Raw genomic sequence first — 115,343 nt, 5'->3', positions numbered from 1 at the left:
GGCCGCCGGGGGCAGCCAGCGTGCAGAGTAGCGATCCTCGATGTTCTGCTTGATCTGGGTGCCCATGCCGAGCTCGAAGCGCCCGCCGGACATCTTCTGCAGATCCCAGCTCGCGAGCGCGACGTTCATCGGGCTGCGCGGGAAGACGATCAGGACCGAGGTGCCGACCTTCAGGCGGGTGGTGGCGGACAGCGCCTGGCAGGCGAGCAGCAGACCGTCGTGGATCGCGTCGGACACGAACAGGCCGTCGTAACCCATCGCTTCGACGCGCTGCGCGAAGCGGCCGATGTCGGCGAGGTTGAGGTGTTCCGGCGTGGAGGCGAAGATTTCGAACATTGGGGGCTCCGGGACGGGCGGGGTCAAGGGTGAAATCGGGCAGCGGCGCGGTGCCGTCGAGGCGCATCACCTCGACCGCGAGTTCACGCAGCAGTGGCAGGCTTAGCACGATGCGACCGGACAGGGTGGACTGCGGGCGGGAGCACAGCGCGAGCGCGGCTTCGGCCATCGCCTCGATCGGCTCCATCTGGGCGAGCTCGTCGATCGAGCCGCTCTTCAGTGCCCCGTCGCTGGCGACCGCTTCGACCGGGGCGAGCGTATTCACCGCGATGTTGTCGGCGGCGAGTTCCATTGCCATGCCGGCGCTGAGACGTTCGAGAGCCGCCTTGGTCGAGCCGTAGAGCGTGGGCGAGTGCGTGGTGTGGAAGCGGAAGGCGCGGTCGTCCGGCGTGTAGGGCGCGGGGCCGGGAACCTCGCTGGTGGCGCTCGACAGGTTCAGGATCCAGCCGCCGCCGCGCGCCTTCATCGATGCGATGACGAGCTGCGCCAGATGATGGGGCGCAAAGAGGTTGACCGCATAGGCGAGCTGCACGCGCTGGGGCGGCTGGGTGTAGCCGGCGCCGAAACGTGCCCAGGCGGCGTTGTTCACGAGGATGTCGACGCCGCCGTAGCGGGCGATGGTGTCGGCGACGATGCGCTCCCGGTCCGCCTCGCTGGCGAGATCGGCCTGCACGCACAGGCAGTCGCCACCTCGGGTGCGGATGCGTGCCGCGGTCTCGTCGAGCGAGCCGGGCAGCTTGCCGCCGGGTTCAATCGTGCGGGCGACGAGGACGACCTTCGCGCCCTCGGCCGCGAAGCGCTCGGCAATGGCCGCACCGATGCCGCGGCTCGCACCGGTGACGATCGCCACCTTGTCCTTCAGGGTATCGGGCATGGCTGCGTCGTCCTCAGTGCTGGCGGTAACGGCGCTGGACGTGCTCCTGCCGGATTGCGATCTGATGCCGGCGTTCCTCGGCGGTGATCAGGCGGGTGTCCGCCGGCAGGTGCTGGCGCACGTCGGCGAGAGGTACTTTCTTCCCCGTCGCCCAGGGGAGGTTGTCCTTGGGTTTGACGGGATACGCCCAGCGCACGGCCATGTAGCCCTCGGGCTGGCCGGTGGTGTCGAGCCAGTTGGCGATGCCGGGATCGCTGTGCGCGATCACGAAGCGGTACACGTTGTCGGCGTCGCGGTGGGCCTGCAGGCCGCCGAGGCTGCTCTGGTAGTTGGCGAAGTCGAGCGACTCGCCCCACATGTTGCCGAGGCTGAAGCCGATATACACCGGATCCACCGGCTGGTGGAGCTCGACCACCAGGGCCTCGTCGGGCGCAAGTTCGAACATGCCGCCGCAATACACGTTGGTGGCCATCCCACCCGCGGTCGCGAGCGAGGCCGCATTGGGCGTGTTGAACGCGTTGCGTGGCATGAAGCAGCGGTCGTCGCCGTTCATGTCGCCGTAGCACTCGCACACGACGGCGTAGAACTCGTTCCAGAAGTGCACCTGGTTGCGCGTGAAGCGGCCGACGTCGGCGATCTGCTTCGCCGCGACTTCCGGCGTGTAGGGCGGCATCGGCTTGCCGAGCAGGTCGTTGCGGTAGATGAAGAGTTCGAGGAGATCCTCGTTTTCCCAGTCGCTGAAGAGCTCGCGCAGCATCACGAGCTGGCTGACGTATTCGCGCGTCTCGCTGCTGCCGTCCTTGTGGGTGCGGGTGCGGCTGGCGCGCGGGAGCATGAAGTTCCCTTCGTAACCGGGCGGCTTTTCGGGGGCGAGCAGGATCTCGAAGCTGCCGTCGGGCTCGACCTTCAGTTCGGTGCTGTCGAGCTCGGCGCAGTTGATGCGCGAACCGGGCTTGAGCTCCTTGAGGCTGCCGCTTTCGCCGGAGTAGCCGCTGGGCGCCTCGAAGATCACGTAGTGCGGCGCCTTGCGCACGCCGGCCGGCGCCTGCTCGCCGCGCCAAGCGCTGGTGTCGCCGGCGCGCCCGCGGATCGTGTAGCTGTGGTTGCCGTCGATCGGCGCCATCAGGTAGATCGCGTCGCAGTTGTCGATGGTCGAGCGGTTGAGCGGCTGGATCGCGCGCACGAAGTAGGGGAACTCGGGCGTCGGGCCGAGGCAGCGTGAGATCGAGCCGTACAGGAAGCCGAGCACGTAGCGGTAGCCCTCGGCGAGGTTGCGCGGGGTGGCTGGCGGGGGCCACAGCTTGGGGTCGTCGATCGCGTTACGCGCGTCCTCGAGCTGCGCGATCATGCCATCCCAGGCCTCGCGTAGCAGGGAGGCGGCGTCGCGGGTGGCGGCGTCGCGCGGTTCGACGTGCGCCTTCACTGCGGCGAACACTTCGTCGTGCAGGGGGTTGGGTTCATGCATGGGCCGGCTCCTTCTTCTTGTCGTCGTTGTGGGTGGCGGGGACGTCCTCGTCCCAGCGGAATTTTTCGAACAGGGGCGCGAGGCGCTGCCGGATCTCGCGGTCGTCGAGGCCGAACTCGGCGAGGCTGTAGCGGTGTTCGGTCTCGTGGCGCTTGTTGCGGGCGGACTCGGCATCGAGGAAAGCGGCATAGTCCGGCGTGATGTCGAGGCCAAGCTCGCGATACACGTCCTCAATCGTGCCCTTGGGGTCGGCGGTGAGCCGCCGGTAGTCGATGACTGCGCAGGGGGTTTCGGGATGGCGGCGGAGCACTTCGAGGGGGTAGAGGTAGGTCTCGTATGACAGCCCGGTCATGACCTCGTTGGACTCGCGGATGCGCTCCTGCGACAGGTTGCCCTGCAGCTTCCATCCCACGTTCAGCAGTTTGAGCAGGCTGGGGATGGTCTCGTACGGATTGCGGTAAAGGACGACGAAGCGTGCATCCGGGAAGGTCTCGATCAGCGACTCGACGCGGCCGCAGTAGGTCGGGTTCTTGCTGAGGTGGATGCTATCGCTGCCGTTGAGATAGAGCTGGCGGCGCACGCACTCGCGGTAGAACTTCATCATCCGCCGGCGGCTCGCGGCCGGGCGGCGGTCGATGTGGAAGAAGTCCAGCTCGCTCATGTAGGGCAGCTTGGTCAGCCAGAAGCCCGACGCGCACGAGTTGAAGTACATCAGGTCGTCTTCTTCCGGGATCGTCAGGCCCATCTTGTGGATGTGCTGGGTGGGGCCGAATTTGCGCTTCTCCCAGGCCTGCAGCCTGCGTTCGAGCGTGCGGCCGAGGAGATGCGCGTCGACCCACGCGATCAGGCGCACGAGCTTCTTCTGCACGAGCGAGGGCAGCAGCAGTTCGTAATACCTGAAGGCCGAGAAGCGCTTGTCGGCGGTCATCAGGCGGTGCGCCAGCGTGGTGCCGCTACGGGCATGGCCGATGATGAAGACCGGTGTCTTCACCCGCGTGAGCCACAGCCTGGGGAAGAGGATGCCGTCGAGGAAGAAGCACACCACGGTGATCGTCGCGCGCAGGGGAATGTGCAGCAGCAGCAGCTTGTAGAGCCCGCGCCGCTGGCGCCGGTTCGACTCCTGACCCACCAGGCGCAGCAGCTTGAACCAGACAGTGAAATCGAAGTAGTAGAACAAGTCTGTCTCCTTATTCGTTGGCTATGTCACCGTTCGCTGTTGAAATTGCCCCAATGCGGCTGCCAGCAGGGTATCCGGGGAGCGAATACGCTGAGCATCCAAGGCGCGGCGCCAGCCCAAGTAGTTTGGGAGGTACTTTGTGGCGACACCATGGAAGATGCCGAGCCAGGCGTGGAGACGGCTGTGGTAAGCATTGACGTTCTGGACGTGGTAGGCGCCCCGGACCCGGATGCCGGCGCTCAAATTGACCGCCTCATGGGAGAGTCCGGTATCGAGCGCGAAGTAGCGATAGGTCGGATTCCCGTCACTCACCAACAGCGCATCCGGATCAAGAACGGGCGGCAGAACCGTCTTGAGTTGAGCCTTGGTGATCTGCCCCTTGCCGGTGACGAAATCGAGGGTCTGCCCCGTGCGATCGCGGGCGACGAGAACGCAGACCTGCTCGTTGGAGAGGCCGCGCTGGGTTGCAGCGCCGCCGCGTTTGCGCGGCTTGCGAGCCAGTCGGCGACTGCCTTTGTCCGACTCGAGGAGATACGTTTCGTCCGCTTCGGTAATACCTTGCAGATGTGCCGGGCGGTCGTTCTTCGCCCACGTGAGGAAGCGATGGCGCCAACGAAAAGTCGTGTTCCGGTGCACGCCAAGCACCGCTGCCGCTTTGCGCACCGTCAGCGAATCGAGCATCGCCTGGCCGTAAGCCAACCATTTCTCCCTTTTACGCAACCTCGCCAATGGCGTGCCGGTGAGAGCGTTGAACGTCTTGTGGCAACTTCTGCACCGGTAACGTTGCAGCCCGCCCGCGAGGCCGTGCCGATACAAACTCTTCGCCCCACAGTGGGGACAGCCCCCGTCCCCACCCAGGCGGGATTCGATCAGCGTGCTGCACCGCGCCCCGTCATCGTCTTTTGCCAGCAACGCTTTCACCTGTTCGCGCTGCCGCCGGGTCAACGCCCGCAGCTGCTCGATCCACCGTTCAAATTCATGAGCTTTCATGGGGCACCCCGCGCGGTTTCGCTCTCAGAGGTAAGAGCCCGACCGCCACGGGAGGGTTCCACAGCTAACGGTGACATAGCCTATTCGTTCGAGGTGCCTTCGGCGGGCACTTTCGTGAGGTAGCGGACGAGCATCGCGTGCAGTTCGTCGATGAAGGCCTGCGTCATGATCAGGTCCGGGTTGCGGTCAAGGGTGGTGTGGATCGTGCCTTCCAGGGCATGCACGACCATCTGGGCGGCGAGCGCGTAATCGGTGACGCGAAGCACCTGCTGGTGGCGTCGCAACGCCGAAGGCAGCCAGTCGGTCGTGGTCGGCTTGTCCGGATAGCGTTTCCGCGAGTAGGACTCGAAGTCGTATTTCCAGTGGATCTCGAGATAGAAGTCCTGTAGCTGCTGGTACAGCCGGCGGTGCCGTGCGACGTGCTCCTCGACGAAGAAGGCCAGCGTCGAATCCAGGGAATCCTTGGCGAGGGCGATGGTCTGGCGGTCGAGGCGCTTGATCTCGTCGAGCTCGGACATCAGCAGCTCGTTGCAGATGTCGGCCGCGATCGCGTGCTTGTCGGCGTAGTACTGATACAGGCTGCCGATGCTGATGCCCGCGACTTCGGCGATCCGGTTGGTGGTCAGGCGCGCATGGCCTTCCTCCTTCAGGATGCGCAGGGTGGCCTCGCGAATGGCTTTCAGCGTGGCTGCTGCGCGCGACTGGGTGGGGCTGCGACGAAGAGGGGAGTGACTGGTAGCCATGCGCTTCTCGTGCCGGTGACGGGTTCATTGGAGCCCAACGGGCTGGGGTCTGCCTACTCGCATTCGGTGCCGCATGCGCGTCTGTCGTACAGATGGAAAATTCATCAAAACAACCACATGCGATGCGCTCGACTTTCCGTATGACATAAACTGAAGAAAGCTCGGTTTTTACGCTCCGCTTGCCGAACTCGCGCCCCAGGCGGCGAAGTGCGGGTTCGCGAAATCGGGCTTGCCGTAGTGCAGGGCCGGGCCGTCCAGCATGCGAACGATGCCGCCGGCCGCGCGCAGCACCGCATCGCCGGCTGCAATGTCCCATTCCATCGTGCGCCCCAGGCGCGGATAGACGTCCGCCTCGCCCGCGGCCACGAGGCACAGCTTGAGCGAGGAGCCGGCGTTGGTCTGGCGGGCGACCTTGCGCCCGGCGAGGAAGGCGGCGAGCGCCTCGACGTCGCCGTGCGAGCGGCTGGCGACCACAGTCAGCCCTTCGGCGGGCGGCGTGCGGGCGGCGATGCTGCGCCGTGCGCCGCTGTCCTCGGTGAAGGCCCCCAGTCCGGCCGCGCCGGCGAACAGGCGGTCGAGGGCCGGCGCGAACACGACGCCCAGCACCGGCGCGCCGTGTTCGACGAGGGCAATGTTTACGGTGAACTCGCCGTTGCGGTTGATGAACTCCTTCGTGCCGTCCAGCGGGTCGACGAGCCAGAAGCGCTCGCCCACGGCCGGAATGTGCCCGGCGGAGGCTTCTTCCTCCGACACCACCGGGATGTCGGGGGTGAGCCGGGCGAGCTCGGGCAGGATCAGGGCCTCGGCCCGTTCGTCCGCTTCGGTGACGGGCGAGGCGTCGGTCTTGCCGCGCACGGCAAAGTCGGTCGCGTAGATCTGCATGATGGCAGCGCCCGCGCTGCGTGCGACCGGGAGCAGGGCGTCGAGCAGGCTGCGGTGATCGGATGTCGCGTTCATGATTCTTCCTTCCGTTGAGGTACGGGGTGGCCGGCCCCGCGCGGGGCCGGCGGGATGTCAGTTGGAGATGATTCCGCGCTGGCGCAGCGCGGCGATCACGGCCTCGGCGGCCGCCTCCAGCGACAGGCGCGTCGTTTCAAGTCGGATCTCGGCGTTCTCGGGGGCCTCGTAAGGCGAGTCGATGCCGGTGAAGTTCTTCAGCTCGCCGCGCCGGGCTTTCTTGTACAGGCCCTTGACGTCGCGCTGCTCGGCGACCTCCAGCGGCGTGTCGACGAAGATCTCGACGAATTCGCCTTCGTCGACCAAGGCGCGTGCCATCTGCCGCTCGGAGCGGAACGGGGAGATGAAGGCCGTCAGCACGACCAGTCCGGCATCGACCATCAGTTTGGCGACTTCGGCCACGCGGCGGATGTTCTCGACGCGGTCGGCATCGGTGAAACCCAGGTCCTTGTTCAGGCCGTGGCGCACGTTGTCGCCGTCGAGCAGGTAGGTATGGTGGCCGAGCGCGTGCAACTTCTTTTCGACCAGGTTGGCGATCGAGGACTTGCCCGCGCCGGACAGACCGGTGAACCACAGCATGCAGCTCTTCTGATGCTTGAGCGCCGCGCGCGCAGCCTTGTCCACGTCGATGTGCTGCAGGTGGATGTTGTGCGCGCGGCGCAGCGCGAAGTGCAGCAGGCCCGCGCCGACGGTGCTGTTCGACAGCCGGTCGATCAGGATGAAGCCGCCGGTGTCGCGGTTGTCTCGATGGGGGTCGAAGGCGACGGGACGGTCGAGGCTGAGGTTGCACACGCCGATCGCGTTGAGCTCGAGCGTCTTCGCTGCGACGTGTTCGAGCGTATTCACGTTCACCTGATACTTGATGTCTGTGACGGTCGCGGTGACCGTCTTTGCGCCGATCTTCAGCAGGTAGGGGCGACCGGCGAGCATGGGCTCGTCGTGCATCCAGGTGATCGTGCATTCGAACTGGTCGGCCACCTCGGCCGGCGCCTCCACCGTGGAGATCACGTCGCCGCGCGAAATGTCGACCTCGTCGGCGAGGGTCAGCGTGACCGACTGCCCCGCAACCGCGCGCTCCAGGTCGCCGTCACGGGTGACGATGCGCGCGACGGTGCTCTCCTTGCCGGAGGGCTGTATGCGGATGCGATCTCCCGCCGCGATGACGCCGCTGGCGACCGTGCCGGCAAAGCCGCGGAAGTCGAGGTTCGGGCGGTTCACCCACTGCACCGGCAGGCGGAAGGGAGTGCGCTGCATGCGGGTGTCGTCCACCTCCACCGTTTCGAGGTAGCCCATCAGCGTGGTGCCGCGATACCAAGGCATCGCCTCGCTCGGGCCCGTGATGTTGTCGCCCTTGAACGCCGACATCGGGATGAAGGTCACGTCGGCGAGCCCGAGCTGGGCGGCGAACACGCGGTAGTCCTGGACGATCTGGCGGTAGACCTTCTCCGAATAATCGACCAGATCCATCTTGTTGACGGCCACCACGACGTGGCGGATGCCCAGCAGACTGATCAGGTAGCTGTGGCGCCGGGTCTGGGTGAGGATGCCCTTGCGCGCGTCGACCATCAGGATGGCGGCGTCGGCGGTCGAGGCGCCGGTGACCATGTTGCGCGTGTATTGCTCGTGGCCCGGCGTGTCGGCGACGATGAACTTGCGCTTGTCCGTCGAGAAGAAGCGATAGGCGACGTCGATCGTGATGCCCTGCTCGCGCTCGGCGGCGAGGCCGTCCACGAGCAGCGCGAAGTCGATTGCATCGCCCTGCGTGCCGTACTTCTTGGAGTCGGCTTCGACGGCGGCGAGCTGGTCCTCGAAGAGCATCTTCGATTCGTAGAGGAGGCGCCCGATCAGCGTGCTCTTGCCGTCGTCGACGCTGCCGCAGGTGATGAAGCGCAGCAGGCTCTTCGTTTCGTGCGCCTTCAGGTACTGCTCGATGTCGGTGGCGATGAGGTCGGAGATATGTGCCATGTCAGAAATATCCTTCCTGCTTCTTGCGTTCCATGGAGGCGGCCGAATCGTGGTCGATGACGCGGCCCTGACGTTCGGAGGTCTTCGTGAGCAGCATTTCCTGGATGATCGCCGGCAGCGTGTCGGCCCCGGATTCGACGGCACCGGTGAGCGGGTAGCAGCCCAGCGTGCGGAAGCGCACCTTCTTCATCATCGGCACTTCGCCCGGCTTCAGAGGCATGCGCTCGTCGTCGACCATGATCATCGCGCCGTCGCGCTCGACCACGGGGCGCTCGGCCGAGTAGTAGAGCGGCACGATGGGGATGTTTTCGAGATGGATGTACTGCCAGATGTCGAGCTCGGTCCAGTTCGAAAGCGGGAACACCCGCATCGACTCGCCCTTGTGCTTGCGGGCGTTGTAGAGCTTCCACAGCTCGGGGCGCTGGCTCTTGGGGTCCCAGCGGTGCTGGGCGGTGCGGAAGGAGAAGATGCGTTCCTTGGCGCGCGACTTCTCCTCGTCCCGGCGCGCGCCGCCGAAGGCTGTGTCAAAGCCGTATTTGTCGAGCGCCTGCTTGAGACCCTCGGTCTTCATGATGTCGGTGTGGATCGCGGAACCGTGGGTGAAGGGATTGATGTCCTTTTCCATGCCTTCGGGGTTGATGTGCACGATCAGGTCCAGGCCGAGCTTGGTGACCATCTCGTCGCGGAACCGGTACATGTCGCGGAACTTCCAGCGCGTGTCGACGTGCAGCAGCGGAAAGGGCGGGCGCGCCGGGTGGAAGGCCTTCATCGCGAGATGCAGCATCACCGCGCTGTCCTTGCCGATCGAGTAGAGCATCACGGGGTTGTCGGCCTCGGCGACGACCTCCCGCATGATGTGGATGCTCTCGGCTTCGAGCCGTTGCAGGTGGGTGAGTGTCATGGGTTCTCCAGCTTGGTTGCAGGATTTCGGGACGTGGGTGGTCTGGCCGTGCCGGTTTGCCGGCGCGGGGTGGGTACGATTGGTGGGTGGGGATCAAGCCGGTGCGCGGAGACGCAGTACCGGCCGGGGTGGTGACGTCGGCCCCGTGCCGTCGCCCGCGTCGGCTGCCTTCGGGGCCTCGCCGTCGCAATCGTTTTCCTGCCCGATCGCTTCGTACAGGGTGGATCGCTGCCGCAGCGGCCGTTGGCAGCGCGTCGCAATCGCGCGCAGGTCGTCGGTTTCCATCAGCTGTCCGTTCGCTCCGCCGGCTGCGCGGGTGATCGACTCATACATCAGCGTGCCGCCCAGATCGTTCGCGCCAGCCTGCAGGCAGAGCGCGGCGCCTTCCGCGCCCATCTTCACCCACGAGGTCTGGATGTTCGGGATCAGCGGATGGAGTGCGAGGCGGGCGACGGCGTGCATCAGCACTGCCTCGCGCAGCGTCGGGCCGGAGCGGGCGCGGCCCTTGTGCCACAGCGGGGACTCCATATGCACGAAGGGCAGGGGCACGAACTCGGTGAAGCCGCCGGTCCTCGCCTGTAGCCCGCGGATCGCGAGGAGGTGGCGCGCCCAGTGCTTCGGCGCGTCGACGTGGCCGAACATGATCGTCGCGGTGCTGCGGATGCCGAGTTCGTGCGCGGTCTGCATCACTTCCAGCCATTGCGCGGTGTCGAGCTTGTCTGGACAGATGATGGTGCGGACCTCGTCGTCGAGGATTTCCGCCGCGGTGCCGGGCAGCGTGCGCAGTCCGGCCTCGCGCAGACGCAGGAGGTAGTCGCGCAGCGACAGGCCTAGCGTCGCGGCACCATGGCGGATCTCCAGCGGCGAAAAGGCGTGGATGTGCATCTGCGGGGTGGCGCGCCGCACGGCCGCAAGCAGCGACAGGTAGGTCTCCCCGTCGTAGTGCGGGTGGATGCCGCCCTGCATGCACACCTCGGTCGCGCCGCGCAGCCAGGCCTCCTCGGCGCGCGCCGCGACCTGGTCGGCTTCGAGCCGGTAGGCCGGGCCGCGCAGCGTCGAAGCGGCATGGCTCTTGGCAAACGCGCAGAAGCCGCAGCGGTGCTGGCAGATGTTGGTGTAGTTGATGTTGCAGTTGCGCACGTAGGTCACGGTGTCGCCGACCGTCTGGCGGCGCAGCGCGTCGGCTGCCGCGAGGACGGCGTGCAGGTCATCGCCGTCGGCGTCGAACAGACGCGTGATCTCGGCCTCGTTCAGCGCCTCGCCGGCGGCCGCCTTGTCGAGCACGGTGCGGATGGCATGCGAGGGTTCGCGACCGGATGTCCGGGCGAAGCCCTGCAAGGCCGCCGCGGAGGGGGGTTTACCGCTGCCGGCCAGCCAGTCGTCGGGCCGCGCGTATCCGCTCGCATCCGCGCGGCGCAGCACGGCACTGCCGACCGCAGGTGCGGTCCAGCGCGCCAGCTCGCGCACGTAGGACGGGATCAGCGGCAGGCGCTGACGCAGGTGGCGTCCGTGACGGGCGGTCTCGGCCGCCAGGGCGTCGATCTGGGGCCACGCCGCCTCCGGATTCACATGGTCGAGCGTGACCGGCGAGATGCCGCCCCAGTCGTTGATGCCGGCGCGCAGGAGCGGTTCGAGTTCGCCGGGGCGCAGGTTGGGAGGCGCCTGGATCGACATGTGCGCGCCGAAGATGAGGCGGGTCATCGCGATCGTCCAGGCCTGATCATCGACCCCGGGTTCCTGCGCGCCCGCCATCACGGTGCCGGGCTTGGCGCGGAAGTTCTGCACGATGATCTCCTGCAGATGGCCGTGCTGCTCGTGCAATTCCCGCAGGGCGAGCAGGGAGTCGATCCGTTCGTCGCGTGTTTCACCGATGCCGATCAGGATGCCGGTGGTCATCGGCACGGCGAGCTCGCCGGCGCGGCGCAAGGTCGCGAGGCGGGCGTCCGGGTGCTTGTCGACGCACTTCCAGTGCGGTCCGCCGGGTTCGCACAGGCGGGCAGAGGCCGATTCGAGCATGATGCCCATCGACGCGGCCACCGGCCGCAGCAGCGCGATCTCGTCGGCGCTCATGGTGCCGGGGTTCAGGTGCGGGAGCAGGCCGGTCTCGCGATGGACGAGCGCGGCCATTTCCGCGAGGTATTCGATCGTCGAGGTGTGTCCGAGCACGGCGAGGGCGTCGCGCGCTGCCTGGTAGCGCGACTCGGGGCGCTCGCCGAGGGTGAACAAGGCCTCGTGGCAGCCCGCCTCGGCGCCCGCACGCGCAATCGCGAGGATCTCCTCGGCGTCGAGATACGCACTGGGCACGCGCCGGGGCGTGGTCGCGAAGGTGCAGTAGCCGCAGGTGTTGCGGCACAGCCGGGTGAGGGGAATGAAAACCTTGCGCGAATAGCCGACGCGGGGGCCATGGCCCGCGAGGGTCAGGGCTTCCGCCGTGTCGAGCAGCGCGTCGAGCGGGGCATGCAGGGAAAGCTGGCGGACTTCGTCGCCGGGCAGGCGCAAGCCTGCACGGGCGCTCGCGAGATGGCTTAACAGGTGATCAGGCATGGCGTCGGACTCCGGCGGAGGTGGGGGGTGGGCGCGAGCGCTGCGGGCGGCAGGCAGGCGAGATCGGCGGGCGTGTCGATGTCGAACGCGAGCGAATCCAGCTCGGGCAGCGCGGGGGCGATGCCGCGGGCGTGAGCGGCGGCGAGGTGGCGGGACAGGCTGTGCGCGCCGAATTGAAAACTGAAATCCGTGACCCCCGCGACGAAGAGGGCATTGGTGCCGGAGCCGTGGCGGTCGGCAGCCAGCGCCATGCCCTGGGACCGCCCGCAACGCACGAAACAGTCGATGTCGGCGGCGCGGACCAGCGGCAGGTCGGCGTGGATCACGAGCAGTTCGTCGGCACCCCGGGCCCACAGGCGCGAGGCGCCGGCCGCGAGGGCGTCGTTCAGGCCCTGGCCGCTGTCCGGCAGGCTCAGGATGGCTGGCGGAACGCGCTCGGGTTCGCAGCACACGACGGCGATCCGGTCGATCTCGCGCGCATCGGCCAGCGCGGCGAGAACGCGCTCGAGCATCGACTGCACGAGGCTCGCCCGCTCCGCGTCGTCCAGCACGCCCGCAAGACGGCTCTTGCCGAAGCGGCGCGCCTTGAGCGGTACGAGGGCCCAGCAGCTCATCGCGGCGCTCCCGCCGCGCGGGCCATCGCGTCGGCCGCCCGCTGGGGGGCGGTGCGCTGGGTCCGGCGGGCGAAGTGAAGGTCGTGGCGTCGTGTCTGCATGGTCTGTGTGCGCTTCCTTGGGAAAATTGAAACACCTCGGATATGGCGCCGGCTACTCGCTTTGGACTGTTATTCAGAAAGTTTAATGGCTTAAAAAAGTCATATGAAACAGTAGTTTGGTTGATTTATATTTATGCTTTGCGGGCAAACATGAGAAAGCTCGGTTTTTGGGGCGTGACGATTCCTTCGCGGGGCGACGAAAGGACTTCAGCGTCGGGACGTGAGGCGGGAGGCGAACGCCAGGGTTTCGCGCGCGACGCGGACGCGATCCTGCGGCGTCCGCATCAGGGTGTCGGTGACATGCACGGGCAGCGCGATGCGCGCCTGCAGATGCGCGTCGCGAACGTCGAGGACGAAGCCGTCGAGCAGGTTGCCGTAGTAGCGCACGATCTCGTCCGCGCAGACCGGCACGCCGAGTTCGGCCATGATCTTCGCGGTCGGCCCCTTCACGGCCGTGCCGCCGACCAGCGGGGAGACGGCGACGATCGGCACCCCGGCCGCCTGCAGACGGGCGCGCAGCCCCGGGACGGCGAGGAGGGGCGCGATGCTGAGGTAGGGGTTGGAGGGGCAGATCACGATCGCGTCAAGCGCGTCGTCGGCGAGAGCCGTCAGCACGGCGGGCGCAGGGGCCGCGTCGGGCGCGAGGCTGAACTCGATCGAGCGCGTCACCGGACGGCACTGGTGGCGGACGAAGTAGTCCTGGAAGTCAAAGACGCCTTCGTCGGTATGAACGCGCGTGCGTAGCGCCTGATCGGACATCGGCACGATGTCGGCGCGGATGCCCAGGCGGCGCGCGAAGTCGGCCGTGATCGCGGAGAGCGTTTCCCCGGAAGCGAGCCGGCGGGTGCGCTCGACGTGGGTGGCGAGGTCGCCGTCGCCGAGGCGGAACCAGGTCTCGCCGCCGAGCCGGGCCAGCGCGTCCATGAAGCTCCAGGTCTCGTCGCGCCGCCCCCAGCCGGTTTCGGGATTGGCCACCCCGGCGAGTGTGTAGAGCGCGGTATCGACGTCGGGCGAGATGTGCAGGCCGAGGTGCGTGAAGTCGTCGCCGGTGTTCACCACCACGGTGAGCCGCGCATCGTCGAGTGCATGCAGCAGGCCGTCGGCGAGCTTCGCGCCGCCCACGCCGCCGCTCAGCGCGAGGATGTGCCGATTGTTCATCGAAAAAGATCCGCCTCAAGCGGGCGCAGCAGCGCCTTGCAATCGACTTCCGGCGCGGTGGGCATGAACCCGCTCGCCAGCACCACCGGCATCCCCTCGCTGCCTTCCCCCATCACGATCGCGGCCCCCGCGGCGATGGCGTCGGCAAAGGCGGTTTGGGTGATCTGCAGCGTGCGGCCGTGGCGGTCGGGGTCGCCGCGCCGGTCGATCAGGGCCGGAACGCCGGCTGAACCGAGGGCGACGTTCACGACGCCGTTGCGCCAGGGCCGGCCAAAACTGTCGCTGACGATCACGCCGACGGTCTTCCCGGTGCGAGCGCGGAGCCCCTCGCGCAGCGCCGCGGCGGATCTGTCGGGGTCGAGCGGCAGCAGCAGCGCGCGTTCGCGCCCGGCCTCGCCGGGAACGTTGGACAGGTCGATGCCGGCGTTGGCCATGACGTAGCCGAGGCGGTGGCGCACGATCAGCACGCCCGGCACCGCACGCAGCACGTCGGTCGACTCCGACAGCGTCAGCTCGACCAGACGCGCGTCCTTGCCGGTGATGCGGGCGAGTTCGAGGGCCTTGTTCGAGGGTCTGACCTCGTCCAGCCAGGCGAAGCGTCCTTCGGCCTTCGAGACGATTTTCTGCGCGACGACGACGATGGTGTCGGGCTCGAGCGCGATCGCGTGCGTATCCAGCGCTTGCCCGATGAGCTCGTGCAGCGCGTCGCCCGACCGGACCTCCGGAATCCCGGGAAGCGCCTCGAAGCAGAGTCGGCGACGCATCACGCTTGCCTCAAGGATGGGCAGTCATGTCGAGTTCGCCGGTGATGCGAATGCCGGCGCCGTCGACGCTGTAATTGCGATTCAGGAAGATCAGCACCGAGGTCATCGCCTCGGCCGCCGCCGAATTCGCTAGCGCGCCGCCGTGCAGGCCGCGCAGGCCCGCGGCCTCGGCGAGTGCGACCGCCCGGGTGCGTGCATCCTTGTCGTCGCCGAAGACGAGCACGTCGCAGGCGACGGTCTCGTCGGTGGCGAGCTTGTGGGCCGCGACATTGTGGAAGGCGGACACCACGCGGGTGGCGTCTCCCAGCACCTGCTTGCGCGCGCAGCGCGGCACAGCCCTCCGGGGGCATCTGCACGCGCATCACCTTGGGCGGAATCAGCGGGACGGTGGTGTCGATCACGATCTTGCCGGCGACGGCGTCGCGGATCTCTTCGAGCGTCGCGACCTGCGACGCGAAGGGCACGCTGACGACGATCAGGTCGGCGAGGGCGGCTACCTCGGCATTGCGTCCCGACTCGACCGTTGCGCCGGTCTCGGCGCACAGCGCGGAGGCGGCTTCCCGGGCCTTGCCGGCATCGCGCGAACCGATCGCCACGTGCAGGCCGGCCTTCACCCAACGACGGGCGAGCGCCGCGCCCAGCTTGCCCGTGCCGCCGATCACGCCGATCGTGCTTGTACTGTCGATGACCATCTGTCCGTCTCTCCTTTGAGGTCGGCGGAGGCCCGCGTGAGCAGGCCGATCCCTATGCCTGCCACGCTAAGAGAGGGGGGGCAGGACGGCATCGTCCGATCGGACGAGCCGCTCTGCACTGGCGTTCAGCCGCCCCGCGGCGGGCGCAGGCTGCCGATTTGCAGGTGCCGGCTCAGGTCGCCAGTGAAATCGAGATGACGGTAGTCGCGTTCGACGAATTGCCAGGCCCCGTCGATGCGGGCGAAGCGGTCGAAGTATCGGCCGCTGGCGATCACCTGCAGCGGGAAGCCCTCAGTGGCCTGCATCACCGTGTAGCACGAGCGCGCCCGCGCGGTGCCGGCGGCCTCGTCGATGTCGAGGATGGGATTGGTGATCAGGTGTCGCGTGCGCGGCGTGCCGCAGGGATGGATGATCAGGATGCGGCGCCACAGCGCGAGCAGGCCCGTGGCGTCGAGCGTCGCCGTGCCCGTCTCGATCCGCGCATGGCGGAACATTGCTGCGGCGTCCTCGAGGCGACCTTCGTCGATGGCCTCGGCGTAGCGGTAGAGAAGGTTGCAGATGTCCAGCGCGTTGGTTCTCATCGGGGTGTCCTGTGCGGAATCGGCGACTGCGGGCCGGTGGCATGCTGCCCCGGCCCGCGTCGCGCTCAGATGGCCAGCCCGGCGAGCATGCCCGACTTGACCGCGCCCTCGATGTAGCCGAGCTGCGCGCCATCGCCGACGGCGCTCACCGGCATGCCGGCCGCTTCGAGCGACCGCGCGAGGCTGTCGTCCGGGCGCGCACCTACGGCCAGCACCACCGACTCGGCCGCGAGTTCGTGGCGATTGCCTTCGGCGTCGGTCCAGGTCAGTTTCTTCTTGTCGATCGTTTCGACCTTCGCCTTCGTGTGCAGCACGACCCCGTGCTGGCGCAGGGTGTCGAGCACGCGCCAGCGGCGCACGATGGAGAGCTCGCGTCCGAGGCTGGGGCCTTCCTCCAGCACCACGACCTCGCGGCCGCGGTCGACGAGGAACTCGGCCAGTTCGACCCCCACGAGGCCGCCGCCGATGATCGCCACCTTCTTGCCGAGCGGCATCCATACCCGCGACAGGTTCTGGATCGCATCGGTGCTGTCGGTGGCGCCAACCAGGCTGCCGGCCTTCATTAGCGCGCGCTGGGCGAGCGAGAGCTTGCGCTTGGCGATCTCGTCGGCGCGGTCGCCGGTCATCAGACGCCTCAGCTCGTCGCCCGACCACACGTGGTCGAGTTCCGCACCGGGGATCGGCGGGGCGTTGCGCTCGGCGCCGCTCGCCACGATCACCGAGGTCGCCCCCAGCGACTTGATCAGCTCCGGCGTCGCCGCGGTGTTGAGCCGCACATCGACATCGAGCTTGCGCATCTGCGTGACGAGATAGTCAAGCAGGGCGCCGTTTTCCGCATAGGCGAGCGCGGCGAAGAACAGCGTGCCGCCCAGCCGCCCGCTGCGTTCGAGCAGCGTGACCTTGTGGCCCCGCAGCGCCGCCGCGCGCGCGGCCTCCATCCCACCCGGACCGCCGCCGACCACGACCACGTGGCCGGGTTTGGCAGCCGGCGCCAGACGGATCTCGGCCTCGTGGCCGGTCAGCGGATTGACCGCGCACTTGACGCGCTCGTTGATGAAGATCTGGCTCACGCAGGCGTAGCAGTAGATGCAGGGGCGGATGTCCTCGGGGCGGTCCTCGGCGAGTTTCTTCGGCAGCTCCGGGTCGGCGAGCAGCTTGCGCGCCATCGCGACGAAGTCACACTGGCCGGCCGCGACCGCGTTGTCCGCCACCTCCGGCTCCAGGCGGCCGACGGCGATCACCGGGATCTTCAGCCCTTCCTTGATCTCGGCGGCCCAGTGCAGGAAGCCGGCCTTCTGCTGCACCAGCGGCGCCTCGGTGAAGGCGACGCCGGTGCTGGTATTGGCGTACGCGGACACGCTCACGGCATCGCAGCCGGCGTCCTCGGCCATCTTCGCGAAGACCTTGGCCTCGTCGAGCGTGATGCCGCCGTCCATGCGCAGCTCGCAGGCATCGAGCCGCAGCCACACCGGGTAGTCGGCACCGACGCGGGCGCGCACCGCGGCGATCACCTCGCGCAGGAAGCGGCCGCGATTCTCGATCGAGCCGCCGTACTCGTCGTCGCGCTTGTTGAAGTAGCCGGACAGGAAGCCGGCGATGATGTAGGTGTGGGCGGCGTGGATCTCGACACCGTCGAATCCGGCCCGCCGCGCGCGATCGGCCGCCGCGGCGAACCACTCGATCATCTGCGCGATGTCCGCCTTGTCCATCACGCGAATCTTCACGCCGGCCTTCTCGCGGCTCTTCGACGAGCTGATGAAGGCGCCCATCTCCTCCTGCGTCAGCGCGGCGAACATGTCGGTCTTCAGCGCCGGCGGCATCGACGGCACCCACAGCTCGCGCCCCTCGGCGAGGTCGCGCACCGCGGTCTTGCCGGCGTGCTGGAGCTGGATCGCGATCTTCGCGCCGTGCTGGTGTACGCGCTCGACGATGCCCATCAGTCCGGGGATGAATTTGTCGTCCGACAGGCCGACCTGGTAGGGCTCCGCCGTGCCGTGCGGGTAGGCGATGGCGCCCACCCCCATGGTGATCAGGCCCGCCCCGCCGGCGGCGCGCGCCTCATAGTAGGCCTGGATGCGTTCGCCGCAAGTACCGTCGGATTCGGCGAAGTTGGACCCCATCGGGGCCATCACGATGCGGTTCCTGAGCTGCATGCGGCCGATGCGGCCCGGTTGCAGCAGGTTGTCGAAATCTCCCATGACTCGGCTTACCCCTTGGTCAGAAAATCGATGCAACTGCGGTTGAAGAGGTCGCGGTGCTCAACCTGGACCCAATGGCCGCACTGGTTGAGCAGGATCATGCGCGCGTGGCGGGCGTTCGCAAGCACCTTCAGCGCGCCCGTATGCGGGTTGAACTTGTCGTCCGTCCCCCAGAAACCGAAGATCGGCACGGCGATCTCGTGCAGCCGTTCCGTCATGTTCGGCACCATCATGGTCGAGAACAGGTTGGCGGGCTGCGACGGTGCGATGGCCGAGCGTTCATTGATGATCGTGTCGTCCAGCAGGGCCGGATCGAATACTTGCAGGCTCATCACATGACGCATCTCCACGGGCCCCATCGGCCCCTTCGCGAAGGTCTCGACCATGCGCACGATGCCTTCCATGCGGAAATAGGTCTCGCGCTCCTCGACGCCGCCCGGTGCCATCAGGATCAGGCGCTCGACCGTCTCCGGATGCGCGAGCGCCTGTCCCAGCGCGATCGCGCCGCCGAGCGAATTGCCGAGCAGGGTGCAGCGATCGACGCCGATCGTCTTGAGGAAGCCGTGCAGGCAGGCGACAAAGAAGTCGAGGTTGTACTGCACGTCGGAGGGCTTGTCCGAGCGCCCGAAGCCGGGAAGGTCGAGCACGATGTTGCGGAAGCCCGCCTCGGCGAAGGCCGGATAGTTGCCCTTGAAGTTGCTGTAGCCGCTCGCGCCCGGGCCGCTGCCATGCAGCCACACCACCACCGGGCCCTTGCCGACGTCGAGGTAATGCAGGCGCAGGCCGTTCTCGAGATCGGCGAACCGGTCGAGGGGGATGGGCAGATCGGGCGAGGTCATCGAGAAGTCTCCGGGTGGGTCAGGGGTATCTGTCTTGTTCAATTGCGCGCTCAGGCTCGAGCGGGGGCGCCGGCGATCACCGCAGTGCCGCCGAGCAGGCGGCGGCGATACCGCGGCAGGGCGCTCAGCAGGCAGATCGCGGTCAGAACGTAGAGCACGACGGTGCTGGCCAAGGCGTAGCGCAGCGCCTCGTGGCCTACGCGGTCCGCGAAGAGGTCGCTCAGTCCGCCGACGACGAGCGGACCGAGGCCGACGCCGAACAGCGTCATGCCCATGACGAAGAGCGCCGTGGCCTGACCAAGGCGATTCGGAGGGAAGAGATGGCTGATCGCGCCGAAGCAGGGTACTGCCCACCAGGTCGCCGTGAAGCTGAAGCCGAGATAGAACAGGAAGGCTTCGGGGATCGCCAGCGAACCGACGTGAAAGGCGACGCCTGCCGGCCACAGATAGAACCCCAGCCCGAACGGTACGCTGATCAGGCAGCCGATGGCGGGCACGCCCAGTTGCCAGCCAAGGTCGCGTGCCACCAGACGGTCGGTCAGGTTCCCGCAAAGCAAGGTGCCGATCGTCGACATGATGCCTCCGCCCAGTCCGACCAGCAGCCCGGCGTCCTGCATGCTCAGCCCGTGCGAGCGGATCAGGAAGCTCGGGTTCCAGGTGCCCATCGCATAGCCCATGACGGCCGCCAGCGTGCCGGCGGCAACGATCAGCAGGAAGGCCGGCATCGCAAGGAGTTCGCGCAGTGTCCGGCGCCAGTTCTCGCCGACACCGCCGCCGTTCGTCGCGGCAGCCGAAGGCGGGCGTTGCGTGCGCACCGTGAGCAGCAGCAGCAGGCCGAGCAGCACCCCAGGCGCGCCGATCACGAAGAAGGCCGTGCGCCAGCCATAGGTCTGCGCGATCCAGCCGCCGAGCCCGAGACCGAACACCGCGCCCAGGCTGGGGCCCATCAGGAACACCGACAGCGCGCGCGAACGCTTGTCCGCCGGATAGAGATCCGACACCATCGCCACGGACGGCGCCGTGCCGCCAGCCTCGCCCACCGCGACGCCGATGCGGAACAGCAGCAGCATCGCGAAGCTCGTCGCCACGCCGCACAGCATGGTCATTGCGCTCCACGCGATGCACGCCAGCGCGATCACCGGCTTGCGGCCGATGCGGTCGGACAGGCGGCCGAAGGGAAAGCCGAACACGGTGTAGAAGATCGCGAACGCGACGCCCGACAGGAGGCCGATCTGGGTGTCGGAGACGCCGAACTCGAGTTTGATCGGCTCGATCAGGATCGAGATCACGAGACGATCGATGTAGTTGAAGACGTAGATCGTCGCCAGCATGAACAGGGCGTAGTGCGTCTGCAAGGTCACGCGATGCGGACTGCCGGGGCTCGTGCTCACTGCCTTGTCTCCTGAGATCGATGTCTTTCCTCGACGCGAACGGCTCCGTCCGCATCCGTGCCGGCAATTCTCCCGCTCCCCTGCAAGGGGGCATCGTCCATTCAGACGAATCGACCTTCGGCGCCGCTGATATCGTTTGCGAACAGGCGGGCCGAGGATGCCTGCATGCAATCTCAGGAGAAGCGGAATGGACCAACACGACGTGGCGCAGGGGCGCCGTGACTTCCTGAGAGCGGGCGCCGCGCTGGGCGGCGCTGCGGCGATGGGGCTGGGCGTCTGCGCGCCGGCTGCGGCGCGGCCGCAATCCTCGCTGCCGCTGCCGCTGCCCGAGTACGAGCGCTGGGATGCGACCGAGATCGCGCGCCTGATCCGGCGCGGCGACGTGAAGCCGAGCGAGGCGCTGGAGGCGGCCATTGCGCGCGCGGAAGCCTATTCGGCCATCAACGCCCTGACGGTCCCGCACTTCGAGCTCGCGCGCGAGCAGGCGAAGGCCCTCGACGCCGCCGGCAAGGCGGAGCGCGAGAGCCGTCCGGTGCTTTCCGGCGTGCCCTTCGCACTGAAGGACTTGTCCGTCGCGATGAAAGGGACGGTGACCACCAACGGCTGCGCTTTCTTCAAGGATGCGCTCGCCGACCATGACTCGACGCTGGTGCAGCGCTACAAGGCGGCGGGGCTGAACATCTTCGCCAAGCTCGCGTCACCCGAGTTCGGCCAGACCGGGACCACCGAATCGCGCCTGTTCGGCGCCACGCGCAATCCGTGGGACCTCGGGCGCAGCTCGGGCGGCTCGTCCGGCGGCGCCTCCGCAGCCGTTGCGGCGGGAGTACTGCCGGTCGCACATGCGAGCGACGGCGGCGGATCGATCCGCATCCCGGCGTCACACTGCGGCCTGTTCGGACTCAAGCCCAGCCGCGGCCTGATCCCGATGGGGCCGGGGGCGCTGGAAGGCTGGATGGGGCTGTCGGCTCACAACGTCATCAGCCGCAGCGTGCGTGATACCGCGCTGCTGATGCAGTTGAGCCAGGGCCCGGAGGCGGGAACGCGTGCGGCACCGGCCACCTCGGACCTCATGAAGGCGCTCGGCAAGTTCCCGAAGGGACTGAAGATAGGCCTCTTCGAGACCAATCTCTTCGGCATGGGCGTGCATCCCGAGTGCCTCGAAGCCGTGCAGAAGGCGGCGACCCTGTGCGCCGGGCTCGGCCACCACGTCGAACCGATCTCGCTGCAGCAACTGCCCTTCCTCGAGATGTTCGGGGGCATGGGCGTGATGACCGCCACCGGCATGCTGTACACGGTGCGGGCGCGGGAGAAGCTCCTCGGGCGTCAGGCGCAGGGCAATCGCATCAAAATGCGGATGCCATTGTCGTTGACCCACTGAAAAAACCGTTAACAGTCAATGGATTACGCCGGGGCTGTTCACAGGATCTTGATTTGTGTAGTTTTCTGTCTTTTTGGGGTGACTCATGGAGACGGGAAATCGGGGAACTGGAAGCGAGAAGTTGTCGCTGGTGGAGGCGTTTTCTGGCCTTCCTGATCCGCGTGTGGCGGGACGGTCGAAACACGACTTGGTGGAGATACTGGTGATCACGGTCTGCGCCCTGGTGTGCGGGATCGACGACTTTGTCGGCGTTGAAGACTGGTCCAAGGAGCGCCTTGACTGGTTGCGGCGCTTCTTGAAGCTGGAGAACGGGATTCCGTCGCACGACACTATTGGCCGTCTGTTCGGGCTGCTGGACAAGAAAGCGCTGGAGGCAGGGTTCCGCCGCTGGGTCGGCGGCGTGCTGCCGGCGCTGGCCGAAGGCACGGTCGTGGCGATCGACGGCAAAGCGAGTCGGCGCAGTCGTCAGGCGGGCAAGCAGGCATTGCACATGGTCAGTGCGTTCGCCGCCGAGGCCGGATTGGTGTTGGGGCAGGAAGCCTGTGCCGAGAAGTCCAACGAACTGACCGCGATTCCCGTCCTGCTGGAAGCCCTGATGCTCAAGGGTGTCATCGTCACCATCGATGCCATGGGTACCCACGCCAACATCGCCCAATCGATTCGGGACAAGGAAGCCGATTACGTCCTGTCCGTGAAGGACAACCAGCCGACCCTGGCTGAATCGATCACGACCTTCTTCGAGATCGGCCAGTCCGAGGGCTGGAAAGCGACCAGGCACACCTACGTCGAGTCGGTCGAGAAGGATCACGGCCGTCTGGAAGTGCGCCGCTGCTGGGCCTTCGATCAACTGGCGTGTTTGGCCAATCCGCAGCAATGGCCGGACCTCATGATGTTCGGGGTGATTGAGGCAGAACGGACGATCAACGGCAAGACCAGCTGCGAGCGTCGCCTCTATATCGGCAGCATTGCCGCCGATGCCGCAACGCTGGCGAATGCGGTTCGCAGTCATTGGGGCATAGAAAATCGTGTTCATTGGTGCCTCGATGTCGCCTTGAACGACGACCAGATGCGTGCCCGCGTAAAGAACGCCGGCGCCAACCTCGCCATCATTCGTCGTCTTGTCCTCAATCTCTTTCGCCTCGACTCTTCTCGAAAAACCGGCATCCACACTCGACGCATCATCGCCGCCTCTTCCGACTCCTACCGCGAAACTATCTTGGGACTACAGGGGATTTGATGCGATTGCCCTGGCGTCAGGCGCGCGAGGACGAATTCGAGCCGATCAACTGGCTCTCCCAGCAGAAGGCGCAGAAATACTCTGCCGAACAGCTCTATGCGGCGCGTTCGGTGTTCGATCAGGCGGGGCGGATCTTCGACGAGGTGTTCGGGCGCTACGACCTGATCCTCTCGCCCACCACCGCCGCACTGCCCCCGAAGCTGGGCGAGCTGTCGCTGGACCAGCCCTTCGACGATTTCGCGAAGCGCGCGGTGCTCGCCTCGCCCTTCACTGCGATGTTCAACATGAGCGGCCACCCGGCGATGTCCGTTCCGCTGCACTGGAGCGCGGAAGGGCTGCCGATCGGCGCGCAGTTCGCCGCCCCCTACGGGGGGGAGGCGCGGCTCATCGCGCTGGCCGCGCAGCTGGAAAAGGCCGCGCCATGGGCTGACCGCCGCCCGCCCGCGCTGGCGTGACCTTGGATCGCATCGCATGAGCCCATCGCACTCAACAGGCATTGCCGTCGTCGCCGAAGCGCTCGGCGCGGCCGGATTGACCGTGTATGTGACGGGCCGCAGCGAGCAGGAGGGAGACTGTCGGGTGGGAGACGCGCGCCTCGGCGGCACCATCCACGCCACCGCTGCGGTCGTCACGGCCGTCGGCGGGCGGGGGATCGCCGTGCACTGCGACCATGCCGACGACGCGCAGGTCGAGGCGCTGTTTGAACGCGTCGGGCGCGAACAGGGCCGGCTCGACGTTCTCGTCAACAACGCGATCTACATCGACGACAGCCTCATCGAGCCCGGCCCGTTCTGGACCAAGCCGCGCAGCCAGGTGCGCATCCTGGAGGTCGGCCTGCGCTCAAGCTACATCGCCGCACATTGCGCCGCGCCGCCGAACTCGGCTTCGCGGTCACACCCACGGCCGCGACCGCATAAATGCCTCGGCCGTTAAGTGTTTCTCAGGAGCATTCTCTCCTTGGGACGCGAAACCGGGCCTCGAGCCCGGTTTTTTTCGACCGTTGTTGTGAGCTTTGAATGGCACCCGAATCTGTGCGGGCGGTAGAACCGGTGGTTGGAATCCTGCTCGCGGCCGGCTGCGGGAGCCGCTTCGGCGGAGACAAGCTGCTCCATCCCCTTCCAGACGGCACGCCGATCGGCGTGCGTAGCGCGATGAACCTCAGGGATGGCATTGAGACTATGGTTGCGCTGGTGCGTCCGGACGACGTCGAATTGCGTCGCCGTCTCGAAAGGGCAGGCATCGAGTGCGTCGTGAGCGAAAATGCGGCAGAAGGGATGGGGTCGACCATCGCGTGCGGGGGTCCGGGCGACCTGCGGCGCAGCCGGATGGGCGGTCGCACTCGGCGACATGCCCCACATCGATCCCCAGACTATCCGGGCCGTTGGAGATGCACTTGCAGCGGGAGCAGAGATTGCCGCACCCCGGGTGGACAGCATTCGCGGGCATCCCGTCGGATTCTCCACGGCGTTTCGTGAAAGCTTGCTCGCCCTAACCGGCGACGCGGGAGCTGGCAGGATCGTTGCAGCAAACTCGCATCAGCTGACCACGATCGACTGCGACGATCGAGGCATCCTGGCGGACATCGACACCCCGGCCGACATCTCGCGTTAGGCTATTCGGCGCAGATGCGCTGCGCTTCGGATAAGTGGTGTCGCCCCGGCTTCGAAATATTCGCCGCGCAGCCGGGCGACAAGCTCGCTGACGCTTGGGACGTCGTGGATCGTCCCGAGGCCCTGGCCCGCCGACCAGACGTCCTTCCACGCCTTGGGCTTGCGCTCGATCCCCGCGAACAGGTCGTCCTTGCCTCCGTTTTCTCCCCTGATGAGTCCGTCCGGGTCGATACCCGCTGCGAGCACGCTGTTCCTCAAGTAATTGGCCGAGATGCCGCTGAAGGCGGGGGTGTAGAGGATGTCGGCGGCAGTGTCGCGGACGATCATTGCCTTGTGGCCGGGGTCGGCCGCGGATTCGTGGGTGGCGATGAATCGCGTGCCCATGTAGCCGAGATCGGCGCCGAGAACTTCGGCGGCACGCAGGCTGCGGCCGGACGACAGCGCGCCGGCGAGCACCAGCGGGCCGTCCCAGAATTCGCGCACCTCGGAGACGAACGCGAATGGCGACAGCGTGCCGCCGTGGCCGCCTGCACCGGCGCAGACGAGGATCAGCGCGTCGACGCCGGATTCGATGGCCTTGCGCGCGTGCGCGACGCTGATGACGTCGTGCAGCACGATGCCGCCGTAGCTGTGAACCTTGTCGACGACCTTGTCCGGGCGGCCGACCGAGGTGATGACGATCGGGACGCGATGCGCGACGACGCGCCCGAGATCTTCCTCCTGCCGCGGATTGGATTTGTGCAGGATGAGGTTTACGCCGTGCGGCGCGGCGCGGGTATCGGGATGCGCGTCGTTCCATGCGTCGAGCTCGGCGTGGATGCGCTCGAGCCAGTCATCGAGCGCTGCGGCGGGGCGGGCATTGAGGCTGGGGAAGGTGCCAACGACACGCTCCTTGCACTGGGCGATCACGAGTTCTGGGCCGCTGGCGAGGAACATCGGGGAGCAGATGAGGGGCAGGGACAGGCGCCCCGCGAGGATCTCGGGAATGGGCATGGCGGGTTTCCGGGTTCACTGCAGGGCGCCGGCGGCGACTTCGCGCGCCCAGGGATAGTTCGCCTTGCCGGCCGCCGAGCGCTTGACCTCCGGCACGAGGACGATGTCCTTGGGGATCTTGTAGTTGGCCATGTGCTGCTGGCACAGCACCCGCAACTGCTGCGGGTCGAGACACAGGCCGGGGCGGGGGGCGACGACGGCGACGACCTTCTGGCCCCAGCGCGGGTCGGGAAGGCCAACGACGAGGGCATCGAAGACGTCGGAGCTCATGCGCAGCACTTCCTCGACTTCCTCGGGAAAGACCTTCTCGCCGCCGGTGCTGATGCAGTTCGATCCGCGCCCGTAGATGACGATCGCCCCATTATCGGCGAGCGTCGCGGCATCGCCGGTGAGGACATAGCGCCTGCCGTCGAGCGTGACGAAGGTTTGCGCGGTCTTCTCCGGATCGCCGTAGTAGCCGAGTGGCAGGTAGCCGCTGCGCGAGAGGATGCCTTGTTCTCCCGGTGCAGCGAGGCGATTGCCGTCGACGATCACCGCGAGGTCGGGCCGTGCGGCGATCCGGATCATGCCGCCGTCCGCGGGCTTGCTCCCGAGTCCGAGTTGTCCGCCTTCCGAAGACCCTATGCCGTCGCTGAAGAAGACGTTTTGGGGCAGATAGGCTTTGAGCGCTTCCTTGTGGTGATTCGAGAGCACCGCGCCGCCGTTGCCGAAGATGAAAAGCGTCGAGAGATCCCAGCGCGTCGGATTTGCGTTGAGCGCGTCGAGCAGGGGGACGGCCATCGCGTCGCCCACGATGGTGAGGCCGTTCACCCGTTCGCGCACGATGAGGTCGAGAATGTGTTCGGCATTGAAGTGACGCTGCTCGTTGAGCACCACGGTGTGCCCCGCGAATAGCGACACCATCGTCGCCCAATGGGCGGCGCCGTGCATGAGGGGGGCCACCGGCATGAAGCGCATCGGCGCGCCCTTGCGGATGCGGTCGGCGAGCTGCTCGGGTGTGGCGATTGGCCCCTCGGCCGGAACGTAGGAGGCGCCGCCGCCAAGGCTGCCGAAGAAGAGATCCTTGTGCGGCCACATCACGCCTTTCGGCTTGCCCGTGGTGCCGCCCGTGTAGAGGAGGGAGATGTCGTCGTCGCGGCAGTGCACGTCGCGCAGCACCGACGGATCGGCGATCAGCGTCTCATCGTAGGGCGTCGCGCCGGCAAGGGCGGGCGTGCCGCCGCCGGTGCGCACCTTCACGCGCAGTGCGGGCGCGGCATCGAGGGCTTCGCCGACGGCCGCTTCGAGTTCGCCGCTGTAGAACAGCGCCTTCACACCGGCGTTGTCGTAGAGGTAGCGCAGCTCGTCCGCGACGTAGCGGTAATTGATGTTGGCGGGCACGGCGCGCACGCGGCAGGCGGCGAGGAAGGCCTCGAGGTATTCGGCCGAGTTGTACATCTGCAGGCCGACCACGTCCCCCGGGCCGATCCCCTGTCCGTGCAGCCAGGCGGCGAGGCGCTCGACGCGCTCGGCCATCTGCCCGTAGGAGTGGCGGCTGTCGCCGATCACGAGCGCGTCCCGCTCCGGGACGGTTTCGGCCGCGATCGCGAAGAGGTCGGCCAGGCTGAAGCTGCGAGGGGTCATGGTGTCTCCGGTGTAATCGTTGTTGCGGCCGATCAGGCGATCGCGCCGTCGGCCTTGAGTCGTGCGATGGCCTCGTCGGCCCAGCACAGTTCGCGCAGGATTTCGTCGTTGTGTTCGCCCACGATTGGAGGTGTGCGGTCGAGGCTGAAGCGGTAGTTACTCATCTTCACCGGGAAGGCGAAGTAGGGCGCGCTGCCTCCATCGGGGAGCGGGGTGTCCACGGTCATCCCGCGCGCCCGCGTGTGCGGGTGCGCCAGGACTTCGTCGATGCGCAGCACGGGGCTGACGCAGGCATCGACGCCGTCGAAGGCGGCCATCCACTCGGCAAGCGTGCGCTGCTTGATGGTCGCCGCGACCTGCGCCTTGACGGCGGGACCGGCCTTGCCGGACGCCCAGCCGCTCTTGATGAGTTCCGGGCAGCCCGCGGTCTGGCAGAAGTTCTGCCAGAACTTCGGTTCCAGCGCCCCGACCGCGAGATGCCGGCCGTCGGCCGTTTCGTACGTCCCATAGCAGGGCAGGGCGCCGCTCAGCGTGTCGTGTCCGGCCGGGATCGCACGCTGGTACGTGTGCAGGCCGGCGAGGGGCTGAACGTTGAGCGCCATCGCGCAGTCGGTCATCGAAACGTCGATGAAGCGCCCTTCACCCTTGCGTTGCGCATCGAACAGTGCGGCGAGGATTGCCATCGCAGCCGACAGCGCGCCGCCGGCGAGATCCGCGATGGGGAAGTTGCCCGGATGCGGGCTGCCAGCTGCGGGAGCGCTCTGTTCGAGGATGCCCGCGTAGCTCTGGTAGTTGATGTCGTGGCCGCTCAGGGCGGCGAGCGGCCCGTCCTGTCCGTAGCCGCTGATCGCGCAGTAAACGAGCCGCGGATTGATGGCATGAAGGGCGTCGTAGCCGAGACCTAGCCGTGCCATCACGCCGGGGCGGAAGCCTTCGACAAGGATGTCCGCATCACGCACCAGCGCCAGGATCACTTCGCGCCCGCCCGGCGCCCTCAGGTCGATCGCGAGCGAGCGCTTGTTGCGATTGACCGCGAGGAAGAAGTGCGAAATGGGCGTGCCTTGCGGGCCGCGCGCGGCCTCGCCGGTACCGAGCGGCTCGACCTTGATCACTTCGGCTCCCATGTCCGCCAGATGCAGCGTGCACATCGGGCCGGGCAGGAGCTGGGTGAAGTCGAGCACCTTGATGCCGCTGAGGGGTTTCGTCGTCATGGGGGTTTCCTTCGGCATCTCAGGTGCGATCGAGCTCGCGGAACGGCACGTTGCGGTCCGTGCGGACCTCGCCGGGGAGACCGAGCACCCGTTCGGCGATGACGTTCCGCAGGACTTCGTCCGTGCCGCCCGCGATGCGCGCGCCCGGCGAGCCCAGCCACTGGCGCTGCAGGTAGCGCCAGTTGCCGCCCAGAGCCTCGGAAGCAAGCAGCCCTTCCGGGCCGGCCAGTTCCATCGCGAACGAGGAAATCTCCTGCATCGCCTTCGCGGCGACAAGCTTGGTGATGGACATCTCGGGGCCGGGCGTCTTGCCCTTCGACAGGGCGGTCAGGCCGCGCGAGATGATCAGTGACACGCCCTGCTGGTCGAGGTAGGCGTCGGCGATGCGGGCGCGCACGCGCGCGTCCTCGATCGCCGGGCGCTCGTCCCAGACGCAGGTTCGGGCGAGATCGACGAGGTGCCGGTGCAGGTCGGTCGGCAGGTTGCCGCCTACCGACAGGCGTTCCTGCATCAGCGTGCTCAGCATCACCTTCCAGCCGCCGCCCTCGGGGCCGAGGCGATATTGGTCCGGGATGCGCACGTCGGTGAAGAACACCTCGTTGAACTCCGAGTCGCCGGACATCTGGTGGATCGGGCGGATCTCGACGCCGGGCGCTTTCAGGTCGACGATGAACATCGTGAGCCCGTCCTGCTTGGGCTTGTCCCAGTCGGTACGCGCCAGCAGGATGCCGAAGTCGCCGAAATGTGCCGACGAGGTCCACACCTTCTGGCCGTTGATGACCCACTCGTCGCCGTCGCGCACCGCGCGCGTGCGCACCGCGCCGGTGTCCGAGCCGGCGTCGGGCTCGGAGAAGAGCTGGCACCAGATCTCCTCGCCCGCGAGGCCCGGGCGCAGGAAGCGCGCCTTCAGCTCGGGGGCGGCCCAGCGCATCACGGTGGGCAGGCCCATGCCGATGCTGACCTCGAAGATCATCTGCGGCACGAGGTAGGCGGCTTCCTCCTGCTGGTAGATCACCTGCTGCATCGCCGTGCCGCCCATCCCGCCCGCTTCGCGCGGCCAGGCGATCGCGGCGTAGCCGGCGGAGGCCTTCTTCGCCTGCCAAGCCTTGGCGAGGGCAAGCTTCGCGGCCTCGTCCAGCCCTTCGCCGAATGCTTCGTCGGGGCGCGTGCGGCGTCGGCCGTTGGCCGCCAGCCAGCCGCGCACTTCCTCGCGGAAAGCGGCTTCTTCGGGGGAATCGTTGAAGTCCATGTGTCGGTGCTCCGCTTACGCGGCCTCCTTGATCAGTTCATCGGCGAGGCGCGCGCGCCAGGCGTGTTCGCTGCCGATCAGTTGCGCAAGGTGGCGCGCCCTGCGGTAGTAGAGGTGGCAGTCCATTTCCCAGGTGAAACCGATGCCGCCATGCAGTTCGATGCCTTCCTCGGCCGCGATCAGGAAGGCGCGGGTCGCCGCGACGCGGGCGGCGGCCGCCGCCCTGGGCAGCTCGGGGGCGTCCGACGATAGCGCCCATGCGCCGTAGTAGGCGTGCGCACGCGCCAGCTCGATGCGGGTGTAGATGTCCGCCATCTTGTGCTTGAGGGCCTGGAAGCTGCCGATCTGGCGGCCGAAGGCCTTGCGCTCAAGCGAGTAGTTGCGCGCGAGTTCGAGGATCCGCGCGGCCCCGCCGACTTGCTCAAAGGCGAGCAGGACGGCCGCTGCGTCGAGCACGCGGGCAGCCACGGCTGCGCCGTCGGTGGCCTCCAGCGTTTCCGCGGGCGTCCCGGCAAACTCGATCTGCGCCAGCGGGCGTGTCGGGTCGATGGTCGGCAGCGCCGTACGGCGCACGCCCGGGCCGTTGAGCTCGACCACGACCAGATCCTTGCCGACCTGCAGGACCGCGAGCTGCGCGATCGCGCCGTCGGGCAGGACCGGACTGGTACCAGTCAGGCGTTGGCCGTCGAAGCTGAGCGGGCTTGGTGTCCGGTAGCGCTCGGTGCTCGTGAAGGCCGCGGTGGCGATCACTTCGCCCTGCGCGATCCCGGGCAGCCAGCGCCGCTTCTGCGCTTCGCTGCCCGCCCGCTGCAAGGCCTCGCCGGCCAGGTAGATGCAGGATGACAAGGGCACGGCGGCAAGGTGGCGTCCGGCTTCCTCGGCCACCAGACACAGTTCCAGGTAGCCGAGACCGGCGCCGCCGTAGGCCTCGGGGATCGCGGCTGCGGCGGCGCCCATGTCGATGAGGTTTTGCCAGACCTTCGCCGAATGGGTCGCCCGCCCTTCGAGGACCTCGCGGACCACCTGCGAGGTGCTGTTCTCGGCGAGCATGGTGCGAACCGCGTCCTGCAACAGGCGCTGGTCGTCGGAAAAATCGAAATTCACGTTGTGCTCCTCACTATGGGGGCGTGCAGGTGGGCATCCGTCAGCGTGCGGCGGCGGGCGGGGTCACCCGGCGCGCGCCGTAGAAGGTCTGACCTTCCGCCGCCATGTCACGCAACAGTTGCGGGGCGGCGTACTGGCTGCCGTAGCGCGCGGCGAGGCGGTCGCATTCGGCGACCACGCGTTCGATGCCGATGGTGTCCATCATCGAGAACGGTCCACCCAGGTAGGCCGGGAAGCCGACACCGAGGATCGCGCCGACGTCGCCGTCGGCCGGATCGATCACGATGCCGTCGGCCATCGCCTTGGCGGCATCGACAAGCTGCGCGTAGAGCATGCGCGCCTTGACCTCTTCGACTGTCGGCTGCTCGGCGAGCGGCGGGAAGAGTTCGGCCAGCCCCTTCCACAGGCGCTTGCTGCCGTCGGCGGCATAGTCGAAGAAGCCCTTGCCGTTCTTGCGCCCGTGGCGGCCCAGTTCGCCGACCAGCTTCTCGACGAGGCGGAACGTCGGCGTCTCCTTGAAGGCCGCGCCTTCGTCCTTCTTGCGCTGCTGGCTCGCGTGGTAGGCGGTATCGAGACCGATCTCGTCAGACACCGTGAGGGGGCCAACCGGGATTCCGGCCATCTTCGCGGCGTTCTCGATCAGCGCGGGATTCACGCCCTCGGTGACCATCGCGAGGCTTTCGTTGACGTAGGCGCCGATGAAGCGGCTCGTGAAGAAGCCCGGTCCGTCGTTCACGACGATGGGCGTCTTCTTCATCGCCTGCACCAGATCCAGCGCCCGCGCCAGCGTTTCCGGCGAGGTCTTGCGCCCACGGATGATCTCGACCAGCGGCATGCGTTCGACCGGCGAGAAGAAGTGCATGCCGATGAAGTTCTGCGGCCGCTCGCCGGCCTCGGCGAGTTCGGTGATCGGCAGGCCCGAGGTGTTCGAGGCGATCACCGCATCCTTGGGCAGCACGGCCTCCAGCCGGCGCGTGACCTCGGCCTTGATCGCGCGGTCTTCGAACACCGCCTCGACAACCAGTTCGACGTCGGCGAGACCGGCGTAATCGGTGGTCGGATGGATGCGCGCGAGGATCGCGTCGGCCTTCTCCTGCGTCATGCGCCCCTTCGCGATGTCCTTTTCGAGGCGCTTGATCGAGTAGGCCTTGCCCTTGTCAGCGCCGGCCTGGTCACGGTCGATGAGCACCGTTTCGATGCCGAGCTTCGCGCAGTGGTAGGCGATGCCCGCCCCCATGAGTCCGGCGCCGACGACGCCGATCTTGCGGAAGGTGGTCTTCGGGACGCCTTCCGGGCGGTGCATCAGCTTGTCCGCCTTGCCCTTGTTGATGAACAGGGTGCGGATCATGTTGCGCGACACGGGGTCGAGTTGCAGCAGCGTGAAGTACTTGGCCTCGACTTCGAGCGCCTTGTCCATCGGTAGCTGCGGCCCCTCGTACAGGCACGAGAGGATGGCCTTCGGCGCGGGCAGGTTGTGATAGGTCTTGGCCTGCAGCATCGCATTGCTGACGACCAGCATCTGAGCGATCGCAGGTGTCATCGGGCCGGCGCCGCCCGGCACCTTGAAGCCCTTCTTGTCCCACGGCTGCACGGGATCGCCTTCTTCGACCAGCCAGCGGAGGGCCTCCGCCAGTAGCTCCTCGGCCGGCACGACCTTGTGCACGAGCCCCATCTTGAGCGCCTTCTCGGGGCTCAAGGCCTGGCCTTCCATGAGCACGGGCACGGCGGCCTGGATGCCGACGAGGCGCGACACGCGCTGAGTTCCCCCGCCGCCGGGCAGCAGACCCACCTGGACTTCCGGCAGGCCGAGCTGAATGCCCTTGCTGTCGGCGACGACGCGGAAATGGCATGCGAGCGCGATCTCGGTGCCGCCGCCCAGCGCGGTGCCGTTGATCGCGCAGGCGACCGGCTTGCCGCAGGTCTCCATGCGGCGCAAAAGCTTCGACAGCGACGCATTGCGTGCCAAGCGCTCGGCTACCGGCGTGTCGTGAGCTTCGAGCGAGGCCTCGATTCCCTTCAGGTCTGCTCCGGCGGCAAACACGGGTTTGCCCGACGTGAAGATTGCGCCCTTGATTCCGTCGTCGTTGACGAGGCGCTCGACCGCCGCCTCCATCTCGTCCATGAACTTCATGTCCATGGTGTTCATGGTGCTGTCGGTTCGGTCGAAGAGGAGGGTGGCGATGCCGTCGGCGTCCACCGAGATATGGATGACTTCAGTCATGATCAGGTCGATTCCTTGAATTATTCCGGTGGCGCTCAGACGAGCTCGATGACGGTGGCCGTGCCCATGCCGGCCGCTTCGCACAGGGTGACCAGGCCGGTGCCGACTTGGCGACGCTCCATTTCGTCGAGGAGCGTGCCGAGGATCATGGCGCCGGTCGCGCCCAGCGGGTGTCCCATCGCGATCGCGCCGCCGTTCCCATTGATGCGCTCGTGGGGTACATCGAGGCGTTCCATCAGGCACAGGACGACCGACGAGAAGGCCTCGTTCAATTCCCACAGGCCGATGTCGGAGGCGTTCATGCCGGCCTTCTTCAGCGCCTTCTGCGCGGCGAAGCTCGGCGCATCCAGCATCAGCGTCGGCTCGGAGCCGACGGTCGCCACCGAGCGGATGCGCGCGCGCGGCTTGAGGCCCGTGCGTGCGCCGATCTCGCGGTTGCCGACCAGCACCGCCGCTGCGCCATCGACGATGCCCGAGCTGTTGCCGGCGTGATGCATGTGGCTGATCGCTTCGAGCTGCGGGTACTTCAGCAGCGCGACGCCATCGAAGCCGTACTGCGTGCCCATCTCGAGGAAGGAGGGCTTCAGGGCAGCCAGCGATTCGAGCGTCGTGTCCGGGCGGATCGCTTCGTCTTTGGTGAGGATCGGCAGGCCGAGGACATCCTTCACCGGCACCACCGAGCGGGCGAACCAGCCGTTCGCCCACGCCTGGGCGGCGCGCCGCTGGCTCTCCACCGCATAGGCGTCGCACTGCTCGCGCGTGAAGCCGTGCAGGGTCGACAGTAGGTCGGCGCTCACGCCCTGCATCGTGAAATGCATCTTGAAGGCGACCTGGGGGTCGAGCGCCATCGCACCGCCGTCGCTCCCCATCGGTACGCGCGACATGCTCTCGACGCCTCCGCCGATGGCTAGGTCGATCTGCCCGCTGGCGACCTTCGCGGCAGCGAAGTTCACCGCCTCGAGGCCCGAACCGCAGTAGCGGTTCACCTGCACGCCCGGCACGCCGTGATCGAAGCCTGCGACGAGCGCTGCGACGCGGGCGATGTTGCCCCCCTGTTCGCCGACCGGGCACACGCAGCCGAGGAACACGTCCTCGACCAAGGCGGAGTCGAGCTGATTGCGGTCGCGCACCGCTTGCAGCATCTGCGCGGCGAGCTGCACCGGGGTGATCTCGGCGAGCGCGCCGTCGGCCTTGCCTTTGCCGCGGGGGGTGCGCACGTGGTCGTAGATGAAGACGTCCGTCATGACAGTTATATGGACGCCTCCCGTTTGCAAGGACGATTTGGTGTGTTGGGACAGATAGGCTGCAGTTTTATATCCGGCCTGTGGTGCAGGCCGATGCCTGCTGGCCCTGATGGAATCCGCTGACCCGCGCCTCATTTCCTTTGGTGGACTCGAAGTCCGGAACGTCATACAGGCTTGGCGGGTCACGGTCTGACCTGTTTGCCATCACACGTTTTCGTACCTTCGCAACCTTTACGGCGGCCACTCCTTTCTTCAAAGTGGTTGATTGACGTTGTGCTTCAGCCCTGCGCGGGTTGAGTCACAAACTCCCTTTGGTACGTCCGTTCATGAGCGAGAATCGCCCAGATCGTCCGCGCCATCTTGTTGGCCAAGGCCACCACCGCGACGTTGAGCGGTCGGCGCTGGCGTAATGCAGTCACCCACGGGCCCGGATCCTTCGCGTTCGTAAGAACCGCCCGGGCGCCGTGGATGAGCAGCGTTCGAAGGTAGGTGTCGCCGCGCTTGCTGATGCCAAGCAATTTGACTCGCCCGCCCGTGCCGGTCTGTCGTGGCACCAGTCCGGCGAAAGCGGCAAACTCCCGCCCGGACTTGAAGGTCTTGGCATCGCCCATGATGGCGACGGCGGCGGTCGCGGTCAGCGGCCCGACGCCAGGAATCTCGGCAATGCGCCGGCAGGCAGCGTCTTGCTTGAGCCAGTCTTTGATGCGCCGCTCGATAGTGGCGATCTCGGCATCCATCTTCTCGATGCGCGCCCACTGCTCGCGCAGGGTGTCGATGACGATCGCCGGCAGGCGATCCGACAGTCGTGCCAGGGCTTGCGTGATGCCCTTCCGGATGGCGGCTTTTCCCTGCGCCATGACTTCGCCGTATTCGGTGAGCAATCCCCGCAGGCCGTTGATCTGGGCGGTGCGGAACTTGACCAGCTGGCTGCGCATGCGATGCAGCGCCAGGATCGCTTGCTGTTCCTCGCTCTTGATGGCGACGGCCTTGACGTGCGGCTGCTGTACCGCCGTCCAGATCGCCCGCGCATCGTGGCGGTCATTCTTGTTGCCCGTCACGAAGGGCTTGACCGCCTTGCCAGGAAGCAGCTTGACCTGGTGCCCCAGCGCCGTGAGGCTCCGCGCCCAGTGCTGCGCGCCGCCGCAGGCCTCCATGCCGATCAGGCAGGGCTGCCGGTTGGCGAAGTGCTCGAGAAACTTCTCGCGCTTGAGCGGCAAACTCACGATCTCTCCCGTCTCCATGTCGATCCAGTGCAACTGGAACACCCGCTTGGCAATGTCGATGCCGACGACCGTTTTGCTATCATTCATCTCGGACCCTCCGGTTTGCCTGTGAAGATCTTCGTATCTTCCACCTTGGCACTTTGATGCCGTCGGCCCGTGAGGGTCCACCTCTCGATCGACCACCCCCGCAGAGTTATCCACGGCGCCGGGCGCCGCAGGTCCCTCTATCACCGCAGGCGACCGGCGCGGTGGGTAACTCGTGTTCAGCGCTCACGGGGGGCGGGAGGCGTCCATACCATTTCCTTTGTTCGGTTCGTGAGTCGAAGACGCTCGCCCGTCGTCGCCTTGAAGCCGTCGCGCTGCGGTGCAGGCCAAGCGTCGATTTGGAGTACGGGGCAATCGTATGGCAGGTGTGGTCGCGCCATGGAAATGTGAGCAATAAGCTGAACAGTGCTCCGCTATAATTCGCAAAGCACTGAAGTGCAATACGTTTTGTGCGTTGCATAAATCCGAACAGATTGCGCGGCCGGATAGCCTCCGCAGCGGAGGGAAAGGGAGACATCACCATGAGCAAGGGGGCAGGGCAGGCGACAACGCCTGCGGGCGCCGACAGCGCTGCACCGCGCGCCACGCCGTCCCAGGCGCGTGCGCGCTTCACGGTGGAGACCATCCTCGAAGCGGCGAGCGAGATCCTGCGTGTCCAGGGGGTCGATGCGGTGACCACGCGCAAGATCGCCGCGCGCGCGGGCGTTTCCGTCGGCGCGGTCTACCAGTACTTCCCGCACAAGGAAGCAATCCTCATCGAGATCAGCAAGCGCGTGATGGACGAGGAGTCCGAGGCGGCGTCACCGGAACTCTTCCGCCTGCACCGCAAGTCGCTCGACGAGATGCTGCAGGCGCTGTTCCGCAACACGGTGCGCACCGAAACACGCCTGTACTCGCTGGGGCGCGACTTCTACCAGCGCTACGCGCGCCACATGCAGTTCGGCCGTGCGCAGGGGCTCGGCCGCGGCTCGCGCACGTCCGAGCAGCTCGTCGCCAGCACGGAGATGCTGCTCAAGCAGCATGCGGACGTGGTCGGCGAACCTGACACTCAACTGGCGTCGTTCATGCTCGTCCGCGGCATGCGCAGCATCCTCGCGACCCTCGTCGAGGAGCGGCCGGAATTGCTGCAGTCGCCGTCGCTGGTGCCGATGCTGGTGCGGATTGCCCGCGCGATCAACGACTCGCGCGAAGAGGGGGAGGAGCCCGACCCGCTGGCGGGTGAGGAATGAAAGGGGCGCCAGCCTCGTGGCGGCGCCCGCTCTCCATTACATCGAGTGGTGATCAGGAGCGCACGGGTTGCGCCGTTACCCCCTTGTCGACAGTGCGGTTCATCCGCGTATCCGACGATTCGGGACGGACGGCTGTCGCAGGCAAGGGTTGCGCAGCGCTGACCGCCTCGCGGCGTCCCACGCCGAGCCAGCACGCGAGCGCGGGCAGCAGGAAGATCGCGCCGAGCACGTTCACCAGGAACATGAAGGCGAGCAGCACGCCCATGTCGGCCTGGAACTTCAGCGCCGAGAAGGCCCAGGTGCCGACGCCGATCGACATCGTCACGGCGGTGAAGACCGCGGCCGTGCCGCGCTGGCGCATCGCCTCGTAGAAGGCCTCGCGCAGGCTGTAGCCGTGTTCGGCCAGTTCGTGCTGCATGCGCTCGTAGATGTAGATGCCGTAGTCGACACCCACGCCTACCCCCAGCGCGATCACGGGGAGGGTCGCGACCTTGAGCCCGATGCCCAGCAGTGCCATCAGCGCAACTCCGTGATTCTGGCGTATGGCTGGATAGCGATCTGAAGCTCGCTGCTGCTCGAAGGCTTCCGACGGTCTCACCGGACGGATCCGGCATAGGCGCCCGCGCCGACGAGGTACTTGCCGACGCGCACGATGTAGCTGTGCTTGTTCTCCACTTTCAGGTTGGCCGGGTTGCGCCAGGCATAGTGCACGTCGCCCTCGCCCTTGCTCTTGGCCAGCGCGATCATCTCGCGTATGAAGTACTTGCCCTTCGCGTCGACGAGTTCCCCCGCCTTGCGGCCCACCTGGCGCGGGCTCCCTCCGTGCGCATAGACCAGTTCGTCCTCCAGGCCCACGACGAACACGTACAGGTCGTCCTGGACGAAGCCGCCGTCGAGGCTGTTGAAGCGCTCGAAGGCGCGTTCGCCATGCACCTTCAGCTCATGCACCGCGCGCCAGAGCATGGACTTGGCGAGTTCGATCGACGCGTTCGGGGCGTAGTAGCCTACGACCAGGATGCGGTCGCCGACAACGTGATACGTCGCGATCTTCGGTTCGGCACGGTTGCGGACCGGGTTGTACCAGCGGTACTCGAGGGTTCCGCTCTTGATGGTCCTGGCGCCGTCGAGGATCTCGCGGAAGAAGGGGCGGCCGTCCGAATCGGTCAACTCGCGCACGTTGCGGCCGATCAGCGCGGCCGACGAGCCGCCGCTGGCGATGAACTTGCCGTCCATGCCGAGGACATAGACGTAGAGGTTGCCGTCCTGGAATTCGCCGGCCTGGCTGAAGGTCGATAACCCCTGTTCGCCCTTCTCGCGCATGTAGCGCTCGGCGCGATCCAGCTGTAGGGCGGTCCGCGAGCGCCTTCGTAGTCCGGCTGGACGATGTCGCAGCGTCGACGGGGACCGGATACTCTGGCAAAGGACGTTCCCGGCATCGCCGTCATCACAAGGAGCATTGCATGACTGTAACCGTCGTTACCGGCTCGGCGTCGGGCATCGGGGCCGCCGTCAGCGCCCAGTTGCAGCAGGCCGGACATCGCGTGATCGGCATCGACCGGCGCGATGCGGACATCGTGGCCGATCTCTCCACCACCGAGGGGCGGCAGGCAGCGGTCGCCGCCGCGCTCGAGGCCTGCAACGGCGTGCTCGACGGACTGGTGTGCTGCGCCGGGCTGGGGCCGACCGCGAGCTCCTGTGGGCTGATCGTCGCCGTCAATTATTTCGGCATGAGCGAGCTGGTCGACGGCCTGGGCGACGCCCTCGCGTGCGGCGACAAACCCGCGGCGCTGCTGATAGGTTCGGTGGCTTCGGCCCACCCCGGCATCGACAAGCTGCCGATGGTCGAGTTGATGCTCGCGCGCGACGAAGCGGCGGCCAAGGCGCAGGCCGACGTGCTGGGCAATCCGCAGGCCGCGTACGCCGGCTCGAAGTACGCGATCACCGTGTTCGCGCGCCGCAAGGCGGTCGAGTGGGGCCGCCGCGGCATTCGCCTGAACGTGGTTGCGCCCGGCGCGGTCGAGACTCCGCTGCTGCAGGCCTCGTTGTCGGATGCGCGCTATGGCGAGGCAATCCGGAACTTCGTCTCGCCGCTGGGGCGCAACGGCAGCCCCGACGAGATCGCGCGGGTGGTCCGTTTCATGCAGTCGGAGCAGGCGAGTTTCATGCACGGCACAGCGGTGTTCGTCGACGGCGGCATGGATGCGCTGACCCGCCCGGAGCGCTTCTGAGTGCGTCGCGCTGGGCGATGAAGGTTCACTTGAGGCTGCCGTAAGCGTGAAGCTCGACGCGCACACCGGACTGGTCCAGGCGGAAGCGGGCGACGCGCCGGGGAGCGGGCCGGGGGCTCGCCGCCGGCAGATCCTCGAGGCGGCGGAGGAGTGCTTCCGCGACAAGGGGTTCCACGGCGCGAGCATCGCGGACATTTCAGCGGTGGCGGGCGTCAGCGCCGGCCACATCTACTACTACTTCAAGAACAAAGAAGAGATCATCACCGCGATCGCGGAGGCGGAGCTCGACGCCCTGCTCGAAATTCACGACGCGGTGCGCCTCGAACACAACGTTGTGGACGCGATCGTCGCACGCTCGGGCGACATCGCCCTCAATTACGCGGATCCGGAAAACTCGCGGCTGCGTCTGGAGATTCTCGCGGAGAGCGCACGCAATCCGTGCATTTCCGCGCGTGTGCATGCGCTCGACCGGCGCGCGCGCGAAAGCGCTTACCAGAGTCTGCGCCTGGTCAACGCGGGGCTGGCGGGCGAGGCCCTGGAGGCGCGGATTGCAGCGCAGTACGAACTGATCAGCGCGATCCTTTTCGGAATCACCGCCCGCGCCGTGCGCGGCATCGAGGTGGATCACGCCCTCCTGAAGCGGGAAGTGATGGACGCGGTCCGTCACGTGCTCGAGCGCAACTGACCTCAGGCCGTGCGCTCGATCAGGGCGTAGGCGGAATGGTTGTGGATGGATTCGAAGTTCTCGGCCTCGACAACGAAGTGGCCGATGCGCGGGTCCGCTCCCAGCGCGCCTGCGACGTCGCGGACGGTATCCTCGACGAACTTCGGGTTGTCGTAGGCGCGCTCGGTGACGAGCTTCTCGTCCGCGCGCTTCAGGAGACCGTAGAGCTCGCATGAGGCGAGGCGTTCGACGAGCTCGATGATCTCCTCGATCCACACGTGCTCGCGCAACGTTGCCGTGACCGTCACGTGCGAGCGCTGGTTGTGCGCCCCGTAGGCGGAGATCTTCTTCGAACACGGGCACAGGCTGGTCACCGGCACCAGCACCCTCAGGATCAGCCGGAAGCGGTCATCGTCGCCGACCGTGCCGGTGAGCGTTACCTCGTAATCCATCAGGCTGCTGACGCCGGACACCGGCGCGGCCTTGTTCACGAAGAAGGGAAAGCGCATTTCGAGATGCCCGGTGCGGGCCTCGAGGCGGGCGATCATGTCGCGCACCATCGGCTCCAGCGCCTCGACCGAGATCTCGTGCTCGCGCCCGTTGAGGATCTCGACAAAGCGCGACATGTGCGTGCCCTTGAAGTGCTGCGGCAGGCCCACGTACATGTCGAAGACCGCGACGGAACCCTGCGTGTGGCCGCTGCGGTCGCGCACCCGCACCGGGTGGCGGATCGAGCGGATGCCGACCTTGTCGATCGGCATCGCGCGCGCGTCGTGTGCGGACTGCACATCCGGGATGTCGTTGAGTTTCATCGCGTCGTTCCGGTGAGGGCTCGGTCGAATCGTCCGCTGCCGCGCCGACCGCATCATCGTCCATTCAGACGATGGTCCAGGTAACCCAAATGGCCGGTTCGCCGCCGTCACGCGCATTAGTCTCAACGGACGATGTTCCACTTTCCCGCCGGGTGAATGATTGGTTCCGTCAGAGTGCCGGTGTCTCACACCGCCGGCCCTGCTGTCCCCAAGTGACATCGCAGCGCACGAGGGGGCGAGAGAACAGAAATAACGGAGACAAATGCATGGATAACGGCATCGCGGCCCGCAACGCATCGCAGCCTTCGATGGACCTCGTGTCGCGGGACGAGACCCAGGCCAAGCTGGATCGCCGCGCGCAGAGCAGTGCACTGATCAAGCCGCGCGACCTGTACACGATCGCCGACCGCGTCGAGGCGCAGGCGGCGGTGCAAGGCCGGCGGCCTTTCCTGGTTTACGGCGATGCCCACTTCAGCTATGCCGAAGTCGATGCGTGCGCTAATCAATATGCACATGCGATGCACGCCCGCGGACTGGGTCCGGGGGACGTCTGCGCGATGGCGATCGAGAACCGGCCCGAATTCTTCTTCGCCTGGTTCGGCCTAGCCAAGCTCGGCGCCGTTGCAGCATTCATTAACACGCAGGTGAGTGGCAGGCCGTTGGCTCACGCGATCGAGACGACCGGCGCTAAGGCGGTATTGATCGGCGAGGAGTGCCTGGCGAATTTCGGCGCGACGGAGGGGATCCTGGATGTCATGCAATGGCTGCTGCCGGATACCGAGAAACCGGCCCCGGCGAGCCTGCGACGCTCCGGCGACTCCGACTTCGCGGATGCGGTCGAGCGCGCGCCGCGCAACGCCTTTCCACGCGAACTGCGCGCGCCGCTGACTGCGGAGACTCCGGCCCTGCTGATCTTCACGTCAGGCACCACGGGCCTGCCGAAGGCCGCGCGCTACAGCCATATGCGCTGGATGTCGTCGGGCGATGTGATGGTCGACACCATCGGTGCGAACCCGAATGACGTCTTCTACTGCTTCCTGCCGCTCTACCACGGTGCGGCAGCGACCTCGGTCACGTCTACCGCGCTGAAGGCGGGTGCGACGATCGTCGTGCGCCGGAAATTCAGTACGCGCGAGTTCTGGAACGACGTGCGCCGCTACGGTGTCACCGTGTGCCAGTACATCGGCGAGATCTGCCGTTATCTGCTCAACCAGCCCGCCATGATGCGTGACCGCGACCATGGCCTGCGCTGCATGATGGGGGCGGGTCTGACGCCCGAATCCTGGCTGCGATGGGTGGAACGCTTCGGCCCGATCCAGATCTTCGAGGGCTGGGGATCGACGGAGGCGAACACCAATCTGATCAACGTCGACAACCACATCGGTTCCTGCGGTCGCGTGCCGTATTGGGAGAAGACCAACTTCCGTCTTGTGCGCTACGACCTCGAAAGCGGCGAGCATGTGCGCGATGCGCGCGGGTTCTACCTGCTGTGCCAGCCGGGCGAGGTGGGGGAGGGCATCGGCTACATCGTCGACCACCCGGACATCGGGGGCGGGCGCTTCGAAGGCTATACCTCGGCGGAGGCCACGGAAAGGAAGATCCTGCGCAACGTCTTCGCCGAAGGCGACGCGTACTGGAGTTCGGGTGACCTGCTGCGCTACGACGACGACGGCTACTTCTACTTCGTCGACCGCATCGGCGACACCTATCGCTGGAAGAGCGAGAACGTCTCGACGATGGAGGTTGCCGATGCGCTCTCCGATTATCCCGGTGCCGAGCTGATCAACATCTATGGCGTGAAGGTGCCCGGGCACGAGGGCCGTGCCGGGATGGCGGCGATCGTGATGCAGGAGGACCACCGTTTCGACCCCGCGGGCTTCTATGCGCTGGCGGAGGCGCGCCTGCCGCGTTACGCGGCGCCGCTCTTCGTGCGCGTGCCGCGGGCGGCCGACCTCACCACCACCTTCAAGTTGCGCAAGGTCGATCTGCAGCGCCAGGGTTACGACCCGGCAGCTTTCGATGACCCGCTGTACGTCCGCAGCGAAGCGGAGCGCACTTACCTGCCGTATTCCGCCGATGCGCTGGAGAACGAGGGCCTTCCTGCATTCAGTGCGACCACGGGGACGTCGATATAGTCCATTTGGACGATGTGCGCCGCGGCCGGGCGGCGCAAGTTGTGTCATACATCGAACCGGCCACCGATGCCCCGCAGCGGGACTGGCGGATCGGGATCGGTCAGTAAAGAGGTCCGTCAGAGGCCCGACTGGAGAGAGACAATGAGGATCAAGCTGCTCGTGTTGGGCGCCCTGTGCGCCTTCTTCGGCTTCCAATGGTTCACGGGGGCCGCCACCCACGACAATGTCGTGTCCTGCGCCGCATCCGTTCACCACTGTCCCGGCGCCATCGTTGTTGGGCGGGCATCGCCCGATCAGTTCTTCGGTGCGCTGACGGTGCGCTAGGCGCGCATCCGCGCTGGCCGTCAGCCGGCCGGCGCGGAGTCGGCGTCAGTTGGTCCTGAAGCCGAGCGTCCCGCCCTTTTGCCGGGGTGGGCATTCCTTGAGCGAGCGCATGTGGGCACCGATCAGGTCATAGACCTGTCCGCCCCAGGCGACGCCCGTACGCATCGACAGCTCGTTGGCCTTGTGGCCGTCGTGGCGCTCGTAGGGGTCCATGCGCAGGTTGAAGGTCAACGCGCTGGGCTGCAGATGGTCGAAAAAGCCCTCTCGCGTCTTCAGGTGCGATTTCCAAGGGCCGATCCGCACTGCCGTGAGCTCGCTCTCGTTGTAATAGATTACCGAGTTCCGGGCTGACGGCCGCTTGCCCTGCCAGTGCTCGAGGTTGTCGACGCCGTCGATGCATACCTGATGGCTGCCGCGCAGCCGTTCCGGCAGGCCGCGTTGACCGGCCGCGGCGGCCAGGGTCGTGATCAGGTCCTCGTGCGTCTGGACGCCGTTGGAGACCGAACCCGCGCGGATCGCGGACGGCCGGCGCACGAGCATGGGTACCCGCACCCCGCCTTCCCAGGCCGTTGCCTTCTCCCCGCGGAACGGCGTCGCGCCGCTGTCCGGCCACCAAGAGCTCATCGCGCCGTTATCCGCCGCGTATACACGACGATCGTGTTGTCGGCGATCTTCAGCTTGTCGAGCAGGGTGAGCAACTGACCGACGTGGCCGTCGTGCTCCATCAGCCCGCTGCCAAAGACGTCGAACTCGGACGAGATGTCGTTGGCGAGTCGGCGCGATGCTTCCTTCAGATGGGTGTAGATATGCATCCGGGTGGGGCTGAACCAGGCGAAGAAGGGCTGGCCCGCATCGACCGACCTGCGAATCAAGCGCTCGGTGTGGCCGACGAACTCATCATCGACCGTCTCCATGCGCTTGGTGATGAGGGGGCCGGTGTCCTTACAGCGCTGTCTGCCCCATCGGCCGAAGCGCGGATTCTCGCGTCCCTCGTCGTCCGCGGCCACACAGTCGAGAACGCCGCGCGGCCGGTCGGCTGTTGAAGTCGGGATCCTTCGACCACATCGCCAGTTTCGGTTCCGACTCGGAATGTGGATGATATAGATTGCCGAAGAATTCGTCGAAGCCATGCACCGTCGGCATGTGTTCGTTGCGGTCGCCGAGGTGATTCTTGCCGAACTGGCCGGTGCGGTAAACCGCAGTCTTGAGGACCTCGGCCAACGTCGGATCGCGCCGGTGGAGACCGACCCGGGAGACGGGCAGACCGACGGTCGTGAGGCCGGTGCGGATCGGCAGCTGCCCGGTGATGAAGGCGGCGCGGCGAGCGCCGCCGTCGCGCTGCACTATTGGCACGCAACTTCGTCATCGGGTGTCTCCTCTTGTTGGAAGCGAATCGCCCGGCGCCTGCACGCCGAGCCGGCGCTGGATTTCCGGCATATCCTTGGCGACCTGCGGGATCGCCGCGCGCAGCGCGCAGCCGCCGCGGATGGGGCTGGCACTGACGAAGCAGGCGATCAACCACGTCGAGGACCTGTAGGGCAAGCGCACGGCGATGGATGCCGCCTTCAGCTGGCACCACTTCGCACACGCCCACAACGAACTGCTCTCCGGCGACAAGCTCGGCGGCTACGACGCGAAGGCCATGGCTCAAGCCAACAAGCAGGCGGCCCTGAAAGCCGGGGAGGACGCATGAACCGCGACGCGATGCCCGATTGCTCGCCGCTGCTCAGCACGCCGCTCACGCAGGGGCTCGCATCGCCGCGGCGCCGGAGCTGGCCGCGATCACGGCGAGCGAGGTCTATCCCGGCGTCGGCGCGGCGACGCGCGAGCAATTTGCCGACTATGCCCGGCGCGCCGGAACGACCGGCCACCATCCGGTCGGGACGTGCCGCATGAGCGACGATGATGCGGCGGTGGTCGACGCGCAACTCGCCGTGCGCGGCGTCGCGGGTCTGCGCGTCGCCGACGCGTCGGTGATGACGAGGCTGATTTCCGGCAACACCAATGCGGCGGCCATCATGATCGGCGAACGGGCCGCCGAGTTCATCCGTGCCAGCTCGCGTTGAAGCAGCCTCGGCCCCCATTACAGCTTGCGGGAAGAACGAAATGAGCATGCCGAACGAGGCACCGTACCCACTCCTGGAAGCACTGCGCGTGATGAAGGACGCGCAGCGCCGAGCGGGCGAAGTCACCGCGGAGGTGCGCATCGATCGCCTGATCCGACTTCTCGAGCTCCTGCGCACCTGCGCCGACGACTTCTGCGCGGCGCTGGATGCGGATTTCGGCGGCCGGTCGCGTGAGATCTCGCTCGATGAATGCCGGCCAGATCTGGGGCAGCCCGGACACCGTGTGCGTCCCGCGCGAAACGCTGGAGCACTTCGTCTCCGCCTGTGTCGACGTGCATCGGACGCTGTTTCCGCCCGACGCGGGGCCGGCGACCCTGACTGCGGTCGTCGATGATCGGCATCGGGCGCGGCTCGATGCGTATCTGGAGGAGGTCGCGGCGCGCGGCGGGCGCATCGTCGACTGCGGGGGCGGGACAGCGTCGTCGGGCCGGCGCCGGACCTTGCGACTGGTGATCGAATCCCCGCTCGACAGCCGGATCGCCCGCGAGGAGATCTTCGGCCCGCTGCTGCAGGTCGAGTCCTACGCCGACATCGACCAGGTGATCGGTCGGATCAACAATGGCCCGCAGCCTCTCGCATCGTACTACTTTGGCACCGACAGGCGCGAGGAGCAGCAGGTGCTGGAGTACACCCTTTCCGGCGGGATCGCCATCAACGACGTGCTCATTCAGGTCGCCGCTCACGATGCGCCCTTCGGCGGTGTGGGCGGTTCGGGCATGGGGGTGTATCACGGGCGGGAGGGATTCGAGGAATTCTGCCACCGGCACACGGTGTATCGCAGCGACTGAGGGGATCGCGCAAGGCATTGGGCCTGGTGCCACCGTATCCCAGGCAGCTTTACGAGCGCTTGCTCAGGACATTGCGGGTGTGAGGAATTGCGGCCCCGCTGCGGGGCCGCTGCAACTGATCAGACGAGGGCGAAGGGAACGCCAACCAGCCCCATCCATCCCATGCGTCCCCAGAAGGCGAGGCGCTCGGACTGGTGGTTCCACAGCCCGAGTGCGCCGAAGGCCCCCATCGCACCCGCCCCTGGAATCCAGATACCGCTCAGCCCGGCCAGGCCGAGCACGCCCAGCACGCGGATCGCCGCGCCAGGACGCGAGCGCGCGACGGGCGACTTGATACCGGCCAGCCCGGCAAGACCGATCAGGCCGACGAGGCCGATCCAGGGAATGATGGTATCCACGTTGCGTTCTCCTTGATAAGGCATCGGCTTCGCCGAGCATAGGTGCGGCGGTTACCGGCTTGCGGATGTTTCCGTTACGTGGCAGGGCGCGCATCGTTCATTCGGACCAGATCGTAACTGGCAAGCCCGAGGGGTTGGCGGGGGCCTAGTCGATTTGAACGATTACCGCGCCGACGAGGCTATGGCATCGTTATCCCATCGCCGGCAACGGCAAGTATCGGGAACAGGGGCAGACATGGGACTGAAAGGGCACGCCGCAATCGTCGGCGCGGCGCAGTACAGGCCGGAAAAATACGCGACCGCGCCGCGGATGTTCCATCTTGAGCAGGTCGCCGACCTCGCCGCGCGCGCGCTGGAGGACGCCGGGCTGCGCGCGGAGGATCTGGACGGGCTGGTCATCAACGGCCCGCAGTTTCATGAAGCCTCGGTATTCGTGCCGGCGATGGCTGCGGAATACCTCGGCATGCGTCTGAATTTCGCCGAGGTTGTCGATCTTGGCGGCACGACTTCAGTCGGCATGATCTGGCGTGCGGCGGCGGCGATCGAACTGGGGTTATGCCAGGCGGTGCTGTGCGTGCTGCCGGCGCGGATGGCGCCGTTCGGCCCCGACGAGGACCCGGCCTGGATGGCGCGGGCGATGCGCTTTGGCGGCCACAGCACCGCATTCGGCGCACCCGAGGCGGAATTCGACCTGCCGTACGGCCACATGGGGCAGAACACCGGCTACGCGATGATCGCGCAACGTTATGCGGCCCGATACGGCTACGATCCGAAGGCGATGGCGAAGATCGCTGTTGACCAGCGCACCAACGCACTGACCAACCCGGACGCGATGTTTTTCGGCAAGCCGCTTACTGCTGACGAAGTGCTCGCCAGCAAAATGGTCGCCGACCCGCTGCACGTGCTCGAAATCGTCATGCCGGTCGCCGGTGGCGCGGCGGTGATCGTCGCCTCGAAGGAACTCGCGGCGCGGGCGCGCAACCGGCCAGCCTTTGTGACCGGCTTCGGCGAGCACCTCGCGTTCAAGTCGCCGTCCTACGCGGCCGAGATGACCGAGACGCCGATCGGCCCGGCCTCGCGCCGCGCGTTCGCGATGGCCGGCCTCAAGCCGACCGACATGGACGCCGCGCAGATTTACGACTGCTACACGATTACCGTGCTGCTGACGCTCGAAGACGCCGGCTTCTGCGCCAAGGGCGAGGGCATGAGCTTCGTGCGCGAACACGACCTGACTTGGCGTGGCAATTTCCCGATGAACACTCACGGCGGTCAGCTCAGCTTCGGGCAGTCGGGCTCGGCCGGAGGCATGTCGCAGGTGATCGAGGCCTTTACCCAGCTCGCCGGCCGTGGCGGCGACCGCCAGTTGAAACGCTGCGACCGCGTCTACGTCTCCGGTACCGGCGGCGTGATGAGCGAGCAGGGCGCACTGATTCTGCAGGGAGCATGACGAGCATGTCGACCAACAAACCGATGCCGGTGCCGACCGAAATCTCGGCGCCGTTCTGGAACGGGCTGAAGGACGGGAAGATCGTGATCCCGCACTGCACCGCCTGCGGCCACTGGATCTTCTACCCGCGCCGCCACTGCGACCGCTGCTTCTCGCACGCGCTCGAATGGCGCGAAGTATCCGGCGCGGGGCAGGTGTATACCTACACCGTGACGCGTACGCCGACGCTGCCCGATTTCGCCGACGAGATGCCACAGAAGCTCGCGGTCGTCGAGTTGGACGAAGGCGTGCGAATCAATACCACCCTGGTCGGCCTCGCCGAGGACGAGATCCGCGTCGGCATGCGCGTGAAGCCGGTGTTTGACGCAACCGGACCGGACGGAGCGACGCTGCTGCGCTTCACTGGCGTCGACAAGGATGTGGTGCTGGCGCGCCCGGACGTGGCCGACGCGCTACCGCCTGCCGAAGCGGCGCTGCCGCGCCGCCAGATCCGGGTCGATGACGATGCGGCGCTGCAGGCGCTGGTCAGCGACACGTTCAGCGGCTGGAGCAACGAGATCGTCATCGATCAGGCGCTGATCGACGACTTCGCAAAGCTCTCAGGCGATGATTACTGGATTCACACCAACCCCGAACGCGCACGCAAGGAGGGTCCGTTCGGCGGCACGATCGCGCACGGCGCGCTGGTGCAGGTGCTCGTGTCGCGCCTGAAAATGCCGCTCGACTTCGAAGTCACCGGCTTTACGAACATGCTCAATTACGGCTCCGACCGCCTGCGCTTCCCAAGCCCGGTGCCGGCCGGATCGCGCATCCACGCCCGGGCGCGCGTGAAATCTGTCGAACGCATCAAACGCGGCGTGCAGCTGACGATGGAACTCAACGTCCATGTCGTCGGCGCCGAGCGTCCATCGGTCATCAACGATCTGGTGATCCTTTATATGTAGTCATCTCCTGTGGTGTCATCCTCCTTGGCCGCTCCGCCCCTCCAGGCGAGCGGTCTTTTTTTCGTCAGTATGCGGCCCGCGGCCGGTTTTCACATGGCCGGATCTGCATGTGCTGTTTAGTCTCAACGGACGATGAGGCGGGGATGCGGTCCCGCGAAAATGGCTCACGTACCGGCAAGTGCCGGGTACTCAAGGGAGTCAGAAACATGATCGACATCCGCGGCCTGAGCTACTTCGTCGCTCAAACCGACAATCTCGCCGAATGGCAGGCCTACGCGCAGGACGTCCTGGGCATGATGGTGACGCCGGCTCCTGGCAGCGGGCTGTACGTGAAGATGGACGAACGGCCTTTCCGCATGCTGGTCATCGAAGGCCGGGAGCGTCGTTACGTGGCGTCTGGCTGGGAGCTTGCCGACGAGCGCGCCTTCGATGCCGCGATCACCGTGCTGGAACAGAAGCGCGCGAAGTGGGAGCCGGCTTCGGGCGGGCTGTGCGAACAGCGCGGCATGCAGGCGATCGCGATCGTCACCGACCCCTCCGGCAACCGCCACGAACTCGGCTGGGGCCACCGCTCGGACTGTCTGCCCTTCGTGTCGCCGCAGGGTGTGCCGCGCTTTGTCACCGGTGACATGGGCCTCGGTCACACCGTGCTCCCGGCGCCGAATTTCGACGAAACGATTGCTTTCCATCGCGACGTGCTCGGCTTCGGCGTGTCGGACATCTTCAATTTCCGCCCCGATCCGGCTGGCCCGGCGGTGCGGATCCACTTCCTGCATTGCGGCAACGCGCGCCACCACAGCCTTGCGCTGGCCGAATTCCCGGTGTCGAGCGGCTGCGTGCATGCGATGGTCGAGGTCGATTCGATGACCGAAGTCGGCCGCGCGCACGACCGACGCCTCGCGCATGGGGTGCCGCTGTCGGCAACGCTCGGCCAGCATCTGAACGACAAGATGATCTCCTTCTACATGAAGACGCCGTCGGGTTTCGATCTGGAATACGGCTACGGCGGGCTGCAGGTCGACTGGTCGCGCCACGCCGCCTTCGAATTCACCCGCGTGAGCCTGTGGGGCCACGATTTTTCGGTCGGACAGCAATAAGGAACAAGACATGGACAAGCGAATGAGCACCGCGGAAGTCGTCGCCGGATTGCGCGATGGCATGACGATCGGGTTCGGCGGATGGGGGCCGCGGCGCAAGCCGATGGCGATCGTGCGCGAGATCCTGCGTTCGCCGCTGAAGGATCTGACGGTGGCCGCCTACGGAGGGCCCGAGGTCGGCATGCTGTGCGCGGCCGGCAAAGTAAAGAAGCTGGTGTTCGGCTTCGCGACGCTCGACGCAATGCCGCTCGAACCGTGGTACCGCAAGGTGCGCGAGGCCGGCGGGCTGACGGACCTGATGGAGCTCGATGAGGGCATGTTTCAGTGGGGACTGCGCGCCGCCGGCATGCGCCTGCCGTTCCTGCCCACGCGTTGCGGGCTTGCGACCGATGTCGTGAAGCTGAATCCCGAGCTGCGCACCATCGGCTCGCCCTACGACGACGGCGAGGTGCTGATCGCGATGCCGGCGCTGAAGCTCGACGTTGCGCTGCTGCACGTGAATGTCGCCGACCGGCTCGGCAATACGCTGGTGACCGGCCCGGATGCGTATTTCGACCATCACTTCGCGCGCGCTGCCGAACAGTGCTTCGTGTCGGCCGAACGCGTCGAGGAACGTCTCGAGCTGGATGCCGCCACGGCGCGCTACAACACTTTCGAACGCTACCTCGTGACGGGCGTCGTGCACGCACCTTTCGGCGCGCATCCGACTTCGTGCCCGTCCGATTACGGCTGGGACATGAGCCATTTCAAGCGCTACGCCGCGAGCGCCACAGATGAGGGCGGCTGGCAGGCCTACGTCGACGAATTCGTCGCGCCGGGCGAGGCTGCCTACCAGGAAAAGAACGGCGGCGCCGAGCGTCTCGCCAAACTGCCGCTGCCGGTGTTCTGAGGAGATCCCGCGATGACCGACAAAGTTGAATTCACCCTCGCCGAACTGATGATCGTCGCCGCCTCCGAAGCGTGGCGCGGCGACGGCGAACTGCTCGCGTCCGGCCTCGGCGTGATTCCGCGTCTCGGCGCGAGCTTGGCGAAGCTGACGCACAGCGAGGGGCTGCTGATGACCGACAGCGAGGCCTTTCTCGTCGAGGAGCCGATCCCGCTCGGCCCGCGTGGCGACTACCAGCCGCGCTATTCGGGCTACATGCCCTTCGAGCGGGTGTTCGACTGCGTGTGGGGCGGCCGCCGCCACGCGATGATCGGCCCGACCCAGATCGACCGCTGGGGCCAGACCAACCTGTCCTGCGTCGGCGACTACGCGAAGCCGAAGTCGGCGATGCTCGGCGTGCGCGGCTTGCCGGGCAACAGCATCAACCACATCAACTCCTTGTTCGTGCCCGCGCACAGCCGTCGTGTGTTCGTCGAAGGCGAAGTCGATATGGTGTCCGGCGTCGGCTTCAAGCCCGAGCGCTGGGACGATGGCGTGCGCCGCGACCTGATGGACATCCGCATCGTCGTCACCGACCTGTGCGTGATGGATTTCGACGGTCCCGGCCGCTCGGTGCGCGTGCGTTCGCTGCACCCTGGCGTGAGTTTCGCGGAAGTGCAGGAGAAGACCGGCTTCCCGCTCGTCGCTGCGCCGGACATGGGCGAAACGACGTCCCCGAGCGCCGACCAACTCGCGCTGATCCGCCGCCTCGATCCGCACGACCTGCGCGCCACCGCGATCAAGGGCAACCCTCCGGGCATCCGCACGGCGGCCTGAGTACGACGCAACAAGGAAAAACCCATGACAGCCCCGAGCAGCGATCCCGCCTTCGTCGCCCGCGCCGACACCTCGGACTACGAGACCGCCGAGCCGGTGACGTACGCCGTGCAGGACGGCATCGCCACCGTGACGATGAGCCGGCCGGCATTCAACAACGCGCAGAATTCGCAGATGACCTACGCGCTCGACGCGGCCTTCCGGCGCGCGGTCGACGACGATGCGGTCAAGGTCATCGTGCTGCGCGGTGAAGGCAAGCACTTCTCCGCCGGGCACGACATCGGCACGCCGGGGCGCGATATCAACAAGCCTTTCGACCGCGCGCAGCTGTGGTGGGACCACACCAACAAGCCCGGCGGCGAATACCTGTATGCGCGCGAGCAGGAGGTGTACCTCGGTATGTGCCGGCGCTGGCGCGAGCTGCCGAAGCCGACGATCGCGATGGTGCAAGGCGCCTGCGTCGCCGGGGGGCTGATGCTCGCGTGGGTGTGCGACCTGATCGTCGCAGCTGACGATGCGTTCTTTCAGGACCCGGTGGTGCGCATGGGGATTCCCGGCGTCGAATACTTCGCCCACCCGTATGAGCTGAATCCGCGCATCGCGAAGGAATTCCTCTTCGTCGGCGACCGCATGGGGGCCGAGCGGGCGTACCAGATGGGCATGGTCAACCGCGTCGTGCCGCGCGACGAACTCGAAGCGGCGACCTACGCGCTGGCCGCGCGCATCGCCGTGCAGCCGCGTATGGGCCTCGCACTGACGAAGCAGGCGATCAACCACGTCGAGGATCTGCAGGGCAAGCGCACAGCGATGGACGCGGTGTTCGCGTGGCATCACTTCGCCCATGCGCACAACGAACTGCTGTCCGGTGACAAGCTCAGCGGCTACGACGCCCGCGCGATGGCGCAGGCCAACAAGCTGGCTGCGGACGAGGACGAAGCACGGGTACGGGAGGGCGCATGAGCCGCGAGACGAACTGCGATTACTCCGCGCTGCTGCGCACCCCGCTGACCGAGGCGCTCGGCTGCCGTTACCCGATCGTGCAGACTGCGATGGGGTGGGTCGCCGACGCGAACATGGTGATCGCGACGACGCGGGCGGGCGGCTTTGGTTTTCTCGCCGGCGCGACGATCGAGCCGCAATTGCTCGAAGCCGAAATCCGGCGCGTCATCGACGCCACCGGCGGCGGCAACTTCGGCCTGAACTTCCACATGTTCCAGGAGAACGCGGCGCAGTGCGTGGATCTGGCGATCCAGTACCGCCTGCGCGCAGTGAGCTACGGCCGCGGCCCGGACAAGAAAACCATCGCGCGCTTCAAGCAGGCGGGGGTGCTATGCATCCCGACGGTCGGCGCGCTGAAGCATGCGGTGAAGGCGGTCGAACTGGGCGCCGACATGATCACGATCCAGGGCGGCGAGGGCGGCGGCCACACCGGGGGCGTGCCGACGACGATCCTGCTGCCGCAGGTGCTCGACGCGGTGAAAGTGCCGGTGATCGCTGCCGGCGGCTACTCGACCGGCCGCGGGTTGGCCGCTGCGCTTGCCGCGGGCGCGGCCGGCATCGCGATGGGCACACGTTTCCTGATGACCACCGACGCGCCGACGCCGCAGCTGACGCTGCAGCGCTACCTCGACGTCAGCGACCCGCAGCAGATCCGCGTGACGACCGCGGTCGACGGCATGCGCCACCGCATGATCGACAATCCCTTCATCCGCCGCCTCGAAGCGGCCGGCCCGGTCGGCCGGCTGGCGATCGCGCTGAAGAGCGCGTGGCAGTGGAAGACCCAGACCGGCATGAGCGTCGGCCACATGCTCGGCGTGCTGCGCCAGGCGCTGCGCGAGGATGCCGGCGCGGTGTCGCAGACGGTGATGTCGGCGAACCAGCCGGTGCTGCTGCAGCGCTCGATGGTCGAGGGCCTCCCCGACGAGGGCATCCTGCCGAGCGGCCAGGTTGCTGCGGCGATCGGCGAATTGCAGAGCTGCGAGCAGGTCATCCACGGCATCGCAGCCGAAGCCGAGGACTGCCTCGCGCGGCTCTACGCGCGCCTCGAAACGCCAGCGCCCGCGGTGAGCGAGGCGGCATGAGGCTGACTACCCCACAGACATCCGACCGAACACTGGAGACAGCAATAGTGACGAACGCATTTCAGGTCCGGCTCGACGCCGGCATCGCCGAGCTGGTGATCGACAAACCACCGGTCAACGCGCTCGACAGCGCCGAATGGTTCGCGCTCGCGCGGCGCATCGACGAACTCGGCGCCGACCCCGAGGTGCGCGTCATCGTGATCCGCGCCGAAGGCCGGGGCTTCTGTGCCGGCGTGGACATCAAGGAACTCGACGCCCACCCGGAGCGCATCGTCGCGGTGAATGGCGGGAACTACGCGACTTTCAAGGCGGTGCACCGCAACCCGGTGCCGGTGATCGTCGCGGTACATGGCTTTGTGCTCGGCGGTGGCATCGGCATCACCGGCGCTGCCGACATCGTCGTCGCGTCCGATTGCGCGAGCTTCGCGCTGCCCGAAGTGGACCGCGGCGCGATGGGCGGCGGCGCGCATTTGCAGCGCCTGTTCCCGCTGCAGAAGGTGCGCTACCTGTTCTTCACGGGCGAGAAGATCGGTGCCCGCGACGCCGAACGCTACGGCTTCATCGAGCGCGTCGTGCCGCGCAGCGAACTGCGCGAGACCGCGCTCGCGATCGCCGCGAAGATCGCCGCGAAGAGTCCGCAGATGATCCGCATCGCCAAGGAAGCGCTCAACGGCATCGAGGACGGCAATCTCGAAGACAAGTACCGCTGGGAACAAGGCTTCACGCTGCAGGCCTACACCAGCCCGGATTCGGCGGAAACCCGCCGCGCCTTCGTCGAAAAACGCGAAGCGAAATTCTGAGAGGTCATCATGGATCTTGCCTACACGCCCAAACAGCGGGTCTTCCGCGAGGAAGTGCGCGCGTGGCTCGCCGACAACGTTTCGCGTCAGCCGCTCGCGAGTTACGACACGAAGGAGGGCTTCGAGCAGCACCGCGAATGGGAGCGGCGTCTGTTCGACCACCGCCTGTCGATGGTGATGTGGCCCGAGGCGCTTGGCGGACGCGGCTGCGACCTGATCGAATGGCTGATCTTCGAGGAGGAGTACTACGCTTCCGGTGCGCCGCTGCGGGTGAACCAGAACGGCCAGCTGCTGCTCGGGCCGACGCTGATGGAGTTCGGCACCGAGGCGCAGAAGCAGCGTTTTCTGCCGCGCATGGCAGCGAGCGAGGACATGTGGGCGCAGGGGTGGTCCGAGCCGAATGCCGGTTCCGACATGGCGGCGATCACCAGCAAGGCGATAAGGGACGGTGACCATTATGTGCTCAACGGTCAGAAAACCTGGTCGACGCGTGCGATCTATGCCGACTGGCTGTTCGGCCTGTTCCGCAGCGATCCAGCGTCGAGCCGCCATCACGGCCTGAGCTTCGTGCTGGTGCCGCTCGATACGCCGGGCGTGACGATCCGGCCGATCCGCGCGCTGAATGGCAAGGAAGCCTTCGCCGAAATCTTCTTTGACGACGTGCGCGTGCCGGTCGACAACCGCATCGGCGACGAGGGCCAGGGCTGGCATGTCGCGATGGCGACCGCCGGCTTCGAGCGCGGCCTGCTGCTGCGCTCGCCGGGGCGCTTCCAGCACACCGCGCGCCGGCTGGTCGCGCTGTATCAGGCCCACCGCGAAACCGCGGACCGCGATCCGACGATCCGCGACACGGTGTGCGAATCGTGGATGGGCGCGGAAGCCTATGCGCTGGCGGCCTACCACACCGTCGGCCGCCTCGCGAAAGGTGCCCGCATCGGTGACGAGGCGAGCACCAACAAGATCGTCTGGTCCGAACTCGACCTGAAGATGCACGAGACCGCGATGCGCATCCTTGGTGCGCGCGGGGAACTGCTCGCCGAAGCGCCCGACGCCGGCGACGCGGCGAGCTGGCTGGAAGGCTTCCTGTTTGCCCAGGCCGGTCCGATCTACGCCGGCACCAACGAAATCCAGCGCAACATCATCGCCGAGCGGATGCTCGGTCTGCCCAAATCCTGAGGCCGGCCATGGACTTCACTTTTAACGATGACCAGCTCGCGTTCCGCGAAGCGGTAAGCCGTTTCCTGATGACCGAGGCGGCGCCCGAAATGCTGCGCGAAGTCTGGGAAACCGACATCGGGCGTTCGCCCGACCTGCGCCACAAGATCGCCGAACAGGGCCTCACGGCGCTGTCGGTGCCGGAGGATTGCGGTGGCCTCGGCATGGACGACGTGGCCTGGTCGCTGATGACGCAGGAACTCGGCTACTACGCGATTCCCGACTCGCTCGCCGATACCGCCTACGTCGCGGCCGGTCTGATCACCGCGCTGCCCGACAGCATCGCCACACGCAGTGAATGGCTTGGTCGCATCGCTGATGGCAGCATCCGCATCGCGGTTGGCCATCCAGTCAATCCGCTCGTTGCCGATGCGCAGCCGTCCGACCTGCTGTTGCTGTCCCATGACGACGAAGTGCACGCGGTGCCGCGTTCGCTCGTCGACGTCATCGCGAATCCCAGCATCGATTTGTCGCGCCGGCTCGGGCATGTCGTATGGGAGCCGAGTTCCGCGACCCGCGTCGCCACCGGCGACACCGGACGTGCGCTGTGGGCGGCGGTGCTGGAGCGTGGCGTGCTGTCGGTGGCCGGGCAACTGCTCGGCCTCGCGCAGCGCATGCTCGACCTCTCGGTCGATTACGCCGCGCAACGCAAACAGTTCGGCAAGGCGATCGGCAGTTTCCAGGCGGTCAAGCATCACCTCGCGGACGTCGCGACGCGCATCGAGTTCGCCAAGCCAGTGCTGTATCGCGCCGCGCACGCGGTGGCCCATGGCGAAGACGACGCCCCGGTACGCGTGTCGCATGCCAAGCTCGCCTGCGGCGAAGCCGCGTGGCTCGCCGCGCGCCACGGTATCCAGGTGCACGGCGCGATGGGCTACACCTGGGAAGTCGATCTACAGATGTTCATGAAACGCGCCTGGGCGCTGGATGCGTCGTGGGGCGACCGTGGTTTCCACAAATCCCGTGTCGCCGGTTTCGTGCTCGGCGATGCCGCCGCGCTCGGCCCCGGCCGTACTTTCGAGGAATGAAGCATGGCTGAAGCTTATATCGTCGACGCTTTGCGCAGCCCGACCGGCAAGCGCAAGGGCGGACTGTCCCACGTTCATGCGATCGATCTCGGTGCCCATGTGTTGAAGGCGCTGGTCGAGCGCAACGCGATTCCTGCGGAAGATTACGACGACGTGATTTTCGGCTGCGTCGACACCATCGGTTCGCAGGCCGGAGACATCGCCCGCACCAGCTGGCTCGCCGCCGGCCTGCCGCTGAACGTGCCCGGTACCACTGTCGACCGCCAGTGCGGTTCGTCACAGCAGGCGGTGCACTTTGCCGCGCAGGCGGTGATGAGCGGCACGCAGGACGTGATCGCGGTCGGCGGTGTGCAGACGATGACGCAGATCCCGATCTCGTCGGCGATGCTCGCCGGCCAGCCGCTCGGCTTCCCCGACCCGTTCTCCGGCAGCCGCGGCTGGAAGGCGCGCTTCGGCGACCAGCCGGTGAACCAGTTCTACGCCGCGCAGCGCATCGCCGACCACTGGCAGATCAGCCGCGCAGAGATGGAAATTTTCGCGCTGGAAAGCCACCGCCGCGCCCGCGCTGCGATTACCGAAGGCCGTTTCACGCGCGAGACCGTGGCGCTCGAAGGCGTCGAGCACGATGAAACGCCGCGTGAGACGACGCTTGCAAAGATGGCCGAACTCGAACCGGTCGGCCCGGAATATCCCGGCATCACCGCCGCGGTGTCGAGCCAGACCTGCGACGCCTCGGCCGCGCTGCTCGTCGTCTCGGAAGCAGCGCTGAAGCGCTATAACCTGACGCCGCGCGCGCGCATCCACCACCTCAGCGTGCTCGGCGACGATCCGATCTGGCACCTTACCGCGCCGATTCCCGCGACCCGCGCCGCGCTGAAGAAAACCGGCATGTCGATCGGCGACATCGACCGCGTCGAGATCAACGAAGCCTTCGCTTCGGTCGTGATGGCCTGGTTGAAGGAAACCGGCTACGACCCGGCGCGCACCAACGCCAACGGCGGCGCGATCGCGCTCGGCCATCCGCTCGGCGCCACCGGCGCGCGGCTGATGACGACGCTGCTGCACGAACTCGAACGCACCGGCGGGCGCTTCGGCCTGCAGACCATGTGCGAAGGCGGCGGCCAGGCCAACGTCACGATCATCGAGCGGCTCTGATCCGCTCTTCTGAACTGGAGATTTGCATGGGTATCTGCGACGGACGCACCGTCATCATCACCGGCGCCGGCGGCGGCCTCGGCCGCGCCTATGCGCTTGCCTTCGCCGCCGAGGGCGCTAACGTGGTCGTCAACGACATCCGCCGCGAGGCCGCCGGTGCGGTTGCCGGCGAGATTCGCGCGGCCGGCGGCAAGGCGATCGCCAGCGCCGACGACATCACGCGGCTTGAAACCGCACAACACATCGTCGATGCGGCGATCGAAGTTTTCGGCGAGGTTCACGTCGTCGTGAATAACGCCGGCATCCTGCGCGACCGCATGTTCATCAGCCTCAGCGAGGAAGACTGGGACGAGGTGATGCGCGTGCATCTGAAAGGCCATTTCTGCTTGGCGAACATCCTTGGGCGCCGCTGGCGTGACCAGGCGAAAGCCGGCAAGCCGGTCGATGCGCGCATCATCAACACCAGTTCGGGGGCCGGTCTGCAGGGCTCGATCGGGCAGTCGAACTACTCCACGGCGAAGGGCGGGATCGCGTCGCTGACGCTGGTGCAGGCCGCCGAACTCGCACGCTACGGCGTCACGGCGAACGCGCTCGCCCCGTCGGCGCGCACCTCGATGACCGAAAGCGCGATGGCGGACGTCGTGAAGAAGCCGGAAGACGGCAGTTTCGACCTGTGGGCAGCGGAGAACGTCGCACCGCTCGTCGTGTGGCTCGGCAGCCCGCTGTCGCGCCACGTCACCGGCCAGGTGTTCGAAAGCCAAGGCGGCCGCATCTCGCTGTGCGACGGCTGGCGCACCGGGGTGACGCGCGACAAGGGCGCGCGCTGGCAGCCGGCCGAAGTCGGTACCGCGGTCGATGCGATCCTTGCCGAAGCGGTGCCAGCGCAGAAAGTCTGGGGAAGCTGATGTGGACGATTCCGGCATGAATTCCGAACGACGCAGTTTCATGAAGGCCGGTGTTGCGCTGGGCGTCACCTCGCTGATCGGCGTTTCGAAGGGCGCGGTCGCCGCGTCAGGCTCGCTGCCGCTGCCGGAATACGAGCGTTTCGATGCAGTCGATCTCGCCGACCTGATCCGCCGTGGCGAACTGACCGCGCTCGAAGTGCTCGAAGCCGCGATTACCCGGGCCGAGGCGCGCAAGGCGATCAACGCCGTCGCCATCCCGCATTTCGACCTCGCGCGCGAAGCCGCCCGTGCGCTGAGCGGCGAGGGCAAGGCAGACCGTCTGCGCCGCGCCGACCTCGCGCCGCTTACCGGCGTGCCGTTCGCGCTGAAGGATCTGAACATCGCGTTGAAAGGCACGGTCACGACCAATGGCTGTGCGTTCTTCGGTGACGCGGTCGCCGACCATGATTCGACGCTCGTCGAACGTTATCGTGCAGCCGGTCTCAACATCTTCGCCAAACTCACGTCGCCCGAGTTCGGCCAGACCCCGACGACCGAATCGCGCCTGTGGGGCAAGACGCTCAACCCGTGGAACGCGGAATACAGCGCCGGCGGTTCGTCCGGCGGTTCCGCCGCCGCAGTCGCGGCCGGCATCCTCCCGGCTGCCCATGCGAGCGATGGTGGTGGCTCGATCCGCATCCCCGCCTCGCATTGCGGGCTGTTCGGCCTGAAGCCCAGCCGTGGCCTCGTGCCGATGGGACCGCGTGCGCTGGAAGGCTGGATGGGTTTGTCGGTCAGCAACGTCATCACTCGTTCGGTGCGCGACAGCGCCTTGCTGCTGCAGCTCACGCAAGGACCGGAAGCCGGCACCCGTATCACGCCGCGCCCCGGCGCGCTGATCGACGCGATCCGCAAGCCGCCGCGGGTGCTGCGCATCGCGCTGGTCGAGGCCAACCCCTTCGGCATGGGCGTGCATGCGGACTGCCTGGATGCGGTACGCAAGACAGCGAAGCTGTGCACCGATGTCGGCCACCGCGTCGAACCGGTCACGCTGCAGCTGCCGATCCAGGAAATGTTCGCCGGCATGGGCGTGGTGACCGCCACCGGCCTGCTGACTTCCTTGCATGCGCGCGAGAAAGCGCTCGGGCGGCCGGCGCGCGAAGACGAGTTCGAGCCGATCAACTGGCGCAGCCTGCAACTCGCGAAGGGCTACAGCGCCGAGCAGGTGTTTGCCGCGCGTGCGGTGTTCGACCAGGCCGGCCGCATCCTTGATGAGTTCTTCCGCAGCTACGACCTGATCCTGTCCCCGGTCACCGCGGCGCCGCCGCCGAAGCTTGGCGAGGTATCCCTTGACCAGCCCTACGACGATTTCGTCAAGGCCGCGATGCTCGCGTCGCCCTTCACGGCGATGTTCAACATGAGCGGCCACCCGGCGATGTCCGTGCCGCTGCACTGGAACGCCGCCGGCCTGCCGATCGGCACACAGTTCGCCGCACCCTTCGGCGGCGAGGCAACGCTGCTCTCGCTCGCAGCGCAGCTCGAACAGGCCGCGCCATGGAAGGATCGCCGTCCGGTCCTGTGACCCGGCTCACGTAATTCCCGGAGAAACAATGAACAAGATCCCCCAATACGTCCCCGGCCACCAGTTGCTCGCCGGCAGGTCCGTCCTGATCACCGCCGCGGCCGGCGCCGGCATCGGCTACGCTGCGGCGAAGCGCTGCGCGGAGGAGGGGTGCCGCGCGCTGATGATTTCCGACATCCACCCGCGGCGTCTCGAAGAGGCGGTGGCGCGCCTGAAGAGCGAAACCGGCCTCGACGCGATATGGGGCCAGCTGTGCAATGTCGCTGTCGAGGAAGAGGTGCAGGCCCTTGTTGCCGCAGCCGAAAGCCGGCTTGGCGGCGTCGACGTGCTGATCAACAACGCCGGCCTCGGTGGCGAGAAACGCGTTACCGAGATGAGCGACGAGGAATGGCAGCGCGTGCTCGACATCACGCTGACCGGCACTTTCCGCATGACACGTGCGATGTTGCCGCACATGGAAAAACGCGGCCGCGGCGCGATCGTCAACAATGCTTCAGTGCTCGGCTGGCGCGCGCAGAAACTGCAGGCGCACTACGCCGCGGCGAAAGCCGGCGTGATGGCGCTGACGCGCTGTTCCGCACTGGAGGCTGCCGAGCATGGCGTACGCATCAATGCGGTGTCGCCGTCGATCGCATTGCACGATTTCCTGAAGAAGGCCGCGAGCGAGGAACTGCTCGCGCAACTCACCAGCCGCGAGGCTTTCGGCCGTGCCGCCGAAGTCTGGGAAGTGGCCAACGTGATGGTCTTTCTCGCCAGCGATTACGCCTCGTACATGACCGGCGAAGTGCTGTCGGTCAGCTCGCAGCAGGCGTGAGGCCGACGCGATGACGACGATATTCGCAAGCGCCGACGAACTTCTCGCCGCGACCGGGCGCGACCTTGGTGTCACCGACTGGATCGAGATCGGCCAGGACCGTGTCAATCTCTTCGCCGACGCGACCGGCGACCATCAGTGGATTCATGTAGACCCCGAGCGAGCGCGCGAAGGGCCGTTCGGCGGCTGCATCGCTCACGGCTACCTGACGCTCGCGCTGGTCAATCTCTTTCTGCCGCAACTGATCCGCGTCGACAACCTGAGCATGGGCGTCAATGTCGGCTGCGATCGCGTGCGCTTCCCGGCACCGGTGAAAGTCGGCGCGCGCATCCGCGGCCGCGGCGAGATCACGCGCGTTGAGCGCATCGGCGAGAACACGCCCAATCCGAGCGTTCAATCCACCGTGCGCGTCAGTATCGATATCGAGGGCAGCGAACGCCCCGGCTGCGTGGTCGACACGATCAGCCGTTACACCTTCAATCCAGTTTCGGAGTGAGAAACCACATGAACGAAGCCGTCATCGTCGCCACCGCGCGCACAGCGCTCGCCAAATCTTTCCGCGGATCTTTCAATGACACCGAGGCGCCGGTGCTCGGGGGCCACGTCGTGCGCGCCGTCGTCGAGCGCGCCGGCATCGAGCCGGGTTCAGTCGAGGACGTCATCATGGGCGCCGCGGTGCAGCAAGGCACCCAGGCCTACAACATCGGCCGCCTGTGTGCCTACACCGGCGGTCTGCCGCAGACTGTGCCCGGCATGGCGCTCGACCGCATGTGCGCGTCCGGCCTGATGACGATCGGCGTCGCCGCGAAGAACATCCTCGCCGGCGAAATGCAGATCGCCGTCGCCGGCGGCGTCGAGTCGCTGTCGCTGACGCAGACCAAACACAAGAACACCTGGCGCGCACAGTCCGTCGCGGTCATGGACGTGATGCCTTCGGCGTACATCCCGATGCTCGAGACCGCCGAGATCGTGTCGCGCCGCTATGGCATCTCGCGCGCCGCGCAGGACGCCTATGCCTTTCAGAGCCAGCAGCGCACCGCCGCCGCGCAGGCCGCGGGCCTTTTCGTCGACGAGATCGTGCCGCTCGCCGCGCGCAAGGCGCTGTTTGACAAGGAAGGCAACCCCGCAGGCCACGAGGACGTGGTCGCCGACCGCGACGAATGCAACCGCGCCTCGACGAAGCTCGAGGATTTGGCCGCGCTGAAACCGGTCTGGAAGGACGGCAAGTGGGTGCAGCAGGGCGAATTCATCACCGCCGGCAACGCCTCGCAGTTTTCCGACGGCGCCGCCGCCGCGCTCGTGATGAGCCGTGCCGAAGCGGGCCGCCGCGGTATCGCTCCGCTCGGCATCTACCGCGGCATCGCCGTCGCCGGCTGCGCGCCCGAGGAAATGGGCATCGGCCCGGTGTTCGCCGTGCCCAAGCTGCTCAACCGCTTCGGCCTCAAAGCGAGCGACATCGGCCTGTGGGAAATCAACGAAGCCTTCGCCTGCCAGGTCATCCACTGCCGCGACGTCCTCGGCATCCCCGACGAGCGTCTCAACGTCAACGGCGGCGCCATCGCCATCGGCCACCCCTTCGGCATGTCCGGCACCCGCATGGTCGGCCACGCCCTGCTTGAAGGGCGCCGCCGTGGGGTGAAATATGTTGTCGTGTCGATGTGCATCGGCGGCGGCATGGGGGCAGCGGGCTTGTTCGAGGTGTGCTGAGGGTTTCCGGCCCTCTTCAACCGATATGGCCCGGCCTACCCTCTATGGACGATGTCGGGTCGTACCGGCGTGTCCGAAGATGGGTTTCACGCACATGCCAGAAAGGGACGGTAAATGAATACGAAGGCGAAGCGGTTGTTCGATATCGAGGGGCGGGTGGCGCTGGTGACCGGATCCGGCCGGGGGATGGGGTTGGGGATTGTGCGGGCGTTGGCGACGCAGGGGGCGAAGGTCGTGGTCAATGACTATTTCCCCGAGCGTGTGGAGCAGGCGGTGGCGGCCTTGCGGGCCGAAGGTTTCGAGGTGTGTGCCGCGCCCGGTGACATCACGAAGGCGGAGGTGCGCGAGCAGATCGTCGCGACCGCGCGGCGCGAGTTTGGCGAGATCGACATTCTGGTGAATAACGCCGGTGTGCCGCCGGCGATGCCAGATTCGCTGCGCAAGTTCAAGGATTTGAAGGACGAGGATTTCGAGATCCAGCTCGATCTCAACCTGCGTGCAATCCTCGGGCTCACGCGGCTGGTGGTCGACGGCATGTGCGAGCGCAGCTTCGGCCGCATCATCGTCATTACGTCAGAGTCGTGGCGGCAGGGCATGGGCATGGGGCTGTCGAACTACGCCGCGGCGAAGTCGGCGGCGCTGGGCTTCATGCGTCATCTCGCGCATGAGGTCGGCCGCCGCGGGGTGACCGTCAATGCGGTGTCGCTGGGCTGCATGAACAACTTCGGCTATGACGAGATCGCGAAGGCGACGACTGCGGTCGGGCGTGCGGGGACGCCGGAGGACGTGGGGGCGGTGGTGAGTTATCTGGTGGCGAACGAGGCGTCGTGGATGACCGGCCAGACGCTGGCGCTCAACGGCGGTTCGTCGACGATCTGAACCCGCCGCGTGCCGGCCTGCTGACAGGATTGCGAACATGAATTTCGATTTTTCCGACGACCAGAAAATGCTGCGCGACGAGGTGCGCAAGTTCCTCGTCAAGGAGTCGCCGCTCGCCGAGGCGCGGCAGGTGATGGAGCAGGGGCTGACACACAGTGTGAAGGTGTGGCGCGGGCTGGCCGATATGGGCGTGACGGCGCTGATGCTGCCCGAGCGCTGTGGCGGCCACAGCATGGGTGCGCTGGAGCTGTGCGTCGTCGCCGAGGAGATCGGTCGCCAGCTCGCACCGGCGCCCGCTGTATCTGGCGGTGCAGGCGCTGCTGCTCGGCGCGAGTGAGGCGCAGCAGTTGCGCTGGCTGCCTCGCGTGGCCGATGGCGCGGTGGCGACGCTCGCGGCGCCGCTCGACGCGAATCCGCCGGTAGTCTTGCCGCGCTTCGACGGCAAGACCCTGAACGGCAGCGTGCCGCTGGTTGCCGACGGCGAGGCGGCCGTGTTTGCCGTGGTGCTGGCCGAGGCGGCGAACGGCCAGACGGTGCTGGTCGTGGCCGACCTCGCCGCGGGCGTGCGTCGGCGGCGACTGGCGACGATCGATCCGTCGCGCGGCTTTGCCGAACTGGTGTTCGAGGCGACACCGGCCGAAGTGCTCGACGGATGTGCCGATGCGGCCGGGTTGCTGCAGTGGGTGCGCGACCGGGCGGCGATCCTCGTCGCCTTCGAGCAACTCGGCGGTGCCGACACGGCGCTTGCAATGGCGGCCGCGTATGCGCGTGAGCGCAAGGCGTTCGGGCGTGCGATCGGCTCCTACCAAGGCATCAAGCACAAGCTCGCGGACATCTACACGCGCAACGAGATGGCGCGCGCGCGCATTGCTACTACGGCGCGTGGGCGCTCGCCAGCGATGCGCCTGAACTTCCCCGTGCGGCGGCCGGAGCACGCATCGCGGCAACCGACGCGTTCAGCTACGCGGCGCAGGAGAACATCCAGACCCACGGTGGTATGGGCTACACGTGGGAGATGGATTGCCACCTTTACTACCGCCGCGCGCGCCAGCTCGCGGTGATGCTCGGCAGTCGGCACGAATGGGGCGAGCACCTCGTGCGCACGCTGGAAAGCCAGCTCGCGGCCTGACGATCAAGGAGCCATTGCATGGATTTCAACGATTCCCTGGAAGAAGCGGCATTCCGCCGCGAGTGCCGCAGCTGGCTCGAAGCGAACGCGACGCGCAAGGAGCGGCCGGACCAGATGCACGGGCGCGGCCTGTCCGCAGCCGAACGCATGCAGGCCTCGCGCGACTGGCAGGGGCGCAAGGCGGCGGCCGGGTTCGGCGCGATCACGTGGCCGGTGCCGCTGGGCGGCCGTGGCGGCACGCCGATGCAGGAAGTGATCTACCGCGAGGAGGAAGGCCACTTCGACGTGCCGCAGAATCTTTTCGCGGTGAGCCTCGGCATGGTGATCCCGTCGCTGTTCGTGCATGCGAGCCCCGAAGTACGCGCACGCCACGTCGGCCCGGCGCTGCATGGCAAGGAGTTGTGGTGCCAGTTGCTGTCGGAGCCGGGCGCGGGCTCGGACCTCGGCATGGTGCGCACGCGCGCCGAGCGCTGCACTGACGGCCGCGACGGCTGGATACTGAACGGCCAGAAAGTATGGACGACGCTCGCACAGTTCGCGGAGTTCGGCATGGTGCTCACGCGTACCGATCCGGACGTGCCGAAATTCGACGGCCTGACAACCTTCTACATCGACATGAAGTCGCCGGGCGTCGAAGTCCGGCCGATTCGCCAGGCCAACGGCGAGGCGGAGTTCAACGAGGTGTTCTTCAACGGCGTGTTCATCCCGGACAGCCAGCGCGTCGGCGCGATCGGTGCGGGCTGGAAGGTGACGCTGACCGCGCTGATGAACGAGCGCCTGTCGATCGGCGGGGTGATGCCGCCGGAGCTGTGGCGGACCGCTGCGGAGCTGATGCGCGCAGCGCAGTTCAACGGCGGCCGCGCGCTCGCCGACGGACGCATGCGCGAGCGGCTGGCCGATCTGTACCTGAATGCTCAGGGCCTGTGGCTGCTGCAATGCCGCGGGCTGACCGCGCTCGGCAAGGGCAAGGAGCCGGGACCGGAGCTGTCGATCGCGAAGATCGTCGGCGCGCGCACGCTGCAGGACTTTGGCTATCTGGCGATCGATCTGCAGGGCGAGCGCGGCGTGCTGGCGGCCAAGGAGGTCGGTGAATCCTGGCGCCTTGTCGAGCAATTGTGGTTCGGCGCGGCGGGCATGCGCATCGCCGGCGGGACCGACGAGATCGTCAAGAACAGTGTTGGCGAGCGTGTGCTCGGCCTGCCGCCGGAACCGCGTACTGACAAGGGCGTGGCGTTCAACCAGTTGGCGCGCTGAGTGTCGGGCTGAGCCAATCCCCGGAAAGGGCAATATGAACGAACAACGCAGCGACAAGCCGCGAATCGCCGTTGTGACCGGCGCGAGTCGCGGCGCTGGCAAGGGCATCGCGCTCGCGCTCGGCGCGACCGGTGCGACGGTGTACGTCACCGGCCGCAGCGCCGCCGAGGGCGATGCGAAGCTGCCGGGTACCGTTTTCGCGGCTGCCGAGGCGGTGACCGCGGCCGGCGGGCTCGGCATTCCGGTGCTGTGCGACCATGGCGACGACGCGCAGGTGGCGGCGCTGTTCGAGCGAGTGCGCCATGAGCAGGGGCGGCTCGACATCCTCGTCAATAACGCCTGCTCGATTCCCGACGAGTTGACGCGCAGTGGGCCGTTCTGGGAGAAACCGCTGCACATGCTGGACCTGCTGAAAGTCGGCATGCGTTCGCATTACGTGGCGAGTTGGCACGCCGCGCCGATCATGCTCGCGCAGCGCTCGGGCCTGATCGTGCATACCTCGTCCTACGGTTCGGTGTGCTATATGCACGGCCCGGCCTACGGTGCCGGCAAGGCCGCAGTCGACAAGATGGCGCACGACATGGCGGTGGATCTGCGCTCACACAATGTCGCCGTGGTGTCGCTGTGGATGGGGCTGCTGCGTACCGAGCGCACCGAATGGGCACTGACCGATCCGGAACTCGCGCGCAAGTACGAACCGTCACTGGCACGCATGCAGTCGCCGCAGTTTCCGGGGCGTGTCATCGATGCGCTGTCGCGCGCGCCCGATCGCATGGCGCGCAGCGGCAAGGTGTGGATCGATGCCGAACTTGCCGTCGAATATGGCGTCACCGATATCGACGGTCGCCAACCCCCGAGCTATCGCCGGATGCTGGGGGCGCCGCCGGTCTATAGCGACGTGATTGTCGATTGACACGCCGGAGCGAGCGCTTGAACTGGAAAATGATCTACCTCGCGCGGCGCAATCCGGCGCTCGCGCCCCAAGATTTTCCGCAGGCCTGGCGCGAGCATTCGGCTCTGGGGCGGCAATGTCCGAACGTGCAGGACAAGGTGCGCGGGGTCGCGCAATGTTCGCGCGTGCTCGATGTGGTGCCGGTGCACGGCTTGGCGGACGATTACGACGGTGTGAATCTGTTGCAGTTGCGCGACTTGCAGGCGGCGACCGACATCTGGACCGACGCGGACACGCTGCGCGTGATGCGGCCCGACGAGCCGCGGGTGTTCTCGGCCTATGTGCGCAACTTCACGCTGACGTGTTGCGAGGCGGTGTTACGCGATGCGCCGCAGACCGAGGTCTGCGTGATCGCCTTCCTGCGTCCGCGCGACGCGGTCGAGCCCGGGGATTTTCATCGGGAATGCATGCGCAACGACGGTGCGCCTTGGCTCGCTGTAGCCGCGGCGGCACGCGCCCGGCGTGTTGTACTGAACGAGGTTTACGCCGAGCCGCCGCCAGGCTACGAGTTCGCGATGATCATTGAATGGTGGTTCGCGTCGCTCGACGAACTTGTCGATGCGTTGGGCAGGCGCGACGTGCGCGAACTGTTGCCGGTGGCGATCGCGGGCCGCAGCGATGCGTTGCGCTCGGTGTTCATGCTGACCCGGATCACTCACCGCCGCCCCTGATAATTGCCGCGTCGGTCACTGTCCGGCATCAGCCGGGAAAGTCGGGCTAATATGAATGAAGCCAAGGGCACCCGAGACCGATCATGATCGTCCCCCCGGACGCGCCGAGTACCGATGTCGAATCCCGCGAGTCGCCAGCACCGTCGGCGGTGGGAGAATTGGGCCGCGTCAATCGCGCGCTCAGAACCTTGAGCGCGGGTAACCGGACGCTGCTGCGGGCAGACGACGAGGAGACGCTCCTGCACGCGATGTGCCGGGTGATCGTCGAACAGGGCGGCTACCGGGTGGCGTGGGTGGGCTACGCCCAGCACGATAAGCAGAAAAGTATCCAGCCCATGGCGTACGTGGGGGTCGAGGCCGGAGTACTGGAATCCACCCCCCTCACGTGGGGTGAATCCGGACTTGGGCTCGGTCCCACCGGCACCGCGGTGCGTACCGGTCAAGCAGTGATCGGCAGAAACATATTGAACGATCCCGCCTTGGCGCACTGGCGAGACGAGGCAATCCGGCACGGACATGCGGCAATCAGTGTGTTTCCGCTGCGCATCGGCAGCGAAATCCTTGGCAATCTCAGCATCACCGCGACCGACCCCGATGCCTTCGATGAGGCGGAAGTGCGCTTGCTCGCGGAACTGGCGGACGATCTGGCTTACGGCATTGCCAACCTGCGCATCCGCGCCAATCACCGCGAGGCGGAGAAGACAATCGCGCGCATGGCCTACGAGGACGCGCTGACCGGACTCCCCAATCGGCTTTCACTGTGCGAGTGCCTGCACGCTGCGGTCGGGCTCGCGCGGCAACGGCAGCGTAGTCTGGCGCTGTTGGTGATCAAGGTACGCGGTTTTCGGGAGATCAACGATACCCTGGGCTACCGCCAGGGCGACCGGTTGTTGCAGGAGATTTCGTCGCGCCTGGCAGGACTGCTCAAGGAGGGCGAAACGCTGGCGAGAGTCGGTGACGACGAATTCGCGCTCCTGTTGCCGGGGGGCGGGGCGGATTACGCCACTCAGGTTGCAGGCCGCTTCGTGCTCGCACTCCGGCAACCGGTGGATCTGGCCGGCCTGATGGTGGATGCGCGCGCGAGCATCGGTGTCGCGATATTCCCCGGCCACGGTTCCGACCCCGACGCGCTGATCCGCCGCGCGAGCATGGCCGCCTACCAGGCGAGGCGGACCGCCATGGGTTACGCGCTCTATGCCGGAAGTCTGGACGAGGACTGCACGCGCCGCCTTACGCTGATGGGCGAACTGCGTCGCGCGATCACAAACGATGAGCTGCGGCTGTACTGCCAGCCCAAAGTCGATATGGCCTCGGGGCGCGTCTGCGGAGCCGAAGCGCTGGTGCGCTGGCAGCATCCGCAGGCGGGTCTGGTGTCGCCGGGGGAGTTCATCAAGCTGGCCGAGCGTGCAGGCCTGATCACGCCGCTGACCCATTGGGTGCTTGAAGCCGGGTTCTGCCAGGCTTACGCGTGGCAGGAGTCCGGGCTGGATCGGCCGCTGTCGATCAACCTGTCGGCGCAGGATCTGCACGACCCGAGTCTGCTCGACCGCATCCGCGGGCTGTTCGCCACCTGGGGCAACCGGCCGGAGCTGATCCAGTTTGAGCTTACCGAGAGCGCGCTGATGGACGATCCGGCCGGAGCGCTGGAGACGCTCTCGCGGCTCAAGCAGATGGATGTCGAACTGTTCATCGACGACTACGGCACCGGCTATTCCAGTCTGAGCTACCTGCAGAAGCTGCCGGTCGATGCGATCAAGATCGACCAGTCGTTTGTCATGAGCATGGTGGCCAGCGATGACTCGGCGATCATCGTGCGCTCGACGATCGAACTGGGGCACAACCTGGACCTTCGCGTGGTCGCCGAGGGCGTCGAGAACGAGGCGATCTGGGAACGCCTGGCGACGCTGGGCTGCGACACCGCCCAGGGCTATTTCATCGGCATGCCGATTCAGGCCGGCGAATTCAGCGACTGGGAGACCCATTCGCGCTGGCGGCTTTGAGGACCGCTGGCCGCTGGTGCTTCCGCTGTTCCCCGTTTGCCCACAGGACGTCGCGCGGTCCGTGTATCGTTGCGAAACCGCACGCGTCGCTGCTCAGCCGTCGCCTTCCCTTTGCCGACGCACAAACTCATTCTGTTTGACCCTTCAATTTCGGGCGCCCTTCATCCACACGGACTATTCGAAAGAGACGATGCGGCTCGCTTCGCGCGCGGACAGAATCGGTAGCGTCAGGTGAATTTCGGCGTAACCGTAGCGGAGGCGGCGATGAACAGGGTCATTCGATTGGACGAGTATCGGAAGGAACATTCGCGGCCAGCCGACGCACAGCGCGAGCTGTGGGCCTGTGGCGTGTGCGGGGAGCACGTCTGGACCATGACGACCTCCGGGCGAATGTGCTGTGCGCGCTGCAACACGCTCGCGGCGAATCTGCGCGGGGTCGAACAGGACGTGGCGAACGGGGTGCATGCCGATACGCAAGGGCCCGCAACGCAGCCCGACGACCGGCCGCAAACGACGGCAAGCGGGCAATGGTGGTGGGGATGGGGGCTGCAATGAGGGGCGAGGTGTTGAGCCCGCAGCGGCTGCGCTGCGAGAACCACGAATTCCGCGACACCGGCGGACGCAGCGAGGAAAACTGCTCCATCGGTTTCCGGCCAGCCTTCATGGACGTCGCGACGCGCGCAATTTACCCCTCGCGCTTTGCCGATGGCCGGCCTGCGCCATTTCATCTTCTCGACGGTCTGCCCGATGGCGTTGTGTTACACCGTCATGCCAACGGGCGCGTAGCGCGCGTCAAGGAAAGCGTCGTATCCGGCTTTGTGCTGGACGGGCGCTTCTATACCCGTGAGGAAGCAGCGAGCGAACTGGCCGCGATGGCGGCGTAAGTTCAAGGTCAGCGCCGTGCTTGGCGCGGCGCATCGTTCGGTTCCCCCTGGCTGGCGGTGGCAGCGGCTTCCGTTTCGACATTCGCCAGCGCTTGGGCGGCGCGCTGCAACGCGGGCAGGAAGTGGAGTGCCTTGTCCGCCGTCAGTCGCATGATCGGCGCCTGAATTGCGATGCCTATGTTCGAGTGTCCGTGCTTGACCGGAACCAAGACCGCGACGCACAGCAGTCCGGGCAGGAATTCCTCGTTGTCGAGCGCGTAGCCGTTGCGCTTGACGGTCTCGATTTCGCGTTCAAGCGCCTCGAAATCGGTGATCGTGTTCGCGGTGAAGCGTTCCAGCGGCAGATGGGCGAGCAGCCGGCGGCGCTGCGCCGGGGTCATCTGCGCGAGGAACAGTTTGCCGGTGGCGGAGCAGTGTGCCGGCACCTTTGATCCGGGATGCAGATAGAAGCGCAGCGGTGCCGCGGTTTCGACACGGTCGAGGTACACCACTTCGCTGCCGTTGAATGCGGTGATGTTGCCGCTCTCGCCGACTTCTTCGACAAGCTGACGCAGTACGACATGGCGAGCGCCATGCATGGTGTTGTTGAGCAACAAGTTTTCAGCCAGCCGACGCAGCCGCACGCCAGTGCTGTACTGGCGGCCATCGCCATCGCGCTGGAGTATGCCGGCGCTTTCCAGTTGCTGCAGCATGCGATGCAGCGTCGGTTTCGGCAGACCGGTTTCTTCGACCAAGCTCTGCAGCGAAAAGTATTGATCCTTTTCCGCAATTACTTCGAGGAGAGCGAAGAGCCGCATCGTGGGCGTGTCGCCGTCGATCTTCGCGGGTTCGGATCGGAGGGAATAGGGCTCGTTCATCACAGGCTCCTCATAGAAGTTTCAATTTTGATATACAAATCGTACCGGTTTTCGTGATTTCTGTGTTGACGTTTTGTTTTGCTCGTCCTAGAGTTCGATTATGTTTCAAATATCGGAACAAATTGTACCGAATTTGATTTGATTGACCTCACCTCAGGAGACAGCACCAATGAGCGAACAAGATCACCGCCCGGTCGTCAGCGGCCCGCAGAAGATGACCCCGTCGGAAGCCTTCGTCGAGACGATGGTGGCCAACGGGGTGACCGACATGTTCGGGATCATGGGCTCGGCGTTCATGGACGCGATGGACATCTTCGCGCCGGCCGGCATCCGTCTGATTCCGGTGGTGCACGAGCAGGGCGCGGGCCACATGGCCGACGGCTTCTCGCGCGTGTCGGGGCGCCACGGCGTGGTGATCGGGCAGAACGGCCCCGGCATCAGCAACTGCGTCACCGCCATCGGTGCGGCCTACTGGGCGCACAGCCCGGTGGTGATCGTCACGCCCGAGACCGGCACGATGACGATGGGCCTGGGCGGCTTCCAGGAATGCAAGCAGCTGCCGATGTTCCAGGAATTCACCAAATACCAGGGCCACGTCACCCACCCCGCGCGCATGGCCGAATACACCGGGCGCTGCTTCGACCGCGCGATGAGCGAGATGGGCCCGACCCAGCTCAACATCCCGCGCGACTACTTCTACGGCGAGATCACCTGCGAGATCCCCAAGCCCGCGCGGCTCGACCGTGGCGCCGGCGGCGAAGCGAGCCTCAATGAAGCGGCCGAACTGCTCGCCACCGCCAAGTTCCCGGTGATCATCTCGGGCGGCGGCGTCGTGATGGCCGACGCGGTCGAGGAATGCAAGGCGCTCGCCGAGCGCCTCGGCGCCCCGGTCGTCAATAGCTACCTGCACAACGACTCGTTCCCCGCGAGCCACCCGCTGTGGTGCGGCCCGCTCGGCTACCAGGGCTCCAAAGCGGCGATGAAGCTGATGGCGCAGGCCGACGTCGTCATCGCGCTCGGTTCGCGCCTGGGGCCCTTCGGCACGCTGCCGCAGCACGGCATGGACTACTGGCCGAAGAACGCCAAGATCATCCAGATCGACGCCGACAACAAGATGCTCGGTCTCGTGAAGAAGATCTCGGTGGGCATCTGCGGCGATGCCAAGGCCGCGGCCAAGGCGCTCACGTGGCGCCTGACCGGTTGCACGCTCGAATGCGATGCGACGCGTGAAGCGCGCTACGCCAAGGTGCAGGCCGAGAAGGCCGCGTGGGAGCGCGAGCTCGACGAATGGACGCACGAGCGCGACCCGTTCAGCCTCGACATGATCGAGGAGAACGCGAAGGAGAAGCCGTTCTCGGGCGGCGAGTACCTCCATCCGCGCCAGGTGCTGCGCGAACTGGAAAAAGCGATGCCGGAAGACGTGATGGTGTCGACCGACATCGGCAACATCAACTCGGTCGCGAACAGCTACCTGCGCTTCGAGAAGCCGAGGAGTTTCTTCGCCGCGATGAGCTTCGGCAACTGCGGCTACGCGTTTCCGACGATCATCGGCGCGAAGGTCGCCGCGCCGCATCGGCCGGCGGTGTCCTACGCCGGTGACGGCGCGTGGGGCATGAGCCTGATGGAGACGATGACCTGCGTGCGCCACAACATCCCGGTGACCGCGGTCGTGTTCCACAACCGGCAGTGGGGCGCGGAGAAGAAGAACCAGGTCGACTTCTACAACCGCCGCTTCGTCGCCGGCGAGCTCGACAACCAGAGCTTCGCGGCGATCGCGCGGGCGATGGGCGCCGAGGGCATCACCGTGGACAGGCTCGAAGACGTCGGCCCGGCCCTGAAGCGCGCGATCGACCTGCAGATGAACGAGGGCAAGACCTGCGTCATCGAGATCATGTGCACGCGCGAACTCGGCGACCCGTTCCGCCGCGATGCGCTCGCCAAGCCCGTGCGCCTGCTCGACAAGTACAAGGACTACGTCTGACGGACGCGGCGGCTCCGGCGGGCGCAGGTCGCCTCGCCGGAGCCGAGTGCGTCGCATCGCGCCAATCCCGAATTCCGGTCGCCGCCGCATCAGGGCGGGGCGGCCTCGCGGAAGGACCATGGGAACCGGTTCGCCAACGGCTGGACCGGGACTACAACAAAGCATGGCGTCCGCACTCGATCCAACCTCGGAGGAGACCGAAGGTGAAAAGCGAACTGCAGAATTCAAGCGGGCTGCAGCACAGCCTCAAGCAGCGGCACATGACGATGATCGCGCTCGGCGGCGTCATCGGCGCAGGGTTGTTCGTCGGCAGCGGGGTCGTCATCCAGTCCGTCGGGCCGGCGGCCATCCTGTCTTTCCTGATCACCGGCCTGCTCGTCGTGCTGGTGATGCGCATGCTCGGCGAGATGGCCGTCGCGCTGCCGGCGGTCGGCTCGTTCTACGAGTACGCCCGCCTCGCGTGGCAGGACCGGCCGGCGGTCGGCAACCTGGCCGGCTTCCTGACCGGTTGGATGTATTGGTACTTCTGGGTCATCGTCGTCGCGCTCGAAGCGGTCGCCGGCGCCGACCTGATCCGCTACTGGATACCGGGCGTACCGGCGTGGCTCATCAGCCTCGTACTGCTCGTATCGCTGACGATGACCAACCTGGTATCGGTGAAGTCCTTCGGCGAGTTCGAGTTCTGGTTCGCGTCGATCAAGGTCGCGGCGATCGTCGTGTTCCTGTTCCTCGGCGGCCTGTATGTGCTCGGGATGTGGCCGGACGCGACGGCGAGCGTCGCGAACCTCACCGCGCACGGCGGCTTCGCGCCGAAGGGCATCGTGCCGATCCTGACCGGCGCGGTCGCGGCGACCGGCTTCTACTTCGGCGCCGAGATCGTCACGATCGCCGCCGCCGAGACGGCGGAGCCCGAGAAGGCGGTCGCGAAGGCGACGAACTCGGTAATCACGCGCGTGCTGGTGTTCTACGTCGGGTCGGTCCTGCTGGTCGTCTGCCTCGTGCCGTGGAACTCCGCCGGCATCGCGACGCCCTACGTCAGCGCGCTCAACGCGATGGGCATCCCGGCGGCGGCGCACATCATGAACGCGGTCGTCCTGACTGCGGTGCTGTCGGCGTTGAATTCGGGGCTGTACGCCTCGTCCCGGATGCTGTTCGCGCTGACGCGGCGCGGCGACGCGCCGCAGGTGCTGGCGAAGGTCAGCCGCAACGGCGTGCCGGTCCCGGCGATCCTGTTCGGCACGCTGTTCGGCTACGCGGCCATCGTGATGTCCTACCTCTCGCCGGATAAGGTCTTCGCCTTCCTTGTCAATTCGTACGGCACGGTCGCGATCTTCGTCTATCTGCTGATCGCGTTCTCACAGCTGCGCCTGCGCCGTCGACTCGAGAAGGAAGACCCGGCGCGCCTGCGCGTGAAGATGTGGGCCTTCCCCTATCTGACTTGGGTCGCGATCGTCGGCATGCTCGGCATCATTGTCGCGATGGCCTTCATCCCAGGCCAGCGCACGCCGCTTGCGCTCGGCGTCGTCAGCCTTGTCGTCCTCGTGCTCGCCCATGCGCTGCGAAAGCGGCGTGGTGGCGACGATGAGGAGATACCGCTCGTCGCCGCTCCGCCCCTCTTCGGCGAACGCTGACCGGCGTCCGATCCCCTCATCCCTCCTCAGCCCTCCACCCCGGGGGTTGTGTTCGGCCGGAACCGGCCTCCCTGAACGCCGGTTTCGGCACTTTTTTGGATGAAACAATGAAAGCGATCAACCGGATCATCGACAAGGCCCGCGCAGTGCCCGGGCGCATCGTGCTGAGCGAGGGCGACGACCCGCGCATCCTGCAGGCTGCGGCGCGCGCGACGCGTGAAGGCATCGCCCGGATCGTGCTCGTCGGCGACCGCGCGGCGATCGCGAAATGCGCCGACGTCGGGCAGATCGATCTCGCCGGCATCGAGCTCGTCGACCCGGCCGATTCAACGCTGACGCCGGTGTTCGCGCACGAGCTTCACGCACTGCGGCAGAAGAAGGGGATGAGCCTCGACGACGCGCAGCGTGCGGTGCTCGACCCGCTGTGCTTCGCGAACCTGATGCTGCGGCTTGGTCATGCCGACGGGGCGGTGTCCGGCGCGGTGCGTACGACGGCCGACGTCGTCCGCGCCGCGATCCAGATCATCGGCCCCGACCCGTCGTTCAAACTGGTGTCGAGCTTCTTCCTGATGATGATGTGCGAGCCGTTCCACAGCCTGAAGGGCGGCCTGATCTTTTCCGACTGCGGGCTCGTCGTCGATCCGGACGCGGAGGAGCTTGCCGAGATCGCGATGGCCGCTGCCGACAGCGCGCGCAAGCTGCTGATGGAGGAGCCGCGCGTCGCGATGCTGTCGTTCTCGACCGGTGGCAGCGCGAAACACGCGGCGGTCGACAAGGTTGCCGACGCCGCGCGGCGGGTTCGCGGGCAGCGGCCGGGCCTTGCGATTGACGGCGATGTACAGCTCGACGCGGCGATCGTCGCCGAGATCGCAAACCGCAAGATCCCCGACTCGCAGGTCAAGGGCCGCGCGAATGTGCTCGTGTTCCCCAACCTCGAAGCCGGCAACATCGGCTACAAGCTCGCCGAGCGCATCGGCGGCGCGGTGGCGATCGGCCCGCTGCTGCAGGGGCTCGCGAAGCCGGCGAACGACCTGTCGCGCGGCTGCAGCGCCGACGACGTGTTTCACGTCATCGCGGTGACCGTCGTGCAGGGGCAGGTCGCGGAGAAACGGACGAGGCTGTGAGCGCCGACGAGAACAGCCAGATGGACCGCGCCGACCGGCCGGGGACAACCGGACCAGGTCCGGTTGTGCAAAGATCCGTCCGGTGAACCTCGAAACCCTGCTGCCGCTGCTTGCGGTCATCGCGGTCGCGACTTATTTTCAGACCGTCACCGGTTTCGGGCTCGGCATGATCGTGATGGGCGCGACGAGCGGCTTCGGCCTCGCGTCGATCGCGACCGTCGCCGCGGTCGTCAGCCTGATTTCGGTCGCGAACAGCGCCTGCGCACTGCCGGGCAGACTCCACCATATCGACTGGCGGGCGGCCGGCGCCGCCTCGCTCGGCATCCTGCCGGCGATCGTTGCCGGCGTGCTGCTGCTCGACTTCCTCAGCGGCACCGCGTCGAACCTGCTGCAACTCCTGCTCGGCGTCGTGATCCTGCACGGCAGCATCACGTTCTCGCTGCGTCCGGCGATGCTTGCCACGCGCTCGTCCGAGCGCAGCTTCTTCGCCAGCGGCTTCCTGTCCGGGCTCACCGGGGGACTCTTCGGCATCGCCGGACCGCCGCTGATCTTCCAGTTCTACCGCCAGCCGATGGAGCCGGCCGTGGTGCGAAACATGCTCCTGTTGTTGTTCGCCGTGACGGCCGGCACCCGTTCGTTGTTGACTGCCGCGCAGGGCGGCTTCGATGCCGAAATCCTGACGCTCGCCGCCTTCACGCTGCCGTTGGTCGCCCTCGCGACCCTTGTAGGCAGGCGCTATCCGCCCGCGCTCGCGCCGCGCACGATACGCCGTGTCGCATCGCTGACGCTCGTCGCGATCGGCGCGAGCCTCGTCGTCTCGGCGCTCAGGAGCTTCGCGGCCTGACGGTCGTACCTCACGGCGAGGTCACGGTCGGTGACAGCACCGGCCCCATTTCGTCCGCGGCGATGCGCAGCTGCGGCACATAAGTCAGAAGCTCGTCGAGCGACAGCCGCGCGGTCGGTGCATGACACGCGACCGCCGCGACGACCTTGCGGTCCTTGTCGAACACCGGGACGGCGACCGCGATCATGCCGCGCACGAACTCCTCGTTGTCGACCCCGATGCCGAGTCGAACGAGGCGGTCGAGCTCGGCGTCGAGCGCGTCGCGATCGACGAGCGTGCGCGGCGCCGCGCGCGTCAGTGGCAGATGCGCGAGCGTGCGCCGGCGCTCGAGCAGCGACAGCGACGCGAGGAAGAGCTTGCCGCTCGCGGTGCAATGCAGCGGCACCCAGCTTCCGGGGGTCAGATGCAGGCGCAGCGGCTCGCTCGTCTCGACGCGCTCGACGTACAGCACGCGCGCGCCGTGCGGGGCAGTCAGGTTGCAGGTCTCGCCAAGACGGTTGACCAGCCGGCGCAGGATCGAGCGGCAATGACGGCGCAGGTCCGGACCGCGCAGGGTGCGCAGCGCGAGCGCGGCCGCCTGCGGCCCGGGGACGAAGCCGGCAGCGGGGCCGCGCAGCACGTAGCCGCCGACTTCCATCGCGCGCAGCAGCCGCATCAGCGTGGGTTTCGGCACCCGCAGGCGCTGCGCGAGCACCGCGAGAGTCAACGGGTCTGCCGACGCGGAAAGGTGTTCCAGCACGTTCAGCGCACGCAGCACGCGGACGTCCTCGCCGCCACCGTCGGGTGATTCGTCGTCGTCGAACCCGTCGTTCGGCGATGCTGCGCTGCGATTTTGAAACGGATCGGATGAAGTTCGTTTCACTTGGGGTCCCCAATGCAGTTCGCTGTTGTCTCCGGCTTGCACTGTGCGGAATAGTTGAAACGTCCGCAAGTGAAACGCGGCGTTTCATAAATTCTAAATTCCGACGCGCAGGCGAGCGATCTTCTGCGGTCGGTACAACCAGGAGACAACAACGATGCAGGACACCGTCGACTACATCGTCGTGGGTGCGGGCTCCGCGGGCTGCGTGGTCGCGAATCGCCTGTCCGCCGACCCCGGTGTACGCGTGCTGCTGCTCGAGGCCGGGGGTCCCGACAGCAATCCATGGATCCACATTCCGGTGGGTTATTTCAAGACGATGCACGATCCGAAGTTCGACTGGTGCTTCGTCACCGAGCCCGACGAGGGCATCGCCGGGCGCAAGCTGCAGTGGCCGCGCGGCAAGGTGCTCGGCGGATCGAGCTCGCTGAACGGCCTGCTGTACGTGCGCGGCCAGCGCGAGGACTACGACCGCTGGGCGGCGCTGGGCAACAAGGGCTGGAGCTACGACGAGGTCCTGCCGTACTTCCGCAAATCCGAGGACCAGGAACGCGGCGCGTCCGAATTCCACGGCGCCGGCGGGCCGCTGAAGGTGTCCGACCTGCGGCTGCGGCGGCCGATCGCCGACTTCTTCATCGCTGGCGCGCGCGACCTCGGCATCCCGTTCAACCCCGATTTCAACGGTGCGACCCAGGAAGGCGTCGGCTATTTCCAGCAGACCGCGCACAAGGGATTTCGCTGCAGCACCGCGAAGGCTTTCCTGCGCCCGGCGCGCAAGCGTGCGAACCTTCTCGTCGAGACGCACGCCCAGACGACGCGGGTGCTGTTCGAAGGCAAGCGCGCGGTCGGCGTCGAGTTCCGCCAGGCCGGGCAGTTGCGGCAGGTCAGGGCGCAGCGCGAAGTGATCCTCGCTGCGGGCGCGATCGGCTCGCCGCAGATCCTGCAGTGCTCGGGCGTCGGCCCGCAGAAGCTCCTGGCGGGTGTCGGCGTCCCGGTCGTGCATCCCCTGCCCGGCGTCGGCGAAAACCTGCAGGATCACCTGCAGGTTCGGCTCGTGTTCAAGACGCGCCAGCGCACGCTCAACGACGAAGTCAACAGCCCGATCCAGAAGCTCTGGATCGGGCTGCAGTACATGGTGTCGCGCAGCGGGCCGCTGACGCTCGCGGCGAGCCAGGTCGCTATCTTCACGCGCTCGGGGGCCGGCGTCGAGCGGCCCGACATCCAGTTCCACATGCAGCCGCTGAGCGCCGACAAGCCGGGCGAGGGCGCGCATCGGTTCTCGGCCTTCACCGCGTCCGTGTGCCAGCTGCGTCCCTACAGCCGCGGACGCGTCGAGATCCGCTCAGCCGATCCGTTGCGCTACCCGGCGATCCACCCGAACTACCTGTCGGACGAGCGCGACCATCCGGTCGTGATCGGTGGCATCAAGGTCGCCCGGCGGATCGCCGAATCGCCGTCGATGCGCCCGCACATCATTTCGGAGTTCGTGCCCGGCACGGGCTATCGCAGCGACGACGAGCTCCTCGACGCGGCGCGGCGCTTCAGCCAGTCGATCTACCACCCGGCGGGCACCTGCAAGATGGGCGACGACGCGATGGCCGTGGTCGACGACCGTCTGCGCGTGCGTGGGGTCGCAGGGCTGCGCGTCGTCGATGCGTCAATCATGCCTGAGATCGTGTCCGGCAACACCAATGCGCCGACGATCATGATTGCGGAAAAGGCCGCGGACATGATCCTCGCCGACGCGCGGGCACGACCCGCGTCGATCGTCATGCGGGGAGAGTCCGCGCTGATCTGAAAACGACTGCTACACCCCCTAAAAAAGGAAGTACAGAGGAGACAAACATGAGCCGTTCTGCAACCAGGGATTCGAAGGAAGTACGCAGGGTCGTCACCGCGAGCCTGATCGGTGCGACGATTGAATGGTACGACTTTTTTCTGTACGGCGTTGTCGCCGGGATCGTGTTCAACAAGCTCTATTTCCCGTCGTCAGACCCGCTCGTCTCGACGATGCTCGCGTACGGGACGTTCGCGGTCGGCTTCCTCAGCCGACCGCTCGGCGGCGTGATCTTCGGCCACTTCGGCGACAAGCTCGGCCGCAAGAGCATGCTCGTGATGACGCTGATGATCATGGGCGTCTCGACGGTGCTGATCGGGCTCGTTCCGACTTACGATCAGATCGGCATCTGGGCGCCGCTGCTCCTGCTCGCGCTGCGCATCGCGCAGGGCATCGGCCTCGGCGGCGAGTGGGGCGGCGCGGTGCTGATGGCGTTCGAATACGCGCCGAAGGAAAAGCGCGGCTTCTACGCCAGCATCCCGCAGATCGGCCTCGCGCTCGGCCTGTGCCTGGCGTCGGGCGTCGTTGCCGGGCTGTCGTGGGCGATGAGCGAGGAGCAGTTCCTCTCGTGGGGCTGGCGCGCCGCGTTCGTGCTGTCCTTCCTGCTCGTTGCGGTCGGCATGTACATCCGCCTCAACGTGATGGAGACGCCGGAGTTCGCGAAGGTGAAGGAGGGCGGCGAGGAGATCAAGCTGCCGATCAAAGAGGTGATCACGAAATATCCGGGCAACGTGCTGGCGGGCATGGGCGCCCGCTACATCGACGGCGTGTTCTTCAACGTGTTCGGCGTGTTCTCGATCGCGTACCTTACGCAGACGCTGAACCTCAGCCGTACCGACGCGCTGCCCGGCGTGATGGCGGCCGCGTTCGTGATGATCTTCACGATTCCGCTGTTCGGGCGGCTGTCGGACAAGATCGGACGCACGCGGATCTACTTCTGGGGCTCGCTGCTGACCGGCCTGTCCGCGTTCGCCGGCTTCTGGTTCATGAAGCACAGCGGCGGCGACATGCTGACTGTGTGGCTCGCGATCATCATCCCGTTCGGCGTGTTCTATGCGTCGGTCTACGGCCCGGAAGCCGCATTGTTCTCCGAGCTCTTCGACGCGAAGGTCCGCTATTCCGGCATCTCGTTCGTCTATCAGTTCTCGGGCATCTTCGCGAGCGGAATCACGCCGATCATCGCGACCTACCTGCTGCAGAAAGGCGGCGGCGAGCCGTGGCTGGTGTGCGCGTACGTGCTGTTCGCAGGGCTCGTGAGCGCGCTCTCGGCGGCGTGGATTGGCCGGAGGAAGCGGGCACTCGCACACATGAAACCGGCTTTCGGCATGCGCTGACGGACAGCGGGGCCGCCCCCGTCGCCGGCTTCGGCGGATTGTCGTCCACGCCGGGGGCTCGCGCCTCCCGGCGTTTTCACGTCTTCGGACGCGATAGATAGGCCGCCCGCGACGTGCCGAGGAACGCCGCGCGGCATCGCGGCGCGCTCGGATTCCTTCGGCAAGACGTGTGGAATTCGGCGCGACTGCGCAGCTTTGGGCGACGGCTTGCTGCGGGTGCGCGTCGCCAGGGTTTTCCGTCGTGACCCCCATATGAAAAGAGGCGCTAAGAATATACGCACCTTATAACCGCATCCGGTTTTATTCTTCGTTCCGTAGTTGCGTTGCCCGCTCCGTTACCGGGGTGCGGGGCACGTCATTCGCGAAAGGAGAACCCGATGCTCGAACTGATCCTCGCCACGGTCGCAGTCATCGCCGCACTCACACTTTCGTCCGCGTTCGGCCGGCGGCGCAAGCGCGAAGGGCTCGCGTGGGTCGAAGCGCAGCCGGAAAACGTCGTGCGGCTCTACCTTCGTGCGGCGGCCGATACCGACGCTTACTGGCTGCACGCGCAGATGCGGAACGGGAAGAAGCGCACGATCGCGGCGCCGTGGGAGCTCGACGACACGCTGCGCCGGCTCGCGGTCCTTGGCCTCGCCCTCTCGGCCGACGACCGCGTGGCGCTCGACGCATCACTCGCGCGCCGCGCCGACCGCCGGCAGGACGAAGGCGGGCGCCGGGCGCGAAGCGGCGCGTTCGGCGGCGGCGCCGCCACCTGAGGTTCAGCCGGCGTCCGGGCGCGCGCTCAGCCGCCAGTCCGGGTCTTCGCCATTCTTGATCTGCCTCCTCGGGCCGGGCCGGCGCTCAGCGCCGTCGCCGTCCGCCGATGAGTTGCACGATGTCGGGAAAGAGCGCGTTATCGAGCCCCTGCGTCAGGTCGGTCGCAAGGCTGCGGCGATAGAACGGGCTCAGATCGAGCCCGACGCCCACGCCGACGATCTCGACCGCGCCTTCGCGCTCGCGCCGCGCGACGACGTCCTTCAGATGATTGTCGAGATAGAACGGGTCGTTCGCGAGGCCGGTCGCGCTGTCGGACGGGCAGCCGTCGGAGATCACGACCAGGATGCGGCGCGACGCGCTCCGCGCGAGCAGCCGGTTGCACGCCCAGTCGACCGCCTCGCCGTCGATGCCTTCGCGGAACAGGTCGGCCTTGAACAGCGCGGCGATGTCCGCGCGTGCGCGGCGCCAGCCGCGGTCCGCGTCCTTGAACACCAGGTGGCACACCTCGTTGAGGCGCCCCGGATGCCGAGGGCGACCGCGGTTCATCCAGTCGCGATACGCGCGGCCGCCGTTCCAGGCGCCGGTCGTGAAGCCCAGCAGTTCCGTCGCGACGTCGATCATCCCGAGCGTGCGGATCAGCACGTCGAGCATCACGGCGACCGGCTCGATGTACGTCTTCATCGACCCGGAGCAGTCGAGCAGGAAGCTCACGACGCAGTCGGCCTGCGGCATGTGGCGCTCGTGGCGGAACACGCGGCGCTCCGCCGGCGAGCTGATGAGCTGGGCGAGGCGCCGCCCGTCGAGGTGGCCTTCCTCCTCGCCGAAGCGCCAGCCGTCCTGCGCCGGCCGCGCGAGAACCGCGTCGAGTCCGCGGGCGAGGCGGGCGAGATTCACGCCCTGTTCGGCGACGCGCCGGTCGAGCCGCTCGCGATATTCGGCGAGCAACGCGCGGCGGACGAGCGTGGCGGCGGCGATCTCGGTGTCGAAGCGCGTCGTATGGACGCGGTATGCGAGCGCGGCGTCCTCGAACACCTTGCTAGCGCCGGTCGTGGCGGCGGCGATGCCGTCGCCGGCATCGCCGCCGTCGTCGAAGTCGAGCAGCAGCGCGAAGCCGCGCTTCGCATCGTCCTCATCTTGCGCTTCGACGTCGCCGTCCTGCGCCGCGGCCCGTTCGGCGCGCACGCGCTCGCCGACGACGCGCGCGATCTCGAGCGCGTGCGGCGCGTAGGCGCGCTGCTCGCGCCGCTCGCGGCGGATACCCGCGAGCGAAGTGCCGAGCGCGAAGACGAGCGACATGCGCGTGCTCTCGATGCAGTCCTCGGTGTCTTCGAGCACGCGGCGTGCGGTCAGGCGCGACCAGCACATCTGCGCGACGGTGTAGAGCAGGATGCCGACGCTGCCTTCGGTGAGACCGGAACGGTGGAATGCGCGCGACCAGTTGGCGAAGCGCGCGTGCAGGTTCGCCGCGAGGCCCGGCATCCAGGCGGGCGCGAGCGTCTCGACGCGCAACTGCTCGAGGAGCTCGAACACGAGGCGCTCGACCGGGTCGGCAGGGCACAGGCTCGCGTGCAGCGCCGTGTCCGAATGCAGCAGGCGCAGCGCAACGCCGTCGACGGCCGCGCGGCAGTCCGCGAAGCCGTCCGTGCCTGGATCGACCGCGAGGTGCGGCGCGTGCACCGGCACCCGCCGCTCGCCCGCGTACAGGCGCCGGCTGCGGTAGTGCAGCGCCGGCTCGCCGGTCAGCGCGCGGAGCGTTGCGGCGCACAGCTCCTCGACCTTCTGCTGGCGCCGCGCGGACTGCTGTGCGGTCGGCATCACTGCGCCGCCGGGTCGAGCATCCACGATTCGTCGAGCTCCTCGCCGAAGCAGCGCTGGTAGTACTCGGCGACGATCGGGCGCTCGACCTCGTCGCACTTGTTGAGGAAGGACAGCCGGAAGGCGAGCGCCGGGTTGCGGAAGATCTCGCAGTTCTCGGCCCACGTGATCACCGTGCGCGGCGACATCAGCGTCGAGAGATCGCCGGTGGCGAAGCCCTTGCGCGTGAGATCGGCGAGCGCGACCATCGCGGCGATGAGCTTGCGGCCGTTCTCACAGTTTTTCGTCGGCACGCGTGCGAGCACGATCGCGACTTCCTCGTCGGGAGGCAGGTAGTTCAGCGTCGCGACGATGTTCCAGCGGTCGATCTGCGCGTGGTTGAGCACCTGCGTGCCGTGATAGAGCCCCGACAGGTTGCCGAGGCCGACGGTGTTCGACGTCGCGAACAGACGGAAGTACGGATGCGGGCGGATTACCCGGTTCTGGTCGAGCAGCGTGAATTTGCCGTCGCGCTCGAGGATGCGCTGGATCACGAACATCACGTCGGGCCGCCCGGCGTCGTACTCGTCGAAAATCAGCGCGACCGGCCGCTGCAGCGCCCACGGCACGATGCCTTCCTGGAATTCGGTGACTTGCTTGCCGTCGCGCACGACGATCGCGTCCTTGCCGACCAGATCCAGCCGGCTGATGTGACCGTCGAGGTTCACGCGCACGCAGGGCCAGTTCAGCCGCGCGGCGATCTGTTCGATATGTGTCGACTTCCCCGTGCCGTGCAGGCCCTGGACCATCACTCGCCGGTCGCGCGTGAAGCCGGCGAGGATCGCCAGCGTCACGTCGGGGTTGAAGCGGTAGGCCTCGTCGATCTCCGGCACGTGGTCGTCGCGTTCGCTGAAGGCCGGCACCCTCAGGTCGGAATCGATTCCGAAGGCCGTGCGCACCGAAACCAGGTGGTCCGGCTTGTCGATCGCGATTTCCATCATGGCAGTCTCCTCGGGGTCAATGCGATCGCATGATAGCTGTATTCCGAATAAAGTTTCAATAAGTTCCGAAAAATGAAATTAACGCTTGACGTTTTATTTTTGTCGCCCTAAAGTTCGATAACGTATCGTATAGCGGAACAATTCGTATCGGAAAGCGTTCGTTATTCGACTGATTGACCTCACCTCAGGAGACAGCACCAATGAGCGAACAAGATCACCGCCCGGTCGTCAGCGGCCCGCAGAAGATGACCCCGTCGGAAGCCTTCGTCGAGACGATGGTGGCCAACGGGGTGACCGACATGTTCGGGATCATGGGCTCGGCGTTCATGGACGCGATGGACATCTTCGCGCCGGCCGGCATCCGTCTGATTCCGGTGGTGCACGAGCAGGGCGCGGGCCACATGGCCGACGGCTTCTCGCGCGTGTCGGGGCGCCACGGCGTGGTGATCGGGCAGAACGGCCCCGGCATCAGCAACTGCGTCACCGCCATCGGTGCGGCCTACTGGGCGCACAGCCCGGTGGTGATCGTCACGCCCGAGACCGGCACGATGACGATGGGCCTGGGCGGCTTCCAGGAATGCAAGCAGCTGCCGATGTTCCAGGAATTCACCAAATACCAGGGCCACGTCACCCACCCCGCGCGCATGGCCGAATACACCGGGCGCTGCTTCGACCGCGCGATGAGCGAGATGGGCCCGACCCAGCTCAACATCCCGCGCGACTACTTCTACGGCGAGATCACCTGCGAGATCCCCAAGCCCGCGCGGCTCGACCGTGGCGCCGGCGGCGAAGCGAGCCTCAATGAAGCGGCCGAACTGCTCGCCACCGCCAAGTTCCCGGTGATCATCTCGGGCGGCGGCGTCGTGATGGCCGACGCGGTCGAGGAATGCAAGGCGCTCGCCGAGCGCCTCGGCGCCCCGGTCGTCAATAGCTACCTGCACAACGACTCGTTCCCCGCGAGCCACCCGCTGTGGTGCGGCCCGCTCGGCTACCAGGGCTCCAAAGCGGCGATGAAGCTGATGGCGCAGGCCGACGTCGTCATCGCGCTCGGTTCGCGCCTGGGGCCCTTCGGCACGCTGCCGCAGCACGGCATGGACTACTGGCCGAAGAACGCCAAGATCATCCAGATCGACGCCGACAACAAGATGCTCGGTCTCGTGAAGAAGATCTCGGTGGGCATCTGCGGCGATGCCAAGGCCGCGGCCAAGGCGCTCACGTGGCGCCTGACCGGTTGCACGCTCGAATGCGATGCGACGCGTGAAGCGCGCTACGCCAAGGTGCAGGCCGAGAAGGCCGCGTGGGAGCGCGAGCTCGACGAATGGACGCACGAGCGCGACCCGTTCAGCCTCGACATGATCGAGGAGAACGCGAAGGAGAAGCCGTTCTCGGGCGGCGAGTACCTCCATCCGCGCCAGGTGCTGCGCGAACTGGAAAAAGCGATGCCGGAAGACGTGATGGTGTCGACCGACATCGGCAACATCAACTCGGTCGCGAACAGCTACCTGCGCTTCGAGAAGCCGAGGAGTTTCTTCGCCGCGATGAGCTTCGGCAACTGCGGCTACGCGTTTCCGACGATCATCGGCGCGAAGGTCGCCGCGCCGCATCGGCCGGCGGTGTCCTACGCCGGTGACGGCGCGTGGGGCATGAGCCTGATGGAGACGATGACCTGCGTGCGCCACAACATCCCGGTGACCGCGGTCGTGTTCCACAACCGGCAGTGGGGCGCGGAGAAGAAGAACCAGGTCGACTTCTACAACCGCCGCTTCGTCGCCGGCGAGCTCGACAACCAGAGCTTCGCGGCGATCGCGCGGGCGATGGGCGCCGAGGGCATCACCGTGGACAGGCTCGAAGACGTCGGCCCGGCCCTGAAGCGCGCGATCGACCTGCAGATGAACGAGGGCAAGACCTGCGTCATCGAGATCATGTGCACGCGCGAACTCGGCGACCCGTTCCGCCGCGATGCGCTCGCCAAGCCCGTGCGCCTGCTCGACAAGTACAAGGACTACGTCTGAGACAGCGTCCGTAACGACGACGGGCCGCCCGATCCGCGGGGCGGTCCGTCGCAAACCCCTGTCAAGCCCGACCTTATCGACCGGACATCGACTCCATGACCACTCAAACAACTATTGCGCCGCCCGCGATGTTCCACGGGGTACGCGTGCTGATGCCGGGCTTCATGTTGTGCGCCGTGATTGCGGTCGCGGCGACTTTCGTGTCGGAGCACTATGGCGGACCGCAATTTCTCTACGCGCTGCTGATCGGCATCGCATTCCATTTTCTGTCGGACTCCGAAAAATGCATCCCCGGCATCGAAGCCTCGGCGAAGAAGCTCGTGCGCTTCGGCGTCGCATTGCTCGGTGCGCGCATCGTCGCGAGCGACGTCAGTGATCTCGGCCTGATCGGCGTAGGCGCCTTGGTCGGCGCGGTGGTGCTGACGATCGGCTTCGGCCTGCTGCTAGCGCGCCTTCTCGGACTGCCGTCGATGCTCGGCCTGCTCTCCGGCGGCGGCACCGGCATTTGCGGGATTTCGGCGACGCTGGCGATTTCCTCGACGTTGCCGGCGACCCGTGAGAACGAACGCTACACGCTGCTGACTGCGATTGGCGTCGCGATCTTCTCGACCGTGGCGATGGTGCTCTATCCACTCGTCGTGAAGAGCGCGGGGCTGTCGGTCAGCGAGGCGGGGCTCTTTCTCGGTGGCTCGATCCACGATGTCGCGCAGGTCGTCGGCGCCGGGTTGATCATCTCGCCTGAAGTCGGCGACGCAGCGACGTTGGCGAAGATGTTCCGCGTCGCGATGCTGATGCCAGTGGTCGTCGTGCTGGCGCTGGTATTCCACGGCGAGCGCAAGAAGGCAAACGGCGGCAGCAGCAAGAAGACGCCAATCCTGCCGCTGTTCCTGGTCGCTTTCGCGGCGTTGGCGACGCTCAACAGTCTGGGCCTGCTGTCGCATGGCGTCGTCGAGACGAGCTCGACGCTGTCGCGCTGGTGTCTGGTGATCTCGATTTCCGCGCTCGGCGTCAAGACCTCACTCGAGAAGCTCGCCGAACTCGGCTGGAAGCCGATCGTACTGATGTCCAGCGAGGCGCTGTTCGTTGCCGGCTACATGCTGCTGGTCGTTTATCTGAGCCGGCTGATCGCGGCCTGAACACCCCAACTACAACAGAGAGCCCATGAACCCGTCCGAGAAATTCGACGCCGATCTCCACGCGAGGCCCTGAAATGACGACGATTACGATCGAACTGAACGGCGCCTCGCATGCGGTAGGGCAGGGCAAGACGCTGCATGACCTGATCGCGAGCCTCGACCTGCTCGGAAAACGCGTCGCGGTCGCAATCAACCGCGAGGTAGTCGCGTCGCCAAGGTGGCAAAAACGCGTCTTGCGCCCGGCCGATCGCGTCGAGATCGTCGTGGCGATCGGCGGCGGCTAATAAAAGCATTGAGAGGAGGAGTGCCCCATGAACCTGAACGACACGCCCACGGAAGGGCCAGATGCTGATGCCGCCGGCGCGGCATCGGCCGGTCTCACGATCGCCGGCAAGACCTACGCGTCGCGCCTGCTTGTGGGCACCGGCAAGTACCGCGACTTCGACGAAACCCGCGCGGCGGTCGACGCGAGCGGCACCGAGATCGTCACCGTGACGATCCGGCGCGTGAATATCGGTCAGCACGCCAACGAACCGAGCCTGCTCGACGCCGTGCCGCCGTCGCAATTCACGATCCTGCCGAACACCGGCGGCTGCTACAACGCCAAGGAGGCGGTCTACACCCTGCAACTCGCGCGCGAACTGCTCGACGGCCACCCCTTGTGCAAGCTCGAAGTGCTCGGTGACGAGAAGACGCTGTTCCCGAACATGCCCGAGACGCTGAAGGCGGCCGGGGCGCTGGTGAAGGACGGTTTCGACGTGATGGTCTATTGCAGCGACGACCCGATCCAGGCGCGCATTCTCGAGGACATCGGCTGCGTCGCGGTGATGCCGCTCGCCTCCTTGATCGGCTCCGGCATGGGCATCCTCAATCCCTGGAACCTGTCGCTGATCATCGAGCAGGCGAGGGTGCCGGTGATCGTCGATGCCGGCGTGGGCACTGCCTCGGATGCGGCGATAGCGATGGAGCTCGGCTGCGACGGCGTGCTGATGAATACCGCGATCGCCGGCGCCCGCGAACCAATCCGCATGGCCCGTGCGATGCGCCTAGCCGTCGCGGCAGGGCGCGAAGCGTACCTCGCTGGTCGCATTCCGCGCCGCTTCGCGGCGTCGCCCTCGTCGCCGATGGCCGGTCGTATCGCCTGAACACTGGTGTGCAATGCGATATTCCGGAAAAAATTAAAAAACGTATCGATTTCCGGAATTTGTTGTTGACACCAATACGTCCGAGTTCTAATGTTAATCAAGTTTCAAATATCGATACAAAACGTACCACATTAACTACAATCGACAGTGAAGGAGGCAGATTCTCATGAGCAGCCAGGCAGCCACCCAGACCCGCAATGAAGCCAGCACAGAGATGCTGAAGGCTTTCAGCGACGCCTGGAACCGTCACGACATCGACGCCCTGATGAGCTTCATGGCGGACGATTGTGTTTTCCATGCGGTTGGCGGACCCGACCTGCTGGGCAAGAGCTTCGCAGGCCGCGATGCCGTGCGTGCCGGTTTCCAACTGGCGTGGGAGAACTTCCCCGACGCTGCGTGGCTCAACGGCGAACACTTCGTCTGCGGCGATCGCGGCGTGTCGGAATCGACGTTCTGCGGCACCAAGGCCGACGGCAGCCGCATCGAAGCGCGGATGGTCGATGTCTTCACCTTCCGCGACGGCAAGATCGCGGTCAAAAACGCCTATCGCAAGGACCGTCCGCCGGTCGCCGGCGCTGGCAACTGAGCCGGCAATCAAGCGCGCGATAACAGACAGGAGTCGGGACATGGAAGCCATTGCAGAAAAGCGGATCATCACCAGCGGCCGGGCCAGCGCGCCGTTGCAAGCTTACGATCCGGCCTATGACCCGCTGGTCGCGACGACGCCCGGACAAGGCCGCGAGTACGCGCCGACCTACTGGATCGGCACCGCTGGCGAACCGCCTGCCGACGATGGCCCGATCACCCAAGACATCGACGTCGATGTCGCAATCATCGGCTCCGGCTTCACCGGCCTGACGACCGCGATTTTCCTCGCCGAGAAATACGGCATCAAGGCGACCGTACTTGAAGCCAACCGCGTCAGCTGGGGCTGCAGCACCCGCAACGGCGGCCAGGCCCAATGCGCGTCGGGGCGCCTGAAGCGCTCGCAGTGGATCCAGCGCTACGGCCTCGATACCGCCCTGCGCATGCACGAGGAAATCTGCGACGGCATGCAGACCTTCAAGGATCTGATCAAGGACATCGACTGCGAGCCGCAGCCCGGTGGCCATCTCTACATCGCGCACCGGCCCAAGGTCATGCCGGTGCTGGAGAAGGAAGCCAAGATCCTGCGCGACGTCTTCAAGTACGACGCGCGCATCCTCGATGCCGACACCGTGAAGCGCGAATACGTCGATGACAAGGAAGCCGCGGGCGCGATGCACGAGCCGGAAGGCATCGGCATCCATGCCGGCAAGCTCGCCTTCGGCTACCTGAAGAAGGCGCGCGCGCTCGGCGCCAAAGTCCATCCATCGAGCCCGGTGATCGGCTGGGAAACCCGCGACGGCGTGCATTACCTCAAGACGCCGGGCGGCATCGTGCGTGCCCGCGCGGTCGGCGTCGCGACCGGCGGCTACACGTCGAACGGCCTGCATCCGGAACTGAAAAATCGCCTGCTGCCGATCCTGTCGAACTCGATCGTTACCCGCCCGCTGACGAAGTCCGAGATCGACGCGTGCAACTTCCGCACGACCCAGGTCATCACCGACACCCGTATCCTGCGCCACTACTATCGCCTGCTGCCCGACGGTCGTGTGCAAATCGGTAGCCGCAGCGCGATCACCGGCAGCGACGCGCCGCAGGACAAATACAAGCAGTTCCTGATCCGTGACCTGCACCGCAAGTTCCCGGCGCTCGAAGGCATCCAGATCGACTACTCGTGGTGGGGCTGGGTCGACGTCAGCCACGACATGATGCCGCGCATCTTTCAGCCGGACCCGAAGCAGACGATTTATTACGCGCTCGGCTACGGTGGCAACGGCGTGATGTATTCGGCGCAGGCCGGTCGCCGCCTGGCCGAGAACATCGCCGGCGTTCGCACCCCCGAGCTGCCGATCTTCCGCTCCAGACTGCCTTTCCCCAACGTGCGCGAGATGGTCGAGTCGGAGTACTTCGCGCCTTTCCGCCGCTTCGGCCAATGGTGGTTGTACCGCTGGTACAACATGAAAGACGAAGTCCTCTAAGCAGCACCTTGATACCCCCCAGCAGCACGCACTGCCAGACCATAAAGAGATCGAGGAGACAAAAATGAAATTCAGCAAGAACGTACTGATGCCACTCGTCACCGCCGCCAGCCTGCTGGTAACTGCCCCCGCCGCACTGGCCGAGACCTTCAAGATGGCCGTCGGCGATGCCGCGGGCGGCACGCAGTGGGAACTCGGGACGACTTTCGCCAAACTATTCCAGCAGAAGACCGGCGGCAAGCACAAGGTAGACCTGTTCCCCAACGGGCAACTTGGCAGCGAGGAAGACACGATCAACAACGCCGCGATGGGCACGCTCGATTTCTCGATCCTCGCAGTCAATAACATCACGCCGTTCTCGCCGACGGTCGGCCTGCTGACGATGCCCTACCTGATCCAGAGCGCCGACGAAGCGAAGAAGCTGACCCAGGGTGAAGTCGGCAAGGAGCTCACCGACAACACGGTTCGCGATGCCGGCGTACGCATCGTTGGCTGGGCCTACTCGGGCTTTCGCGTGCTCACCAATTCCAAGCGGCCGGTGAAGACGCTGGAAGATCTCAAGGGACTGGTGATCCGCGTACCGAAGAACGAAATCATGATCTCCTCATATCAGGCATGGGGCATCAACCCGACGCCGATGTCCTGGTCCGAAACCTTCACCGGGCTGCAGCAGCGCGTCGTCGATGGTCAGGACAACCCCTACATCACGGTTTCAGCGATGAAGTTCTACGAGGTGCAGAAGTACATCACCAACATCCGCTACATCTTCTCGCTGGAGCCGCTGGTGGTCAGCGAGTCGGTCTTCAAGTCGCAGAAGCCCGAGGTGCAGAAGGCGATCCTCGAAGCGGGCCAGGAAGCCACCGAGCACAGCTTCAAGTATCTGCTCGAGACCGAAGAGAAGATCAAGAAGGATCTTGCCGCGCGCGGCATGCAGATCACCGAGCCTGCCGACGGCGAAAAGGAGTGGATCGCCAAGGCGACTACCACAGTATGGCCGAAGTACTACAAAAGCATCGGCGGCAAGGAAAAGCTCGATCGCGCGCAGAAGGTGCTCGGCCGCTGAACGGCGGGCAGTAGTCGCTTCCGACGGCAAGGCGTGGGGCGCACGAGCCACGGCTCGCGCCACATGCCGACGCTGGACACGCGACGGCCGCCGATCTTGTGCACAACACGCCGCTACGATTCCGGATGACTCCTGTCTGCGGCAGGGGCCGTCTCCGTGTGATCGGGCGCACCGGATTTTCTGGAGTTTGTCATGGCCGTAGGGCACATCTTCCTCAAATTCATCAGCAACATCGAAGAGTATCTGTGTGAGGTGCTACTCGCATTCTTCGTCGTGCTGCTTTTCGTCCAGATCCTGCTGCGCCAGTTCTTTCAGTACTCGCTGCCCTGGGGCGAAGAACTTGCGACCTATCTCTTCGTCTGGTTCGCCTATCTGGGCGCCTGCGTCGCCGCCAAGATGTCGGCGCACAACCGTGTGGCCTTCCACTTCAAGTTCTTCCCGCCGATCGTCAAGAAAGTCAGTGAAGCGATTGCGGACCTGCTGTGGGTTGGCTTCAACCTCTATTTCGCTTTCCTGAGCTACGACTTCGTCTTCAACCGCATGAACCTGTTCTGGAAGTCGCAGACCATCGGTTTGCCGATGAAGTACTTCTACATGATCCTGCCGATCGCCTTCACGCTGATGTCGATCCGCATCCTGTGGAACAACTACTTGTCGCTGTTCAAGGGCGTGGAGATCGTCGATCCGGAAGCGGAGGAAATCGAGAACCTGAAACGCGCCGCCGCCGCGGCGAACGCCTGAGACGGATCCTCCACGGAGAAATGACAATGGAAGCATATGTGGTAGAAATCCTGTTCGGCGGCTTCTTTGCATTGCTGTTGCTGGGTGCGCCGATCACCGTTTCGCTTGCCGGCGCGGCGATGGTCGCCTTCCTGGTGCTGGGGAAGAATCCCATCGCCTTCGTGCAGATCGCCTTCACCTCGGTCGGCAGCTTCCCCTTGATGGCCCTGCCGGCCTTCGTCCTGGCCGGCGCGCTGATGGAGGCGGCGGGCATTTCGAAGCGCCTCGTGGACATCGCCGAAACGATGGCGGGGCCGATCACCGGCGGCCTTGGTGCGGCGACCGTGCTCGCCTGCCTGTTCTTTGGCGCCATCTCGGGCTCCGGGCCGGCGACCACCGCCGCCGTCGGCATGCTGATGATCCCCGCGATGGTCAACCGCAAGTACGAACGCAGCTACGCCTCGGCGGTGACCGCTGCCTCGGGTGGCCTCGGCATCATCATCCCGCCGTCGATCCCGATGGTGATCTTCGGCATCTCGGCGCTCGGCATGGCGCCGCCGTCCGAGGCCGTTGCCAAGTATGGTGAGTTCGCCTCGCTGTCGATTCCCAAACTGTTCATCGCCGGTGTCATCCCGGGCCTGATCATGGCTACCAGCCTGCTGATCATGAACTACGCGATCTCGAACAAGCGCGGTTACCGCGGCCTGACCGAGAAGTGGTCGTTCGGCGACATCGGCCAGGCGCTGCGCAAGGGCATCTGGTCGGTGCTCGCCCCGATCATCATCCTCGGTGGCATCTACACCGGCCTGTTCACGCCGACCGAATCGGCAATCGTCGCAATCTTTTACACGCTCTTCGTTGGCATCTTCCTGCACCGCGAGCTCAAGTTCTCAGCCATCCTCAACTCGCTGAAGACCACGACGTGGATCACCGGACGAGTGCTGCTGATCCTGTTCGCGGCGGTCGTGTTCGGGCGCCTCCTCGTCGAGCAGCGCATCCCGGCGACGATCGCCGAATCGCTGCTGAGCCTTACCGACAACGTCTACATGATCTGGACGCTGATCATCGTGTTCCTGCTCTTCGTCGGCATGTTCATGGAAACGCTTGCGGCGATCATGATCCTGGTGCCGGTGCTGCTGCCGGTGATGTACATGATGGGCGCGGACCCCACCCACGTCGGCATCGTCGTGATCTGCGCGCTGTCGGTCGGTTTCCAGACTCCGCCGCTGGGCGAGAACCTGTTCGTCGCGTCCGGTATCGGCGGCTCGACGGTGGAAGAAATCGTCGCGCGCATCCACCCCTTCGTCCTCGCCTCGACGGTAGCGATCTTCGTCATCGCGTTCTTCCCCCAGCTCACGCTGTGGCTGCCGCAGATGCTCGGCTACTGAGCCATTCCATGTCGCCGGCTACGCGGGATTGCATCGCGCGATCCGCTAGCCGGGGGAAAACAACAACCGAAACCGGATACTCAAGAGGTTCGACGATGTCTGCTCCCATCCGTGTGCTGGTCCTTACGCTCGGCCTTGCCCTGGGCACGGGCTTTCTGCCGTCACCCGCGCATGCCACCGATGCTGAATCGGTCCGTCTGTTCGACAGCGAACTTGGCAAGCGCGCCACAGCGCTGCTGGAGCGCGCGGTCAGGCACATCGAACAGAACGGCGAAAAAGGTGCCGCCGATTTCAGCCGGCAGGCGAACTTTGTCGATCGTGATCTCTACGCCTACGCCGTGCGCATCGATGGCCGCTTCCTCGCGAGCGGCGGCTCGTCAGCTGCGCTGATCGGCGACAATGTGCTCGACTACACCGACATCGAAGGCAAGGCCTTCTTTCGCGAAATGATCGAACTGGCGAGAGCCAAGGGCGGCGGGCAGGTCGAATACCGCTGGTTCAATCCCGCCGACAGCCGCGGCGACCCCAAACTGACTCTCTTCCGCAAGGTCGGTGAAGTCATCGTCGCGGTCGGCTTCTATCCGCCGCGCGCCACGCCGGTCCAAGCCAGAGCCATGCTCAGAGATGCGGCCAAGGCGATGAAGGCGGACGCGACGCGTGCCCTGGCGCAGTTTCGTCGGCTCGATGGGCCGTTCATTCATGACGATCTTTATGTGTTCGTGATCGATATGGCTGATGGCCGTTTTCTTGCACACGGCGCTACCCCGGCGCTTGTCGGCAGCAACGGCTACGAGTTGCTCGATCCGAACGGCAAGCCGATCGTCTCCGAGATGCTCAAGGTCGCGGCGAAGAAGGGCGACGGCGAACTCGATTACAGCTGGCGCAATCCGACGACCGGCAAGGTCGAGAAGAAGCACAGCTACTTCCGCGCCGTCGATGGAAAACTGGTCGGCGTCGGTTACTTCCAGCGCTAAGAATGGGGTGACCTGACGCCGCCGCGCGCCCTTCGGCCGCTTCCTGCCCGAAGGCCTCATTCCGGTCGCACTGGCGGAGGGCGAGGCGCCGGGCAAGGAATCGCTCGATGCCTTCGGCAAACGTCCGGAACTCATCGGGCTGGAATGTGGCGGCAACGGCCGAGCCGGCTTCCAGCCACCGGCCGGCGCGATGCCTGCATCCCGCGCCGCCTTACCTTGCAGTACGAGTGAATCAGGCCACCGCTGCTGGCTCGCTATAGGGCGTCGCGCCACGCGGCACGTAGACGCCTTCGCACTGGTCGAGGAATTCCTGCTTCTTCGCGCGCGGGTTGTAGAACTGCTTGTACCAGATGCGCGCCTTCATGAACGGGCCGTCGCTCGGGATGAACAGGCCGTTCAGGCACGGGCCCTTGTTCGTCCACACCTCGAAGTCCTGCATGAACGCGAGCCGGCTCGACTCCTGGAACTGGCGCGCGGCGATCGTATCGGGAACGGTCGCGACGGCGTTATTGCCCGGCGACTTCACCAGCACCGAATGCCAGACCTTCAGCGAGCCGTCATCGACCGGCGTGTGCGTGATCATCAGGATCGATTCGCACATGCCGGTCAGGTACGAGATCAGCACGCCGGGGCCGTGATAGGTGGTGTCGGTGTGCAGGACCGGGCTGACACCGTCCGCGCCGACCAGGGTGCGGTGCGGGCCGCACTGGCGCTGGGTGGCGGTGTGCGCGCGGAACTCGTTTTCGTAGCGTTCGACGGTCGAGCCGTGGATCGGGCTGAGGTGGCCGTAGTCGCAGATGTTGTCGATGACTTCCTGCGGATGCTGGTTGAGCATGCCGAGGTGGTCGAACTTCCAACGCACCCAGGAGGGGTCATCCCATTGCGGCAGCGTCGGATGCTCCCATTCGGGTTCGCCGCCTTCGGGGTCGTGCCACACCCAGATCGCGCCGAGGCTTTCGACGACGGTCCAGGACTTCACGCAGGCGGTCGCCGGAATCGGGCCCTGGTGATACGGGATGTCGTCGCACTTGCCGTCCGCGCCGAAGCGCCAGGCGTGGTAGGGGCAGCGGATGCTGTCGCCCTCGACGTTGCTGCCGCCGCCGTCGAGCACGACGTACGAGGTGTTGTTGGGGGCCGCGAGGTGCGTTTTCATGTGCGGGCAATAGGCGTCGAGCAGCACGATCTTGCCGGTCGCGCGGCCGCGGTAGAGCGCGAAATCCTTGCCGAAGAAGCGCACGGCGAGCGGCTTGTGGGTGTTGAGTTCTTCGGCGTCGGCGATCATGAACCAACCGCGGGGAAATGTGAATTCGCCGATTCGGTAATCCTTGGTGGTGGCCATATGGCTCTCCTCTCTCTGTCGGTTCGTGGGGAACTTGACCCGATTTTCCGGCGTGCGAACAAGCGCTGCATACCCTGTTTGGACGATAGTGCCGGCGCCGCTCCAGCTGCGGGCATCGTCCTTTTGGACGTTTCCCCATGCCCGCCCTGGCCCTAGATTCGTGACCGGTAGCGGTTCGTCTACAGAACGTCACAGGAGGGTGCATGCCAGACCACGGCCTTGATTCGGGCCCCGCGACTTCAGCAGCAGAGCAGGGCGCGCTCGACTATCCCTTTGCGCCACCGGCGCCTGACGGGGAGGTCGTCGAGCTTGCGCCCGGCATCCTTTGGGCACGCATGCCGATGCCGATGCAGCTCGATCACATCAATGTCTACCTGCTACGCGACGGCGACGGCTGGATAATCGTCGATACCGGCCTGAATACCGGAACCACGAAAAAGCTGTGGGAGACGATCGCCGCCCGCCAACTGGACGGCCTGCCGGTAAAAGGGCTCATTTGCACGCATTTCCATTACGATCACGCCGGCTTGGCGAGTTGGCTGACGGAGCGCTTCGACGTGCCGCTGTTCATGACGCACGGCGAGTTTTTCACGATGCGCGGGCTCAACGAGCAGGTGCCCGATCCGCTGCCGGCGCCGCTAAGTCAGTTCTATCTGCGCGCCGGCATGCCTGTCGAGCGTATAGAGAAGATGTTCGGTGCGGTGCGCCGCGACCCCTTCATGCCGCCGCAGCCGCATGCGTTTCGCCGTATCCGCGAAGGGGAGGAAATGCGCATCGGCGGGCGTAGCTGGCGGATCGTCATTGGCGAGGGGCATTCCCCCGAACACGCCTGCCTGTACTGCGAGGACGAGCGCATCCTGATCGCCGGCGACCAGCTATTGCCGCGCATCACTTCGAACGTGCTGGTGTCGGGCGTCGAGCCGGAGGCTAATCCCTTGCAGCTGTGGCTCGATTCGCTCACGCGGCTGGACCGGCTGGCGCCCGAAACACTGGTGTTGCCGTCGCATCAGCTCGTGTTTCGCGGGCTGCATGCGCGCGTGCGCGAGCTGCGCGAACACCATCGCCAGCAGTTCGACGTGTTGCGCGATTTCGTCGCGGACTCGGGCAGTTGCACGGCCTTCGAGGCCATGGGGAAACTGTTTCCGCGGCTGCTCGGTGCGGCCGACGACATGCTTGCGATCGGCGAGACGATCGCGCATCTGTCGTGGCTGCGTTACCAGGGTGAACTGCGCAGGGTGCTCGACGATGACGGGATTTACCGTTTCAGCGCGGCGGTCTGATTGTGCAGGTGATCCGGCCGATGAATGAGGATTGGCGAGGATGCGCGAAGCACCGTCGCCGTGGAGGGGTGAATGACTAGCATCATGGATGCAGTGGCGAAGACTTGCGCGCAATTGCTGGCGCCGGGAGCGCCGTTCGAACTGACGGAGTGCGAGATCGAAGGGCGGCGGACGAAAATTTACCGCAACGCGTTTGCGACGCTGCCTGAGTTGATCGACGCCGGCCGCGCGCACGGCGACAAGGGTTTCCTTGTTTATCAGGGGGAGCGCTGGAGCTTCACGCGTTTCTTTGCCGATGTCGATGCTATCGCAACCCAGCTTCATGCGATCGGCGTCAAATCCGGCGATCGCGTCGCGATCGCGATGCGCAACCGGCCGGAGTGGGCGGTGGCCTTTGCCGCCGCGGCAAGCCTTGGCGCGGTGCCGGCGCCGCTGAACAGCTTCGGCCTGTGCGGCGAACTGCGGGCCGGGTTTGCGGACGTCGATCCGGCCGTACTGTTCTGCGACGCTGAACGCTTCGAGCGCATCGAAGGGGATTCGGGGGTACCCGGCTGCCGCATCGTGCTCGTCGGCGCCGAGCCACCGCCGGACGCCGTCGGCGTGCTGTCCTACCGCACGCTCGCCGCGCAGCCGCCAACGGCTTTGCCGCGGCCCAGCCTCGGCCCCGATGATCCGGCGCTGATCCTGTTCACATCGGGCGCGACGAGCCAGGCGAAAGGCGTGTTGTCGTCGCAGCGTTCGGTCTGCCAAGCGTTGTTCAACATCGATTTTATCGGTGCGATCTCGGCGATGACTTCTCCGCAAGCGGTCGCGGCGATCATGCAGCGCGGTTTCGCGCCGACGACGCTGACCGCGGTGCCGCTGTTCCACGTCAGCGGCCTGCACGCGCAGCTCCTATTGGCGCTGCGCCACGGCCGGCGGCTCGTATTCATGCACCGCTGGGACCCGGTGCGGGCGCTTGAGCTGATTTGTGACGAGCAGGTCACCCAGTTCAGCGGTGCGCCCTCGATGGTGATGCAACTGCTCGCGACGCGGGGCTTCGACGACCCGCAGCTCACGGGCAGCCTAGGCGGCCTTGGCTTCGGCGGCGCCGGGCTGCCGCAGCCGCTGATCGACGAGGTCTTCGCGCGCCGCCCCGATTCGATGTCGGGTATTGGTTTCGGCCTGACCGAAACCAATGGCGTCGGCGCGGCGGCCTCGGGCGAGCTGTTCCGCTACAAGCCACGCAGTTCAGGCCTGCCGTCGCCGATCATCGACGTGCATATTGCGGATGCCGATGGCGCGCCGCAGCCGGTCGGGCAGCAGGGCGAGATCTGGCTGCGCGGCGTGACCGTGATGCAGGGGTACTGGCGCAACCCGGATGCAAGCCGGCAAGCGCTTGTCGATGGCTGGTTCCGTACCGGCGACATCGGCTATGTCGACGACGAGGGGCTCCTGTTCGTCGTCGATCGCATCAAGGACGTGATCAACCGTAGCGGCGAGAAAATCGCCGCGGCTGAAGTGGAATCCTGCCTGCTCGAGCATCCAGCGGTGCTCGAAGCCGCGGTGTTCGGCGTTCACGATGATCAGACCGGCGAAGCGGTCGCCGCCGCGGTTGTCATCGACGGTGGGGCGGGCGTCACCCCTGAGGCGCTGCGCGCGCACGTCGCGAGCCGCATCGCAGGCTACAAGGTGCCGGCAATCGTTCATGTCCGGAGCGAGCCGTTGCCCCGCAATCCAGCAGGCAAATTGCTCAAATCCGCGCTCAAGCGCGAATACCCATCTGCCGATACAACCGCCTCCACGGGCGCCGAATGAAATCACTTGGCAATTAGTCTTATCGGACGATGTGACGGTGGCGGCTTCGCCGAAAAATGAAACCGGATGAAAAAGAAAAGTGCATTGCTTTATTAGCACGGACATCCGCTTTCATGACTTTCCAGATTCATGACGTTTTCCGCACACGGAAGGAGACTCAAATGAAGAAAACCTGCCCTTGGGCGCCTGTTGTGACGACCCTGGTGTTGTCGCTCGCGGCGAGCACCGCCGGTGCAAAGGTGTCCGAAGCAGAAGCCGCGAAGCTCGGCAAGGAGTTGACCTGCGTCGGCGCCGAAGTCGCCGGCAATAAGGACGGCACGATCCCCGCGTTTTCCGGCAAATGGCTCGGCACTCCTCCCGGCATCAAGTACACGCTGAAAGTCGGCCAGCATCCGCTCGATGCCTATCCGGACGACAAGCCGCTGTTCACGATCACCGCGGCCAATGTCGCGAAATATGCCGATCACTTGTCCGACGGGCAGAAGGCGATGTTCGCGCGCTATCCCGAAACCTTCCGCATGCCCGTGTATACGAGCCGTCGCGATTTCCGCTACCCGGACGCAGTGTGCGAGATATCGAAGAAAAATGCGGTACAGGCCGAACTGATCGACGATGGCTTGGGATTCACCGGGCTCATGGGCTCGTCGCCGTTCCCGATTCCGAAGTTGGCAATGGAAGTTCTGGCGAACATGAACTTTCCCTACCGAGCATTCAACGAGGGAACGCTGCAGCGCGATATCGCGGACGTGAGCCCCAAGGGTGACATTTCCTGGGGGCGTCAATTTAACTTCAATCTTAACGTTGTCACCCACCCGGATAACGTCGGCAAACCGATTCAAGGTGTGATGGCCTATGCGCGTACTGGTGCGCTGCTGCCGGAACGTGACAAGGGCACCATTACCGTCTCGCAGGAACCCGTCAATTTCGCCCAGGGCAAGCGCCTGGCGTGGAACTATGACCCGGGTACCCGCCGGGTGCGTCAACTGCCGGTATACGGATTTGACAATCCGCTTGCGGGCACAAGTGGAAAGATGACGATCGACCAGGATCGCCTGATGAATGGTGATCCGAGTCGTTATGAATGGATATTGCACGGCAAGCGTGAGATGTACATTCCGGCTAATACCTACAGGGTACACAGCAAGGATGTGAAATACGCCGATCTGCTGAAGCCGGGCCATGCCAATCCGGATTTCATGCGCTACGAGTTGCGCCGCGTATGGGTGCTGGAAGGCAAGCTCAAGGAAGGATTCCGTCATCTCTTTGGCAAGCGCGTGATGTTCATCGACGAAGACAACTGGCAGGCCTCCGTCGGCGACTACTACGACACCCGCGGCCAGCTCTGGCAGCACGCCTTCATTAACCATTACTACGCGTACGACATGAATGCGTGGCAGGCCGGATCGGCCTTCTACCACGATCTCAACTCGGGCGGCTATGTCGGCTACAACCTGTGGCAGGAACGCGAGCGCGGTCCGGTCCTGAACAAGGGCGACCTGAATCCCGACCAATATACTCCGGCCGCCCTGCGCGCCGCGGGCAACTAGATCATGCTAAGAAAGGGGAGAGAGACTATGAGAAAGGATAACCGACTAACCCCGATCGCCGTCGCGGTGCTCGGCATGGGCCTCTGCATCACAATGCCGGTATCAGCCGGCGAGCCGATCTTGTTCGACAGCGGCATGAAGCTTGACTGGCGTGTCAATTCGACCTACACGCTGTCGACCCGGCTGGAATCGCCGGACAAGGTGTTGGCCGCCAATGCCGGGGGCAACGACGGCGACAACAATTTTGACAAGGGTGCGCTTACCGCAAACCGTCTCGGACTGCTGCTGGATGCGACGCTGTCGAAGGGCGATACCGGTTTTGTGCTGTCGGCCAGTACCTTCTACGACGACGTCTATCACCACTCGAACGACAACGAGGGCCCGGTGAACAAGGCGGGTGATGTCAACGAATTCACCAGCAAGGCGCGTAGGTTCCACGGCGGATACAGCCGGATTCTCGATGCTTATCTCTACACGTCGTTCGATTTCGCCGAGAGCAGTCGCGCGACCGTGCGCGCCGGCAACCACGTCGTGTCTTGGGGGGAAGCCCTGTTCTTCCCCGGCATTTCGCTCGCCCAAGGGCCAGCGGACGGCACGAAAACCGGTATCCCCGGCACCGAGACCAAGGACCAACTGCTGCCCGAGAGCCAGGTCTCGATGATGGTGGAAATGACCCCGAAGTGGTCGCTGATGGCGCACGCGCAGTACGACTGGCATGAAACACTCGCGCCGGCGCCAGGTTCGTTTCTGAACACGAGTGATGCCGTGGGCGAGGGCGGTTCTTGTCTCGGACCGTATGTGACCATTCCGACAATTGGTTTTTCCGACTGTTCGTTCGGCAAGCGCGGCAAGGACATCAAGCCCGACGATATCGGACAGTGGGGCCTGGGTACGCGCTACCGGGTGACTGACGAAACCGAACTCGGCATCTACTACCTCAACTACCATGACCGCACGCCGCTGCCCGAAATCAACGCCTTCACGCCCGGCGTGTCCCTGGGGGGCGGCAGACAGATCGGCAACGGTTCGTACCGCGTCCGCTATTTCGACGACGTGAAGCTGATCGGAGCGACTTTCAGCACGAGCTTCGGTGTGGCCGCGGTGGCGGGCGAGATTTCGTACAAGGAGGGAGCACCGGCGCTGGTCAACACCGTGGTCAATCCGGCAACGGGGGCGACGATCCCGAACCCGACCCGTGCCGACGTGATGCAGGTCAACCTGAATGCCTTCGCCAATCTCGGGCGCACTCCGATCGCCGACCAGACCCAGCTGCTGGGCGAGATCGCGTATGTGGACATTTCCAACGTGAAGGCCCGCAAGGCCCCCGGCGTCGAAGCGCTCGGCCCGGCCGCGGCGTTCTTCCCGGCATCGAAGGACCTGAGCTTCGGGAAGAGCGGACTGGCGATCTCAAGCACGCTGTCGCTGACCTACCCGGGCGTGTTCACGGGCTGGGATCTTGCGGTGCCGATCAGCTATTCGCAGCAGCTACGGGGGCGCACGATCCTCGGCGGCGTTGGCGGCGAGGGCGACATCCGTTACAGCATCGGTGCGAACTTCACCTATAACCGCAACTTCCAGATCGGTATGACCTATCTCGGCTACGCGGGCGATGCCGAGGTCGCCAATCTCAAGAAGCAGCGTCTGCAGACGGACCGCGACCAACTCTCGCTGGTGATGAAGTACTCTTTCTGACCCGTTCGCGGCGGCGCGATGCCGCCCCGTCCCGTGCCCGCCCGACGCAAGTCCGGCGGGCTTTTCAATTACCGCCGCGCCGGCTGGCGGCGCGCACGGCTTACCTCTCCGCATGTGTCGTTGGGTCTCGTGGCTGTGGATGATGTCATTTACGCTGGTGGCGACGATTTCCCCGCCGCCGGCGAGCACGGCGCCAAACGGGTAGACTCCGCGATCACGGTTCGCTTCGGCAAGGCGCCCCGCTTCGCATAGAAGTTGTTCGGGGGTTTGGCATGGCAACTCGGCTGCAATTGGAGGGCAACAAAGCGATCTAGAGCGGTTTTGCTTTGCGTAGAAGGAACAAAGGTACTGCCAGCGTGGTCATCTGGCCATGGCACCTTACTCAGTTGATTTGCGCCAGAAAGTTGTCGATGCGTACGAGCGCGGGGTGGGTTCACAGCGCCAAGTAGCCGAGCTTTTTGGCGTCAGTATCTCGTTTGTCGAGAAGCTTTTCATGCGGCTGCGAAGCACCGGAACAGTGGCGCCAAAGCCGCACGCTGGCGGAAAGCGATCGCGTGTGGATGAAGTCGCGCGACAGCATCTGGCGCAGTGGCTGCACGCGCAGTCCGATCTGACGCTGGACGAGTTGGCGCAGCGCCTGAAGACCGAATTGGACATTCATATCGGTTTGCCCCGACTGTGTCGGGTGCTCAAACAGATGCAACTGTCACGAAAAAAAAGACGCTCCATGCGACGGAACGTGACGCCGACTCGGTAATTGAGGCGCGCGCGGCTTACCGGGAGGAAATGGCCCAATATCCCCCGTCACGATTGCGCTTCATCGATGAATCGGGCGTGAACATTGCGATGACTCGTCATTACGGCCGTGCCCTGCGGGGGGAGCGGGTGCCCGATGCGGTGCCGAAGAACCACGGTCGCAATGTCACCCTGCTGGGCGCTGTGTCCTGCCGAGGCATCGACGCTGTCATGACTGTCGAGGGCCCGACCGACGCTGCAGTGTTTCGAGCTTATGTCGACCAGGTGCTGCTGCCGACGCTCGCCCCCGGTGATATCGTCGTCATGGACAACCTGAGTGCGCACAAGGTCAAAGGCATTCGCGAAGCGATCGAGGGCGCCCAGGCCCACTTGCTTTATCTGCCGCCCTATTCCCCGGATTGGTCCCCCATCGAAGCGTGCTGGTCGAAACTCAAGACTGCCTTGCGGGCCGCCAAGGCGCGGACGCGCGAAGCACTGGATGAGGCCCTCAAACGGGTCCTCAACACGGTGACCGCCGCCGATGCCCGCGGCTGGTTCGCACACTGCGGCTATGCCTTACAGTGAGCGGCAATCCGCTCTAGGCGGTAGTGTTACGTATCGACTCGCGGGATGAATGGCAACGCATTGCAGAGCATATCAAGGAAGAAGCCGCTTGCGTCGTCTGCCAATGAGACGGCGGGATGTGGTGGTAGCGAGGCCCTGATCGTGGTTCAAATGGAAACGGGCGGCTGCACGATCGCTCGCGCTGCCGCCCGTTGCGCCACGATCCCGTGGCGTTCGATGTGTCGCTTGGGCTGCTGCTTACCGGATCGCCACCGGGCGTGCCTGGGTGAGTACCGTCGGTTTTGCAGCGGAGGAGGCAGCTTTTCGTGTGGCCCCTTCTTCGGCGGGAGGTACGGCGGTCGCCTGGTGTCTCTTGCGTTGCGCTTCGACGCCCAGCCAGCAGGCGAGCGCCGGCAGCAGGAAGATTGCGCCGAGCACGTTCACCAGGAACATGAACGCCAGCAGCACGCCCATGTCGGCCTGGAACTTGAGTGCCGAGAAGGCCCAGGTGCCAACGCCGATCGACATCGTCACTGCGGTGAATACCGCGGCGGTACCGCGCTGCCGCATCGCCTCGTAGAAGGCTTCGCGCAGCGAGGCGCCGTTATGCTCCATTTCGTGCTGCAGGCGTTCGAAGATATAGATGCCGTAGTCGACGCCGACGCCAACGCCGAGTGCGATCACCGGCAGCGTCGCGACCTTCAGGCCGATGCCGAGCAGGGCCATCAGCGCGTTGCACAGGATGCAGACCAGCAGCAGCGGCACGATCACGCAGAGCACCGCGCGCCATGAGCGAAAGGTCAGCCAGCACAGCAGCGTGATCGCGCCGAAGATCGACGCGAGCATCTGTACTTCCGCGCGTTCGACCGCTTCATTGGTCGCGGCAGCGACGCCGGCGTTGCCGCCGGCGAGGCGGAAGCGCACGTTCGGTGTCTGGTCAGCGTCGATGAATTTGCGGACTTCGTCGACGACATGCTTCAGCGTCGCCCCCTGGTGATCATTGAGGAATACCACCAACTGGATCGTCTTGCAGCCGTGTGTGTTCAGTCCCAGTTCCGGGTTGGCGGCACGTCCGCCGGTGCGCAGCGCGGCTTCGGAGCGTTGCAGCGCGGCCCAGCGCGGGTTTGCCTCGTTGTTGCCGGCGGCGTAGAGCTTGGCGCGGCCGGCAACGGTGGTCACCGACTGCACGCCGTCGACGCCGCGCATCCGGAGGTCGAAGCGCTCGATCGCGTTCATCACCTCCCAGTTCAGGCAGGCTTCTTCGAGGTTTGCCGTTTCGACGAAAACCGACAGCACGTCCATGCCGATCGAGTAGCTGGAAATGATCTGCGCGTTGTCGCGGTTGTAGCGCGATTCGGCGCGCAGTTCCGGCACGCCGGTGCCGACGTCGCCGGTCTGGAGCTGGCGCGAGAACCACGTGCCGCTGCCGAGCAGCACGAGCATCACCGCGAAACTCACGAGCGCAGGACGCGGCCTCGACAGGCTCGACACCGCCCACCACAGGCCGTGCTTCTCGTGGGTCTCGATCGGCGCGTGCAGGGCGATGCGTTCGAGGCGCAGATGCGACAGGATGATTGGCATGAACATCTTGTTCGTCATGATCATCAGCGCGACGCCGAGGCAGGCGGTGACCCCCAGTTCGTGCACGATGGGGATGTCGATGACCATGATGACGAGAAAGCCGAGCGCGTTCGCAAGCAGCGCCATCGTGCCCGGTACGGCGAGCTTGCGGAAGGCGCTTTCGGCGGCTTCCATCGCGGTCAATCCAGCCAGCACGTCCTGCTTCCACGCGTTGGTCATCTGCACCGCGTGCGACACGCCGATCGAAAAGATCAAAAAGGGCACGAGTACCGACATCGGGTCGATGCCGTAGCCGATCAGCGGCAGCAAGCCGAGCAGCCAGATCACCGGCAACAGCGCGACCGCGATTGCGAGCGCGGTGAGCTTCAGCGAGCGGGAGTAGAACCACAGCAGCAGCGCGGTGATCACGAACGCGATCGCGAAGAAGGTGACGACGGTGAACAGGCCGTCCATGACGTCGCCCATCACTTTCGCGAAGCCGACGATCTGGATCTCGATGTGGTCGTTCGCGAACTCGCTGCGGATCTGTTCCAGCTTGCGCGCGACGTCGGCGTAATCGAGCTTCTCGCCGGTCTGCGGGTTGATTTCGAGCAGGTCGGCCTGGACCAGTGCGGACTTCAGGTCGTTGGAGACGAGCCGGCCGATTTCGCCGGATTTGGCAACGTTTGCGCGTACCTGCGCGAGGCCGGTGGCGTCGGCTTCGAAGCGCGATGGGATGACGACGTCGCCGGTGAAACCGATCTCGGTGACTTCGATATAGCGGACGTTCGGTGTGAACAGCGAGCGCACGCCACCACGATTGACGCCGGGAATGAAGAAGACTTCGTCGGTGACCTTGCGCAGCACCTGCAGGAATTCGGCGTTGTAGATGTCGCCGTCACCTTTCCAGTGCACACTGACCATGACACGGTTGGCGCCAGAGAAGGTGCCGGAGTGTTCGAGGAATGCCCCCATGTATTCGTGTTTCAGCGGAATCAGTTTGTTGAATCCTGGATCGAGGCGGGTATTCAGGGCAGAGATGCCGAGGCCTACGGTCACCAACAGGAACAGCAGGCCGAGCGGCTTGCGCCACGCGATCAGCACCCTGGCGAGAAAGGCTACCAGGGCGTCGGTGCGGGAAAGGGAAGTCGCGGTCGTCATCAGGAAACTCCGGAAGTCTGGGGCGGGGCGCTGGATTTCGTGGCCTTTGCCGGCGCCTCGGCGGCGGGGTTGTGCACTTGCAGCCCACCATCGCTGGCAAGTAGCCAACTGCCGTCCGCCCGGATATAAATATCGGTGAGGCTCGCGCGGCCACTCTTGCGCACGATGCTGAAGCTCTGGCCAGCGTCGCTACTGGCAAGCACGATGCCGCCTTGACCGAGCAGCAGCAGGCGGCCGTCCGCGGTCAGGGTATGGCCGTACAGCGAGATGGGCGCCGGCACGGTCGACGCGGTCCAGGTCAGGCCGCCGTCGCCGCTGCGGAAAACATTGCCGCGCATGCCATAGGCGACCCAGTTCGCATCGCCAAGATGCACCGCGCCGTACAGGGAACCGTTGTAGAAGGCGGGAACCGGCGTCCAGTCCTTGCCGCCGTCGACGGAGCGCAGCACCGATCCCGATTCGCCGACGATCAGCCATTGTTGCCGGTCGGCCGAGGCGGCGATGTCGTTCAGGTGCCAGTCTTCCTGACCTGCGAGCGTGAATTCCTGCCAGGTGTTTCCGTCGTCGCCCGAGCGCAGCGTGCGACCGAAAGCGCCGACCGCGATCCAGTCGCCCGAAGGCAGTCGGGCGGCGGACATGAGGGGCTCGCCGTTCTTCTCGTCGAACGCGACTTCCACCCAGTTCAGGCCGCCGTCGGCAGTTCTGAGGATCCAACCTTCATGGCCGATGGCGATCCCGGTTTTGTCGTCGGCAAAGACCAGGCGGGTGATCAGCGCCTGCCTCTGGGCGGACAGGCTGGCGGGTTTCCAGGTGTCGCCGTTGTCGGCGGAAACCAGGATGGTGCCCAGTTCGCCGGCGGTGACAAGGCCCGCAGTGGTGCGGAGGATGCTGTTGAGTTGCATCCGGTCCACCGGAATCCGGGTCGCTGCCAAGGGCGGTACGCTGCGTGGCGAGAATGCAAAGATGCCGGCGAGTGCGACGATCAATGCCATCGCCATGCCCACAACTGTTCGCATGGACTGTCTCCTTATGGATCGTTCTGCCAATGTAGTCGATGGCAGCGTGGCGCTCATTATTGTCGTGTGTCGTCCGGCGGCATCGTCCAAAAGGGTTAATGAGGATTTGACGAGAAATTGGGACGCCGGCCCTTCCGCTTTGTCTGCTGCCGCATCAGGCCTCGATTTTCGTTAGTCCGTTCAGACGATGAGTTGCCATGGGGCGTGTGAAAACCTTGCGCCAACGGGTGATATGGCCCAATGAGACATTTTCTTGCCGGCGGGCACGATATCGAGGAGGTGCGCGGAATGGGTGTTCTGACAAATGATCAGGTGGCAGGCGTTCTCGCCGAAGACTACATGACCGCGGAGGCGGTCGCGCTGCTGCAGCGTGCGCGCGAACTCGCGCCGCGGCTGGCGGCGCGCGCGGCCGATGCCGAGCGTGCCGGGCTGGTGCCGGTGGAGTCGGTGCGCGAGATCGAGGCAGCAGGGCTGTTTCGCGTACTGCAGCCGCGCCGCTGGGGCGGTTACGAACTCGATCCGCGTGTGTTCTACCGGGTGCAGATGGCGCTCGCCGAAGGCTGCATGTCGACGGCCTGGATTTACGGCGTGATCGGCGTACACAACTGGCAGTTGCCGCTGTTTACCGAACAGGCGCAGCAGGACGTCTGGGGTACCGATTCGTCGACGCGTATCGCCTCGACCTACATGCCGGTCGGCAAAGCCGAAAAGGTCAACGGCGGCTACCGCTTCTCCGGGCGCTGGGGTTTTTCGAGCGGCGTCGAGCATTGCGAGTGGATCTTCCTTGGCGGGCTGCTACCGAAGAACGATGGCTCGGGCGCGCTCGAACACACGACTTTCCTGCTACCCAAATCGGATTACCGCGTGGAGCACAACTGGGACGTGCTCGGCCTGCGTGCGACCGGCAGCCACGACATCGTCGTCGACAACGTCTTCGTGCCGGAACACCGGACGCAGCGCACCAACGACCATAGCGACGCCGGCTGCCCGGGGCGTGCGGTGAATCCAGGCTGGGTGTATCGCATCCCCTTCACCCAGGTGTTCCAGCGCGCGGTGTCGTCGGCGTGCATCGGTGCGCTCGATGGCGCAATCGCCAGTTTCCGCGCACGTGCCGCCGCCCACGTCGGCAAGCACGGCGCGAAGACCGCAGACGACCCGAATGCGCAGATGGCCGTGTCCGAGGCAATGATGGTGACCGACCAGCTAAAGCTGGTGCTGTTCCGCAATTACGCGCGCATCGTCGAGTGCGCGCGCAGCGGCGAGCGGATGCCGGTCGAGGAGCGCCTGATGCAGCGCGCGCAGGCGTCGCAGGTGCCTAAGTTGTGCGCCCGCATGGCGGACGACCTGATGCGGGCGTGTGCCGGGTCAGGGCTTTACAAGACGAATCCGATCGAGCGCGTGTTTCGCGACATCCACCAGTCGCGCGGCCACATCGCCAACAACAGTGATGCCTACGCGCGCTCGCACGGGGCGGTGATGTTGGGCTTGCCGAATGCGGACCCGTTCGTGTGAGTGGTGGCGGTGAGGGGTTTGAGGCTGCTGGTTTCCGGCCGGAATGACGGTTTATCTATCCAGTTGCCGGGTAAACGGCGACCGAAACAGACAGGAGGACGTCATGGGACGTCTGGAAGGAAAGGTAGTTCTCGTGACCGGCGGCGCGAGCGGCGTCGGGCGCGAGGATGTGCTGCTGATGGCGCGCGAAGGTGCCCGCCTGGTGCTGGGGGACCGCAATGAGGAAGCGGGCAACGCGCTGGCGCGGGAGGTCGGCGATCAGGCGATGTTCGTGCGCCACGACGTCAGCAGCGAGGCGGACTGGCAGACGGTGATGGCGGCAGTCGGCGAGCGTTTCGGTCGCCTCGACGTGCTGGTCAATAATGCCGGGATACTGGAATCGGCCTCGCTGGAGGAGGCGACGCTGGAACACTGGCAGCGCATCCAGCGGGTGAATGGCGATTCCTGCTTCCTCGGCTGCAAGTACGGCGTTCTGGCGCTGAAGGCGCACGGCGGTTCGATCATCAACATGGCGTCGGTGTCCTCGTGGTTGCCGGTCGACGGCTACGCCGCGTACAGCGCGTCGAAGGCCGCGGTCGGTGCGCTCACTCGCGCCGCGGCGCTGCACTGCCGCAAGCGCGGTTACGCGGTGCGCGTCAACTCGGTGCACCCCGACGGCATCTACACGCCGATGATGCAGGCCAGTGCCCCGGGCGTCGATCCGAAATACCTGCTGTTCGATGCCGAGAAAAACCGGGCCGGGCGGGCATGTATGCCGGACCAGATCGCCAACGTCGTACTGTTTCTCGCCTCGGATGACTCGCGCTTCGTCAGCGGCGCCGAGATCCGCGTCGACAACGCCATACTCGGAATCGGGCTATGAGCATCGCGCCGGTCCGCTATCACGCGCTGCGGGTCCGGTCGGTTGTCGTCGAGACGCACGACACGAAGTCGTTCGAGCTGGAAATTCCAGCCGAACTGACCGATATGTTCGCGTACCGCCCGGGCCAGTTCCTGACCCTGCGCGTGCCGGTGCTCGGTCGCCATCTGCCGCGCTGCTACTCGATGTCGAGCACGCCGACGCTCGATGCGCTACCGCGCGTGACGGTCAAGCGGGTCGCGAACGGCCGTGCGTCGAACTGGCTGTGCGACCGACTCAAGGCCGGCGACGTGCTGGAGGTGATGGCACCGGCCGGCGTGTTCACGCCTCGCACGCTGCAAGGGGATTTCCTCCTGTTCGCGGGCGGCAGCGGGGTCACGCCAGTGTTCGCTATCCTGCGTGCGGTGCTGGCGCACGGCCAGGGACGGGTCGCGCTGATCTATGCGAACCGCGACGAACGTTCGGTGATCTTCCGCGAACGTTTGAAGGAACTCGCCGCGGCGCATCCGTCGCGCCTGCAACTCGTCCACTGGCTGGATTCGGTGCAGGGGGTGCCTGCGGTCGCGCAGCTCGCCGAGCTGGCGCGGCCATGGACGGCGGCGCAAGTTTTTATCTGCGGGCCGTCGGCGTTCATGGATGCGGCGGTCGCAGCGCTTGAAATGCTTGGCGTCGACGGCGAGCACGTGCATGTCGAGCGTTTCGTATCGCTGCCCGATGAGGAAGACGTCGCCGCCGTTACCGCGGCGGCAGCGGCGAACGCGCCAGAAGACGGCGTTGCCGAGGCCGAACTCGAAGTCTCGCTCAACGGCGAACTGCACAAGCTCGTCTGCGGCGGTAGCGAAACCCTGCTCGACGCGATGCTGCGTGCCGGGATCGATGCCCCCCACTCCTGCCAGGCCGGCATGTGCGCGTCCTGCATGTGCCAGGTCCAGGAGGGGACGGTGCATCTGCGACACAACGAGGTGCTCGACCAGAAGGATTTGGCGCGCGCGTGGACGCTCAGCTGTCAGGCGGTGCCGACCAGCGAGCGGCTGCGGATCCGTTTCGCGGAGTGAGGCCGCGCCCCATCCATTCCGCTTAGTCTTGATGGAGGATGCCCGGCGGCGTCGCTTGTCCGATGATGCAGGCAGGGCCGGCGCCTCGCTGGCGGCCGCCGGTGCATCGAAATCATGCTCTAAGTGGGAGGCGCAAGTGAAAATTCTGGTCCCGGTGAAACGGGTGGTCGATTACAACGTCAAGGTCCGGGTCAAGTCGGACCACAGCGGGGTGGAGCTTTCCGGCGTCAAGATGGCGATCAACCCCTTCGATGAAATTTCAGTGGAAGAGGCAGTGCGCCTGAAGGAAGCCGGCATCGCCAGCGAAGTCATCGCGGTGAGCTGCGGCGCCGCGGTGTGCCAGGAAACCCTGCGCACCGCACTGGCGATGGGGGCTGACCGCGCGATTCTGGTCGAGACCTCAGCCGAACTCCAGCCGCTGGCAGTGGGCAAGCTGCTCAAGGCGGTGGCCGAGCGCGAGCAGCCGCAACTGGTGATCTGCGGCAAGCAGGCGATCGATGACGACGCGAACCAGACCGGCCAGATACTTGCCGCGCTGATGGGCTGGGGGCAAGCGACTTTCGCATCGAAACTGTTGGTCGACAAGGGCACGATCCGCGTCACGCGCGAAGTCGACGGCGGGCTGGAAACGCTGGAGCTGCCGCTGCCGGCGGTCGTGACCTCCGACCTGCGCCTGAACGAGCCGCGCTACGCGACGCTGCCGAACATCATGAAGGCGAAAAAGAAACCGCTCGACGTCATTCCGGCGGCCGATCTGGGCGTCGATATCGCCCCCCGGCTGCGCCATCTGCAGCATGCCGAGCCGCCCGCGCGCAAGGCAGGGGTCAAGGTCGCCGACGTGGCCGAGCTGATCGAGAAACTCAGGCACGACGCCAAGGTCATTTGAGGAGTTTGCGAAAAATGAAGGTTCTGGTTATTGCCGAGCACGACAATCACAAACTCGCCGCGGCGACGCTCAATGCGATCAGCGCGGCGCAGCAATTCGGCGGCGAGGTGCAGGTGTTGGTCGCCGGCTGCGATTGCGCGGCCGCGGTTTCCGAAGCGGGAGCGGTGCAGGGCGTGGCACAAGTGCTCAGCGCGAACGCCGCGCATTACCGTGACCAGCTGGTGGAAAATCTCGCGGCACTCGCCGCCGGCCTCGTCCGGGATGAAGGTTTCAATGCGGTACTTGCGGGCGGGTCCAGCTTCGGCAAGAATCTCGCGCCGCGGCTCGCCGCGCTGCTCGACGTCGCGCCGGTGTCGGACGTGGTGTCGATTGCCGCGCCCGGTAGATATGTGCGGCCGATCTACGCGGGAAACGTGATGGTGTCGGTGGAGTCGGACGAACCGATGCAGGTGCTGACGGTACGCACCACGGCTTTCGAGGCGGCGGCAGCGGGCGGGAACGCGACGCTGCGCGAACTGTCTCCACGAGAGGATTTGGGTGTTTCGCGGCTGGTCGGGCGCGAGCTCAGCAAGTCCGAGCGACCGGAACTTACCGCGGCGCGGATCGTGGTCTCTGGTGGACGCGGCCTCAGCAGCGGCGAAAAATATCGCGAAGTGATGGAGCCGCTGGCCGACAGGCTGGGCGCGGCGCTTGGCGCATCGCGTGCCGCGGTGGATGCGGGCTTCGTGCCGAACGACTATCAGGTCGGCCAGACGGGCAAGATTGTCGCACCGGACCTCTACGTTGCGGTCGGCATTTCGGGCGCAATCCAGCACTTGGCCGGCATGAAGGATTCGAAGGTTATCGTCGCGATCAACAAAGACCCGGACGCGCCGATCTTCCAGGTTTCCGACTATGGCCTGGTTGGCGACTTGTTCGAGATGGTGCCCGAACTGGTCGCGGGGCTTGCCGTGCAGTGAGCTTGCAACGATCCGGCGGTCGCGGACCGCGACCACCGGGCTGGCGATGTCCCGAGCGGGCGTGCGAGAAAGACGGGAAGAGGAGAAAACTCCCTGAACCCCTAAACCAATAACTTCGGTGAGGAGAGCTCGTGGAGTCAACGAAAAAGGCCGCGGCGCTTGCCCTGGCGCATGCCAACCTGGGACTGGAGACATACGACCGCATCGTCGGCGCGCTGTATGACGCCGCTCTCGACGCCAAGCTCTGGGCGGCCGCGCTCGAATTATTCCAGGAGCTGTTCGCAGCGAATTACGTCACCTTGATTCTGCGCTCGCCCGACCAGACCGACATGGGGCTGATGATCGCGGTCGGTGACGTTGAAGGGGGTGGCAGGGTTAATTACCTGACCTACCCGCACAGCGCCACGCCCTTCCTCAATCAGCCGGCCGATCGCGTGTTCACCGTCGACGACGTCATGAACGAATCCGAGTGGCGGCGTTCGCCGTATTACCAGCACTGGTGCGCGCCGCGCGGCGTGTTTCATGTGATGGGGGTGGATATCTCGACGCCCGGCGCGGGCAAGCTGAGGTTCCGCATTACCCGGCCGGAATCCGCGCCGAAGTTCTCGGCCGAGGACCGCGCGCGCTGTGAAGCCCTGCTGCCGCATCTGCGTCGTGCGCTGCACATGCACAATCTGCTCGACCGCAGTGAATCGCTCGGTGCGCTGTATTCGCAGGCGATCGGGCGCCTGTCGATTGCGACCATCGTGCTCGACGAGAGCGGCAAGGTGCTGGACCAGAACCTGATCGCGAAGGAAATTCTCGCCAGCGGCGACGGGCTCAAAGTGGTCGGCGGACGTCTGGAAGCTTCCTACCCGAGCGACAACCGCGAATTACAGCGCATTGTGCGTAACGCGTTCGCGCGCTACGGCACTGAAAACATCACAGTTGCAGAGGCGATGTCGGTGGCCCGCCCCTCCGGGCTGGTGAGCCTCGGCGTGGTCGTCGAGGTCGTGCCATCGAGCGAATGGGCCGAAGGCAAGGGTCAGCCGGCCGCAGTCGTCTATATCCGCGACGCCGCCGGCAAGTCGCTCGCAAGCAGCGCGGTCGCGAAGCAGCTGTTCAACCTGACCCCGGCCGAAACGGCGCTCGCGCTCGAACTGACCAACGGACTGTCCCTTGAAGAGGCCGCCGAAGCGCTGAACATCCGCCGCAACACCGCTCGCGCGCACCTGCGTTCGATCTTCTCGAAAACCGGCGTGCGCCGCCAGACCGAGCTCGTGCGCATCATGCTGAACAGCGTTGCGGCGCTCAGTCGCAATGGGTGAGTGCGACCTGCGTGTCGCCACCCAACTCAGGGCAGGGTAAAGGCCCCGGAGCCAATGAGTTTGTCACCGACGCGCACGACGTAGGTACGCTTCGGTTCGATTTTCTGCGTTGCCGGATTGCGCCACGTGTACTGCAATTCCCCTTCGCCCTTCTTCTTGGCGATGCCGATCATTTCACGGACGAAGAACTTGCCGGAGGCGTCGCGCTGCTCGCCGACATTGCGGCCGATCTGGCGCGGGGCGCCGCCGTGCGCATACACGACTTGGTCGTCGAGGCCGATGACGAAAACGTAGAGTTCATCTTGCACGAAGCTGCCGTTTACATCGTTGAAATGTTCGAAAGCGCGGTCGCCGTGCTGCTTGTATTCGTGCACCGCGCGCCACAGCAGGGATTTGGCAAGTTCGAACGAGGCGCGCGGGACGTAGTAGCCGGCGATCAGGATCGCGTCGCCGACCGCGCGGTAGCTGGCGATCTTGCGTTCGGTACGCCCGTCCATAGGATTGAACCAGCGGTATTCGACGACCCCGTTGCCTTTCGATTTCGCTCCTTCGAGGATTTCGCGGAAGAAGGGCTTGCCGTCGGCATCAGTCATGTCGCGCAAGTTGCGCCCGATCAGCGCGGCCGACGAACCGCCACTCGATAGCATGACGCCGTCGCGGCCGAGCACGTAGACGTAGAGTTCGCCATCCTTGAATTCGCCGGCCTGGCTGAAGGCTGCAAGCGCTTTCTCGCCCTGGGCGCGGTAGTGGGCTTCGGCACGGTCGAGCAAGGCTGCGGTGCGGGCCGCATCGTGGGTTGCGGTTGCCGTGGCGTCCCCGGGGGTGGCCGCAGCCGGGGAGGACAGCGCGACGAGCAGCGACACAGCCGCGATCAATGCTTGAATGGTCTTCATCTGGGGCTGTCCCGAGGATTTTCGTGGAAATGTCGCTGGCTGTAGTGGGGCCGGCATGTTGCGATTCGATACTATCGTCGGTGCTACTGCGCTCCGTCGTCCGAATGGACTATACCGGGCATGACAGCGCCAAAGCGAGCAGGATGGCGATATCGCGCCGATTGCAGCGGCGATCTTGGCCCAACTAGGTATCTAAACCCTTGGCCCGGACCGTCATGAGCAACCCGGCGAGTGGATTCACTGAGGATATTTTCGGGCTGCGTTCATAGTCTTCTTGGACGACGACGCCAAGTGCCGAGTGA

Annotated in this window: 106 protein-coding genes and 5 pseudogenes (1 of these 111 running past the window's edge); 69 read left to right on the top strand and 42 right to left on the bottom strand. The window is 65.9% G+C overall.

The features are described 5' to 3' along the window. The 19 genes and pseudogenes from GO606_RS14620 to GO606_RS14530 all read right to left on the bottom strand — a co-directional run. Positions 1-258, bottom strand: the beginning of a protein-coding gene (locus GO606_RS14620; protein ID WP_246979613.1) for a TIGR03617 family F420-dependent LLM class oxidoreductase. Its footprint begins 702 nt before the window's first position; 258 of the gene's 960 nt are visible here — the first part of the coding sequence; it begins with the start codon at positions 256-258; its stop codon lies off the left edge, out of view. Between the two features lie 382 nt (positions 259-640). Then, positions 641-1,210: pseudogene (locus GO606_RS14615) on the bottom strand (SDR family NAD(P)-dependent oxidoreductase); the annotation flags it as partial. 13 nt (positions 1,211-1,223) lie between these two features. After that, complete coding sequence (locus GO606_RS14610) at positions 1,224-2,675, bottom strand: UBA domain-containing protein (protein WP_169120782.1); 1,452 nt, start codon at positions 2,673-2,675, stop codon at positions 1,224-1,226. After that, entirely contained in the window at positions 2,668-3,852 is a 1,185-nt protein-coding gene (locus GO606_RS14605; RefSeq protein WP_169120780.1) for a sulfotransferase family protein, read from the bottom strand. Before GO606_RS14605 ends, GO606_RS14610 begins: the two co-directional genes overlap by 8 nt. A 21-nt stretch (positions 3,853-3,873) precedes the next feature. Beyond that, positions 3,874-4,842, bottom strand: a complete 969-nt coding sequence (locus GO606_RS14600; protein WP_246979431.1) for an IS1595 family transposase — start codon at positions 4,840-4,842, stop codon at positions 3,874-3,876. Between the two features lie 80 nt (positions 4,843-4,922). Then, a complete protein-coding gene (locus GO606_RS14595; RefSeq protein ID WP_169120700.1) occupies positions 4,923-5,585 on the bottom strand; it encodes a TetR/AcrR family transcriptional regulator in 663 nt (220 codons plus the stop codon). A gap of 168 nt (positions 5,586-5,753) precedes the next feature. Beyond that, entirely contained in the window at positions 5,754-6,542 is a 789-nt protein-coding gene (gene cysQ, locus GO606_RS14590; protein ID WP_169120702.1) for a 3'(2'),5'-bisphosphate nucleotidase CysQ, read from the bottom strand. A gap of 57 nt (positions 6,543-6,599) precedes the next feature. Then, positions 6,600-8,507: a sulfate adenylyltransferase subunit CysN gene (gene cysN, locus GO606_RS14585; protein ID WP_169120704.1), complete on the bottom strand. Its 1,908-nt coding sequence runs from the start codon at positions 8,505-8,507 to the stop codon at positions 6,600-6,602. 1 nt (position 8,508) lies between these two features. Further along, positions 8,509-9,411 (bottom strand): annotated as a pseudogene (cysD, locus tag GO606_RS14580) (sulfate adenylyltransferase subunit CysD); the annotation flags it as partial. 90 nt (positions 9,412-9,501) lie between these two features. After that, a complete protein-coding gene (gene cofH, locus GO606_RS14575) occupies positions 9,502-11,952 on the bottom strand; it encodes a 5-amino-6-(D-ribitylamino)uracil--L-tyrosine 4-hydroxyphenyl transferase CofH (RefSeq protein ID WP_169120144.1) in 2,451 nt (816 codons plus the stop codon). Then, a complete protein-coding gene (gene cofC / locus GO606_RS14570) occupies positions 11,934-12,566 on the bottom strand; it encodes a 2-phospho-L-lactate guanylyltransferase (RefSeq protein WP_169120142.1) in 633 nt (210 codons plus the stop codon). The genes cofH and cofC overlap by 19 nt, the downstream gene beginning before the upstream one ends. Before the next feature lie 308 nt (positions 12,567-12,874). Next, on the bottom strand, positions 12,875-13,825 hold the full coding sequence (gene cofD, locus GO606_RS14565) for a 2-phospho-L-lactate transferase (RefSeq protein ID WP_169120140.1): 951 nt from the start codon (positions 13,823-13,825) through the stop codon (positions 12,875-12,877). Continuing rightward, the gene (gene cofE / locus GO606_RS14560) at positions 13,822-14,589 is read right to left on the bottom strand and encodes a coenzyme F420-0:L-glutamate ligase (protein ID WP_169120138.1); all 768 of its coding nucleotides are present in this window, start codon (positions 14,587-14,589) and stop codon (positions 13,822-13,824) included. Before cofE ends, cofD begins: the two co-directional genes overlap by 4 nt. Positions 14,590-14,599: 10 nt before the next feature. Then, positions 14,600-14,923 carry a Rossmann-fold NAD(P)-binding domain-containing protein gene (locus GO606_RS14555; protein WP_246979644.1) on the bottom strand — a complete coding sequence of 108 codons (324 nt, stop codon included), beginning with the start codon at positions 14,921-14,923 and terminating at the stop codon, positions 14,600-14,602. Positions 14,924-15,029: 106 nt separating this feature from the next. After that, positions 15,030-15,281 (bottom strand): annotated as a pseudogene (locus GO606_RS14550) (NAD(P)-binding domain-containing protein); the annotation flags it as partial. A 125-nt stretch (positions 15,282-15,406) separates the two neighbouring features. Next, positions 15,407-15,862: a nuclear transport factor 2 family protein gene (locus GO606_RS14545; RefSeq protein WP_169120136.1), complete on the bottom strand. Its 456-nt coding sequence runs from the start codon at positions 15,860-15,862 to the stop codon at positions 15,407-15,409. Between the two features lie 65 nt (positions 15,863-15,927). After that, entirely contained in the window at positions 15,928-18,060 is a 2,133-nt protein-coding gene (locus tag GO606_RS14540; RefSeq protein ID WP_169120134.1) for an oxidoreductase, read from the bottom strand. A gap of 8 nt (positions 18,061-18,068) precedes the next feature. Next, the gene (locus GO606_RS14535) at positions 18,069-18,899 is read right to left on the bottom strand and encodes an alpha/beta fold hydrolase (protein WP_169120132.1); all 831 of its coding nucleotides are present in this window, start codon (positions 18,897-18,899) and stop codon (positions 18,069-18,071) included. 50 nt (positions 18,900-18,949) lie between these two features. Further along, positions 18,950-20,290, bottom strand: a complete 1,341-nt coding sequence (locus tag GO606_RS14530; protein WP_169120130.1) for a spinster family MFS transporter — start codon at positions 20,288-20,290, stop codon at positions 18,950-18,952. A gap of 187 nt (positions 20,291-20,477) precedes the next feature. On the opposite strand from GO606_RS14530, the gene GO606_RS14525 reads away from it, so the two are divergent. The 6 genes from GO606_RS14525 to GO606_RS14500 all read left to right on the top strand — a co-directional run bounded on the left by GO606_RS14525 (position 20,478) and on the right by GO606_RS14500 (position 24,516). Beyond that, on the top strand, positions 20,478-21,668 hold the full coding sequence (locus GO606_RS14525; RefSeq protein ID WP_246979612.1) for an amidase: 1,191 nt from the start codon (positions 20,478-20,480) through the stop codon (positions 21,666-21,668). 85 nt (positions 21,669-21,753) lie between these two features. Further along, a complete protein-coding gene (locus GO606_RS14520; RefSeq protein WP_246979353.1) occupies positions 21,754-22,905 on the top strand; it encodes an ISAs1 family transposase in 1,152 nt (383 codons plus the stop codon). Next, complete coding sequence (locus GO606_RS14515; protein WP_246979611.1) at positions 22,905-23,360, top strand: amidase family protein; 456 nt, start codon at positions 22,905-22,907, stop codon at positions 23,358-23,360. Before GO606_RS14520 ends, GO606_RS14515 begins: the two co-directional genes overlap by 1 nt. A 16-nt stretch (positions 23,361-23,376) precedes the next feature. Next, on the top strand, positions 23,377-23,838 hold the full coding sequence (locus tag GO606_RS14510) for an SDR family oxidoreductase (RefSeq protein ID WP_169120193.1): 462 nt from the start codon (positions 23,377-23,379) through the stop codon (positions 23,836-23,838). Positions 23,839-23,921: 83 nt separating this feature from the next. Beyond that, a complete protein-coding gene (locus tag GO606_RS22165) occupies positions 23,922-24,380 on the top strand; it encodes a nucleotidyltransferase family protein (RefSeq protein ID WP_425532214.1) in 459 nt (152 codons plus the stop codon). Continuing rightward, positions 24,262-24,516, top strand: a complete 255-nt coding sequence (locus GO606_RS14500; protein WP_425532218.1) for an NTP transferase domain-containing protein — start codon at positions 24,262-24,264, stop codon at positions 24,514-24,516. Before GO606_RS22165 ends, GO606_RS14500 begins: the two co-directional genes overlap by 119 nt. Here the strand turns inward: GO606_RS14500 and GO606_RS14495 are convergent. The 8 genes from GO606_RS14495 to GO606_RS14460 form a co-directional block, all read right to left on the bottom strand. Continuing rightward, positions 24,513-25,508 (bottom strand): NAD(P)H-dependent flavin oxidoreductase, encoded by a 996-nt coding sequence (locus GO606_RS14495; RefSeq protein WP_169120195.1) that lies wholly within the window; start codon positions 25,506-25,508, stop codon positions 24,513-24,515. The two genes, GO606_RS14500 and GO606_RS14495, sit on opposite strands and share 4 nt — an antisense overlap. A gap of 15 nt (positions 25,509-25,523) precedes the next feature. Beyond that, on the bottom strand, positions 25,524-27,131 hold the full coding sequence (locus tag GO606_RS14490; protein WP_169120197.1) for an AMP-binding protein: 1,608 nt from the start codon (positions 27,129-27,131) through the stop codon (positions 25,524-25,526). A gap of 32 nt (positions 27,132-27,163) precedes the next feature. Further along, entirely contained in the window at positions 27,164-28,342 is a 1,179-nt protein-coding gene (locus GO606_RS14485; protein ID WP_169120199.1) for a CaiB/BaiF CoA transferase family protein, read from the bottom strand. A gap of 19 nt (positions 28,343-28,361) precedes the next feature. Continuing rightward, positions 28,362-29,591, bottom strand: coding sequence for an acyl-CoA dehydrogenase family protein (locus tag GO606_RS14480; protein ID WP_169120201.1), 1,230 nt, complete (start codon positions 29,589-29,591; stop codon positions 28,362-28,364). Between the two features lie 15 nt (positions 29,592-29,606). Next, positions 29,607-30,695: an acyl-CoA dehydrogenase family protein gene (locus GO606_RS14475; RefSeq protein ID WP_169120203.1), complete on the bottom strand. Its 1,089-nt coding sequence runs from the start codon at positions 30,693-30,695 to the stop codon at positions 29,607-29,609. Between the two features lie 40 nt (positions 30,696-30,735). After that, positions 30,736-32,916, bottom strand: coding sequence for a 3-hydroxyacyl-CoA dehydrogenase NAD-binding domain-containing protein (locus GO606_RS14470; protein ID WP_169120205.1), 2,181 nt, complete (start codon positions 32,914-32,916; stop codon positions 30,736-30,738). Between the two features lie 35 nt (positions 32,917-32,951). Then, the gene (locus tag GO606_RS14465) at positions 32,952-34,160 is read right to left on the bottom strand and encodes an acetyl-CoA C-acetyltransferase (RefSeq protein ID WP_169120207.1); all 1,209 of its coding nucleotides are present in this window, start codon (positions 34,158-34,160) and stop codon (positions 32,952-32,954) included. Between the two features lie 278 nt (positions 34,161-34,438). Beyond that, positions 34,439-35,470, bottom strand: a complete 1,032-nt coding sequence (locus GO606_RS14460; protein WP_169120919.1) for an IS110 family RNA-guided transposase — start codon at positions 35,468-35,470, stop codon at positions 34,439-34,441. Positions 35,471-35,949: 479 nt separating this feature from the next. Between GO606_RS14460 and GO606_RS14455 the strand changes: the two genes are divergently transcribed. Beyond that, positions 35,950-36,657, top strand: coding sequence for a TetR/AcrR family transcriptional regulator (locus GO606_RS14455; protein ID WP_169119401.1), 708 nt, complete (start codon positions 35,950-35,952; stop codon positions 36,655-36,657). A gap of 52 nt (positions 36,658-36,709) precedes the next feature. Here GO606_RS14455 and GO606_RS14450 read toward each other — a convergent pair. After that, positions 36,710-37,180: pseudogene (locus GO606_RS14450) on the bottom strand (MMPL family transporter); the annotation flags it as partial. 71 nt (positions 37,181-37,251) lie between these two features. Further along, positions 37,252-37,977: a cache domain-containing protein gene (locus tag GO606_RS14445; protein ID WP_169119400.1), complete on the bottom strand. Its 726-nt coding sequence runs from the start codon at positions 37,975-37,977 to the stop codon at positions 37,252-37,254. A 140-nt stretch (positions 37,978-38,117) separates the two neighbouring features. Between GO606_RS14445 and GO606_RS14440 the strand changes: the two genes are divergently transcribed. Together GO606_RS14440 and GO606_RS14435 are read left to right on the top strand one after the other, a co-directional pair. After that, positions 38,118-38,885: an SDR family oxidoreductase gene (locus GO606_RS14440; protein ID WP_169119399.1), complete on the top strand. Its 768-nt coding sequence runs from the start codon at positions 38,118-38,120 to the stop codon at positions 38,883-38,885. A 46-nt stretch (positions 38,886-38,931) separates the two neighbouring features. Next, positions 38,932-39,570: a TetR/AcrR family transcriptional regulator gene (locus GO606_RS14435; protein WP_169119398.1), complete on the top strand. Its 639-nt coding sequence runs from the start codon at positions 38,932-38,934 to the stop codon at positions 39,568-39,570. A gap of 2 nt (positions 39,571-39,572) precedes the next feature. Here GO606_RS14435 and folE2 read toward each other — a convergent pair whose 3' ends face one another. After that, the gene (gene folE2 / locus GO606_RS14430) at positions 39,573-40,361 is read right to left on the bottom strand and encodes a GTP cyclohydrolase FolE2 (RefSeq protein ID WP_211166720.1); all 789 of its coding nucleotides are present in this window, start codon (positions 40,359-40,361) and stop codon (positions 39,573-39,575) included. Positions 40,362-40,450: 89 nt separating this feature from the next. Here folE2 and GO606_RS14425 point away from each other — a divergent pair, with 89 nt between their 5' ends. Further along, the gene (locus GO606_RS14425; RefSeq protein ID WP_246979607.1) at positions 40,451-42,496 is read left to right on the top strand and encodes a long-chain-acyl-CoA synthetase; all 2,046 of its coding nucleotides are present in this window, start codon (positions 40,451-40,453) and stop codon (positions 42,494-42,496) included. Between the two features lie 141 nt (positions 42,497-42,637). Then, the gene (locus GO606_RS14420; protein ID WP_169119396.1) at positions 42,638-42,820 is read left to right on the top strand and encodes a hypothetical protein; all 183 of its coding nucleotides are present in this window, start codon (positions 42,638-42,640) and stop codon (positions 42,818-42,820) included. Between the two features lie 45 nt (positions 42,821-42,865). Here GO606_RS14420 and GO606_RS21955 read toward each other — a convergent pair whose 3' ends face one another. From GO606_RS21955 to GO606_RS21945, 3 genes are read right to left on the bottom strand one after another with little or no spacing between them, the layout of a single operon-like run. After that, positions 42,866-43,444, bottom strand: coding sequence for a sulfatase-like hydrolase/transferase (locus GO606_RS21955; protein WP_281503925.1), 579 nt, complete (start codon positions 43,442-43,444; stop codon positions 42,866-42,868). Then, positions 43,441-43,734, bottom strand: coding sequence for a sulfatase-like hydrolase/transferase (locus GO606_RS21950; protein ID WP_281503924.1), 294 nt, complete (start codon positions 43,732-43,734; stop codon positions 43,441-43,443). Before GO606_RS21950 ends, GO606_RS21955 begins: the two co-directional genes overlap by 4 nt. A gap of 28 nt (positions 43,735-43,762) precedes the next feature. Beyond that, positions 43,763-44,164 carry a sulfatase-like hydrolase/transferase gene (locus GO606_RS21945; RefSeq protein WP_281503923.1) on the bottom strand — a complete coding sequence of 134 codons (402 nt, stop codon included), beginning with the start codon at positions 44,162-44,164 and terminating at the stop codon, positions 43,763-43,765. Between the two features lie 208 nt (positions 44,165-44,372). On the opposite strand from GO606_RS21945, the gene GO606_RS14410 reads away from it, so the two are divergent. From GO606_RS14410 to GO606_RS14400, 3 genes are all read left to right on the top strand, one after another. Further along, on the top strand, positions 44,373-44,513 hold the full coding sequence (locus GO606_RS14410) for a hypothetical protein (RefSeq protein ID WP_246979606.1): 141 nt from the start codon (positions 44,373-44,375) through the stop codon (positions 44,511-44,513). 19 nt (positions 44,514-44,532) lie between these two features. Further along, complete coding sequence (locus GO606_RS14405; protein WP_246979604.1) at positions 44,533-44,886, top strand: GMC oxidoreductase; 354 nt, start codon at positions 44,533-44,535, stop codon at positions 44,884-44,886. Between the two features lie 245 nt (positions 44,887-45,131). Beyond that, positions 45,132-45,734, top strand: a complete 603-nt coding sequence (locus tag GO606_RS14400) for an aldehyde dehydrogenase family protein (RefSeq protein WP_246979602.1) — start codon at positions 45,132-45,134, stop codon at positions 45,732-45,734. A gap of 119 nt (positions 45,735-45,853) precedes the next feature. Here GO606_RS14400 and GO606_RS14395 read toward each other — a convergent pair whose 3' ends face one another. Beyond that, positions 45,854-46,132: a hypothetical protein gene (locus GO606_RS14395; protein ID WP_169119395.1), complete on the bottom strand. Its 279-nt coding sequence runs from the start codon at positions 46,130-46,132 to the stop codon at positions 45,854-45,856. 235 nt (positions 46,133-46,367) lie between these two features. On the opposite strand from GO606_RS14395, the gene GO606_RS14390 reads away from it, so the two are divergent. The 26 genes and pseudogenes from GO606_RS14390 (at position 46,368) to GO606_RS14265 (ending at position 70,357) form a co-directional block, all read left to right on the top strand. After that, entirely contained in the window at positions 46,368-47,579 is a 1,212-nt protein-coding gene (locus GO606_RS14390) for a thiolase family protein (protein WP_169119394.1), read from the top strand. 5 nt (positions 47,580-47,584) lie between these two features. Beyond that, positions 47,585-48,523 carry a bifunctional OB-fold nucleic acid binding domain-containing protein/MaoC family dehydratase gene (locus tag GO606_RS14385; protein ID WP_169119393.1) on the top strand — a complete coding sequence of 313 codons (939 nt, stop codon included), beginning with the start codon at positions 47,585-47,587 and terminating at the stop codon, positions 48,521-48,523. Between the two features lie 206 nt (positions 48,524-48,729). Further along, entirely contained in the window at positions 48,730-49,620 is an 891-nt protein-coding gene (locus GO606_RS14380; protein ID WP_169119392.1) for a VOC family protein, read from the top strand. A 10-nt stretch (positions 49,621-49,630) separates the two neighbouring features. Further along, a complete protein-coding gene (locus GO606_RS14375; RefSeq protein WP_169119391.1) occupies positions 49,631-50,509 on the top strand; it encodes a CoA transferase subunit A in 879 nt (292 codons plus the stop codon). 12 nt (positions 50,510-50,521) lie between these two features. After that, the gene (locus GO606_RS14370; protein ID WP_169119390.1) at positions 50,522-51,322 is read left to right on the top strand and encodes a CoA-transferase subunit beta; all 801 of its coding nucleotides are present in this window, start codon (positions 50,522-50,524) and stop codon (positions 51,320-51,322) included. 24 nt (positions 51,323-51,346) lie between these two features. Next, a complete protein-coding gene (locus tag GO606_RS14365) occupies positions 51,347-52,282 on the top strand; it encodes an enoyl-CoA hydratase (protein WP_169119389.1) in 936 nt (311 codons plus the stop codon). After that, the gene (locus GO606_RS14360) at positions 52,279-53,403 is read left to right on the top strand and encodes an NAD(P)H-dependent flavin oxidoreductase (RefSeq protein WP_169119388.1); all 1,125 of its coding nucleotides are present in this window, start codon (positions 52,279-52,281) and stop codon (positions 53,401-53,403) included. The genes GO606_RS14365 and GO606_RS14360 overlap by 4 nt, the downstream gene beginning before the upstream one ends. Positions 53,404-53,450: 47 nt before the next feature. After that, entirely contained in the window at positions 53,451-54,203 is a 753-nt protein-coding gene (locus GO606_RS14355; RefSeq protein WP_169119387.1) for an enoyl-CoA hydratase family protein, read from the top strand. A 9-nt stretch (positions 54,204-54,212) separates the two neighbouring features. Next, positions 54,213-55,379 (top strand): acyl-CoA dehydrogenase family protein, encoded by a 1,167-nt coding sequence (locus GO606_RS14350; RefSeq protein ID WP_169119386.1) that lies wholly within the window; start codon positions 54,213-54,215, stop codon positions 55,377-55,379. Between the two features lie 8 nt (positions 55,380-55,387). Beyond that, positions 55,388-56,446 (top strand): acyl-CoA dehydrogenase family protein, encoded by a 1,059-nt coding sequence (locus GO606_RS14345; RefSeq protein WP_169119385.1) that lies wholly within the window; start codon positions 55,388-55,390, stop codon positions 56,444-56,446. 3 nt (positions 56,447-56,449) lie between these two features. After that, positions 56,450-57,601, top strand: coding sequence for an acetyl-CoA C-acetyltransferase (locus GO606_RS14340; protein ID WP_169119384.1), 1,152 nt, complete (start codon positions 56,450-56,452; stop codon positions 57,599-57,601). Positions 57,602-57,627: 26 nt separating this feature from the next. Further along, positions 57,628-58,506, top strand: coding sequence for an SDR family oxidoreductase (locus tag GO606_RS14335; RefSeq protein WP_169119383.1), 879 nt, complete (start codon positions 57,628-57,630; stop codon positions 58,504-58,506). A gap of 16 nt (positions 58,507-58,522) precedes the next feature. Continuing rightward, entirely contained in the window at positions 58,523-60,067 is a 1,545-nt protein-coding gene (locus GO606_RS14330) for an amidase (RefSeq protein WP_169119382.1), read from the top strand. Positions 60,068-60,095: 28 nt separating this feature from the next. Beyond that, complete coding sequence (locus GO606_RS14325; RefSeq protein ID WP_169119381.1) at positions 60,096-60,881, top strand: SDR family oxidoreductase; 786 nt, start codon at positions 60,096-60,098, stop codon at positions 60,879-60,881. A gap of 10 nt (positions 60,882-60,891) precedes the next feature. Further along, complete coding sequence (locus tag GO606_RS14320; protein ID WP_169119380.1) at positions 60,892-61,377, top strand: MaoC family dehydratase; 486 nt, start codon at positions 60,892-60,894, stop codon at positions 61,375-61,377. A gap of 8 nt (positions 61,378-61,385) precedes the next feature. Further along, the gene (locus GO606_RS14315) at positions 61,386-62,588 is read left to right on the top strand and encodes an acetyl-CoA C-acyltransferase (RefSeq protein ID WP_169119379.1); all 1,203 of its coding nucleotides are present in this window, start codon (positions 61,386-61,388) and stop codon (positions 62,586-62,588) included. 114 nt (positions 62,589-62,702) lie between these two features. Beyond that, positions 62,703-63,467, top strand: a complete 765-nt coding sequence (locus GO606_RS14310) for an SDR family NAD(P)-dependent oxidoreductase (RefSeq protein ID WP_246979600.1) — start codon at positions 62,703-62,705, stop codon at positions 63,465-63,467. 37 nt (positions 63,468-63,504) lie between these two features. Further along, positions 63,505-63,804, top strand: a complete 300-nt coding sequence (locus GO606_RS14305) for an acyl-CoA dehydrogenase family protein (protein ID WP_246979599.1) — start codon at positions 63,505-63,507, stop codon at positions 63,802-63,804. Positions 63,805-64,216: 412 nt separating this feature from the next. Beyond that, positions 64,217-64,291 (top strand): annotated as a pseudogene (locus GO606_RS14300) (hypothetical protein); the annotation flags it as partial. A 113-nt stretch (positions 64,292-64,404) separates the two neighbouring features. Then, positions 64,405-64,596: an acyl-CoA dehydrogenase family protein gene (locus GO606_RS14295; protein ID WP_425532217.1), complete on the top strand. Its 192-nt coding sequence runs from the start codon at positions 64,405-64,407 to the stop codon at positions 64,594-64,596. Between the two features lie 18 nt (positions 64,597-64,614). After that, positions 64,615-65,850, top strand: a complete 1,236-nt coding sequence (locus tag GO606_RS14290) for an acyl-CoA dehydrogenase family protein (protein ID WP_169118939.1) — start codon at positions 64,615-64,617, stop codon at positions 65,848-65,850. A gap of 34 nt (positions 65,851-65,884) precedes the next feature. Beyond that, on the top strand, positions 65,885-66,763 hold the full coding sequence (locus tag GO606_RS14285; RefSeq protein ID WP_169118940.1) for an SDR family NAD(P)-dependent oxidoreductase: 879 nt from the start codon (positions 65,885-65,887) through the stop codon (positions 66,761-66,763). Positions 66,764-66,780: 17 nt separating this feature from the next. Then, positions 66,781-67,473, top strand: coding sequence for an EthD domain-containing protein (locus GO606_RS14280; RefSeq protein ID WP_246979598.1), 693 nt, complete (start codon positions 66,781-66,783; stop codon positions 67,471-67,473). A gap of 83 nt (positions 67,474-67,556) precedes the next feature. Then, on the top strand, positions 67,557-69,473 hold the full coding sequence (locus tag GO606_RS14275) for a putative bifunctional diguanylate cyclase/phosphodiesterase (RefSeq protein ID WP_169118941.1): 1,917 nt from the start codon (positions 67,557-67,559) through the stop codon (positions 69,471-69,473). 264 nt (positions 69,474-69,737) lie between these two features. Next, positions 69,738-70,028: a hypothetical protein gene (locus GO606_RS14270; protein ID WP_169118942.1), complete on the top strand. Its 291-nt coding sequence runs from the start codon at positions 69,738-69,740 to the stop codon at positions 70,026-70,028. An 8-nt stretch (positions 70,029-70,036) separates the two neighbouring features. Next, positions 70,037-70,357: a hypothetical protein gene (locus GO606_RS14265; protein ID WP_246979642.1), complete on the top strand. Its 321-nt coding sequence runs from the start codon at positions 70,037-70,039 to the stop codon at positions 70,355-70,357. 8 nt (positions 70,358-70,365) lie between these two features. Here the strand turns inward: GO606_RS14265 and GO606_RS14260 are convergent, their stop codons facing one another. Next, positions 70,366-71,214, bottom strand: a complete 849-nt coding sequence (locus GO606_RS14260) for an IclR family transcriptional regulator (RefSeq protein WP_169118943.1) — start codon at positions 71,212-71,214, stop codon at positions 70,366-70,368. 169 nt (positions 71,215-71,383) lie between these two features. Here GO606_RS14260 and xsc (GO606_RS14255) point away from each other — a divergent pair, with 169 nt between their 5' ends. From xsc (GO606_RS14255) to GO606_RS14240, 4 genes are all read left to right on the top strand, one after another. Beyond that, complete coding sequence (gene xsc / locus GO606_RS14255; RefSeq protein ID WP_169118944.1) at positions 71,384-73,195, top strand: sulfoacetaldehyde acetyltransferase; 1,812 nt, start codon at positions 71,384-71,386, stop codon at positions 73,193-73,195. Between the two features lie 203 nt (positions 73,196-73,398). After that, on the top strand, positions 73,399-74,826 hold the full coding sequence (locus GO606_RS14250; protein ID WP_246979596.1) for an amino acid permease: 1,428 nt from the start codon (positions 73,399-73,401) through the stop codon (positions 74,824-74,826). A gap of 107 nt (positions 74,827-74,933) precedes the next feature. Further along, positions 74,934-75,950 (top strand): phosphate acetyltransferase, encoded by a 1,017-nt coding sequence (gene pta, locus GO606_RS14245; RefSeq protein ID WP_169118945.1) that lies wholly within the window; start codon positions 74,934-74,936, stop codon positions 75,948-75,950. Positions 75,951-76,032: 82 nt separating this feature from the next. Continuing rightward, entirely contained in the window at positions 76,033-76,794 is a 762-nt protein-coding gene (locus GO606_RS14240) for a sulfite exporter TauE/SafE family protein (RefSeq protein WP_169118946.1), read from the top strand. A gap of 10 nt (positions 76,795-76,804) precedes the next feature. Here the strand turns inward: GO606_RS14240 and GO606_RS14235 are convergent, their stop codons facing one another. Beyond that, positions 76,805-77,656, bottom strand: a complete 852-nt coding sequence (locus GO606_RS14235) for an IclR family transcriptional regulator (RefSeq protein WP_169118947.1) — start codon at positions 77,654-77,656, stop codon at positions 76,805-76,807. Positions 77,657-77,810: 154 nt separating this feature from the next. On the opposite strand from GO606_RS14235, the gene GO606_RS14230 reads away from it, so the two are divergent. The 3 genes from GO606_RS14230 to GO606_RS14220 all read left to right on the top strand — a co-directional run bounded on the left by GO606_RS14230 (position 77,811) and on the right by GO606_RS14220 (position 81,582). Further along, on the top strand, positions 77,811-79,451 hold the full coding sequence (locus GO606_RS14230; RefSeq protein WP_169118948.1) for a GMC family oxidoreductase: 1,641 nt from the start codon (positions 77,811-77,813) through the stop codon (positions 79,449-79,451). Between the two features lie 47 nt (positions 79,452-79,498). Next, positions 79,499-80,824: an MFS transporter gene (locus tag GO606_RS14225; protein WP_169118949.1), complete on the top strand. Its 1,326-nt coding sequence runs from the start codon at positions 79,499-79,501 to the stop codon at positions 80,822-80,824. 377 nt (positions 80,825-81,201) lie between these two features. Next, positions 81,202-81,582 carry a hypothetical protein gene (locus GO606_RS14220; protein WP_211166674.1) on the top strand — a complete coding sequence of 127 codons (381 nt, stop codon included), beginning with the start codon at positions 81,202-81,204 and terminating at the stop codon, positions 81,580-81,582. A gap of 85 nt (positions 81,583-81,667) precedes the next feature. On the opposite strand, the gene GO606_RS14215 is transcribed toward GO606_RS14220, so the two are convergent. Beyond that, complete coding sequence (locus tag GO606_RS14215; protein ID WP_246979594.1) at positions 81,668-83,425, bottom strand: cobaltochelatase CobT-related protein; 1,758 nt, start codon at positions 83,423-83,425, stop codon at positions 81,668-81,670. Continuing rightward, positions 83,398-84,378, bottom strand: coding sequence for an AAA family ATPase (locus GO606_RS14210; protein WP_169118950.1), 981 nt, complete (start codon positions 84,376-84,378; stop codon positions 83,398-83,400). Before GO606_RS14210 ends, GO606_RS14215 begins: the two co-directional genes overlap by 28 nt. 200 nt (positions 84,379-84,578) lie before the next feature. On the opposite strand from GO606_RS14210, the gene xsc (GO606_RS14205) reads away from it, so the two are divergent. The 10 genes from xsc (GO606_RS14205) (at position 84,579) to GO606_RS14160 (ending at position 94,879) form a co-directional block, all read left to right on the top strand. Beyond that, entirely contained in the window at positions 84,579-86,390 is a 1,812-nt protein-coding gene (gene xsc / locus GO606_RS14205) for a sulfoacetaldehyde acetyltransferase (protein WP_169118944.1), read from the top strand. A 128-nt stretch (positions 86,391-86,518) separates the two neighbouring features. Then, the gene (locus GO606_RS14200) at positions 86,519-87,526 is read left to right on the top strand and encodes a YeiH family protein (RefSeq protein ID WP_211166677.1); all 1,008 of its coding nucleotides are present in this window, start codon (positions 86,519-86,521) and stop codon (positions 87,524-87,526) included. Positions 87,527-87,600: 74 nt separating this feature from the next. After that, positions 87,601-87,810: a sulfur carrier protein ThiS gene (gene thiS / locus GO606_RS14195; RefSeq protein WP_211166675.1), complete on the top strand. Its 210-nt coding sequence runs from the start codon at positions 87,601-87,603 to the stop codon at positions 87,808-87,810. A gap of 27 nt (positions 87,811-87,837) precedes the next feature. Next, positions 87,838-88,671: a thiazole synthase gene (locus GO606_RS14190; protein ID WP_169118952.1), complete on the top strand. Its 834-nt coding sequence runs from the start codon at positions 87,838-87,840 to the stop codon at positions 88,669-88,671. 166 nt (positions 88,672-88,837) lie between these two features. Then, on the top strand, positions 88,838-89,257 hold the full coding sequence (locus GO606_RS14185) for a nuclear transport factor 2 family protein (RefSeq protein WP_169118953.1): 420 nt from the start codon (positions 88,838-88,840) through the stop codon (positions 89,255-89,257). A 40-nt stretch (positions 89,258-89,297) separates the two neighbouring features. After that, positions 89,298-90,734, top strand: coding sequence for an NAD(P)/FAD-dependent oxidoreductase (locus GO606_RS14180; protein WP_169118954.1), 1,437 nt, complete (start codon positions 89,298-89,300; stop codon positions 90,732-90,734). Positions 90,735-90,798: 64 nt separating this feature from the next. Next, positions 90,799-91,797, top strand: coding sequence for a TRAP transporter substrate-binding protein (locus tag GO606_RS14175; protein WP_169118955.1), 999 nt, complete (start codon positions 90,799-90,801; stop codon positions 91,795-91,797). Between the two features lie 192 nt (positions 91,798-91,989). Beyond that, positions 91,990-92,538: a TRAP transporter small permease gene (locus GO606_RS14170; protein WP_169118956.1), complete on the top strand. Its 549-nt coding sequence runs from the start codon at positions 91,990-91,992 to the stop codon at positions 92,536-92,538. A gap of 26 nt (positions 92,539-92,564) precedes the next feature. After that, positions 92,565-93,905: a TRAP transporter large permease gene (locus GO606_RS14165; protein WP_169118957.1), complete on the top strand. Its 1,341-nt coding sequence runs from the start codon at positions 92,565-92,567 to the stop codon at positions 93,903-93,905. Next, positions 93,878-94,879 (top strand): cache domain-containing protein, encoded by a 1,002-nt coding sequence (locus GO606_RS14160; RefSeq protein ID WP_246979591.1) that lies wholly within the window; start codon positions 93,878-93,880, stop codon positions 94,877-94,879. The genes GO606_RS14165 and GO606_RS14160 overlap by 28 nt, the downstream gene beginning before the upstream one ends. A gap of 232 nt (positions 94,880-95,111) precedes the next feature. Here GO606_RS14160 and GO606_RS14155 read toward each other — a convergent pair whose 3' ends face one another. Next, positions 95,112-96,218 (bottom strand): aromatic ring-hydroxylating dioxygenase subunit alpha, encoded by a 1,107-nt coding sequence (locus tag GO606_RS14155; protein WP_169118958.1) that lies wholly within the window; start codon positions 96,216-96,218, stop codon positions 95,112-95,114. 203 nt (positions 96,219-96,421) lie between these two features. Between GO606_RS14155 and GO606_RS14150 the strand changes: the two genes are divergently transcribed. The 6 genes from GO606_RS14150 to GO606_RS14125 all read left to right on the top strand — a co-directional run bounded on the left by GO606_RS14150 (position 96,422) and on the right by GO606_RS14125 (position 103,854). After that, positions 96,422-97,498, top strand: coding sequence for an MBL fold metallo-hydrolase (locus GO606_RS14150; RefSeq protein ID WP_169118959.1), 1,077 nt, complete (start codon positions 96,422-96,424; stop codon positions 97,496-97,498). 72 nt (positions 97,499-97,570) lie between these two features. Beyond that, positions 97,571-99,295, top strand: a complete 1,725-nt coding sequence (locus GO606_RS14145) for a class I adenylate-forming enzyme family protein (protein WP_169118960.1) — start codon at positions 97,571-97,573, stop codon at positions 99,293-99,295. 161 nt (positions 99,296-99,456) lie between these two features. Further along, positions 99,457-100,842 carry a DUF1329 domain-containing protein gene (locus tag GO606_RS14140; RefSeq protein WP_169118961.1) on the top strand — a complete coding sequence of 462 codons (1,386 nt, stop codon included), beginning with the start codon at positions 99,457-99,459 and terminating at the stop codon, positions 100,840-100,842. A 66-nt stretch (positions 100,843-100,908) separates the two neighbouring features. Next, the gene (locus GO606_RS14135; protein WP_343316268.1) at positions 100,909-102,534 is read left to right on the top strand and encodes a DUF1302 domain-containing protein; all 1,626 of its coding nucleotides are present in this window, start codon (positions 100,909-100,911) and stop codon (positions 102,532-102,534) included. 370 nt (positions 102,535-102,904) lie between these two features. Next, on the top strand, positions 102,905-103,291 hold the full coding sequence (locus GO606_RS22160) for a helix-turn-helix domain-containing protein (protein ID WP_425532213.1): 387 nt from the start codon (positions 102,905-102,907) through the stop codon (positions 103,289-103,291). After that, positions 103,213-103,854, top strand: a complete 642-nt coding sequence (locus GO606_RS14125; RefSeq protein ID WP_246979586.1) for an IS630 family transposase — start codon at positions 103,213-103,215, stop codon at positions 103,852-103,854. Before GO606_RS22160 ends, GO606_RS14125 begins: the two co-directional genes overlap by 79 nt. Before the next feature lie 237 nt (positions 103,855-104,091). Here the strand turns inward: GO606_RS14125 and GO606_RS14120 are convergent, their stop codons facing one another. Together GO606_RS14120 and GO606_RS14115 are read right to left on the bottom strand one after the other, a co-directional pair. Next, positions 104,092-106,554, bottom strand: coding sequence for an efflux RND transporter permease subunit (locus GO606_RS14120; RefSeq protein ID WP_169119915.1), 2,463 nt, complete (start codon positions 106,552-106,554; stop codon positions 104,092-104,094). Further along, on the bottom strand, positions 106,554-107,570 hold the full coding sequence (locus GO606_RS14115) for a WD40/YVTN/BNR-like repeat-containing protein (RefSeq protein WP_169119914.1): 1,017 nt from the start codon (positions 107,568-107,570) through the stop codon (positions 106,554-106,556). Before GO606_RS14115 ends, GO606_RS14120 begins: the two co-directional genes overlap by 1 nt. A 288-nt stretch (positions 107,571-107,858) precedes the next feature. Here GO606_RS14115 and GO606_RS14110 point away from each other — a divergent pair, with 288 nt between their 5' ends. From GO606_RS14110 to GO606_RS14085, 6 genes are all read left to right on the top strand, one after another. Beyond that, complete coding sequence (locus GO606_RS14110; protein ID WP_169119913.1) at positions 107,859-109,082, top strand: acyl-CoA dehydrogenase family protein; 1,224 nt, start codon at positions 107,859-107,861, stop codon at positions 109,080-109,082. Between the two features lie 103 nt (positions 109,083-109,185). Beyond that, positions 109,186-109,944 carry an SDR family oxidoreductase gene (locus tag GO606_RS14105; protein ID WP_169119912.1) on the top strand — a complete coding sequence of 253 codons (759 nt, stop codon included), beginning with the start codon at positions 109,186-109,188 and terminating at the stop codon, positions 109,942-109,944. Then, a complete protein-coding gene (locus tag GO606_RS14100; protein ID WP_211166786.1) occupies positions 109,941-110,996 on the top strand; it encodes a ferredoxin--NADP reductase in 1,056 nt (351 codons plus the stop codon). The genes GO606_RS14105 and GO606_RS14100 overlap by 4 nt, the downstream gene beginning before the upstream one ends. 136 nt (positions 110,997-111,132) lie before the next feature. Next, positions 111,133-111,882: an electron transfer flavoprotein subunit beta/FixA family protein gene (locus GO606_RS14095; protein ID WP_169119911.1), complete on the top strand. Its 750-nt coding sequence runs from the start codon at positions 111,133-111,135 to the stop codon at positions 111,880-111,882. A 14-nt stretch (positions 111,883-111,896) separates the two neighbouring features. Further along, complete coding sequence (locus GO606_RS14090) at positions 111,897-112,841, top strand: electron transfer flavoprotein subunit alpha/FixB family protein (RefSeq protein ID WP_169119910.1); 945 nt, start codon at positions 111,897-111,899, stop codon at positions 112,839-112,841. A gap of 131 nt (positions 112,842-112,972) precedes the next feature. Then, positions 112,973-114,148 carry a helix-turn-helix transcriptional regulator gene (locus GO606_RS14085; protein WP_246979584.1) on the top strand — a complete coding sequence of 392 codons (1,176 nt, stop codon included), beginning with the start codon at positions 112,973-112,975 and terminating at the stop codon, positions 114,146-114,148. Between the two features lie 26 nt (positions 114,149-114,174). Here the strand turns inward: GO606_RS14085 and GO606_RS14080 are convergent, their stop codons facing one another. Continuing rightward, entirely contained in the window at positions 114,175-115,041 is an 867-nt protein-coding gene (locus GO606_RS14080; protein ID WP_169119909.1) for a cache domain-containing protein, read from the bottom strand. Positions 115,042-115,343 lie beyond the last annotated feature (302 nt).

The organism is Aromatoleum anaerobium, from assembly GCF_012910705.2.
GTDB lineage: Bacteria > Pseudomonadota > Gammaproteobacteria > Burkholderiales > Rhodocyclaceae > Aromatoleum > Aromatoleum anaerobium.
Note: the sequence above shows the minus strand (reverse complement) of the source record. Positions and strands in the feature narration are given on the sequence as shown.

Bases quoted from the DNA above. Each gene is read 5' to 3' on its own strand.
- cofH (WP_169120144.1), bottom strand. From the start codon at position 11,952: ATGCCTGATCACCTGTTAAGCCATCTCGCGAGCGCCCGTGCAGGCTTG.
- GO606_RS14185 (WP_169118953.1), top strand. From the start codon at position 88,838: ATGAGCAGCCAGGCAGCCACCCAGACCCGCAATGAAGCCAGCACAGAG.
- GO606_RS14170 (WP_169118956.1), top strand. From the start codon at position 91,990: ATGGCCGTAGGGCACATCTTCCTCAAATTCATCAGCAACATCGAAGAG.
- GO606_RS14380 (WP_169119392.1), top strand. From the start codon at position 48,730: ATGATCGACATCCGCGGCCTGAGCTACTTCGTCGCTCAAACCGACAAT.
- GO606_RS14425 (WP_246979607.1), top strand. From the start codon at position 40,451: ATGGCCGGTTCGCCGCCGTCACGCGCATTAGTCTCAACGGACGATGTT.
- GO606_RS14465 (WP_169120207.1), bottom strand. From the start codon at position 34,160: ATGACGGACGTCTTCATCTACGACCACGTGCGCACCCCCCGCGGCAAA.
- GO606_RS14460 (WP_169120919.1), bottom strand. From the start codon at position 35,470: ATGAATGATAGCAAAACGGTCGTCGGCATCGACATTGCCAAGCGGGTG.
- folE2 (WP_211166720.1), bottom strand. From the start codon at position 40,361: ATGAAACTCAACGACATCCCGGATGTGCAGTCCGCACACGACGCGCGC.
- GO606_RS14290 (WP_169118939.1), top strand. From the start codon at position 64,615: ATGGATTTCAACGATTCCCTGGAAGAAGCGGCATTCCGCCGCGAGTGC.
- GO606_RS14410 (WP_246979606.1), top strand. From the start codon at position 44,373: ATGGATGCCGCCTTCAGCTGGCACCACTTCGCACACGCCCACAACGAA.
- GO606_RS14210 (WP_169118950.1), bottom strand. From the start codon at position 84,378: ATGATGGAAATCGCGATCGACAAGCCGGACCACCTGGTTTCGGTGCGC.
- GO606_RS14335 (WP_169119383.1), top strand. From the start codon at position 57,628: ATGGGTATCTGCGACGGACGCACCGTCATCATCACCGGCGCCGGCGGC.
- GO606_RS14485 (WP_169120199.1), bottom strand. From the start codon at position 28,342: ATGACGACGAAACCCCTCAGCGGCATCAAGGTGCTCGACTTCACCCAG.
- GO606_RS14490 (WP_169120197.1), bottom strand. From the start codon at position 27,131: ATGACCCCTCGCAGCTTCAGCCTGGCCGACCTCTTCGCGATCGCGGCC.
- GO606_RS14090 (WP_169119910.1), top strand. From the start codon at position 111,897: ATGAAGGTTCTGGTTATTGCCGAGCACGACAATCACAAACTCGCCGCG.
- GO606_RS14330 (WP_169119382.1), top strand. From the start codon at position 58,523: ATGAATTCCGAACGACGCAGTTTCATGAAGGCCGGTGTTGCGCTGGGC.
- GO606_RS14225 (WP_169118949.1), top strand. From the start codon at position 79,499: ATGAGCCGTTCTGCAACCAGGGATTCGAAGGAAGTACGCAGGGTCGTC.
- GO606_RS14455 (WP_169119401.1), top strand. From the start codon at position 35,950: ATGAGCAAGGGGGCAGGGCAGGCGACAACGCCTGCGGGCGCCGACAGC.
- GO606_RS14100 (WP_211166786.1), top strand. From the start codon at position 109,941: ATGAGCATCGCGCCGGTCCGCTATCACGCGCTGCGGGTCCGGTCGGTT.
- GO606_RS14165 (WP_169118957.1), top strand. From the start codon at position 92,565: ATGGAAGCATATGTGGTAGAAATCCTGTTCGGCGGCTTCTTTGCATTG.
- GO606_RS14320 (WP_169119380.1), top strand. From the start codon at position 60,892: ATGACGACGATATTCGCAAGCGCCGACGAACTTCTCGCCGCGACCGGG.
- GO606_RS14155 (WP_169118958.1), bottom strand. From the start codon at position 96,218: ATGGCCACCACCAAGGATTACCGAATCGGCGAATTCACATTTCCCCGC.
- GO606_RS14310 (WP_246979600.1), top strand. From the start codon at position 62,703: ATGAATACGAAGGCGAAGCGGTTGTTCGATATCGAGGGGCGGGTGGCG.
- GO606_RS14105 (WP_169119912.1), top strand. From the start codon at position 109,186: ATGGGACGTCTGGAAGGAAAGGTAGTTCTCGTGACCGGCGGCGCGAGC.
- xsc (WP_169118944.1), top strand. From the start codon at position 84,579: ATGAGCGAACAAGATCACCGCCCGGTCGTCAGCGGCCCGCAGAAGATG.
- GO606_RS14180 (WP_169118954.1), top strand. From the start codon at position 89,298: ATGGAAGCCATTGCAGAAAAGCGGATCATCACCAGCGGCCGGGCCAGC.
- GO606_RS14315 (WP_169119379.1), top strand. From the start codon at position 61,386: ATGAACGAAGCCGTCATCGTCGCCACCGCGCGCACAGCGCTCGCCAAA.
- GO606_RS14595 (WP_169120700.1), bottom strand. From the start codon at position 5,585: ATGGCTACCAGTCACTCCCCTCTTCGTCGCAGCCCCACCCAGTCGCGC.
- GO606_RS14445 (WP_169119400.1), bottom strand. From the start codon at position 37,977: ATGCGCGAGAAGGGCGAACAGGGGTTATCGACCTTCAGCCAGGCCGGC.
- GO606_RS14540 (WP_169120134.1), bottom strand. From the start codon at position 18,060: ATGGGAGATTTCGACAACCTGCTGCAACCGGGCCGCATCGGCCGCATG.
- GO606_RS14260 (WP_169118943.1), bottom strand. From the start codon at position 71,214: ATGAACGAGCCCTATTCCCTCCGATCCGAACCCGCGAAGATCGACGGC.
- GO606_RS14350 (WP_169119386.1), top strand. From the start codon at position 54,213: ATGGATCTTGCCTACACGCCCAAACAGCGGGTCTTCCGCGAGGAAGTG.
- GO606_RS14510 (WP_169120193.1), top strand. From the start codon at position 23,377: ATGAGCCCATCGCACTCAACAGGCATTGCCGTCGTCGCCGAAGCGCTC.
- GO606_RS14150 (WP_169118959.1), top strand. From the start codon at position 96,422: ATGCCAGACCACGGCCTTGATTCGGGCCCCGCGACTTCAGCAGCAGAG.
- GO606_RS14345 (WP_169119385.1), top strand. From the start codon at position 55,388: ATGGACTTCACTTTTAACGATGACCAGCTCGCGTTCCGCGAAGCGGTA.
- GO606_RS14480 (WP_169120201.1), bottom strand. From the start codon at position 29,591: ATGGACTTCAACGATTCCCCCGAAGAAGCCGCTTTCCGCGAGGAAGTG.
- GO606_RS14390 (WP_169119394.1), top strand. From the start codon at position 46,368: ATGGGACTGAAAGGGCACGCCGCAATCGTCGGCGCGGCGCAGTACAGG.
- GO606_RS14375 (WP_169119391.1), top strand. From the start codon at position 49,631: ATGGACAAGCGAATGAGCACCGCGGAAGTCGTCGCCGGATTGCGCGAT.
- GO606_RS14400 (WP_246979602.1), top strand. From the start codon at position 45,132: ATGAATGCCGGCCAGATCTGGGGCAGCCCGGACACCGTGTGCGTCCCG.
- GO606_RS14440 (WP_169119399.1), top strand. From the start codon at position 38,118: ATGACTGTAACCGTCGTTACCGGCTCGGCGTCGGGCATCGGGGCCGCC.
- cysQ (WP_169120702.1), bottom strand. From the start codon at position 6,542: ATGAACGCGACATCCGATCACCGCAGCCTGCTCGACGCCCTGCTCCCG.
- cysN (WP_169120704.1), bottom strand. From the start codon at position 8,507: ATGGCACATATCTCCGACCTCATCGCCACCGACATCGAGCAGTACCTG.
- GO606_RS14600 (WP_246979431.1), bottom strand. From the start codon at position 4,842: ATGAAAGCTCATGAATTTGAACGGTGGATCGAGCAGCTGCGGGCGTTG.
- GO606_RS14370 (WP_169119390.1), top strand. From the start codon at position 50,522: ATGACCGACAAAGTTGAATTCACCCTCGCCGAACTGATGATCGTCGCC.
- GO606_RS14610 (WP_169120782.1), bottom strand. From the start codon at position 2,675: ATGCATGAACCCAACCCCCTGCACGACGAAGTGTTCGCCGCAGTGAAG.
- GO606_RS14175 (WP_169118955.1), top strand. From the start codon at position 90,799: ATGAAATTCAGCAAGAACGTACTGATGCCACTCGTCACCGCCGCCAGC.
- GO606_RS14110 (WP_169119913.1), top strand. From the start codon at position 107,859: ATGGGTGTTCTGACAAATGATCAGGTGGCAGGCGTTCTCGCCGAAGAC.
- GO606_RS14495 (WP_169120195.1), bottom strand. From the start codon at position 25,508: ATGCCCATTCCCGAGATCCTCGCGGGGCGCCTGTCCCTGCCCCTCATC.
- GO606_RS14515 (WP_246979611.1), top strand. From the start codon at position 22,905: ATGCGATTGCCCTGGCGTCAGGCGCGCGAGGACGAATTCGAGCCGATC.
- GO606_RS21950 (WP_281503924.1), bottom strand. From the start codon at position 43,734: ATGGAGACGGTCGATGATGAGTTCGTCGGCCACACCGAGCGCTTGATT.
- GO606_RS14080 (WP_169119909.1), bottom strand. From the start codon at position 115,041: ATGAAGACCATTCAAGCATTGATCGCGGCTGTGTCGCTGCTCGTCGCG.
- GO606_RS14525 (WP_246979612.1), top strand. From the start codon at position 20,478: ATGGACCAACACGACGTGGCGCAGGGGCGCCGTGACTTCCTGAGAGCG.
- GO606_RS14140 (WP_169118961.1), top strand. From the start codon at position 99,457: ATGAAGAAAACCTGCCCTTGGGCGCCTGTTGTGACGACCCTGGTGTTG.
- GO606_RS14190 (WP_169118952.1), top strand. From the start codon at position 87,838: ATGAACCTGAACGACACGCCCACGGAAGGGCCAGATGCTGATGCCGCC.
- GO606_RS14470 (WP_169120205.1), bottom strand. From the start codon at position 32,916: ATGACTGAAGTCATCCATATCTCGGTGGACGCCGACGGCATCGCCACC.
- GO606_RS14305 (WP_246979599.1), top strand. From the start codon at position 63,505: ATGAATTTCGATTTTTCCGACGACCAGAAAATGCTGCGCGACGAGGTG.
- GO606_RS14270 (WP_169118942.1), top strand. From the start codon at position 69,738: ATGAACAGGGTCATTCGATTGGACGAGTATCGGAAGGAACATTCGCGG.
- cofC (WP_169120142.1), bottom strand. From the start codon at position 12,566: ATGAGCTGCTGGGCCCTCGTACCGCTCAAGGCGCGCCGCTTCGGCAAG.
- GO606_RS14145 (WP_169118960.1), top strand. From the start codon at position 97,571: ATGACTAGCATCATGGATGCAGTGGCGAAGACTTGCGCGCAATTGCTG.
- GO606_RS14285 (WP_169118940.1), top strand. From the start codon at position 65,885: ATGAACGAACAACGCAGCGACAAGCCGCGAATCGCCGTTGTGACCGGC.
- GO606_RS14230 (WP_169118948.1), top strand. From the start codon at position 77,811: ATGCAGGACACCGTCGACTACATCGTCGTGGGTGCGGGCTCCGCGGGC.
- GO606_RS14420 (WP_169119396.1), top strand. From the start codon at position 42,638: ATGAGGATCAAGCTGCTCGTGTTGGGCGCCCTGTGCGCCTTCTTCGGC.
- GO606_RS14535 (WP_169120132.1), bottom strand. From the start codon at position 18,899: ATGACCTCGCCCGATCTGCCCATCCCCCTCGACCGGTTCGCCGATCTC.
- GO606_RS14200 (WP_211166677.1), top strand. From the start codon at position 86,519: ATGTTCCACGGGGTACGCGTGCTGATGCCGGGCTTCATGTTGTGCGCC.
- GO606_RS14385 (WP_169119393.1), top strand. From the start codon at position 47,585: ATGTCGACCAACAAACCGATGCCGGTGCCGACCGAAATCTCGGCGCCG.
- GO606_RS22165 (WP_425532214.1), top strand. From the start codon at position 23,922: ATGGCACCCGAATCTGTGCGGGCGGTAGAACCGGTGGTTGGAATCCTG.
- cofD (WP_169120140.1), bottom strand. From the start codon at position 13,825: ATGAACAATCGGCACATCCTCGCGCTGAGCGGCGGCGTGGGCGGCGCG.
- GO606_RS14220 (WP_211166674.1), top strand. From the start codon at position 81,202: ATGCTCGAACTGATCCTCGCCACGGTCGCAGTCATCGCCGCACTCACA.
- GO606_RS14365 (WP_169119389.1), top strand. From the start codon at position 51,347: ATGACAGCCCCGAGCAGCGATCCCGCCTTCGTCGCCCGCGCCGACACC.
- GO606_RS21955 (WP_281503925.1), bottom strand. From the start codon at position 43,444: ATGAGCTCTTGGTGGCCGGACAGCGGCGCGACGCCGTTCCGCGGGGAG.
- cofE (WP_169120138.1), bottom strand. From the start codon at position 14,589: ATGCGTCGCCGACTCTGCTTCGAGGCGCTTCCCGGGATTCCGGAGGTC.
- GO606_RS14120 (WP_169119915.1), bottom strand. From the start codon at position 106,554: ATGACGACCGCGACTTCCCTTTCCCGCACCGACGCCCTGGTAGCCTTT.
- xsc (WP_169118944.1), top strand. From the start codon at position 71,384: ATGAGCGAACAAGATCACCGCCCGGTCGTCAGCGGCCCGCAGAAGATG.
- GO606_RS14275 (WP_169118941.1), top strand. From the start codon at position 67,557: ATGATCGTCCCCCCGGACGCGCCGAGTACCGATGTCGAATCCCGCGAG.
- thiS (WP_211166675.1), top strand. From the start codon at position 87,601: ATGACGACGATTACGATCGAACTGAACGGCGCCTCGCATGCGGTAGGG.
- GO606_RS14520 (WP_246979353.1), top strand. From the start codon at position 21,754: ATGGAGACGGGAAATCGGGGAACTGGAAGCGAGAAGTTGTCGCTGGTG.
- GO606_RS14545 (WP_169120136.1), bottom strand. From the start codon at position 15,862: ATGAGAACCAACGCGCTGGACATCTGCAACCTTCTCTACCGCTACGCC.
- GO606_RS14340 (WP_169119384.1), top strand. From the start codon at position 56,450: ATGGCTGAAGCTTATATCGTCGACGCTTTGCGCAGCCCGACCGGCAAG.
- GO606_RS14115 (WP_169119914.1), bottom strand. From the start codon at position 107,570: ATGCGAACAGTTGTGGGCATGGCGATGGCATTGATCGTCGCACTCGCC.
- GO606_RS14325 (WP_169119381.1), top strand. From the start codon at position 60,096: ATGAACAAGATCCCCCAATACGTCCCCGGCCACCAGTTGCTCGCCGGC.
- pta (WP_169118945.1), top strand. From the start codon at position 74,934: ATGAAAGCGATCAACCGGATCATCGACAAGGCCCGCGCAGTGCCCGGG.
- GO606_RS22160 (WP_425532213.1), top strand. From the start codon at position 102,905: ATGGCACCTTACTCAGTTGATTTGCGCCAGAAAGTTGTCGATGCGTAC.
- GO606_RS14360 (WP_169119388.1), top strand. From the start codon at position 52,279: ATGAGCCGCGAGACGAACTGCGATTACTCCGCGCTGCTGCGCACCCCG.